The organism is Nocardia sp. NPDC050175 (assembly GCF_044459885.1).
In the GTDB taxonomy this organism is placed as follows: domain Bacteria; phylum Actinomycetota; class Actinomycetes; order Mycobacteriales; family Mycobacteriaceae; genus Nocardia.
Map to the genome: position 1 here is coordinate 169582 of NZ_JBITJI010000014.1, position 112850 is coordinate 282431.

111 protein-coding genes, 1 tRNA gene and 1 riboswitch (2 of these 113 only partly in view) are annotated in these 112850 nt (G+C 66.8%); of the genes, 34 read left to right on the top strand and 78 right to left on the bottom strand.

The window, feature by feature from the left end:
• Both ACIBK2_RS36915 and ACIBK2_RS36920 read right to left on the bottom strand, forming a co-directional pair.
• A protein-coding gene (locus ACIBK2_RS36915) for an SPFH domain-containing protein (protein ID WP_396974392.1) crosses the window boundary here: on the bottom strand, positions 1–652 show its 5' portion. 233 nt of this gene lie to the left of the window's left edge; the window shows 652 of its 885 coding nt (coding positions 1–652); its start codon is at positions 650–652; its stop codon lies off the left edge, out of view.
• 108 nt (positions 653–760) lie between these two features.
• Positions 761–2107: an FAD-binding oxidoreductase gene (locus ACIBK2_RS36920; RefSeq protein ID WP_396974394.1), complete on the bottom strand. Its 1347-nt coding sequence runs from the start codon at positions 2105–2107 to the stop codon at positions 761–763.
• 71 nt (positions 2108–2178) lie between these two features.
• On the opposite strand from ACIBK2_RS36920, the gene ACIBK2_RS36925 reads away from it, so the two are divergent.
• A complete protein-coding gene (locus ACIBK2_RS36925) occupies positions 2179–3102 on the top strand; it encodes a LysR family transcriptional regulator (protein WP_396974395.1) in 924 nt (307 codons plus the stop codon).
• Positions 3103–3274: 172 nt separating this feature from the next.
• Here ACIBK2_RS36925 and ACIBK2_RS36930 read toward each other — a convergent pair whose 3' ends face one another.
• The 4 genes from ACIBK2_RS36930 to ACIBK2_RS36945 all read right to left on the bottom strand — a co-directional run bounded on the left by ACIBK2_RS36930 (position 3275) and on the right by ACIBK2_RS36945 (position 7151).
• A complete protein-coding gene (locus tag ACIBK2_RS36930; RefSeq protein ID WP_396974595.1) occupies positions 3275–4027 on the bottom strand; it encodes an amino acid ABC transporter ATP-binding protein in 753 nt (250 codons plus the stop codon).
• 29 nt (positions 4028–4056) lie between these two features.
• The gene (locus ACIBK2_RS36935; protein WP_379289514.1) at positions 4057–4998 is read right to left on the bottom strand and encodes an amino acid ABC transporter permease; all 942 of its coding nucleotides are present in this window, start codon (positions 4996–4998) and stop codon (positions 4057–4059) included.
• Between the two features lie 21 nt (positions 4999–5019).
• Complete coding sequence (locus tag ACIBK2_RS36940) at positions 5020–5940, bottom strand: ABC transporter substrate-binding protein (protein ID WP_396974397.1); 921 nt, start codon at positions 5938–5940, stop codon at positions 5020–5022.
• 125 nt (positions 5941–6065) lie between these two features.
• Complete coding sequence (locus ACIBK2_RS36945; protein WP_396974398.1) at positions 6066–7151, bottom strand: isocitrate/isopropylmalate dehydrogenase family protein; 1086 nt, start codon at positions 7149–7151, stop codon at positions 6066–6068.
• 327 nt (positions 7152–7478) lie between these two features.
• Between ACIBK2_RS36945 and trxA the strand changes: the two genes are divergently transcribed.
• A complete protein-coding gene (trxA, locus tag ACIBK2_RS36950; RefSeq protein WP_357391371.1) occupies positions 7479–7853 on the top strand; it encodes a thioredoxin in 375 nt (124 codons plus the stop codon).
• Between the two features lie 61 nt (positions 7854–7914).
• On the opposite strand, the gene ACIBK2_RS36955 is transcribed toward trxA, so the two are convergent.
• Both ACIBK2_RS36955 and ACIBK2_RS36960 read right to left on the bottom strand, forming a co-directional pair.
• Positions 7915–8349, bottom strand: a complete 435-nt coding sequence (locus ACIBK2_RS36955) for a 2-keto-3-deoxygluconate kinase (protein WP_396974400.1) — start codon at positions 8347–8349, stop codon at positions 7915–7917.
• A gap of 496 nt (positions 8350–8845) precedes the next feature.
• Positions 8846–9340 (bottom strand): beta-class carbonic anhydrase, encoded by a 495-nt coding sequence (locus tag ACIBK2_RS36960; RefSeq protein WP_396974402.1) that lies wholly within the window; start codon positions 9338–9340, stop codon positions 8846–8848.
• 262 nt (positions 9341–9602) lie between these two features.
• Here ACIBK2_RS36960 and ACIBK2_RS36965 point away from each other — a divergent pair, with 262 nt between their 5' ends.
• A complete protein-coding gene (locus ACIBK2_RS36965; RefSeq protein WP_396974403.1) occupies positions 9603–10076 on the top strand; it encodes a hypothetical protein in 474 nt (157 codons plus the stop codon).
• Between the two features lie 69 nt (positions 10077–10145).
• Here the strand turns inward: ACIBK2_RS36965 and ACIBK2_RS36970 are convergent, their stop codons facing one another.
• The 4 genes from ACIBK2_RS36970 to ACIBK2_RS36985 all read right to left on the bottom strand — a co-directional run bounded on the left by ACIBK2_RS36970 (position 10146) and on the right by ACIBK2_RS36985 (position 12927).
• Complete coding sequence (locus ACIBK2_RS36970; RefSeq protein ID WP_396974404.1) at positions 10146–10859, bottom strand: PP2C family protein-serine/threonine phosphatase; 714 nt, start codon at positions 10857–10859, stop codon at positions 10146–10148.
• A gap of 69 nt (positions 10860–10928) precedes the next feature.
• Positions 10929–11768, bottom strand: coding sequence for an SGNH/GDSL hydrolase family protein (locus ACIBK2_RS36975; protein WP_396974406.1), 840 nt, complete (start codon positions 11766–11768; stop codon positions 10929–10931).
• A gap of 194 nt (positions 11769–11962) precedes the next feature.
• Positions 11963–12412, bottom strand: a complete 450-nt coding sequence (locus ACIBK2_RS36980) for a TetR family transcriptional regulator (RefSeq protein WP_396974408.1) — start codon at positions 12410–12412, stop codon at positions 11963–11965.
• Positions 12413–12465: 53 nt separating this feature from the next.
• Positions 12466–12927 (bottom strand): hypothetical protein, encoded by a 462-nt coding sequence (locus tag ACIBK2_RS36985; RefSeq protein WP_396974410.1) that lies wholly within the window; start codon positions 12925–12927, stop codon positions 12466–12468.
• 223 nt (positions 12928–13150) lie between these two features.
• Between ACIBK2_RS36985 and ACIBK2_RS36990 the strand changes: the two genes are divergently transcribed.
• Positions 13151–13489 (top strand): DUF2087 domain-containing protein, encoded by a 339-nt coding sequence (locus ACIBK2_RS36990; protein ID WP_396974412.1) that lies wholly within the window; start codon positions 13151–13153, stop codon positions 13487–13489.
• A 6-nt stretch (positions 13490–13495) separates the two neighbouring features.
• Here the strand turns inward: ACIBK2_RS36990 and ACIBK2_RS36995 are convergent, their stop codons facing one another.
• Positions 13496–13885, bottom strand: coding sequence for a VOC family protein (locus tag ACIBK2_RS36995; RefSeq protein WP_396974413.1), 390 nt, complete (start codon positions 13883–13885; stop codon positions 13496–13498).
• A gap of 51 nt (positions 13886–13936) precedes the next feature.
• Positions 13937–15127: a DUF418 domain-containing protein gene (locus ACIBK2_RS37000; RefSeq protein ID WP_396974415.1), complete on the bottom strand. Its 1191-nt coding sequence runs from the start codon at positions 15125–15127 to the stop codon at positions 13937–13939.
• A gap of 427 nt (positions 15128–15554) precedes the next feature.
• Between ACIBK2_RS37000 and ACIBK2_RS37005 the strand changes: the two genes are divergently transcribed.
• Together ACIBK2_RS37005 and ACIBK2_RS37010 are read left to right on the top strand one after the other, a co-directional pair.
• Positions 15555–15893: a hypothetical protein gene (locus ACIBK2_RS37005; RefSeq protein WP_396974416.1), complete on the top strand. Its 339-nt coding sequence runs from the start codon at positions 15555–15557 to the stop codon at positions 15891–15893.
• 601 nt (positions 15894–16494) lie between these two features.
• Complete coding sequence (locus ACIBK2_RS37010) at positions 16495–17298, top strand: maleylpyruvate isomerase family mycothiol-dependent enzyme (protein ID WP_396974418.1); 804 nt, start codon at positions 16495–16497, stop codon at positions 17296–17298.
• 253 nt (positions 17299–17551) lie between these two features.
• Here ACIBK2_RS37010 and polA read toward each other — a convergent pair whose 3' ends face one another.
• Positions 17552–20296, bottom strand: coding sequence for a DNA polymerase I (polA, locus tag ACIBK2_RS37015; RefSeq protein WP_396974419.1), 2745 nt, complete (start codon positions 20294–20296; stop codon positions 17552–17554).
• A gap of 152 nt (positions 20297–20448) precedes the next feature.
• Between polA and ACIBK2_RS37020 the strand changes: the two genes are divergently transcribed.
• Positions 20449–21090 carry a hypothetical protein gene (locus ACIBK2_RS37020; protein ID WP_396974421.1) on the top strand — a complete coding sequence of 214 codons (642 nt, stop codon included), beginning with the start codon at positions 20449–20451 and terminating at the stop codon, positions 21088–21090.
• A gap of 9 nt (positions 21091–21099) precedes the next feature.
• On the opposite strand, the gene ACIBK2_RS37025 is transcribed toward ACIBK2_RS37020, so the two are convergent.
• From ACIBK2_RS37025 to ACIBK2_RS37055, 7 genes are all read right to left on the bottom strand, one after another.
• Positions 21100–22782 carry a DUF885 domain-containing protein gene (locus ACIBK2_RS37025; protein WP_396974423.1) on the bottom strand — a complete coding sequence of 561 codons (1683 nt, stop codon included), beginning with the start codon at positions 22780–22782 and terminating at the stop codon, positions 21100–21102.
• Positions 22783–22834: 52 nt separating this feature from the next.
• Positions 22835–23611 (bottom strand): ABC transporter ATP-binding protein, encoded by a 777-nt coding sequence (locus tag ACIBK2_RS37030; RefSeq protein ID WP_396974425.1) that lies wholly within the window; start codon positions 23609–23611, stop codon positions 22835–22837.
• A gap of 8 nt (positions 23612–23619) precedes the next feature.
• Positions 23620–24615: an ABC transporter ATP-binding protein gene (locus tag ACIBK2_RS37035; RefSeq protein ID WP_396974427.1), complete on the bottom strand. Its 996-nt coding sequence runs from the start codon at positions 24613–24615 to the stop codon at positions 23620–23622.
• Positions 24612–26036, bottom strand: a complete 1425-nt coding sequence (locus ACIBK2_RS37040) for a branched-chain amino acid ABC transporter permease (RefSeq protein ID WP_396974429.1) — start codon at positions 26034–26036, stop codon at positions 24612–24614. Before ACIBK2_RS37040 ends, ACIBK2_RS37035 begins: the two co-directional genes overlap by 4 nt.
• Positions 26037–26109: 73 nt before the next feature.
• Positions 26110–27147 carry a branched-chain amino acid ABC transporter permease gene (locus ACIBK2_RS37045; RefSeq protein WP_396974431.1) on the bottom strand — a complete coding sequence of 346 codons (1038 nt, stop codon included), beginning with the start codon at positions 27145–27147 and terminating at the stop codon, positions 26110–26112.
• 113 nt (positions 27148–27260) lie between these two features.
• Positions 27261–28460 carry a branched-chain amino acid ABC transporter substrate-binding protein gene (locus ACIBK2_RS37050; RefSeq protein WP_396974433.1) on the bottom strand — a complete coding sequence of 400 codons (1200 nt, stop codon included), beginning with the start codon at positions 28458–28460 and terminating at the stop codon, positions 27261–27263.
• 297 nt (positions 28461–28757) lie between these two features.
• Positions 28758–29375: an ANTAR domain-containing response regulator gene (locus tag ACIBK2_RS37055; RefSeq protein ID WP_150406672.1), complete on the bottom strand. Its 618-nt coding sequence runs from the start codon at positions 29373–29375 to the stop codon at positions 28758–28760.
• A 381-nt stretch (positions 29376–29756) separates the two neighbouring features.
• Between ACIBK2_RS37055 and ACIBK2_RS37060 the strand changes: the two genes are divergently transcribed.
• Positions 29757–29840 (top strand) — tRNA-Leu (locus tag ACIBK2_RS37060).
• Positions 29841–30480: 640 nt separating this feature from the next.
• On the opposite strand, the gene ACIBK2_RS37065 is transcribed toward ACIBK2_RS37060, so the two are convergent.
• The 3 genes from ACIBK2_RS37065 to ACIBK2_RS37075 all read right to left on the bottom strand — a co-directional run bounded on the left by ACIBK2_RS37065 (position 30481) and on the right by ACIBK2_RS37075 (position 34034).
• The gene (locus ACIBK2_RS37065; protein ID WP_396974435.1) at positions 30481–31209 is read right to left on the bottom strand and encodes an HAD family hydrolase; all 729 of its coding nucleotides are present in this window, start codon (positions 31207–31209) and stop codon (positions 30481–30483) included.
• A gap of 1218 nt (positions 31210–32427) precedes the next feature.
• Positions 32428–32856 carry a hypothetical protein gene (locus ACIBK2_RS37070; RefSeq protein ID WP_396974437.1) on the bottom strand — a complete coding sequence of 143 codons (429 nt, stop codon included), beginning with the start codon at positions 32854–32856 and terminating at the stop codon, positions 32428–32430.
• Between the two features lie 656 nt (positions 32857–33512).
• Positions 33513–34034: a hypothetical protein gene (locus tag ACIBK2_RS37075; protein ID WP_396974438.1), complete on the bottom strand. Its 522-nt coding sequence runs from the start codon at positions 34032–34034 to the stop codon at positions 33513–33515.
• Positions 34035–35268: 1234 nt separating this feature from the next.
• On the opposite strand from ACIBK2_RS37075, the gene ACIBK2_RS37080 reads away from it, so the two are divergent.
• From ACIBK2_RS37080 to ACIBK2_RS37090, 3 genes are all read left to right on the top strand, one after another.
• On the top strand, positions 35269–35781 hold the full coding sequence (locus ACIBK2_RS37080; protein WP_396974440.1) for a monooxygenase family protein: 513 nt from the start codon (positions 35269–35271) through the stop codon (positions 35779–35781).
• 252 nt (positions 35782–36033) lie between these two features.
• On the top strand, positions 36034–36654 hold the full coding sequence (locus ACIBK2_RS37085) for a low molecular weight phosphatase family protein (protein ID WP_396974442.1): 621 nt from the start codon (positions 36034–36036) through the stop codon (positions 36652–36654).
• Between the two features lie 135 nt (positions 36655–36789).
• Positions 36790–37209 carry a hypothetical protein gene (locus ACIBK2_RS37090; protein WP_396974443.1) on the top strand — a complete coding sequence of 140 codons (420 nt, stop codon included), beginning with the start codon at positions 36790–36792 and terminating at the stop codon, positions 37207–37209.
• A gap of 72 nt (positions 37210–37281) precedes the next feature.
• On the opposite strand, the gene ACIBK2_RS37095 is transcribed toward ACIBK2_RS37090, so the two are convergent.
• From ACIBK2_RS37095 to ACIBK2_RS37115, 5 genes are all read right to left on the bottom strand, one after another.
• A complete protein-coding gene (locus ACIBK2_RS37095; RefSeq protein WP_396974597.1) occupies positions 37282–38115 on the bottom strand; it encodes an acyl-CoA thioesterase in 834 nt (277 codons plus the stop codon).
• 95 nt (positions 38116–38210) lie between these two features.
• The gene (pyk, locus tag ACIBK2_RS37100) at positions 38211–39629 is read right to left on the bottom strand and encodes a pyruvate kinase (RefSeq protein WP_396974445.1); all 1419 of its coding nucleotides are present in this window, start codon (positions 39627–39629) and stop codon (positions 38211–38213) included.
• A gap of 224 nt (positions 39630–39853) precedes the next feature.
• On the bottom strand, positions 39854–40843 hold the full coding sequence (locus ACIBK2_RS37105) for a hypothetical protein (protein WP_396974447.1): 990 nt from the start codon (positions 40841–40843) through the stop codon (positions 39854–39856).
• A 72-nt stretch (positions 40844–40915) separates the two neighbouring features.
• Positions 40916–41584: an amino acid ABC transporter permease gene (locus ACIBK2_RS37110; protein ID WP_396974448.1), complete on the bottom strand. Its 669-nt coding sequence runs from the start codon at positions 41582–41584 to the stop codon at positions 40916–40918.
• A 12-nt stretch (positions 41585–41596) separates the two neighbouring features.
• A complete protein-coding gene (locus ACIBK2_RS37115) occupies positions 41597–42325 on the bottom strand; it encodes an amino acid ABC transporter substrate-binding protein (RefSeq protein ID WP_396974599.1) in 729 nt (242 codons plus the stop codon).
• Between the two features lie 585 nt (positions 42326–42910).
• Here ACIBK2_RS37115 and ACIBK2_RS37120 point away from each other — a divergent pair.
• Positions 42911–43525: a hypothetical protein gene (locus ACIBK2_RS37120; RefSeq protein ID WP_396974450.1), complete on the top strand. Its 615-nt coding sequence runs from the start codon at positions 42911–42913 to the stop codon at positions 43523–43525.
• Between the two features lie 48 nt (positions 43526–43573).
• A complete protein-coding gene (locus ACIBK2_RS37125; protein WP_396974452.1) occupies positions 43574–43912 on the top strand; it encodes a hypothetical protein in 339 nt (112 codons plus the stop codon).
• Positions 43913–44008: 96 nt separating this feature from the next.
• Here the strand turns inward: ACIBK2_RS37125 and ACIBK2_RS37130 are convergent, their stop codons facing one another.
• The 7 genes from ACIBK2_RS37130 to ACIBK2_RS37160 form a co-directional block, all read right to left on the bottom strand.
• Positions 44009–44524, bottom strand: coding sequence for an NINE protein (locus ACIBK2_RS37130; RefSeq protein ID WP_379289374.1), 516 nt, complete (start codon positions 44522–44524; stop codon positions 44009–44011).
• 236 nt (positions 44525–44760) lie between these two features.
• The gene (gene lgt / locus ACIBK2_RS37135; protein ID WP_396974454.1) at positions 44761–45894 is read right to left on the bottom strand and encodes a prolipoprotein diacylglyceryl transferase; all 1134 of its coding nucleotides are present in this window, start codon (positions 45892–45894) and stop codon (positions 44761–44763) included.
• An 87-nt stretch (positions 45895–45981) separates the two neighbouring features.
• On the bottom strand, positions 45982–46782 hold the full coding sequence (trpA, locus tag ACIBK2_RS37140) for a tryptophan synthase subunit alpha (protein ID WP_396974456.1): 801 nt from the start codon (positions 46780–46782) through the stop codon (positions 45982–45984).
• Positions 46779–48041: a tryptophan synthase subunit beta gene (gene trpB, locus ACIBK2_RS37145; protein ID WP_396974458.1), complete on the bottom strand. Its 1263-nt coding sequence runs from the start codon at positions 48039–48041 to the stop codon at positions 46779–46781. The genes trpA and trpB overlap by 4 nt, the downstream gene beginning before the upstream one ends.
• Positions 48038–48856, bottom strand: coding sequence for an indole-3-glycerol phosphate synthase TrpC (gene trpC / locus ACIBK2_RS37150; protein ID WP_357391335.1), 819 nt, complete (start codon positions 48854–48856; stop codon positions 48038–48040). Before trpC ends, trpB begins: the two co-directional genes overlap by 4 nt.
• Before the next feature lie 183 nt (positions 48857–49039).
• Entirely contained in the window at positions 49040–49915 is an 876-nt protein-coding gene (locus tag ACIBK2_RS37155; protein ID WP_396974460.1) for a TIGR02234 family membrane protein, read from the bottom strand.
• Positions 49912–51459, bottom strand: a complete 1548-nt coding sequence (locus ACIBK2_RS37160; RefSeq protein WP_396974462.1) for an anthranilate synthase component I — start codon at positions 51457–51459, stop codon at positions 49912–49914. Before ACIBK2_RS37160 ends, ACIBK2_RS37155 begins: the two co-directional genes overlap by 4 nt.
• 205 nt (positions 51460–51664) lie before the next feature.
• Here ACIBK2_RS37160 and ACIBK2_RS37165 point away from each other — a divergent pair, with 205 nt between their 5' ends.
• From ACIBK2_RS37165 to ACIBK2_RS37180, 4 genes are all read left to right on the top strand, one after another.
• Complete coding sequence (locus ACIBK2_RS37165; protein ID WP_357391332.1) at positions 51665–51958, top strand: hypothetical protein; 294 nt, start codon at positions 51665–51667, stop codon at positions 51956–51958.
• A 118-nt stretch (positions 51959–52076) separates the two neighbouring features.
• Positions 52077–52538 carry a peroxiredoxin gene (locus tag ACIBK2_RS37170; protein ID WP_396974464.1) on the top strand — a complete coding sequence of 154 codons (462 nt, stop codon included), beginning with the start codon at positions 52077–52079 and terminating at the stop codon, positions 52536–52538.
• An 85-nt stretch (positions 52539–52623) separates the two neighbouring features.
• A complete protein-coding gene (locus tag ACIBK2_RS37175; protein WP_396974466.1) occupies positions 52624–53196 on the top strand; it encodes a permease in 573 nt (190 codons plus the stop codon).
• Positions 53197–53397: 201 nt separating this feature from the next.
• Entirely contained in the window at positions 53398–53838 is a 441-nt protein-coding gene (locus ACIBK2_RS37180) for a MarR family transcriptional regulator (protein ID WP_357391329.1), read from the top strand.
• A gap of 1 nt (position 53839) precedes the next feature.
• On the opposite strand, the gene hisI is transcribed toward ACIBK2_RS37180, so the two are convergent.
• The 7 genes from hisI to ACIBK2_RS37215 form a co-directional block, all read right to left on the bottom strand.
• Positions 53840–54187, bottom strand: a complete 348-nt coding sequence (gene hisI / locus ACIBK2_RS37185) for a phosphoribosyl-AMP cyclohydrolase (protein ID WP_357391328.1) — start codon at positions 54185–54187, stop codon at positions 53840–53842.
• Positions 54188–54203: 16 nt separating this feature from the next.
• The gene (locus ACIBK2_RS37190; protein WP_396974469.1) at positions 54204–54620 is read right to left on the bottom strand and encodes a MarR family winged helix-turn-helix transcriptional regulator; all 417 of its coding nucleotides are present in this window, start codon (positions 54618–54620) and stop codon (positions 54204–54206) included.
• 315 nt (positions 54621–54935) lie between these two features.
• A complete protein-coding gene (locus tag ACIBK2_RS37195) occupies positions 54936–55874 on the bottom strand; it encodes a TIGR03564 family F420-dependent LLM class oxidoreductase (protein ID WP_396974470.1) in 939 nt (312 codons plus the stop codon).
• Positions 55875–56233: 359 nt separating this feature from the next.
• The gene (gene hisF / locus ACIBK2_RS37200; protein WP_396974472.1) at positions 56234–57007 is read right to left on the bottom strand and encodes an imidazole glycerol phosphate synthase subunit HisF; all 774 of its coding nucleotides are present in this window, start codon (positions 57005–57007) and stop codon (positions 56234–56236) included.
• A gap of 4 nt (positions 57008–57011) precedes the next feature.
• Positions 57012–57812 carry an inositol monophosphatase family protein gene (locus ACIBK2_RS37205; RefSeq protein ID WP_396974474.1) on the bottom strand — a complete coding sequence of 267 codons (801 nt, stop codon included), beginning with the start codon at positions 57810–57812 and terminating at the stop codon, positions 57012–57014.
• Positions 57809–58540, bottom strand: a complete 732-nt coding sequence (gene priA / locus ACIBK2_RS37210; RefSeq protein ID WP_396974475.1) for a bifunctional 1-(5-phosphoribosyl)-5-((5-phosphoribosylamino)methylideneamino)imidazole-4-carboxamide isomerase/phosphoribosylanthranilate isomerase PriA — start codon at positions 58538–58540, stop codon at positions 57809–57811. The genes ACIBK2_RS37205 and priA overlap by 4 nt, the downstream gene beginning before the upstream one ends.
• A 139-nt stretch (positions 58541–58679) precedes the next feature.
• Positions 58680–59120, bottom strand: a complete 441-nt coding sequence (locus ACIBK2_RS37215) for a MarR family transcriptional regulator (RefSeq protein WP_357391322.1) — start codon at positions 59118–59120, stop codon at positions 58680–58682.
• 97 nt (positions 59121–59217) lie between these two features.
• On the opposite strand from ACIBK2_RS37215, the gene ACIBK2_RS37220 reads away from it, so the two are divergent.
• Positions 59218–59709 (top strand): nuclear transport factor 2 family protein, encoded by a 492-nt coding sequence (locus ACIBK2_RS37220; protein WP_396974476.1) that lies wholly within the window; start codon positions 59218–59220, stop codon positions 59707–59709.
• A 192-nt stretch (positions 59710–59901) separates the two neighbouring features.
• Positions 59902–60363: a hypothetical protein gene (locus ACIBK2_RS37225; RefSeq protein WP_396974477.1), complete on the top strand. Its 462-nt coding sequence runs from the start codon at positions 59902–59904 to the stop codon at positions 60361–60363.
• Between the two features lie 11 nt (positions 60364–60374).
• Here the strand turns inward: ACIBK2_RS37225 and hisH are convergent, their stop codons facing one another.
• The 8 genes from hisH to ACIBK2_RS37265 form a co-directional block, all read right to left on the bottom strand.
• A complete protein-coding gene (gene hisH / locus ACIBK2_RS37230) occupies positions 60375–61010 on the bottom strand; it encodes an imidazole glycerol phosphate synthase subunit HisH (RefSeq protein WP_396974478.1) in 636 nt (211 codons plus the stop codon).
• Positions 61007–61624 (bottom strand): imidazoleglycerol-phosphate dehydratase HisB, encoded by a 618-nt coding sequence (gene hisB, locus ACIBK2_RS37235; protein WP_396974480.1) that lies wholly within the window; start codon positions 61622–61624, stop codon positions 61007–61009. Before hisB ends, hisH begins: the two co-directional genes overlap by 4 nt.
• Positions 61625–61644: 20 nt before the next feature.
• Complete coding sequence (locus ACIBK2_RS37240) at positions 61645–62778, bottom strand: histidinol-phosphate transaminase (protein ID WP_396974482.1); 1134 nt, start codon at positions 62776–62778, stop codon at positions 61645–61647.
• A complete protein-coding gene (gene hisD / locus ACIBK2_RS37245) occupies positions 62775–64112 on the bottom strand; it encodes a histidinol dehydrogenase (protein WP_396974484.1) in 1338 nt (445 codons plus the stop codon). The genes ACIBK2_RS37240 and hisD overlap by 4 nt, the downstream gene beginning before the upstream one ends.
• A 137-nt stretch (positions 64113–64249) precedes the next feature.
• Complete coding sequence (locus tag ACIBK2_RS37250) at positions 64250–65830, bottom strand: protein kinase (RefSeq protein ID WP_396974486.1); 1581 nt, start codon at positions 65828–65830, stop codon at positions 64250–64252.
• A gap of 156 nt (positions 65831–65986) precedes the next feature.
• Positions 65987–67735, bottom strand: a complete 1749-nt coding sequence (locus ACIBK2_RS37255) for a penicillin-binding transpeptidase domain-containing protein (RefSeq protein WP_396974488.1) — start codon at positions 67733–67735, stop codon at positions 65987–65989.
• 60 nt (positions 67736–67795) lie between these two features.
• Positions 67796–68662 carry an arylamine N-acetyltransferase gene (locus tag ACIBK2_RS37260; RefSeq protein WP_396974490.1) on the bottom strand — a complete coding sequence of 289 codons (867 nt, stop codon included), beginning with the start codon at positions 68660–68662 and terminating at the stop codon, positions 67796–67798.
• Between the two features lie 1171 nt (positions 68663–69833).
• Positions 69834–71051: an MFS transporter gene (locus ACIBK2_RS37265; RefSeq protein ID WP_396974492.1), complete on the bottom strand. Its 1218-nt coding sequence runs from the start codon at positions 71049–71051 to the stop codon at positions 69834–69836.
• Positions 71052–71160: 109 nt separating this feature from the next.
• Between ACIBK2_RS37265 and ACIBK2_RS37270 the strand changes: the two genes are divergently transcribed.
• The 3 genes from ACIBK2_RS37270 to ACIBK2_RS37280 all read left to right on the top strand — a co-directional run bounded on the left by ACIBK2_RS37270 (position 71161) and on the right by ACIBK2_RS37280 (position 73338).
• On the top strand, positions 71161–71502 hold the full coding sequence (locus ACIBK2_RS37270) for an ArsR/SmtB family transcription factor (RefSeq protein WP_379289336.1): 342 nt from the start codon (positions 71161–71163) through the stop codon (positions 71500–71502).
• A 192-nt stretch (positions 71503–71694) separates the two neighbouring features.
• Complete coding sequence (locus tag ACIBK2_RS37275; protein ID WP_379289506.1) at positions 71695–72129, top strand: tellurite resistance TerB family protein; 435 nt, start codon at positions 71695–71697, stop codon at positions 72127–72129.
• 30 nt (positions 72130–72159) lie between these two features.
• Positions 72160–73338 (top strand): winged helix DNA-binding domain-containing protein, encoded by a 1179-nt coding sequence (locus ACIBK2_RS37280; protein ID WP_396974494.1) that lies wholly within the window; start codon positions 72160–72162, stop codon positions 73336–73338.
• A gap of 2 nt (positions 73339–73340) precedes the next feature.
• Here the strand turns inward: ACIBK2_RS37280 and ACIBK2_RS37285 are convergent, their stop codons facing one another.
• The 5 genes from ACIBK2_RS37285 to nadA all read right to left on the bottom strand — a co-directional run bounded on the left by ACIBK2_RS37285 (position 73341) and on the right by nadA (position 78209).
• The gene (locus ACIBK2_RS37285) at positions 73341–74342 is read right to left on the bottom strand and encodes an alpha/beta hydrolase family protein (protein WP_396974496.1); all 1002 of its coding nucleotides are present in this window, start codon (positions 74340–74342) and stop codon (positions 73341–73343) included.
• A gap of 76 nt (positions 74343–74418) precedes the next feature.
• The gene (gene nadC, locus ACIBK2_RS37290) at positions 74419–75279 is read right to left on the bottom strand and encodes a carboxylating nicotinate-nucleotide diphosphorylase (protein ID WP_396974498.1); all 861 of its coding nucleotides are present in this window, start codon (positions 75277–75279) and stop codon (positions 74419–74421) included.
• 100 nt (positions 75280–75379) lie between these two features.
• Positions 75380–77002 (bottom strand): L-aspartate oxidase, encoded by a 1623-nt coding sequence (locus ACIBK2_RS37295; protein WP_396974500.1) that lies wholly within the window; start codon positions 77000–77002, stop codon positions 75380–75382.
• Positions 76999–77154, bottom strand: coding sequence for a hypothetical protein (locus ACIBK2_RS37300; RefSeq protein ID WP_396974501.1), 156 nt, complete (start codon positions 77152–77154; stop codon positions 76999–77001). Before ACIBK2_RS37300 ends, ACIBK2_RS37295 begins: the two co-directional genes overlap by 4 nt.
• Positions 77151–78209 (bottom strand): quinolinate synthase NadA, encoded by a 1059-nt coding sequence (gene nadA, locus ACIBK2_RS37305; RefSeq protein ID WP_396974503.1) that lies wholly within the window; start codon positions 78207–78209, stop codon positions 77151–77153. Before nadA ends, ACIBK2_RS37300 begins: the two co-directional genes overlap by 4 nt.
• A gap of 76 nt (positions 78210–78285) precedes the next feature.
• Here nadA and ACIBK2_RS37310 point away from each other — a divergent pair, with 76 nt between their 5' ends.
• On the top strand, positions 78286–79044 hold the full coding sequence (locus tag ACIBK2_RS37310) for an NUDIX domain-containing protein (protein WP_396974505.1): 759 nt from the start codon (positions 78286–78288) through the stop codon (positions 79042–79044).
• A 12-nt stretch (positions 79045–79056) separates the two neighbouring features.
• On the opposite strand, the gene ACIBK2_RS37315 is transcribed toward ACIBK2_RS37310, so the two are convergent.
• From ACIBK2_RS37315 to bioB, 7 genes are all read right to left on the bottom strand, one after another.
• Positions 79057–79233: a hypothetical protein gene (locus tag ACIBK2_RS37315; protein ID WP_379289324.1), complete on the bottom strand. Its 177-nt coding sequence runs from the start codon at positions 79231–79233 to the stop codon at positions 79057–79059.
• A 91-nt stretch (positions 79234–79324) separates the two neighbouring features.
• On the bottom strand, positions 79325–80467 hold the full coding sequence (locus tag ACIBK2_RS37320) for an MAB_1171c family putative transporter (protein WP_396974507.1): 1143 nt from the start codon (positions 80465–80467) through the stop codon (positions 79325–79327).
• A 10-nt stretch (positions 80468–80477) separates the two neighbouring features.
• Positions 80478–80987 (bottom strand): hypothetical protein, encoded by a 510-nt coding sequence (locus ACIBK2_RS37325; protein ID WP_396974509.1) that lies wholly within the window; start codon positions 80985–80987, stop codon positions 80478–80480.
• Between the two features lie 94 nt (positions 80988–81081).
• Positions 81082–81615 (bottom strand): DUF1353 domain-containing protein, encoded by a 534-nt coding sequence (locus ACIBK2_RS37330; protein ID WP_379289319.1) that lies wholly within the window; start codon positions 81613–81615, stop codon positions 81082–81084.
• 94 nt (positions 81616–81709) lie between these two features.
• Entirely contained in the window at positions 81710–82354 is a 645-nt protein-coding gene (locus ACIBK2_RS37335; RefSeq protein WP_396974511.1) for a DUF2567 domain-containing protein, read from the bottom strand.
• Positions 82355–82374: 20 nt separating this feature from the next.
• Positions 82375–82602, bottom strand: a complete 228-nt coding sequence (locus tag ACIBK2_RS37340; protein WP_357391300.1) for a hypothetical protein — start codon at positions 82600–82602, stop codon at positions 82375–82377.
• An 8-nt stretch (positions 82603–82610) separates the two neighbouring features.
• The gene (gene bioB / locus ACIBK2_RS37345) at positions 82611–83642 is read right to left on the bottom strand and encodes a biotin synthase BioB (RefSeq protein WP_396974513.1); all 1032 of its coding nucleotides are present in this window, start codon (positions 83640–83642) and stop codon (positions 82611–82613) included.
• Positions 83643–83837: 195 nt separating this feature from the next.
• Here bioB and ACIBK2_RS37350 point away from each other — a divergent pair, with 195 nt between their 5' ends.
• Positions 83838–84422 (top strand): TetR/AcrR family transcriptional regulator C-terminal domain-containing protein, encoded by a 585-nt coding sequence (locus tag ACIBK2_RS37350; protein WP_396974515.1) that lies wholly within the window; start codon positions 83838–83840, stop codon positions 84420–84422.
• Positions 84423–84438: 16 nt separating this feature from the next.
• Here the strand turns inward: ACIBK2_RS37350 and ACIBK2_RS37355 are convergent, their stop codons facing one another.
• The 6 genes from ACIBK2_RS37355 to ACIBK2_RS37380 form a co-directional block, all read right to left on the bottom strand.
• On the bottom strand, positions 84439–85641 hold the full coding sequence (locus ACIBK2_RS37355; RefSeq protein ID WP_396974517.1) for an MFS transporter: 1203 nt from the start codon (positions 85639–85641) through the stop codon (positions 84439–84441).
• Positions 85642–85786: 145 nt separating this feature from the next.
• Positions 85787–87136 carry an LLM class flavin-dependent oxidoreductase gene (locus ACIBK2_RS37360; RefSeq protein ID WP_396974519.1) on the bottom strand — a complete coding sequence of 450 codons (1350 nt, stop codon included), beginning with the start codon at positions 87134–87136 and terminating at the stop codon, positions 85787–85789.
• Entirely contained in the window at positions 87133–87894 is a 762-nt protein-coding gene (locus ACIBK2_RS37365; RefSeq protein ID WP_396974521.1) for an ABC transporter ATP-binding protein, read from the bottom strand. The genes ACIBK2_RS37360 and ACIBK2_RS37365 overlap by 4 nt, the downstream gene beginning before the upstream one ends.
• Positions 87870–88730 (bottom strand): ABC transporter permease, encoded by an 861-nt coding sequence (locus ACIBK2_RS37370; protein ID WP_396974523.1) that lies wholly within the window; start codon positions 88728–88730, stop codon positions 87870–87872. Before ACIBK2_RS37370 ends, ACIBK2_RS37365 begins: the two co-directional genes overlap by 25 nt.
• Positions 88730–89824: an ABC transporter substrate-binding protein gene (locus ACIBK2_RS37375; RefSeq protein ID WP_396974525.1), complete on the bottom strand. Its 1095-nt coding sequence runs from the start codon at positions 89822–89824 to the stop codon at positions 88730–88732. Before ACIBK2_RS37375 ends, ACIBK2_RS37370 begins: the two co-directional genes overlap by 1 nt.
• A 63-nt stretch (positions 89825–89887) precedes the next feature.
• Positions 89888–91057: an alpha/beta fold hydrolase gene (locus ACIBK2_RS37380; protein WP_396974527.1), complete on the bottom strand. Its 1170-nt coding sequence runs from the start codon at positions 91055–91057 to the stop codon at positions 89888–89890.
• Positions 91058–91171: 114 nt separating this feature from the next.
• Positions 91172–91229: riboswitch (cobalamin riboswitch) on the top strand.
• Between the two features lie 133 nt (positions 91230–91362).
• On the opposite strand from ACIBK2_RS37380, the gene ACIBK2_RS37385 reads away from it, so the two are divergent.
• From ACIBK2_RS37385 to ACIBK2_RS37395, 3 genes are read left to right on the top strand one after another with little or no spacing between them, the layout of a single operon-like run.
• A complete protein-coding gene (locus ACIBK2_RS37385) occupies positions 91363–92394 on the top strand; it encodes a FecCD family ABC transporter permease (RefSeq protein ID WP_396974529.1) in 1032 nt (343 codons plus the stop codon).
• Positions 92391–93191, top strand: a complete 801-nt coding sequence (locus ACIBK2_RS37390) for an ABC transporter ATP-binding protein (protein ID WP_396974531.1) — start codon at positions 92391–92393, stop codon at positions 93189–93191. Before ACIBK2_RS37385 ends, ACIBK2_RS37390 begins: the two co-directional genes overlap by 4 nt.
• Before the next feature lie 48 nt (positions 93192–93239).
• Positions 93240–94265 carry an ABC transporter substrate-binding protein gene (locus ACIBK2_RS37395; protein WP_396974533.1) on the top strand — a complete coding sequence of 342 codons (1026 nt, stop codon included), beginning with the start codon at positions 93240–93242 and terminating at the stop codon, positions 94263–94265.
• A 106-nt stretch (positions 94266–94371) separates the two neighbouring features.
• Here the strand turns inward: ACIBK2_RS37395 and bioD are convergent, their stop codons facing one another.
• Genes bioD through ACIBK2_RS37410 form a run of 3 tightly spaced genes read right to left on the bottom strand, consistent with a single transcriptional unit; the run spans position 94372 to position 96731 of the window.
• Positions 94372–95046: a dethiobiotin synthase gene (gene bioD / locus ACIBK2_RS37400; protein ID WP_396974535.1), complete on the bottom strand. Its 675-nt coding sequence runs from the start codon at positions 95044–95046 to the stop codon at positions 94372–94374.
• Entirely contained in the window at positions 95043–96197 is a 1155-nt protein-coding gene (locus tag ACIBK2_RS37405; protein ID WP_396974537.1) for an 8-amino-7-oxononanoate synthase, read from the bottom strand. Before ACIBK2_RS37405 ends, bioD begins: the two co-directional genes overlap by 4 nt.
• 54 nt (positions 96198–96251) lie before the next feature.
• Positions 96252–96731, bottom strand: coding sequence for a MarR family winged helix-turn-helix transcriptional regulator (locus ACIBK2_RS37410; protein WP_396974538.1), 480 nt, complete (start codon positions 96729–96731; stop codon positions 96252–96254).
• A 61-nt stretch (positions 96732–96792) separates the two neighbouring features.
• Between ACIBK2_RS37410 and ACIBK2_RS37415 the strand changes: the two genes are divergently transcribed.
• Positions 96793–97164 (top strand): cupin domain-containing protein, encoded by a 372-nt coding sequence (locus tag ACIBK2_RS37415; RefSeq protein ID WP_396974540.1) that lies wholly within the window; start codon positions 96793–96795, stop codon positions 97162–97164.
• A 15-nt stretch (positions 97165–97179) separates the two neighbouring features.
• Here ACIBK2_RS37415 and ACIBK2_RS37420 read toward each other — a convergent pair whose 3' ends face one another.
• Positions 97180–99009, bottom strand: a complete 1830-nt coding sequence (locus tag ACIBK2_RS37420; protein WP_396974542.1) for an ArnT family glycosyltransferase — start codon at positions 99007–99009, stop codon at positions 97180–97182.
• Positions 99010–99040: 31 nt separating this feature from the next.
• Positions 99041–100333: an adenosylmethionine--8-amino-7-oxononanoate transaminase gene (locus tag ACIBK2_RS37425; RefSeq protein WP_396974543.1), complete on the bottom strand. Its 1293-nt coding sequence runs from the start codon at positions 100331–100333 to the stop codon at positions 99041–99043.
• 165 nt (positions 100334–100498) lie between these two features.
• On the opposite strand from ACIBK2_RS37425, the gene ACIBK2_RS37430 reads away from it, so the two are divergent.
• The 3 genes from ACIBK2_RS37430 (at position 100499) to treY (ending at position 106223) form a co-directional block, all read left to right on the top strand.
• Positions 100499–101443, top strand: coding sequence for a GNAT family N-acetyltransferase (locus ACIBK2_RS37430; protein WP_396974545.1), 945 nt, complete (start codon positions 100499–100501; stop codon positions 101441–101443).
• Positions 101444–101658: 215 nt separating this feature from the next.
• Positions 101659–103779: a glycogen debranching protein GlgX gene (gene glgX, locus ACIBK2_RS37435; RefSeq protein WP_396974547.1), complete on the top strand. Its 2121-nt coding sequence runs from the start codon at positions 101659–101661 to the stop codon at positions 103777–103779.
• 11 nt (positions 103780–103790) lie between these two features.
• Positions 103791–106223 (top strand): malto-oligosyltrehalose synthase, encoded by a 2433-nt coding sequence (gene treY, locus ACIBK2_RS37440; RefSeq protein WP_396974549.1) that lies wholly within the window; start codon positions 103791–103793, stop codon positions 106221–106223.
• Here the strand turns inward: treY and ACIBK2_RS37445 are convergent.
• The gene (locus tag ACIBK2_RS37445) at positions 106143–107354 is read right to left on the bottom strand and encodes a DUF2235 domain-containing protein (protein WP_396974551.1); all 1212 of its coding nucleotides are present in this window, start codon (positions 107352–107354) and stop codon (positions 106143–106145) included. The two genes, treY and ACIBK2_RS37445, sit on opposite strands and share 81 nt — an antisense overlap.
• Positions 107355–107482: 128 nt before the next feature.
• On the bottom strand, positions 107483–108082 hold the full coding sequence (locus ACIBK2_RS37450) for an MspA family porin (RefSeq protein ID WP_396974552.1): 600 nt from the start codon (positions 108080–108082) through the stop codon (positions 107483–107485).
• A 131-nt stretch (positions 108083–108213) separates the two neighbouring features.
• Here ACIBK2_RS37450 and ACIBK2_RS37455 point away from each other — a divergent pair, with 131 nt between their 5' ends.
• Complete coding sequence (locus tag ACIBK2_RS37455) at positions 108214–110901, top strand: ATP-binding protein (RefSeq protein ID WP_396974554.1); 2688 nt, start codon at positions 108214–108216, stop codon at positions 110899–110901.
• Here the strand turns inward: ACIBK2_RS37455 and ACIBK2_RS37460 are convergent.
• Positions 110898–111125: a hypothetical protein gene (locus ACIBK2_RS37460; RefSeq protein WP_396974556.1), complete on the bottom strand. Its 228-nt coding sequence runs from the start codon at positions 111123–111125 to the stop codon at positions 110898–110900. The two genes, ACIBK2_RS37455 and ACIBK2_RS37460, sit on opposite strands and share 4 nt — an antisense overlap.
• A gap of 88 nt (positions 111126–111213) precedes the next feature.
• Here ACIBK2_RS37460 and ACIBK2_RS37465 point away from each other — a divergent pair, with 88 nt between their 5' ends.
• Both ACIBK2_RS37465 and ilvA read left to right on the top strand, forming a co-directional pair.
• Entirely contained in the window at positions 111214–111651 is a 438-nt protein-coding gene (locus ACIBK2_RS37465; protein ID WP_396974557.1) for a nitroreductase family deazaflavin-dependent oxidoreductase, read from the top strand.
• A gap of 127 nt (positions 111652–111778) precedes the next feature.
• Positions 111779–112850, top strand: the 5' portion of a protein-coding gene (ilvA, locus tag ACIBK2_RS37470; RefSeq protein WP_396974559.1) for a threonine ammonia-lyase IlvA. The gene runs 284 nt beyond the window's last position; only the first 1072 of its 1356 coding nucleotides appear in the window; it begins with the start codon at positions 111779–111781; the stop codon falls past the right edge of the window.

A 112850-nucleotide genomic window follows, 5' to 3' on the forward strand; every position in this document is an offset into this window, starting at 1 on the left:
TCTCCGGCGCGTAGGCGAGGTGGGTGATCCGGGCTTCGAGCACCTCGATGCCCGCGAGCAGGGTGCGGTCGCGCAGCTCGACGGTGAGTTCCTCGGCCACCTCGGCGCCGTCGCGCAGGCTGGTGCGGCTGTCGTCGTGCGAATCGTAGGGGTGCGTGGTGGCGAGATGCCGGACCGCGGCCTCGGACTGGGTCTGCACGTACTCCTCGTAATCGTCGACGGCGAACGCGGCCTTGAAGCTGTCGACCACGCGGTAGACCACCACGGCGGCAATCTCGACCGGGTTGCCGTCGGCGTCGTTGACCTTCAGCTTCTGCGTCTCGAAGTTACGCACGCGCAACGAGATTCGCTTGCGGTCGGTCAGCGGCAGCACCGAGAAGAAGCCGGGCTCGCTCACCGAACCGACGTAGCGGCCGAAGAACTGAACGACCTGCGCCTCATTCGGGTTCACCACGATGAGCCCGGTCGCCGCGAGCAGCAGTACGAACACGACGAAGCTCGCGACGATCGCGCCGATCAGTGCGGGCACGTTGTGGTGCTGGGCCATCGCGACGTAGCCGAGCGCGGCGCCACCGCCGAAGACGAGGGTGAGCACCAGCCACGCCACCAGCACCAAGAAGCCGTTGACGTGTAATGCGGGCCGAAGCTTCATGACATCCTCCAGGTATCAAAGTGATATCACGAAGATAGCAGACGACCGGCGTCCGCGGCACTAGCGAAAACCCCGGGAATCTCACACGGAGGTTCCCGGGGCAGTGGATCAGTTGGCGGGGCGGATGTTGCGGTTGAAGCGGAACATGTTGTGCGGGTCGTACTTTGCCTTCAGGTTCGCGAGGCGCTGGTAGGTGTAGCCGGAGTAGCCCGCCTGGGTTTGAGCCTCGTCGGCGTCGGCGCCCGCGCCGTAGAGGAAATTGAGGCTGTGGCCGACGGTCCATGGGGCGAGTGCGGTGCGGATCTTGTCCTTGGCCGCGGTCTCGTCGGCGGGGTCGGTGATGATGCGGACGATGTAGGCGGCGGCGCGATGGTTGACGACGGTCTCACTCGGGTTGCTCAGCGCGCCCCCGAGATGACGGATGTCGATGACCGCGTCCGCGCCGGAGTCCGGGCGCGCGGCGGATAGCAAGGCGGACAACGTATCTCCGTTGAGCTCACTGAGCAGCGCGTTGGTGGCCGCATAGGCATGCGGGTGGTCGGGGTCGCTGTGGATGGTGTGCGATTCGGCGTAGGGCATGGTGCGCAGGTCGTCCTTCAGCCGCTCGCCCACCGCGCGCAGCGGGGCGACCAGCCGCTCACCCTCCTCGGCGGGACCGTTGAAGGCGATGCGGAACGACGCGACGTAGCGGCCGCGCAGCGGTGCGGGGACCTGCGGGATGTCGGGGAAGGTCAGCATGGCGACGGTGGAGGTCAGTTCGTCGGGAACCGTTGCGGTCCACTGCTTCCAGACGTCGAGGGCCTGCTCGACCAGCGGGGTGTCGAACATGAGCTGGCCGCCGTAGACCTCGGCGACGGGCAACAGGCCCAATTCGATCGCGGTGACCACGCCGAAGTTGCCGCCGCTGCCGAGGACCGCGCCGAACAGTTCGTCGCCGGGGACCAGCCTACGCACCCGGCCGTCCGCGGTGACCAGTTCGATGGCGCGGACATGGTCGGCGGCGTAGCCGAATTCCCTTGCCAGCAGGCCGATTCCGCCGCCGAGCAGGTAGCCCACGACGCCGACCGATGGTGAGGAACCGTTCAGTGGCGCGAGTCCGTGCGCCGCGGCCGCCTCGACCAGCGCACCGGCGCGCACTCCCGCGCCGATACGTGCGGAGCGGTTCGCCGGGTCGATCTCGAGGGTGGTCATCCTACGGGTGCTGATCAGCACTCCCCCGTCGGCCGCGACCGACAGCCCGTGGCCGGTCGCCTGCACCGCGACGGGAAGACCGTGCCGCGCAGCGTATTCCACCGCAGCGCGGACATCCTCGGCGTGCACGGCGCCGACAACGAGCGCGGGCCGGTGGGTGTAGGCGGTCTGGAAGCCGGCGATCTCCTCGTCGTATCCGGCGTCACCGGGGCGGAAGACCGGGCCGGTGAAGGTGTCTGCGGTGTGCTCTGCGTTGTTTCCCATGCGTTCGACGATGCCCGCCGCCGAGTGAGAAGTACAACAGATAGATCGTATCGAAGCTAGAATTATCAGTTATGGAACTGCGTCAGCTCCGCTACTTCGTCACCGTGGTCGAGGAAGCGAATTTCACCCGCGCCGCGGCCCGCCTGCACCTGGCTCAGCCAGGGCTCAGCGCGCAGATCCGCCAGCTGGAACGCGAGCTCGGCCAGCAACTGCTCGACCGTGGTCGGACGGTGACACCGACCGAGATCGGGACGGCGGTGCTGAAGCACGCCCGCGCCGCGCTCGCCGCGACCGAACGCATCACCGAGACGGTGGACGAATTCGCCGGTCTGTTGCGTGGCCACGTGCGCGTCGGCCTGATCTCCGGTGCAGCGACCGAGGAACTCAACGTCGCCGCCGTCCTGGCGGACTTCCACGACGATCACCCCGAGGTCGGCATCAGCCTCACCGAGGACACCTCGGAACGCATGCTCGCCATGCTCGGCCAGGGCGAGCTGGATGTCGCGCTGATCGGAATGACCGGCGCGTCAATGGATTCCACCATCGGGGTGGACGTGGTGCTGGAAACCTCGATCGTCGCCGCGGTAGCCGCCGACGACCGGACACACGGCGACGACATCCCCCTCAACGACCTACGCGATCACCCACTGATCTGCCTCCCGCGAGGCACCGGCATCCGCGGCGTCTTCGAACGCTCCTGCGCAGCAGCGGGATTCGAGCCGAATGTCGCCTTCGAGGCCGCCGCTCCCCCACTCCTGCTCCAACTGGCCGCCCGCCGGCTCGGCATCGCCGTTGTACCGGGGCTGACCCCCGCGGAGGCAACAGCTTTCGGCGTCCGCACCATCCGCATCACCGAACCCGAACTACGCGGCCGACTGGCCTTGGTGTGGCGCACCGACCGCCCCGCAGGCCCCGCCGCCAAAGTGCTACTGGGCCAACTACGTATCGCGCTGGGCGGCAAAGGGACGCGAACCACTGCACGCCACACCGCATGAACCTGCCAGGCGGCTCGATCGAGTGGTCGGCCGCTCCCCGATCCACACACGTCAGGCGCTGAGTAAGACCCACAGAGTGTCCACACGCCTCACAGCGGCTATACACAAGGGCTGTAACCCTGTGAGGCGTGTGGACGCTCTGTGAGACGTCCAGGCCCCCGGACGGGGGCGCCTAGAGCAGCCGGGACAGGAACGCTTGGGTGCGTTCGTGTTTGGGGTTGGCCAGGAGCTCGCGGGGGGCGCCCGCTTCGACGATGACGCCGCCGTCCATGAAGACCAGCTTGTCGGCTACCTCACGGGCGAAACCCATTTCGTGGGTGACTACGACCATGGTCATGCCGGACTTGGCCAGTTCGCGCATGACCTGGAGCACCTCGCCGACCAGTTCCGGGTCCAGCGCGGAGGTGGGCTCGTCGAACAGCATCAGCTTCGGGTCCATGGCGAGCGCACGGGCGATGGCCACGCGCTGCTGCTGGCCGCCGGACAGCTGGGCCGGGTAGGCATTCGCCTTCTCCACCAAGCCGACTCGGTCGAGCAGCTCCTTCGCCTTGGCCAGCGCTTCGGCCTTGGGCACCTTCTTGACCTGGGTCGGCGCCTCGATCACGTTCTCCAGCACCGTCCGATGTGGGAACAGATTGAAATGCTGGAACACCATGCCGATTTCGCGCCGCTGCCGGGCGGCCTCACGCGGATGCAGCTCGTAGAGCTTGCCGTTCTTCTCCTCGTAGCCGACGAGCTCGCCGTCCACATAGAGCCGGCCCGCGTTCACCTCTTCGAGATGGTTGATGCAGCGCAGGAAGGTGGACTTGCCCGAACCCGAGGGCCCGATCACACACAGCACCTCGCCGCGGCCGATCTCCAGGGAGACACCCTTGAGCACCTGCAACGCGCCGAAGTTCTTGCATACCCGGTCGGCGAGGATCATCGGCTGGGCGTCTTTGAATGTGTCCGTACTCATTTCGCCCTCACGATCGTCTGGGCGTCGGCAAGATCCTGCAGCTGCTTGCCGGTCAACTGCCGGGACAGGCCGCGCGAGTAGTAGCGCTCCAGGTAGAACTGCCCGACCATCAGCACGCTGGTGACGATGAGGTACCAGGTTGCCGCGACCAGCAGCAGCGGGACCGGCTGGAAGTTGACGCCGTAGATGTCACGGGCCCGGCCGAAGAGGTCGGTGCTCAGCGGCAGTGCGGTGACCAGCGAGGTGGTCTTCAGCATGCCGATGAGCTCGTTGCCGGTCGGCGGGATGATCACCCGCATGGCCTGGGGTAGCACCGTCCGGCGCATGGTCATGCTCCAGGACATGCCGAGCGCGGTCGACGCCTCGCGCTGCCCTTCACCGACGGAATTGATTCCGGCACGGACGATTTCGGCCATGTACGCGGCCTCGTTCAGGCCGAGGCCGATCACGGCGAAGAGGAACGCCGCCTGCAGGCTCTGGACATCCAGATCGATGAAATGCGGTCCCCACGGGATGCCGAGCACGATGTGCTTGTACAGCGACGGGAACAAGCCCCAGAACACCAACTGCACGAAAACCGGTGTGCCACGGAAGATCCAGAGGTACACCCAGGACGCGGCGCGCAGCACCGGGTTCGGCGACAACCGCATGACCGCGAGCAACGTGCCGAGCGAGACGGCGATCGCCATGGCGAGCACGGTCAGTTCGAGCGTGACCACCACACCGTTGAGGATCCTGGTGTCGAACAGGTACTTACCGTAGGTGTTCCACTTGTAGGCCTCGTTCGTCGCCGCGCCGTAGACGAAGAGTCCGACGAGCACCAGGATGACCGCGGCGGCGATCCACCGACCGGGCCTGCGCAGCGGAACCGCTTTGATCGGTTCCGGCTCCTGGGATGGGTCTGCCGCACCGGGCCCGGGGTCGCCGGGCGCCGGCATGGTTTCGTTCGACGTCATCGATCAGCTCGCGGCGCCGTTGATGACCGACTTGGTGATCGCGCCTTCCTCGACGCCCCAGGCCTTCGCGATTTCCAGGTACTTACCGCTGTCGATCAGGCTCTGCACGGCCTTCTGCAGCACCGCGGCCAGCGGCGAGCTCTTCGGCACGGCCCAGCCGTACGGCGCGGAATCGAAAGCGGCACCGGCCTTTTCGATCTTGCCGTCGCTCTGCTTGATCGCGTACGCGGTCACCGGGGAGTCGGCCGACATCGCGTCGACCTGGCCGAGCACCAGGGCGTTGGTCGCGGCGCTCTGCTCATCGAAGGCCTTGATGTCGATGGCGGGCTTGCCTTCGGCGACGCACTTGGCGCTCTTGGCGGGCACCTCGTCGGTGTGCTCCACGGTGGTGGCCTGCACGGCGACCTTCTTGCCGCAGGCGTTGTCCGGGTCGACCGGCTTGCCCTTCTGCTGCGCCCACTGGATACCGGCACTGAAGTAGGTGGTGAAGTCGACCTGCTGCTCGCGTTCCTTGGAGTCGGTGATCGAGGACATACCGACGTCGTAGGTGCCGGCCTGAATGGTCGGAATGATCTTCTCGAACGCGGACTCGAGGTACTCGGCCTTGACGCCGAGGGTGGCGGCGACGGCATCCATCAGGTCGACATCGAAGCCGACGATCTTGCCGCTCGGATCCTTGTACTCGTTGGGCTGGTAGGGGATGTTCACGCCGACGATCAGCTTGCCGGACTGCTTGATCTTGTCGGGGAGCTGCGCGGCGATGGAATCGACCTTCTCGATTCCCCCCACCTTCTGCACCGCTGGTCCGGAGTCTTCGGAATTACTACAGCCCGCCAGGGCAAGTGCGCCTACGGCGAGTACGCACACCGCCTGCAGGGCGCGCCTGCCAAGAACCGATCGAACAGACACAGCAGCCCTCCACATTTCGGATTCAAGAAACCCGGGTGTCACCACCCGTTGGCAATCTAAGCGACCGAGACGCTTCGTGCTGGACAGTAACGGAAGTTTCATCCGTTCCTTGCTGAACACTCCGGGCTACCACACTCTGACTACCGGCGGTGGACCCTAGCACAAACTTGTTCGGTGAACTCGCTGGTCGACGCCAGTCCGCCCAGGTCCGCAGTGGCGATGCCCGCTTCGAACGTGGCCGCAATGGCACGTTCGACCCGCTCAGCGGCGTGCCGCAGTGTGCTTTCGCTATCGCGAGTCCCCAACCAACGCAACAGCATTGCCGCGGACAGTTGCAGCGCGGCGGGGTTGGCGCGGTTGTGTCCGGCGATCGTCGGTGCCGCGCCGTGCACGGCCTGTGCCATGGCGTGGGTGGCCGAGCAGTTGAGCGAGGCGGCCAGACCGAGCGAGCCGCTCAGCTCACCGGCGAGGTCGGAGAGGATGTCGCCGAAGAGGTTCTCGGTCACCAGGACGTCGTAGTCGGCGGCGGCGCGGACGAGGTGTGCGGCCGTCGCGTCGACGTGTTCGTCGGTGACCTCGACGCCGGGATATGCGTGGGCAATTTCATAGCAGACGTCGCGGAACAGGCCCATCGTCATCGGCAACACGTTGGCTTTGTGCACGATGGTCAGCCGCTTGCGCCGGGACGAGGCGAGTCGGAAGGCCTCGTGCGCGATCCGCTCGCAGGCCTGCCTGGTGACCACGCCGACCATCATGGCGACGTCCTCGGTCGGCCGGAACTCCCCCGATCCGGCGAACATATTGCGGTCGGCGTAGAAGCCTTCGCTGTTCTCCCGGACGATCACCAGGTCGATCTCGGGTGCCATCGCCCGGACACCGGCGAACGCACGAGCCGGGCGGATGTTGGCGTACAGGCCGAACCGCTTGCGAATGGCACCGCCCGGCGCGACCGAAGTGCGGTGTTCGGCCGGGTAGGAGGCGTTATCGTGCGGGCCGAGGATCCAAGCGTCGACGCTGTCCAGGGCGGTCAGGGTCTGTTCGGGCAGCGGGTCGCCGTGTTCCTCGATGGCGCGATGGCCCATGGGCAGCGGCACCCATTCGATCGGCGCGGCACCCGCCGCCGACACCGCCTCGTCGACGACCTGCCGGGTGGCACGCACCACTTCCGGGCCGATGCCGTCGCCGTCGATCAGCCCGAGCCGCAGCGCCGGTTCGGTCGCGCTCACGACAGTTCTCCGGTCGATGTCCCTCTTGGTCGTTCGCCACACTCGGTCACGGCATCATCCTCGCGCCGCGCTCCCCCCGTCGACGAACCGACCCACCGTCGGCGCGGCAACCGCTATTTTCTGGAGATCGCGCGGTTGGTCGAATTTCGGGTGTCAGGCGGCCGCTGCCGGGGAAGAACCCTACTGAGGACAACTCAGCGGCAGCGACAAAAACCGAGCCGGTCGCCTACCGCGGGTAAGCCGCATCCGTGCGCCGCCCATTTTGTCCGTGGAAGATATAGGCAACTGTCGGCGTTGTAGCTGGCACACCGAATACGAGAGGACGTCATGGCCACCCAGACGCTGACCCAGCAGAATTTTGATGAGGTAGTCACCGGAAACGACGTGGTACTCGTCGATTTCTGGGCTGAGTGGTGCGGCCCGTGCAAGAGCTTCGCGCCGACCTTCGAGGCCTCTTCGGAGAAGCACGCCGATGTCGTGCACGCCAAGGTCGACACCGAATCCGAGCAGGGGCTCGCGGCCGCCGCCAACATTCGCTCCATCCCGACCATCATGGCCTTCCGCGAGGGTGTGCTGGTGTTCGCGCAGCCGGGCGCGCTGCCGCCCGCCGCGCTGGAGGACCTGGTCACCCAGGTGAAGGAGCTGGACATGGACGAGGTGCGCAAGCAGCTCGCCGAGCAGCAGGCCGGCGCCGAGCAGTAAGCACGCCGAACCACAAAGGGCCGTTCCTCTCAGCTGAGAGGAACGGCCCTTTTGCTTGTGGTCAGCTGCCGAGCTTGTTGACTCCGGCAATCATCGCGCGAACCGTCGATTCGGCGCTGTCGTCGGCCAACGCGGCACCCCAGCCGCGCCTGCCGTTGCACTCGCACTGCACGAAGGTCGCGGTGCCCTCACTGGTGCGGCGCTGGTGGAACTGCAGGATCTCGACGTGATAGCCCTCCTCATAGAGGGCCGAGGTCATTGCCGCGACGAGGCTGCCGGAGGCGACCACCGTGCGCAGGTGGTCGGTGAACTCCAGCGTGACAGCGAAATCGGCGCTGCGGCTACCCGCGGGCGACCATTCGCCGAGCTTGATCGGCCCGGTGTGTTCGCAGTAGCGGTCGTGGAATTGCGCCGGGGTGAGGTCGGCGCTTTCGTGGCGCAGACCCTTGGGCGCGGCGGCATGGAACGTGTGGGTATCGAGAGTGAGGATTGTCATTTGAAAGTAGGTCTTCCCGAGGAATGTCGTGGCTCAGTTGACAGAGGGGACCAGCACTAACAAGTCGTTCAGCCCGCAGCGAGGGGGCCGGTCCGAATCAGACCCCGCTACGGCGGGTTACTACGAGGAGAATTCGCCGGGGCGCCACCATCGCGGTAAGCGGAATTAGCACGGCGCTGTCGCGGTCTGCGACTGTGAGCGCTGCGCTGTGGCGGTCGGCGGGATTCGGCACGCGCTTGAGGATAGGGACATCTCGGCGCAATAGCAACCATATTTGATGCCCGATTTGTCTACTGGCCGGTAGCGTTCGTGCAGCTCAGGGGCGCTGGGTGGCGGTTCGGCCGATCACGGCGGTGCGGTGCGGCACATGTTCAGCTGCGCGTCATGCTCCCGACATCTCGGGAGCGCGTGTCGGGGCGGCGTGTCGATCGGCGGAGTGCGGTGAAACGACAAGATCCGGGCCCGCAGACCCGGATCTCGTGCGGTGTTCGGCGGGTCAGTCGGCGAGGACCTCGTTCAGCTTGCCCGTGGCCACATCGAAGATGAACCCGCGGATCGAGTCCTTGTGCGGCACGAACGGGCTGGCGACGATGCGAGCAATCGATTGGCGCACATCGGTTTCCAGATCGGAGAACGCTTCGGCCGCCCATTCCGGCTTGATGCCGACGTCCTGCTGGATCGACGCCTTGAAGTCGTCGTCGGTGAACGTGAGCATGCCGCAATCGGTGTGGTGGATCAGGATGATCTCGCGGGTGCCCAGCAGCCGCTGACTAATGGCGAGGGACCGGATCTCGTCGGCCGTGATCACACCGCCCGCGTTGCGGATGACGTGCGACTCCCCCTCGTTGATGCCCAGCGCGCCATAGACATTCAGCCTGGCGTCCATGCACGCGACCACCGCGACATGCTTGGCAGGCGGCAAGGGCAGCGGCCCGGTGAAGGTGCTCGCGTAGGTAGCGTTGTTCTGCAGGTACTCATCGGTCACAGTCATTGGGTGGTCCCCTGCGGTCGGCATGCGTGGATACGTATGCGCTTATGTGTGGCGTGGCTCACCATAGGCTCGCCCGGCCCCACCCGAACCGGTCCCGCTCACCGTGATTCGTTTACTGGCGTGGTGAGAGCGACACATGCTCACCTCACATAGCGACGTGCGGCGCCGTCGGTACGCTCCAGTCGTGCACGAAGATGCGGGGCGGCAGCCCCGGGGCCGAGCTCATGCGGTTCGGATCACGCTGGGGCTCTTCGGCATTGGCATGGCGATCGGGACCTATTTTCCGATCAGCGAGGGCAGCGGAACCGCCGCTCGCGCGCTTGGCCTGTCGGGATATCCAGGCACATTCGTCGTCGAAAGTTGCCAGCCGAGTAAGGGTCGCAACGGCCGCCAACCGGCTCTGTGCGACGGGATATTCATTCCCGCTGACGAACGACCCGCCTCGATCACGCTGTCGCTACAAGGCGGACCGCACGCGCCCGGTACCCGAATCGCGGTCAGCGGGAACTCCGACGCCATCAATGCCGTTGGGCTCGGAACCGCGTTCTCAGGTTTGGCACTCGCCACCATCTTCGGCGGATTCGGGGTGTTCATGGCGAGCGGTTGTCTTCTCGTGCTGACGGGTCTGCTCCCAGACCGGGTTACCAGGTGGGCCGGGCGTGCGCTGATATATACCGGCGGTGGTCTCATAGCTCTCGGGGTCGTCTTTGTCATCCTCGCGATCTGCTTGCCGTGATCGCACCCCGAGACACCCGAGATATGTTGCTGGACAAGCGGAGGGGGTAGATGGTTTCGATTGGCCTGATCAGTCGACGCGGATGACGATGGCGGTGGCGTTGTCGTTGCCACCCGCCCTGTCGCAGGCGGTCAGCAGGTTGGTGATGACCGATTGCGGGGGCTCGTCGCGGTGGAGGAAGGTGCGGAGTTCGTCGTAGCTGACCTGCTCGGATACTCCGTCGGAGCATAGTAGGTAGCGGTCGCCTGGGCGCATGGTCACGCTCAGTACGTCGGGTTCGACTGCGCCGAGACCGATGTAGCGGGTCAAGTGGTAGCGCGCAGACGCGGCCTGCGCGGAATCGAAAGGGTACCAACCGTTTACGGCTCCGAGCCAGGCCATCGTGTGGTCCGTCGTCAACAGTTCGAGCAGTCCGCCGCGCAACCGGTACACGCGCGAGTCACCGACCTGAACGAGCCAGTAGCCCTGCGGCGTCGCTACCATGGCGGTCAGCGTGCATCCGGCCAAACTCCGCAATTCCTGGCCGATTTGGCTTACTCGGGCGTCCGCCGCGGCCACTGCGGCACGGAAGGTGTCCGGTCCTGGTTCTGGGTCTCGTGTGAGGTAGCCGACGAAGATATCGACCGCGGTTCGTCCGGCGGCCGCGCTGCCCGGGCCGTCGCCCATACCGTCGGCCACCACGGCCAGCAGCGGTTGTTCACGTAGGTAGGTGACATCGAAATTCGCCGAATAGCGTTTGCCGATGTCACTACCCACAGCGGCCTCGATCGCGGGGCTTCGCACCCGCGAATTCTGACATACCGAGCCCGCGTCGGCTTTTCCTGGAGAAGAGCCGAACGCGGGCATCGGCGGTTACGACCCGTTCGCAGTTACGGAATCAAGGCTTTGTTGCCCGGTAGCCGAGTTCAGTGTCGGCAGGTAGCCGCGGGCGTAGCCCTCCGCGTCGGGGTGATAGGACTCGACCGGGTCGCCGATGTTCAGTTGGTTGATCCACGGATCACCGCCACAAATTCCGTGTCCGGCGAAGCGCGGGCTCGGGTTGGCGAAGGTGAATCCGGCGGACTGGGCGCGGGTTCCGGTGACTCGGTTGAGTTCGTCGGCTCCGTGGTTGAGGGCGTCGCGTTTGTGGAGACTGAAGCTCAGCGGGCACGTGTCACGTTCGAAGAGCCGGGGGTAGCCCAGGACGACGACCTTGGCCTTGGGCGCCTTGGCTTTGATGTCTTGGTAGAGACCGTCGAGGCGGCCGGGCAAGGTGCGGTTGGCGAAAGTGATGCCCTTGTTTACTGCCGCGTCGCAAGCGGCGTCACTGGCCGGGAATACGCAGGAGCGCAGGATGTCGGAAAAACCGGCGTCGTTGCCGCCGGCGGAGATGGTGACGAGCCCGGTCCGGTCGTTCAGCGTATTCAGTTGGCCGGTGCGTACGTCCTGGGTGGTGGCGCCGCTGCAGGCTTTGAAGGAGAAGACGCCCACGGTATGGGATTTCGCCCATAGTGCGGGGTAGCCGGCGTCGCTGCGGAGGCAGTCGCCGCTGTCGGATCGGTAGTCGCCGGTGCCGACGCCCGAGGAATAGGAGTCGCCAAGTGCGACATAGTCGATGGGTGCCGGGGTGGGCGCGGCAATGGCGGCGGTGGCGGGCAGCAAGGCGGTCACGAGTGCGGCGAAGGTTGCCTGCAATGCACGGGCGCGGATCATTTTTTGCTCCAGGGAGAGGGAACAGCAGCGGCGCGAAGGTGTGAAAAACACTGCCGTTTACCAGAAATGGCTACGTGCAGTGGCGAGAAGCAGCGGGGGGCAAGGCAACGATACGAACTGTTCGACTGCACAACCCAAAGCCGTTGTTCCCCACCGTTTGACATGCGGCAATGGCCAACTGGGGAGTTGTCTGGTCAGCCCAGCGACGCGCTTGCCGCCCGCAGCTCGTCCAAGGCCGCCAGGGCGTATCCGGCGAGCTCGTCGTCGGCGTCTCCCTCGGACCATTCGGCGTACCCGCGCTTGAAGGCGAGCAGGCCCAGTTCACTCGCGAGCGCCGCGGTCGGATCGGGCAGGCCGCGCGCGATCAGCGCGGTGGTCATCGCGGCCGCGAGGCTGACGCTCTCGCGGGCGTCACGCTCCTGAAGTTCGACGCTGGAGGCGATCGCCGCCTTCAAGCGCGGGGCGAGCTCGCGATTCGTCGGGCCCATCGCGCTCGCGGCGCGTTCGAGACCGGCGGCGACTGCCTCGAGCGGAGTGGCGTTACTCGGCGCCTCGGCGATTCCCTCGGCCGGCAGCACCCACACCCGCCAGGCGCTCAGCTGGGAACCGAAGCACCCCAGCCTGTTGGAGGACCTGGAGAACATCCAGCCCTGACCTGATTCGAACCGCCGAGAAGAGGAAGCTCGGACCGCGCTCCTCACGGTGGAAAGGGGCCGATCTCGGCGGTCCAATCGTCCGCTGCGGTCAACACGGATTCGGTGGTGAACCGACTTCGGATGACGAACGGATCGAAGGCGCGTGTGTGGTATCGCCATGGTGGCGAGAACTCCAAATCCAATCCGATGCTCAGATCGATCAGATTCGGGTCGGTCCTTATGGCGGAAAAGGACAGGTTCGGCTCGATGAAACTCAGTGCGGCGCTTGGGTGTTCGTTGCTATCGACAGCCAGTTCCGTCGTATGCCGAAGCCACCGCCCCAGCTCTATGGCGTCCTCCGGAGTCAACGCTTGCCAACGGAAAGACCATGTTCCCTGCGGCGAATATCCGGTCCCTTTGATGACCAGCCAGCTACGCCGCTCGAGCGGATAGACGGCATCCGGGAATTGGTAATCCACCACTCCCAGCTCCACCCCATACCCGTCGTTACCGATCAACCGCATCGGCTCAGCATTCCATGCCGCCGACCACGTTGCCTCCGTCCCGGTTGGCGGCTCGATTCGGCGCTGAGGACGACAGTGCTTGCCGCGCTCACCGCACGCGGCACCACCACTCCCGCTGGCGCCCAACTCAATTGAACGACACACGTTCGGGTCCGCCGAACTGTCGTGTGACCGGCTCGAAATGCGGTTGCGATAGCGCGAGTGGTCGCATGACACTGAGGGCATGAATGAGGCGAAGGCGACGGTCCCGGTTCGACCGCGCCCCGATGGTGGCAGCGGTAGTAGTGACCCGGCTATCGATCGTCTCTTTCGTGATGGCCTGTTGGTGTCGATGCCATCGCTGAAGTCGCGGCGTCGTGCATTGCGGGAGATGCTGCTCAGCCACATTGCCCGCACTCGTTTCGAGCCGGATGTTTTCTACACCGAGGGACAGGTCAACGAGCGTCTCGCGGAAATCTTCGATGATTACGTCGCATTACGCCGCTATCTGGTCGTGTCCGGCCGCCTCGATCGCACCCGCGATGGTGCCCGCTATTGGCTACCCGGTGCCGAGCAGGCATAGGTTGCGTCAGCTGAGTGCTGAATCAGCGAGACGCCATGGTGGATTGCGTCGGTTGTCCCCGCCATAGAACAGGCACAGTAAATGCCCGTCGGGATCGCGAAGCCGCGCCTCCCGCCACAACCACGACTGGTCGCTGGGCACGCTGTCGAACACAATGCCCGCGTCCATCAACCGCGCGCATTGATCATCGAGGTCATCCGTCTCGAAGTACACAGTCACGTGCTCATCGTCCGAGACCGCCTGGACCAGATCGACCGAGAACGTACTGCCGCCGTCTGGACATTCGAACCGCATGTAGTGGTCGTTCTTGACGATAAGTCTCAGTCCGAGTAGCAGATAGAACCGCTCGGACCGAGCGAGATCGGTGCTACCCACGGTCACCTGATTAAGCCGCATCCACCCACTATGCAACCTCGAGCGCGGTCGAGGTCAATCCTGCCGGGTAGGTCAGCATGGTTTCCGCCACGGCGGGATCGACAGGTAGGTCGCGGCGCGCAACGCCCATTCGACCGGCCCGTATTGATAGCGCCGCAGCCACCAGCTGCTGAGCCACAGTTGCGCGGCGAAAGTCAGCAGTGCGAGCGCCGCCATCGTTGTCGGCGGTACCTGGTCGGCCAGGGCGAGACCGTAACCGGAGTAGAGAGCCATCAATACCACCGACTGCGCGATGTAGTTCGTCGCCGCCATTCGTCCTGCGGGAGCGAGCCATTCGAGGTAGTGCCGCAGGTGTGGCGCGTGGGCGGCCAGCAGCATGATGGCGGCGACGTAGGCGAACGTCATCAGCGGGTTGATCAGTGCCTGAAGTTCCGGCCAGCTCTCGGGCTCATCAATCCAGCGCATGGCGTCGGCGAAGGTGACCGCTGAAACCGGCAGGCCGACAACCAGACCGATCCGCAGTGTTCGAGGCGCCCACCGATACAGCGTGTCGGGCTGGTGCAGCAACCCGCGCTTTCCCGCGGCCATGCCGATCAGGAGCAACCCGAGGCTCGGCAGGCCCTGCCCGAGCCAGGTCAACAGCATGAACTTCGGTCCTACCGTCACCTGGGCGTGCACGGTGTCAGCGAAGTTGTGGGTGAAATCCTCGTGCAGACTCGCGAAACCGAGAAAATCCCAGACTTCATTAAAGAGCGTATCCATGCCGGGCATCAGCACTGATGCCACATAGAGCACGGTGCCGGTGATTCCAGCGGTGCGCGGGCGCAGGTTCCGGCAACCGATCAGGATCAGGCCCAGGACCGCGTACAACGTGAGAATGTCACCGAGCCACAGCAACGACACATGCGCGAACCCGATCGCCAGCAACGCCACGCACCGTCGCAGCAGCCGCCCGCGCTCCGAGACCCTCGCCTGTTGTGCCGCCGCGATCTGCAGGGTGAACGAGTACCCGAACAGGAACGCGAACAGCAGGTAGAACCGCCCAGAGAACAGGGCGTCGAGCACCGCAGGCATCCAATGACCACTGTCGCGCGAGAACTCCACATAGTCGCGGGCGTTACCGAATTCCCAAAGCTGGGTCGCGACGAAAACATTGACGAGCAGGATGCCGAACAGTGCGAATCCGCGCAGGATATCGACCTCGGCGATGCGTGTCGCCGGGGCTGCCGCGATGGGCGGCACGGAATCGGGTGAAACGGGCATCCGGAGACCGTATGCCAAGGTACAGCGTTCGACGAACTCGGCCTTCGTGATCATCTCGGCAGTAGGAGGTCGCGCTGGTGCGCCATGCATCGAGGTTTCCGAATCGACGCCGTGACGGCTGCCGGACACCGTGGCTCGGGCTCGGGCTCGGGCTCGGGCTCGGAGATCCGGACGTTCACGAGATCGATTGCGGCCCACCTCCACTCCGCAACTTGTTCGCTGGCCGGTTCACTCAGCGCCGTTGTGTCATGAGCCGATGCCGGCGTTCCGGCAGCATAATGATCGAGTGGATCCCGAGCCGAACCATCGGCCTGAGTCTCAGTCACGAGTGATCACCGATGCACATCGACGGCTCGCGGCGGTATTCGCTGCGGTTGCCTCTCCTCGGTGGTCCGAGCGTGCTGTGTCCGCGTGCCTGAGCCGGCTCATGACCAGCACGACCACGGAGGCGTGGCGCATTGCTGTCGACGATGCGTGGGTAGAGGACGAGTGGACGTTCGTGGTTGTCTACCGATCCCCGTATTTCGATGGCCGCCTTGGATTGCGGCGCTCGGTGTATAACCCTCGCGACAACACGTTTTCGAGCATGTACTCCCCACAGTTGACCGCTGCGCCGGATCCGGGGGGCTATGGCCGTAACGTCGCGGACTTCGACATCGGCGAACCGCTGGGCACGGTGCGGCACAACCTCCGAGTCGACGACAACAGTATTCACTGGTGGGGAAGTCCACCTGATCCACCTACTCGAGGTCCCGGGGCAAAGTGAAGCCACGGATGCGGTGCATCGACGGCTGACAATGGCGTTCCCGAACACCCACATCGGCCTGTGCGCGCGTTGAGACGGATCAAAACAAACGGTCGGCCACCATCGATTCCACCGGCGATGTTCTCGCCGCAGGCCGATACGCCAAAGACGCCGCCGGATAGGCGCGAATGCTTTCCGCTACAAGGCGATTCGATGATCGGGTCTGAGCGGTCCTGGGGTGCGACGGTGTGGGCTGCCACGTCGCCCACTGCCTGGTTCATGACGGGCAAACCGTTCTCGACGTCCCCACGTAACTCTCGGCGCAGATACAGGCCTTTGCCACGGGCAACGGTCGCACATCCGATCCTGTCGACGCGCGCGGTCGTGGGAAGGTATTCGGGCGACGGGAAGACGTGAACCGAAACCCTCGCACCGCCCGAAAACCCCACTCCCGCAACGGAGGTACCGCCCATGACCCGCTACGACAGTGGCTGCCGTTGTTGTGACTGCGGGTGGGTTTGTGGCGACGCGGGTGTCCGCTGATGAGGAGTTGGCGCGGCACCGATGAGTTCTATCGGCACGGCCAGTCATATCCAGCAACGAACTACGGAAGGGCAATCCAATGACCGAACTGAACGCAGCACACGCCCGGCGAGCGATCGTCGAACACACCCGAGGCCTAGCGGAATCGGCCGCCGCGGCCGGACAGGACGCCGCCGTGCCGACGGCCCCTAAGTGGACCATCACCGACCTGGTCCAGCATGTGGGCCAGACTCAGCACTGGGTCGCGGAGATCATCGAACGGCGCATCACCGACCCGACACAGCTGCCGATGGAGATGGCCGAACTCCCTGCCGACCCCAGCGAGTGGCAGGCCTGGCTGGCGGAGTCCGCGCAGCGGGTGTCGGACGCGTGCTCCGATGACGCGCTCGACGCGCCGGTGTTCAACCCTGCCGGGGACGCGCGATCCGGGACGCGATTCTGGATTTCCAGCCTGCTCAACGAGACGGTCGTCCACGGCTTCGACGCCGCCAACGCCGCGAACCGACCTGTCGACATCGACGCCGAGATCGCCGCCGCGCTCATCAGCAACCACTTCGCGATGCTCACCTCCCCCAACTGGGCGATGCAGCGATCCGAGTCCGCCGATGCCATTCGGGGCACCGGACAGACCCTGCAGTGGCTGGCCACCGACCTCGCCGACGACACCGGCGCTTGGTTCGTCGAACGGCGCTCTGACGGACCGGCGTGGCAGCGCGGAACCCAGCCCGCCGACGTGACGGTGAGCGGCCCGGCACAATCGCTGCTGCTGGCCTTGACTCGACGTATCCCGCTCACCGACGGTGATGCCACCGACATCAGCGTCGACGGCGACACCCGCCTCGCCCAGCACTGGCTCGACAACACCGCCCATGTCAGCGGCTGACCCCTTGCCCTGAGGTTCACGCTCGGCCGGGGTCCGGATCGCTGCCGCCGCGACCGACCTTCGGCCCGGCAAACCCACCGTTCACAAGCTCATCGCCGTCGCCGGATGGTTCAGAGTCGTTGGCAGCCAACCGATCAGGGGTGGCCTCGGCATTCTCACGAGCCTCCGTTGACCGGTCTGGCCCGCTGCGAATCGGTCGCTTTCGGCTGATTACGCCGCGCGCCGACCGAGCTGGCGCGCGGTATCGTCAGAGTCAGTGGGCGGCGTTGTCCCAGCTGCGGCCAGTGCCGACGGAGACGTCCAAGGGAACAGACAGGTGGATGGCGGCGGCCATTTGTTCCTTGGCGAGAGCCTCGAGAGGTTCCTTTTCGCCTTCGGCTACCTCGAACAGCAATTCGTCGTGGATCTGCAGGAGCATCCGGGAGTGCAGGCCTGCTTCTTGGATTGCCTTGTGCACGTTGATCATTGCCACCTTGATGATGTCGGCGGCGGTGCCCTGGATGGGGGCGTTGAGGGCCATGCGTTCGGCGGCCTCGCGGCGTTGACGGTTGCTGGAGTCGAGGTCGGGGAGGTAGCGGCGGCGGCCGAAGAGGGTGGAGGTGTAGCCGACCTTGCGGGCTTGCTCGACTACCTCGTAGAGGTAGTCGCGGATGCCGCCGAAGCGGTCGAAGTAGACGTCCATTTGTTCTTTGGCTTCGGTGGTGCTGATCTTCAGCTGGGCGGCAAGACCATACGAGCTGAGACCGTAGGCGAGGCCGTAGGACATGGCCTTGATGCGGCGGCGCAGTTCGGGCGTCACCTCGGCGATCGGGATGTCGAAGGCCTTGGACGCCACGAAGGTGTGCAGGTCTTCGCCGGAGTTGAAGGCCTCGATCAGCGCCTCGTCCTCGGAAAGGTGCGCCATGATGCGCATTTCGATCTGGCTGTAGTCGGCGGTCATCAGCGACTGGTAGCCGGCGCCGACGACGAAGGTGTCGCGGATCTGCCTGCCGGTGTCGGTGCGGATCGGGATGTTCTGCAGATTCGGCTCGGTCGACGAGAGGCGGCCGGTGGCGGCGATGGTCTGGTTGAAGGTGGTGTGGATGCGGCCGTCGTCGGCGACGCACTTCAGCAGGCCGTCGACGGTGACCTTGAGCCGGGTCGCGTCGCGGTGCTCGAGCAGGTGCTGCAGGAACGGGTGCTCGGTCTTCTCGAACAGCGACTCGAGCGCGTCGGCGTCGGTGGTGTAGCCGGTCTTGGTGCGCTTGGTCTTCGGCATGTCGAGCTCGTCGAACAGCACCACCTGCAGCTGCTTGGGCGAGCCGAGGTTGATCTGCTTGCCGATCACCTCGTAGGCGGCGTTGGCGGCCTCGGACACCTTGTCGGCGAACTGACGCTGCAACGTCTCCAGCTGGTCGGTGTCGACCGCGATGCCCGCGTCCTCCAGATTGGCGAGCACGCTGAGCAGCGGCAACTCCATGTCCTCCAGCAGCGGCACGGATTCGATCTGCTGGAGTTCGGTGTCGAGCGCGTCGGCGAGATCGGCGACGGCCCTGGCGCGCAGCATTTCGGTCTGCGCGAGCTCGGCGTCGACGGTGTCCTCGTCGTCGAGCAGCGACAGCTGCGTGGTCTCGTCGGTCTCGGCGCGCAGCTCGCGGCGCAGGTAGCGCAGCGAGAGGTCGTCGAGGTTGAAGCTGCGCTGGCCGGGGCGGACCAGGTAGGCGGCCAGCGCGGTGTCGCTGGTGAGCCCGCCGAGGATCCAGTCGCGGCCGCGCAGCGCGTGCATGGCGGCCTTCGCCTCGTGCAGCGCGTTCGGCACGGCCGGGTCGGCGAGCCAAGCGCCAAGGGCCGCTTCGTCTTCCGGAGTCAGGATGGCGACGTCGATGTAGCCGCTCTCGCCGTCGGCGGCCGCGATGGCGAGCGCGCGCACGTCACCGGCGCCGGGGGTGCCGGTGCCGACGATCGAGACGCCCTGCCGGACACCGGCTTTCGCGTGCTCGGCGAGCCAGTCGGCGACCGCGCCGACCTCCAGTGCGCCGCCGCTGATCTCGAAGCCCGCCTCGGCCTCGGGCTCCTTCGGGGCCAGCGTCTCGAACAGCCGGTCGCGCAGCACGCGGAATTCCAGGTCGTCGAAGAGCTGATGGATCTTGTTGCGGTCCCACGGCGCCTGCGCCAGCTGGTCGGGCGTGTAGGGCAGCGGCACGTCGCGGATCATCTCGGTGAGCTGACGGTTGAGCACCACGCTGCTCAGGTTGGCCCGCAGCGAATCGCCGACCTTGCCCTTCACCTCGTCCACCTTGTCGACGAGGCTGTTCAGGTCGCCGTATTCGCGGATCCACTTGGCCGCGGTCTTCTCCCCCACGCCGGGGATGCCGGGCAGGTTGTCGCTCGGGTCGCCGCGCAGCGCCGCGTAATCCGGGTACTGAGCCGGGGTGAGGCCGTACTTGGCGAACACCTCGTCGGGGGTGAACCTGGTGAGATCGGAGACGCCCTTCTTCGGGTACAGCAGCGTCACGTTGTCGTTGACCAGTTGGATGGCGTCGCGGTCGCCGGACACGATCAGCACCCGGAAGCCCTGCGCCTCGGCCTGCGTGGTCAAGGTGGCGATGAGGTCGTCGGCCTCGAAGCCGTCGATCGCCATCACCGGGATGCCCATCGCGCCGAGCACGTCCTTGGTGAGTTCGACCTGCCCGCGGAACTCGTCCGGCGTCTGCGAACGGTTCGCCTTGTACTCCGGGTACGCCTCGGTGCGGAAGGTCTTCCTCGACACGTCGAACGCCGTCGCGATGTGCGTCGGCTTCTCGTCGCGCAGCAGGTTGATCAGCATCGCGGTGAACCCGTACACCGCGTTGGTGGTCTGCCCCGTCACCGTCTTGAAGTTCTCCGCCGGTAGCGCGAAGAACGCGCGATAGGCAATCGAATGCCCGTCCAACAACAGCAGAGTCGGCCGGTCACCCGACGCGGTATCGCCGGAGCCGGACGCGGTGGCAGGACGCTGAGCAGTCGTGGGTGAACTCACGCCCCAGAGTCTAGGGACCAGCACCGACAAGGTGATACGCCGACACCCGCCTCATCCCCGTCGACTGCGAACAGCCCCAGCGCACAGCGGGGCTACGGCATACGATTCCGCTGCGGTACCGACCGCAGTGCCCCGAGGAGTGCGAGAATCCGATGGTTCGTTCCGCCGAAGCCATGCATACCTACCTGATCGACCAGGTCAACCTCATGCTGCGCCGACTGGAGATGTACGGCGGCGAACCCGCGCTGTGGACAGTCTTCGACCACCTGTTCTTCCTGGAAGACGCGGACAACGGAGTACAGGACCTACACGAATCCTGGCGCGCCCGCAACGCTTTCACGCCCACCGGCGTCAAGGGCGCGCTACAACGCCACCTCCCCGACGACCTCCGCTCGGCGCTGCCCTCGATGTATGCCGAGGCCGCTCGGCAACGCGGCTGGCTCCGCCTCGACCGGACACTGACCGCGGACGAGCACACCCGCTTGCGCATTTCGATCGAAACGTTCGTCGCGACGAACCGCACCTGGCGCGATGTGCTCGACACTTACGGCGAACCCAGCGTGCTGTTCGGCGGGACGAACCCGCGATACGAAAAGACCCTGGCCTACGCAACCGAAGACAAATCAGACCCAATGGTCTTCTTCCATCTGTGGAACGGCTCCGATCCGGACACGAAGATCTGGCCGAAGCACACCGAACCGATGCTCCTCGCGGCGCGCTACGGCACCGGCCCGTTCGCCGCGTCCTTCTCCTTCACCCCCGAGGGCCGCCGCCCACCCGAGACCGAAATCTGAGGCAGGCGATCACGGCAGCAACGTTGCGACGAGTTCGCGTAGGACGGGGAGGCTGACTGAGCCGGAGCCGAGGACTGTGTCGTGGAAGGGCTTGATGTCGAAGTCGCTGCCGAGGCGTTCGGTGGCGGTGAGGCGTTGGCGGCGGATTTCGAGTTGGCCGATTTTGTAGGCGACGGCCTGGCCTGGCATACCGATGTAGCGGTCTACCTCGGTGGTGATTTCGGCGATGCCCGCGGGGGCGTTGGCGACCATGAAGTCGATGGCCTGTTGCCTGGTCCAGCCTTTCGCGTGCAGGCCGGTGTCGACGACCAGGCGGCAGGAGCGCAACGAGTCGCCGGAGAGCATGCCGAGGCGACCCAAATCGTCCTCGTACAAGCCCATTTCGTCGGCGAGGCGCTCGGTGTAGAGCGCCCAGCCCTCGACGAACGCGGTGTTCGCGTAGGACTGGCGCTGGAAGCGGGGCAGGTGGTCGAGCTCGTTGGCGATGGTGAGCTGCAGGTGATGGCCGGGGATGGCCTCGTGGAAGGCCACCGCGGCCGTCTCGAACCGGCCGCGACCGGTGGGATGGTAGGTGTTGACGAAGTAGGTGCCCGGCCGGGAACCGTCCGCGGCGGGCGGAAAGTAGTACGCCGCAGGCGCGTCCGCGGCGAGGAAGTCCGGCATCGGGACGATGTCGCACGATTCCTTGGGCAGCCTGCCGAACCAGTTGCCCATCTCGGCATTCGCCGAGGTGAGTGCGTGACGCGCGTCGAACATGATCTGCTCGCCGTCGACGTAACACAGCGCCGGATCGTCGCGCAGCCTGGCGAAGATCTCGCCGAGCTCGGCGGTGCCGAACAGCCGCTCCCCGATCGTCGCGTACTCCTCGCGCAGCGCCGCCAGCTCGGTCAGCCCGAGCTCGTGGATCTCGTCGGCGCCGAGTTCGGGCAGGGTGGTGTGGTAGCGCAGCTGGCGGCGATAGATGTCCTCGCCGTCCGCACCGAGCCAGCACAGGCCGGGCTTGTCGTCGGAGCGGCTCGCGGGCAGCAGCTCGTCGAACAGCACCTCCCGGTAGCTCTGGAACGCCGGGCGAATGATATCCCTTGCCACGTCGGTCAATTCGGCCCGCCAGTTGGCTTCGCCGTCCCAGTCCGGCGGACCGGCGATGGTGACGAACGGGTCCGCCGACAGCTCCGAGGCCAGGTATCCGTCGAGCTGATTCAGCGATCGTTCCAGGGTGATCCGCGCGGGCGTGCGGCCTGCGGCGAGCCCGTCGCGGAACCGCACGACCGCCTGCCCGAGCATGTCGCCGAACTGCCGATACCGCAGCACCAGCGCCCGCGCGCTCCCCGGCGTCGGCGCGTTGGTCTGCGGTGCCATCGTCAGCGCGTAGGCGTGCACGCCCTCCATCTGATCGGAGGCCATTTCCAGCGGCCGCCACTCCAGCCGGTCGATCGCGCCGGACAATTCGATGCGCAACAGGCTGCGGGTGACTCGATCGGTCGAGTCGAGCCCCTCGCCGTCGAGCGCGTCGACCTGGCGCAACAGGTCACGCCAGGTCGACAGCAAACGCTCCTCGGCCGCGACGGACAGATCCTCGATGCGGTCGTCGAACCGACGGTCGCCGAGCAGTGTCGCGTCGCTGGGTTTGGCCTCCAGGAAGGTGTCCCAGTACCGCTCGGCCAGACCTGTCAGCTCATCATGACCATTCATGGTCACGATCATGCCTCGAGGACCGCCTTGCGGCACTGGGGTTTACACCGGACTATCCGACGCCGAGGTACGCCGATTTCACCGACGGATCGGTGAGCAGTTCCCGGCCGGTGCCGGTCTTGGTGACCTCGCCGGTCTCCATGATGTAGGCGCGGTCGCTGCGCGAGAGCGCCTGTTGCGCGTTCTGCTCGACGAGCAGCACCGTGGTGCCCTGCTGGTTGATCTCCGAGATGATCCGGAAGATCTGCTGAATGATCATGGGCGCCAAGCCCATCGACGGCTCATCCAGCAACAGCAGCCGCGGCCGCGCCATCAGTGCCCGGCCGATGGCGAGCATCTGCTGCTCGCCGCCGGACAGCGTGCCACCGACTTGCTTGCGCCGCTCCGACATTCGCGGAAACAACTCGAACACCCAGTCGAGCGTCTTGTTGTATTCCGCCTTCTGCTTGAACGGCCTTCCGTAGCAACCCATGTCGAGGTTTTCCTGCACCGTCATGCCGGGGAAAACACCTCGGCCCTCCGGCGCCTGGATCAGTCCCTCGCCCACCCGCTCGTGCGCCTTCATGTGGGTGATGTCGCGACCCTCGAACATGATTCGACCGCGGGTCAGCGGCAGCAGACCCGACAACGCCCGCATGGTGGTGGTCTTCCCAGCGCCGTTCGCGCCGAGCAGTGTCACCAGCTCGCCCGCCGCCACCTGCAGCGAAATCCCATGCAGTGCTTGGATTCTGCCGTAGTTGACGACCATGTCGGTGACCTCGAGCAGCGCGTCGGAACTGCTCTTGGTCACTTCGACGGTCCGCTGTTCCGGTTCTCTGTGCGATGCCATCGCTGCTCCTACCCGTCCGTCCCGTGCGCGCTTGCCGTCCCCGACTCGGTGCCGTCATCGGGCACACCGAGATAGGCGGCGATCACCGCGGGGTCCTCCCGGATGTCGGCGGGCAGCCCGTCCGCGATCTTGCGGCCGAACTCCAGCACCACGATCCGATCGGTCACGCCCATCACCAGGCGCATGTCGTGCTCGATCAGCAGCACGGTGAACCCGTCGTCGCGGATCTTGCGGATCAGATCCATCAGCGCCGACTTCTCGCTCGGATTGAACCCGGCGGCGGGCTCGTCCAGGCAGAGCAGCTTCGGCTCGGTGGCCAGCGCCCTGGCGATCTCCAGCCTGCGCTGATCGCCGTAGGACAGGTTGCGCGCCTTCTCCACCGCTTTCGGTGCGATACCGACGAATTCGAGCAGCGCCATGCCCCGCTCGATCGCGTCGTGCTCCTCGCGCCGGTGCCGCGTGGTGCGGAAGATGGCGCCTGGCACCGAGGTCTTGTGCCTGGCGTCGGTGCCGACCACCACGTTCTCCAGGGCCGTCATCTCGCCGAAGAGCCGGATGTTCTGGAAGGTGCGCGCGATGCCGAGCCGGGTGATGGCGTTGCGCTTGGTCTTCGTCAGCGGGGCGCCGTCGAAGTACACCGTGCCCGACGCGGGCCGGTAGACGCCGGTGATCGCGTTGAAGCAGGTGGTTTTTCCGGCACCGTTGGGTCCGATGAGGCCGAGGATCTCGCCGCGGCGGATCTCGAAACTCACCGCGTCCAACGCGGTCAGACCGCCGAACTTCACGGTCAGGTCCTCGGTGCGCAAAAGGGGCGCACCGACGGCCGTTTCGATCTCCCGGCTGGAGGCGACGACCTCCGCGACCGTCTCGGCGTTGGCCAGGTCCGGAATCACCGCGGTCAGATCGACCACGCCGGCACTGGGCGCCGCTTCTGGTTCGGCCACGTAGCCCGCGGCCATGTCCTCGTTGTCGAACAGCGCGCCACCGGCGCCCGGCCCGGTCATCGGGTCGCCCCGATCGCGTCGTCGCCGAACGGTTTACGCACGGCTTGGTACACCTGACGCCCGTAGGCGAGCAGCTTCTGCCGGACCGGGAACAGGCCCTGCGGTTTGAAGATCATGACCACCATCAGCGTGATACCGAAGAACAGATACTTGTAGTCGCCGAGCGATTGCGCGCCGGGTTCGTGGAACTTCAGCACATTGCCGAGCAAGACGAACAGCACCACGATCGCCACGATCGACCCGGCCAGATAGCCCAGTCGGATCGGCCGTTCCTGATCACGAGCCCACCTGCGCCACACCACGATCAACGCGATCAGCACGGCCACCGAGAACACGATCAGCACCCAGCCGACCGCGGTCTGCCCGACGGCCTGCACCGACAGCAGCCGGTTCGGCAGGTACACGATGATGAACGCGCCGACGATCACGCCGAGCTTGTTGCCCTGCCCGCCGATGACCACCGCACACAGGAACAGCATCGAGTTGATGATGTTGAACCCGGTCGGGTTGATGAACTGCACCTGCCCCGCGTACAGCGCGCCGGAGAGCCCGCCGACCGCAGCGCCGATCATGAACGCCCACAGCTTGAACTTGAACGTCGGCACGCCCATGATCTCGGCCGCGTCCTCGTCCTCGCGGATGGCGACCCAGGCCCGGCCGACGCGGCTGCGCTCCAGGTTGCCGACGATCAGCAGCACGATGATCACCAGGATCATGCCGACCCAGAACCACCAGGTGCCCGCGTTGGCCTTGTCGAAGATGTTGGAGGTCTCCGAGTTTCCGACATTGCCGGAGGAGAACACGCCGTTCTGCTTGTGTTCGGACTCGCCGATGTGCGGGTAGGCGATGCCGGACAGGCCGAGGCTGCCGTTGGTCACCGCGCCGAGATTGTCGGCGAGCAGCCGGACGATCTCACCGAAGCCGAGCGTCACGATGGCCAAGTAGTCGCCGCGCAACCGCAGCGTCGGAGTGCCGAGGATCAGACCGGACACCGCGGTGACCGCCGCCGCCAACGGCAGGCAGGCCAGCCAGGCCCAGTCCTCGCTCAGCCAGCCGCCGTCCGTCTGATTCCACGGACTGTTCGGACTGGTGAGCAGGCCGACGGTGTACGCACCGACGGCATAGAAGCCGACATAGCCGAGGTCGAGCAGACCCGCCTGTCCGACAACGACATTCAGGCCGACCGCGAGCAGCGCGTACATGGCGAACTGCGCCATCACGCCGCCGAAGCTGGTGCCCGGAGTGTCGAGGAACGGGGGCGGGAACAACGGAAGCAACGCCAGCACGATGATGGCGGGCACGCCGACGGCCCACTGGGCCGGGCGGGACAGCCCGCTCCACCAGGAACGCAGGCTGTCGCCGACGCCGTGCATCGGCCGTTCCGGTTTGGTCGGCGGGGAAACGGTTTTCGTCTCGCTCATGACTGCGCCTCGCTAGCGCTCGGCTCCGTCATGTGCGAGGCACGCTGTGACATGATTCGTTCGCTCCGCTCACTCATGCTCTTGCCTTCCCGAGGCTCTCACCGAGAATGCCGGTCGGGCGGATCATCAGCACCAGCACGAGCACCACGAACGCGACCACGTCACGCCATTCGGTGCCGAACAGGATCTGACCGTAGTTCTCCGCCAGCCCGAGCAGCAGGCCGCCGAGCAACGCGCCACGCAGGTTGCCGATGCCGCCGAGCACCGCGGCGCTGAACGCCTTGATGCCGAGGATGAACCCGCCCGAGTAGATGATCCCGTTCGGGATCTTGAGCGCGTACAGCAGCGCGGCCGCACCGGCGAGCACGCCGCCGATGAGGAAGGTGAGCATGATGATCCGCTCCCGCGAGACGCCCATCAGCGTCGCGGTATCGGGATCCTGCGCGACGGCCCGGATGCCGCGGCCGAACTTGGTCTGGTTGATCAGCAGCTCGGTGGCGATCGCGAGAATGACTGCGGCGCCGATGATCACGAGCGTCACGTTGGTGATGTCCGCGCCACCGATATTGAACTGCTTGGTCGGCTCCACCAGCATGATCGGCTTCTGGGCGTTGGTACCGCCCAGGCTCGGCCAGATCTTCGGCAGCACGAAGTGCACCACCTCCTGGATCACGAACGAGGCGCCGATCGCGGTGATGAGAAAGATCAATGGTTTGGCGCCGCGTCTGCGCAGCGGCCGATAGGCCACGCGCTCCAATCCGACCGCGGCGGCGCCGGACACCGCCATGCCGAAGATCATCGCCAACGCCAGATAGGTAATGGTGAGCACGATGCCCTGGGAGTAGACATCACCGCTGGGCGAGAACCCGAGCAACATCAGCCCGACATACTGGCCGAACAAGCCGAGCATGAAGATTTCCGAATGGGCAAAATTGATCAGCCGCAAAACGCCGTAGACCAGGGTGTAGCCCACAGCAACCAGCGCGTAGATCGCACCGTAGGACAATCCGTCGACGGTCAGTCGCCAGAAATCGTGGATCACTCCTTCATAGTTGAAGTCGATTGATCCGCCGGCGAGTTGTACAGCGCCGGTTAATGCCGTTGAAGTCATTTCGCTAATTCGCCCTCATCGATTCGCCCTCATAGATTCGCCCGAACGACACAGCAGCACGTACTGGGATTCGCGCGAACCCCGGTACGTGCTGCGCGATCTCGTCGTGTGGGTTACTTGACCGTGTAGATCCAGATCAACGCGTTGCTCAGCTCGCCGTTCGGGTTCCACTTGTACTGACGCGCCAGACCGGCACCGTCGTAGGACTTCACGAACTCGAGCAGGTCGGGACGGGTGACCTTGCCACCGTCGATGCCCTTGGACAGGATCGTGGCCAGGTCGTAGGCCTCCACCGAGTACACGCCGGACGCCTGGCCGTTGAAGGCCTGGTAGTCCTTGGCGAACTTCTCCGGGGCGGGACCACAGGGGCAGGTCAGCATCGCGCCCTTGGCCGCGCTGCCCGCCTGGGACAGGAACTGCGGATCGTTGACGCCGTCGGGGCCGATGAAGACACCCTTGAAGCCACCGGACTTCAGCTGCTGGGCCAGCGGCGCGCCCTCGGCGTAGTAGCCGGCGTAGAAGACAGCGTCGGCGTTGGCCGAGGCGATCTTGGTGACCGTCGCGGAGAAGTCCTTGTCACCGGTCTTGATGCTGGACGAGCAGGCGGCGTCGGCCGCGGCGCCGAGACCCTCGGTGATGCTCTTGGCCAAGCCGGTGCCGTAGTCGCTGTTGTCCTGGACGACGCAGACCTTCTTGTAGCCCGAGGTGCCGGTCAGGTACTTCGCGACCGACGGACCCTGCACGTCATCGTTGGCGAGGCCGCGGAAGAAGGTGGTCCAGCCGTTCTGGGTGAGCGTGGCGTTGGTGGCCGAAGAGGTCACCGAGACCAGGCCCGCGTCGCTGAGGATCTTGCCGGTCGCCTTGGTCTCACCGGAGAACGCCGGACCGACCAGGCCGATGATCGACTTGTCGTTGACGACCTGCGGGATGACCTGGGTGGCCTTCTGCGGGTCGCCCTCGGTGTCGAACGACTTCAGTTCGATCTTGCAGCCTGCGTTGGCCTTGTTGTGCTGGTCGAGCGCGAGCTTGATACCCATCTGGATGTTGATCCCGAGCGCGGCGTTCGGGCCCGTCAACGCGCCGGCGAAGGCGATCGCGGTACCGGCCGGGCAGGTCGCCTTGCCGTCACCGGCGGGATCGGCGGCCTTGGCCGGGTCGGTCTTCGAGACCTCTTTGCCGTTGATGTCTACCTGCGCCACCGGGACGATGGCCAGCCCGGCCGCGCCGCTGGTGCCGGACGAGTCCGTACCGGTGCTGGTCGATTTGTCGCTACATCCGGTCAGCACCAGCGCGGCGGCAGCGCCGATAGCCAAAACACCTCGCGTCGTACGACTGTGCCATGTCGAACTAAGCACGTTTCACCTCTAAGTCCTGTGCTCCCCCGGGATCACCGAGGAGGCCGACCACGTCAGCCCGGTCAGAACTTAGCGTTCATACGTTAGTTCCGCATCACATTCGGATCATGAACGCGACATCGTGTCGAATTTTTGTTCACGATTGCGTTTCGCGCGCGTAAAATCCACGTCTAATGAGCCCAGACGGACGCAGACCTTCATCGCGCCGTGCCCCGCCACCGCGAAGGCTGCGGTCCGCTCAGCGGACCCCGCCCCTCACTTGGGAGCCAAGTTCTCCAACACGACCTCGGCGACCGCCTTCATCGTAGTCCGGCGGTCCATCGCGGTCCGCTGAATCCACTTGAAAGCCTGCGGCTCGGAAAGCCCCTGCGTCTGCATCAGCACGCCCTTGGCCCGCTCCACCAGCTTGCGCGTCTCCAGCCGGTCGGACAGGTTCGCGACCTCGCCCTCCAGCGCGGTGATCTCATGGAAGCGGCTGGCCGCCAACTCGATCGCGGGCACCAGATCCGACTTGGTGAACGGCTTCACCAGATACGCCATCGCGCCGGCATCGCGGGCACGCTCGACCAGGTCACGCTGGCTGAACGCGGTCAGAATCACCACCGGCGCAACACGTTTCGACGCGATCTCGGCCGCCGCATCGATACCGTCCCGGCGCGGCATCTTCACATCCATGATGACCAGATCCGGGCGATGCTCCACCGCCAGATCCACCGCCTGCTGGCCGTCGCCGGCCTCACCGACCACCAGATAACCCTCTTCGGTCAGCATCTCGACCAGGTCCATGCGGATGAGCGCCTCATCCTCAGCGACGACAACCCGCTTCGCCCCCGCGTCGCGCTTAGTACTTGCGCCCCCTGCTGCTGTGCTCATGCCTCCACCTCGCTGACGCTCGGCTCCGGCATGACCACAAGTGTGGCTGCGTCTAATGGCCGCTCGCTGCGCTCGCTCGCCTCCACCTCGCTGACGCTCGGCTCCGGCATGACCACAAGTGTGGCTGCGTCTAATGGCCGCTCGCTGCGCTCGCTCATAGGTGACCCCTCTGGTTCAGATGCCTGTCCCGACACGCGGCAGTGTGGACGTTGGTCCAACAAGCCGACCATCGACCTCACCACCGCGCTATCGAGTGATGTAAAGAGTACCTTTCACTTCGGCATAGAACGCATATACCCAGGGCAAACCGCCCGCGCGCGGGTCGCCGAGCAACCGGTTAGGTACCAGCCCCACCCACCCGCTATCATTTCCTCCCGGTGCGCCGGGTTGGCGGAACTGGCAGACGCGACGGTCTCAAAAACCGTTGTCCGGAAGGACGTGTGGGTTCGAGTCCCACACTCGGCACTCGACGATGGGCGATCCCTGTTCGCAGAACGCGCGAACCGGGATCGTCTCGTCATTACATCTGGGGGTGCAACCCCCAGACCCCGCTCGGCGGGGCTTCGCCCCCCGAACCCCCTTGTTGTGGTTGCGTGCGTGGGCGGGTCTCGATCAATCGCACGCCCAACTCGTAGTTGCTCGAGGGGCGACGACCATTCCGTGCGGCTCGGGCGTTCGTGTTGAGGCGCGCACGCTGTATAGGGAAGGGGCACACGCTCTGAATAGAGAGTGTGCGGTTAGCTCAAAGGGTGCACTTCCTTCGTGTCCAAGTGTTCGAGTGGGCAGTCGACTTGCTTGTGTCGCTGGGCATCTCATGGACACAGGTCGTCTCTTGATCCCATGACAACTTCGTGTCGGTCTCGACCATGCCCTCACCGGTCACGCCAGTTGCCGAACGAGTGACACGGATACGGCGGTTGTTCACGTCGATGTTCGCACCGCGGCGTGCGATGGCTTCGCCGAACCGAATACCGGTGTAGGCCAACGTAAATACCAAGGTGCATGCACCTACCTGGAAGAGGCGCTCGACGAAATCGGCCGCACCCGGTACGCAACAGCGATGGACCGAATCAAGGCAGTCCTGCAATCCCTACGCCAATGGGATTCACTGCCCGCCGTACGAGCCCTCGACGATCGGCTCTACGACTGGCACACAACGGTCAACTCGCTCGTCGGCTAAACCCGAACCATTCTCCGCCGCAACAATTTTCAGCAGCTCGGTAAGGTCGCGAATCTTCCAGTCGGACATCTCCGCGACCTCTGGCTTATCTCGAAGAATCCAGCCCCACGGTCCACGCTGAAGATACGCCGTCCGCATGCCAGCCCTCTTCGCTGGCGCAACGTCGTTATCGATCCGATCGCCGACATAGACGATCTGATCCACCGTGCAGGGCGCGACCTCCACCACCTTCGCGAAGAACTCCGCCGAAGGCTTCTCGACACCCCAATCGTCCGATGTCGCGATGAAATCCGCAGGCAGATCCAGACCACGCAGAATCTTGCCCGACCGAACGGTCTGGTTACCGACAATCCCTAGCCAGATGCCAAGGCCCCTCAGCTGGGCGAGAGCCGGTCGCGCGTCGGGGTACAGGTCACTCTCGTCGTAGTACTCCGGTTTCCCGGCATCAGCCCGCGCCTGCCGCTCCTTGGCCAGGTCGAACCCCGGCTGAAACACCTGGAACGTCTCCCGGTAATCCTGACCGCTCGCAATCACCGCCCGAACACCGACACGAACGTATGCCGCGGCACCGCCAACCAATCGGGCCGACGTCCCGTACTCGCGGGTCTCGTCGACAAGCGTCTCCCCAACATCGAACACCACAGCGCCAATCACGGTTTCCCACCCTCGCGCCCCGCCCCGCACTGGCAGCTCACTCAGCTGTATGGCCTGCCCCTCTGACGCAGGCAGGCCACCCCGTTGAGCCAACCGCCGATAAGCGGGCCTTACCGGCGGCCAGATCAGCCAATGGGATGTCCCATGTATCTACCTACGTCATGGCTACGTCCGAAACTGTTGAAGCACAACAGATTTCCTCGAACTCACGGCATCCCGCGACCCGTAACCTATTCGTCGTCAGCAACCGATAGCGCTAATTGGGCCTCCAGAATCGCCCTCGCAGGAGTCAATTCCCCCACCCGTGCCAGCAGAGCTGCCGCTCTTGCCCTTGCCCGCCGGGCTACCCGGCTTGCCCTTCCCCTTACCCGCCGGGCTACCCGGCTTGCCCTTCCCCGGTTTCCCAGAGTCCGGCACGGCCGGTTTTTGCGATTTGGCCACTGGCTCCTTCACGACGCCGAAGTCCGGGACCTGCGCCGACGCCGGACCGGTGGCAAGAGTGGCGCAAGCCACCACGACAAGCAGGCCGCTTCCCAAAGCCGCCAACGTTGTGCGAATCATGTGTAACCCTCCTCGAATCAAGCGCGGACCGATCAACACCGCAACGACATACCAACCCGTTCGGCGCACACTCTCCTATTCGTTCCTGCGGAGTGCGCGGATCGAACGGAGTGTGTAGACACGCGAATCGCGACACCTCGTCTACGCAGTGCCGTATGCGGGTGCGGTTACGGTGAGCCCTTGTAGCAACGACTTCCGATACTCGGCACGTTGCTGGTTCGAGTCCAGATGGGGAAGCCTGAAACGGCCCCTGACCAGAAGTTATGCATCTCGGTCATGCACCGAATTCGTCTCCAGACCCTGAAAAGCTCCAGTAAGTCCCCCAAAGTCGGAATCCGTCCTTCCGCGTCGCGATCATCCTCGTCATGGCCGAGCCCGCTCATGACCGCCTTGTGGATGACCGCCGCAGCCTCATGGTGCACCCGACCACGCGCCATGTACTTGCGCTGAGTCATCGCCGGATCAGCATGGAAAGTCGCCGGATAGGCGATCTATCCGCGGAAGGACGAATCATGTTGCAGCACACAGGGAAAAGGATCCTCATCACCGGGTCACACACCTGGACGGATCGACAGACCACCCGATCAGCGGTAGCGACGTGCATGTGCACCGGACTCGCCGACGTGCTGAAGCTCTCCGCGAGGGAATCAGCAAAGACTACGACATGAGCACGACAGACACTTTGCCTGTCGTGACCGGTTTGTTGTCATCGCCAGTGATGGATGCGACGCCGGTGGTGTCACCCGGCTTGAACTTGACGCCACGGCGGAAATCGGCGGGAGCGACTCTAACATAGGCTGTCCATTTGTGGACGGTCCCGTCGCACGGGATCTCGGCAATACCCTCACTTATCTTATCGGCGCCATTTTGCGTCACTTGGACCTCCACGTATTGGGGTTTGTCGGCAGAGCAGGACGCGGTCCCGGTCGCGCCGACCTCATCTCCCGCGTTGAGTATTTTGAGCTCCTTGTCCAGAGTGATCGTCGGGTCCGCGGCGTAGGCCGCGGGTGCGGCGGCAACCCAACCTGCGGCAGTCAAGGCACAAGCGGCGGCGAGGGCGGTGATTCGTGTGCGGTCCATACGCATCAGTGCTTCCCATCCCTAGAGTTGGACCCATTCGGCCGATTTGACCGTAGGTTTCGAACGTATTCGGTCCTGCGGACATCTTGGATTGGACACACCGGATATATAGCGTGCAGGCCCGTCCAGGGGCAGGCCATCAAGGGCAACAGACCAGGTCGTTGGACGTCGGGAGAGTGGACGACACTCCTGACGACAACACCGACAGTCACCGATCGGCAAGACACCGACAACGCCCCGCATTCCATGATGTTTCCCCTGGTCAGGCTCCCCGCTCACGACTGGCAGTGTGGAGGTCACGTACAGACTCAGCCGGAGCGAACCAGTGACAGCAGTCCGCAATCAGTCCGCAGCAGCTCCCGCGAACGGGATCGTCTCGTCATTACACTGGGGGCGCGGCCCCCAGACCCCGCTCGACGGGGCTTCGCCTCCCGTACCCCCTGGCGGTGGTTGCGGGCGTGGATGGGTTGCCATCAAATGAATGCGCGTCTTCGTTGCTTGCGGTTTTATGGCCCGGCATCCGCTGGACAACCTTGATGTTCGATTTGGCGTTGAACGCCAGGGAAGCTGCCGGGTGCCGGAGGGTATGTGGGACAACAGCCTTCAGTCCGACTGCGATCGCCGCTCGGGCGCGCATCGGAGCCAGTGGCGGTTGACCTCAATCAGAAGGGCTCTAGCCATCTCGTGTACCAGCGGCGGCGGGCGGGACGGAATTGGTCGGCGTTGGCGGCGCGTAGGCGTGTGACGAGTTCCTCGCAGTACCATGCCCAGCGGCTTGGGTCCGGTGAACTCGCGCGCTTGGCGCGCTCGGCAGCGACCAGCGGCTCCAGCTTCGACCAGACCGTCAGCATTGAGCCGCCCAGGTATCCCCGGACGGGTTCGAAGCTGACTATGTCGTGGTAGACGAGCAAACCGAGGTTGTCATAGAACCACAGCAGATCACGTACCTGCTTGTGCCGATCTCGAGGTAGAGCGTCGAGACCTGCAGCGGTGATGTCGTAGCCGGCTAGGTCGAAGTAGACAAACCGGCGAGCTTCGGCCAAATTCGCATCCCGGTGTTCTTTGAACAAGTCGACCAGGACCCGCGTCGAATTAGCATGCCGCGCAAGCGTTACCTGGCGAACGCCAATTGTCAGCGACACCAACAAAGCCACCAGCGATAGCACGACCGCCACGACTTGCATAGGCAATCCTCTGCTCAGGACTCCTCCTGCTCGAGAGCAGCCCGTCTGCCAGATTCTAACGGCGGCAAAGCACTTCGGTCGTTGAATGGACCGAGGAGGTCGTTGGACTACCGGCTATGCCCTGCCTCGAGTACGGGAAGCCGCAGTGAGGCGTGCCCCGATCCTGTGATGGCTCTCGTTTTTGTTCGAATCCAGACACTTCGTTCGAAGTCGAGTATTATCGCGCTGTCACGCAAGTGATGCTGGGCGGTGGGACGCCGCTTCCGACGACGCCCCACCTGGTAGGTCTCCTAGCCCCTCAACCAGTGGACTAGCACGAGCGCCCCGGCGACCACGGCAGCTGTTGCAAGCATGATGCCGTAGTCGACCGGGGCTTTGCTCTTTGCCCGGCGATGTTTCGCCATTCCCCACCACCTCCTGGGCGCGATGTCTGGACAATGTCCACCGCCCCTCGGTTGGAGGTGCCAATACCTTATGTCAGAGCACCGACGAAAACTATTGGAACGCAGTCGATTACAGAAAGACGTCCATATTCGAATGGAACGTTCCAAACAGGTTCTATCCCGCGCCACAGCGCACTAAGTGCACACCCCGTTCATAAGCCGAACACTCTGTATAGAGGGTGTTCGGCTAACGCAAAGGGTGTGCACACCCTTTGTATCGAGCCAAGAACCACCGCCACGCACCACGGTGGGCCCTCGTCCCGCGACCAATTCACCATCCCGCGCCCTTCTTGTGCAGCTGCGCACGAAATTGCTGGCAATTCCGTGCGCGGCGCGAGAACCGATGCGCGGTGGCCGCACCTGTCGCCTCGATCGCACCGGACGACCTCAACTTCGCACAGCCGGTTGATACTTCGCACAACTCATTGATTCTTCGCATACCTGTCAGTGGCCCGACACGTATGCGGAGGACGAAACTGGTGTGTGGAAGCCAAGACGAACAGCTCCACCACTAACCACTCCCGAGACGCCACCACAGCCAGTCCTCCGGCTGGAACCGGCCGATACGCGCCCGAAGCCGCGACAGAGAAGGCCGGGTACGCCACCCGACGCGCCCAGCACCACCAGATCATCGCCTGGACGGCGTCCATTACTGAGCCAGCTCGACTTCGGACCGACGTGCCCGACGAACGGCACGCACCGCGAACGAAACCCATCGAACTGTTTGGTCACCGGCCTCGTATTCACGCGTAGGGTGAGCAAGTAAGACGCCCAAATCAGCGGAGGTTGCGATGCGGGTGAACAGGACCACGGTGGATCTGGATGGGTATCCGGATCTTGTTGTCATCTATCTGGGGATGCGGGTGCGCAAGCCCCGCGGCATGCTGCGGCTGCTCGGGCTGGGGCCGAAACTGTATAGCTCGCATCAGGATCGGCCGGATGGGCTGCTGTCGCACGAGGATGTGATCTGGTCGCTGTTTCCGCCGCACTGGGGGGCTCGGCAGTACTGGCGGGATCTGGACAGCCTGGAGGCGTGGACTCGGTCGGCGCCGCATCGGGACTGGTGGCAGAAGTTCCTGCAGGACTCGGGTGGGACGGGGTTCTGGCATGAGGCGTACTTCCTGCGGGGTGGCATCGACGCGATGTACGACGATATGGACGCCTCGACGGGGATGGCGCGGTTCGCGCCGGTGATCGCCTCACGCGGGCGGATGTTCTCCACCAGGGGCCGCGTGCAGGACAAGCAGTCGAAGGTCGCGCCGGTGGTGGACGAAAAGACTTACTACAGTGGCGAACTCGACTAGGTACCCAGTCATCCCATGATCTGCTGTACGGTCCTATCACAACGCAATCACAACATTGCGTTTCGATGATCCGGGTGCAGGGTAAGTGCACAGGGACACAGTCGAACATGATCAACCACCAATGCGACGCACGCCTCATGTGCGCCGCTATTTGTGTACGGCACCTGACCTGCAGATGAAATATTGGTCTAGACCGTGAGATTCGGAGGTTTTCGGACATCGGCAGCGTTATCCAACGTTTACCGTATTCCTATGCACGTCCTGTTCGTCTGCAACGGCAATGTTTGCCGTTCGGTGATTGCCGAGCGCCTCACCCGCGCGCTCGCGGTCGAACACGGCCTGCCGAACCTCACCGCGGAGAGCGCCGGAACCCGTGCCCTGGTCGGCTTTCCGGCCGAACCGCTGGCCGCGCAGGCCATCGAGGGGCTGGGCGCGGACGCGAGCGGTTTCAAGGCGCGGCGGCTCAAGGACGAGATGGTCGACAACGCCGATCTGGTGCTGACGATGACCCAGCAGCTCCGCGACACGGTGAGCGAGATGGGCTTCGGCGTCGCCGCCCGCACCTTCACCCTGCTGGAGGCGCACCGGATCGCGCACGTGACCGGCGCCCGCTCGATCGCCGACCTGCACCGGTCCCGCAACGATCTGTCGATCGTCGGCCGGGAGAACATCACCGACCCGGTCGGGCTGTCCGAGCAGGCGTACTGCGAGGTTGGTGACCGGATCGCCGAGGCGTTGGTGCCGCTGCTGCTCGCGCTGGCCCCGCACGAGCAGACCAGGCCCGTCGCGGACGAGCGCCCCGGCCTGGTTATCGAGCCCGGCGAGGCGGCACCGCCGCTGGCTTCTTTCCTCGCGGCGCACCGCATCAGGTAGTCTTCCGACTCACCGAATACCACTCTCCCGACACAGCAATGCAGAGCTGCTATGTCCATTTCCCGGCCGGACGTATTACACTCCCGCGGACACCAACTTCCACCGTTGCTGGTTCGACACACGACAGGAATAGACATGCCGAAACGCATTTCGGATGTTTCGCTCCATGTGTATGTGACACCGGAAACCCTCGAACGAGTCGTCGAGACCGTACGCGAGGTTGTGGACGATTACCTGCAGGACCGCGAGGTGTTCGCGTGGCGCTTCACGCTGCCGGTGGACACCGACGAGCCGACCCACCTGACGCTCGAAACCCAGTGGCGGATGGAGCATCCGGGCGACGAGCCGGGCGAGCGCGGCACCTACGAGATCGCGCTGAGCCTGGTCGGCGCGCCCGCCGAACTCACCGACGCCGACATGGCCGGGCTGGAACAGCAACTGCTGCACGGGATCTACGGCGCCGCGAGCACCGAGCCGGGCCAGAACATTCCGTTCTCGATCCGCGCCAAGCAGCGAGCCGACGTGGACCTCGACGTCGAGCGCGAACGGATCTGACCCCGGAAACGACTGCGCCGCACCGGCTTCCCAGCGGATCGGGAAGCGGATGCGGCGAAGTTCAGCGGATAACTAGACCTCCCGCGCGGGCGACTTGTCCCGCGCCGGGAAGTGCCGGATCAGCCCCTCCTGCACGGTGGTAGCCAGCAGCTCACCCTCGCGGGAGAAGAACCGACCGGTGGCCAGGCCACGCGAACCTGACGCCACCGGGGATTCGGTGGCGTAGAGGGCCCACTCGTCGAACCGGAACGGCCGGTGGAACCAGATCGAATGGTTCACCGTCGCCGCCACGATCCGGTCCAGTCCCCAGGACAGCCCGTGCGTGGTGATGATCGAATCCAGCACCGTGGTGTCGGACGAATAACCCAGCGTCGCGACATGCAGCAGCGGATCGTCGGGCAGCCGCCCGTCCGTGCGCATCCACACCCGATTGTGGTTGAGCCGCTCCCCCGTCGCCTTCATGATCCAGGCCGGGTCGTTGGTGTAGCGCATGTCGATCGGGTGCGGCGCCTTGATGAACATCTCCAGCTTGTCTTCCAAGCCGACGAAGCTCTCCTCGATGCGCGGCAGCGTGTCCGGGTCGGGCACGTCGGGCAGCGGGTGCCCGTGCTCGAGCCCCTTGTTCCAGTCCTGGAACGCCGCGAGCATCACGAACAGCTCTTGATCGTCCTGGAGGGCGGTGACGGTGCGGTTGGCGAACGCTCTGCCGTCGCGATGCCGGTCTACCCGGTACTCGATCGGCTTCTTCGTATCGCCGCCGCGCACGAAATGCGCGTTGATCGCGTGCACCGGACGGTCACCGACCGTGCGGCCCGCCGCGATGATCGCCTGCGCGACGAGCTGGCCGCCGAATGTGCGGCTCCACACCTTCTCCGGATGCTGACCGACGAACACGTCCTCGTCCATCTGCTCCAGATCGAGCAGACCGAGTAAAACGTCCAGATCAGACTTCCCGGCCGCCGAAGAATCGACGACCGACCCGCCAAGGGAGCTGTTCACTATTAATGATCCTCCTCACCGATGCGATGCACGTGGATCAGGTTGGTAGAACCGACCGTACCCGGCGGGGAGCCGGCCACGATTACCACGAGGTCACCCTTTTGGTATCGCTCCATGGACAGCAGTGCTACATCGACCTGGTGGATCATAGCGTCGGTGGTGTCCACCATCGGCACGATGAACGTCTCCGTACCCCAGGTCAGCGCGAGCTGGCTGCGCACTTCCGGCAGCGGGGTGAACGCCAGCAGCGGCAGCGGGGTGTGCAGCCGAGCCAGGCGACGCACGGTGTCACCGGACTGGGTGAACGCCACGAGTGCCTTCGCGTTGAGCCGCTCGCCGATGTCGCGGGCGGCGTAGGAGATGACGCCGCGCTTGGTGCGCGGCACGTGGGTCAGCGGTGGCACCCTGGTGGATTCGGTCTCCACCGCGTGCACGATGCGCGCCATGGTGCGCACCGTCTCGATCGGCCACGCGCCGACCGAGGTCTCGCCGGAGAGCATCACCGCGTCGGCGCCGTCGAGCACCGCGTTCGCGACGTCGGAGGCCTCGGCCCTGGTCGGTCGCGAGTTCTCGATCATCGACTCCAGCATCTGGGTCGCCACGATCACCGGCTTGGCGTTCTCGCGTGCCATCTGGATGGCCCGCTTCTGCACGAGCGGCACCTGCTCCAGCGGCAGCTCGACGCCGAGGTCGCCGCGGGCCACCATGACCGCGTCGAACGCGAGCACGATGGCTTCCAGGTTGTCGATCGCCTCTGGCTTCTCCAGCTTGGCGATCACCGGCACCCGGCGGCCGACCCGGTCCATGATGTCGTGCACCAGCTCGACATCGGCCGGGGACCGCACGAACGACAGCGCGATGAAGTCGACACCGAGCTTCAGCGCGAATTCCAGGTCCTCGATGTCCTTTTCGGACAGCGCGGGCACCGAGACATCCATGCCCGGCAGCGAAACACCCTTGTTGTTGGAGACCGGTCCACCCTCGGTCACCCGGCAGACGACGTCGTTGCCGTCTACCCGGATCACGGTGAGCCCGACCTTGCCGTCATCGACGAGCAGTCGATCGCCCGCCTTCGCGTCCTGCGCGAGTTCCTTGTATGTGGTCGAAACACGGTCGTGGGTTCCGTCGACCTCGTCGACGGTGATCCTGACTTCTTCACCCGTCGCCCAGACGGTCTTGCCCTCGATGAATCGGCCGAGCCTGATCTTCGGTCCCTGGAGGTCGGCGAGAATGCCGACCGCTCTGCCGAGGTGATCGGAGGCCGCCCGTACCTTCTTGTAATTCTCTGCGTGATCCGCGTGTTCGCCGTGACTGAAGTTCAGTCGAGCCACGTCCATGCCGCTCTCGACGAGTTCGCGGATACGGTCCTCGGAGGCAGTAGCCGGGCCGAGCGTGCACACAATCTTCGTCCGTCGCATCACGGGTAGAGCCTAGTCCCGACCAGTACCCGGGGCCGCCTGTGCCCCAGGTGAAAGCTGAGTGAAAAAAACGTTCGCGACTTGGTGAAACCTACAAGCGTTACGGATGGCGCAACATCCCAGGCCAACGCGATGTATTTGAAACATGACCCGGAAATGTTACTCGCTGGTAGAAATTCGCGGGGCCGAATCGAGTGAATTGGTCGTGTCGGTGCGGGGTTGCTGGGTCACGAATCGAAGGTGATTTCGCGGTAGCTGTAGCCGCGTTCGGGGAGGGCGCCGGTGCGGGTGTAGTGGACGAGGAGGAGGTCGACTTCGGCGGGGGTGAAGACCTCGTCCGGGTGGACGTGTTGGAGGTGGCCGTCGAAGGTGATGGGGATGTCAGTCGGTAGGTGGCCGGGTTGGGACGCAGCGTGACGACCGATGACGAACACTCGGTAGTCCTCGCCGTCCCACCTTCGCCATTCGACCAAGTAGCGCCCGGCCGAACCGGCGGCCTGGACGAACTCCTCGGTCCCGGTGGCCTCGTCGCCTGCTAGCTCGGTCCATGTCCGACCCGACGGCAGCGGCGACAGGACGAGCACGGCGAAACCCGCGTCGACTTCGAACTCGTGCAACACCTTTGCGAACTCGCCGTCGGCGACCGTCGCCAGCACCGGCCGGAGCTGGTCGTACTCGACGGTCAGCACATGCGTCTGCGCGCCGAAATCGGTCAGCACATCGGGCGAATCCAGTTCCCGCAGTACATATTCCACACCCGGGACGGTTCCGGTGCGGTAGTAGGCGCAGAACAATTCAGCGGCTGCGTCCACATCGAACACCTCGTCGGCGCGAGCCGTGACCGCATGACCGAGCCCGAACCGCACGGTGCACGACGACGAGTCGGGCGCGACTCGACGCGCGATCCGATATCGATGCGGCAGCCCATCGACGGTATGCCGCAACTCGACGACCACCTCGTCCAGCGGTCCCACCGCGAGCAGGCATTCGCCACGCGCGGCGACCCGATCGACCTCCCACAGGCTCTCCGGCGGACGCGCCGTCCACCAGAGCCGGAGGAACCACTGCCCGAACAACGCGCGATAACTCAACCACCCGCGAAAGTAGTCCGCGGCCAGCGACTCACCGGCCGCGACAGCCGCCGGTAGCGCGTTGTCCCGCACCGGCATTCGACAGCGATGTGGCGCACTGGCTTCGAGCACATACCAGCCGTCCACGACAGCCCCTTCCGATCCCGACAACTTAGCTTCGGGTCGTTCGGCCGCCAAGCCGGGAAAAGGAGGGGCGCGTCAGGTTGCCACGTGCCGTGCGAGCCGCGTCTCCAGCCTGGTCTGGCCGAAGCCGAGGAACAGGCAGATGACCCAGTAGTAGATCGCCGCGACGCCGTACAGCGCGAAGAAGTCGAAGGTCGGCGCGGCCGCCAGCTGGGCGACGCGCAGCAGTTCGGTCACCAGGATGGTGGAGGCCAGCGACGTGTCCTTGACCAACGAGATCAACGTGTTCGACAGCGGCGGCACCGCGATGCGCGACGCCTGCGGCAGGATGATCAACCGCATCATCTGCGGATACGTCAGACCCAACGCCTGCGAGGCCTCCCACTGCCCCTTCGCAACGCTGAGAATGGACGCGCGCACGATCTCCGCGGCATAGCCACCGACATTGAGGCTGAACGCGATCACCGCCGCCGGGAACGGATCGATCACCAACCCGAACTGCGGCAGCGCGTAGAACACGATGAACAGCTGCACCAGCAGCGGCGTACCGCGGATGATCGAGATGTAGAACCGGGCGGCCGCCGACAGCGGCCACACCGGTGACATCCTGGCCAGCGCGACGAACAACGCGATCGCCAGGCCGATGACGAAGCTGACCGCGGTGAGCGGGATGGTCATCTTGAGGGTGGCCTGCAGCATCGGCCACAGGTTGTGCCAGATCAGTTCCCTGGTAGCGGGGTCCATGGAGGGCGTCGGCTACTTGCTGACGTCGGTGCCGAAGTATTTGTCCGAGATCTTGGCCAGCGTGCCGTCGGCGCGCAGTTCGGTGAGCGCCTTGTCCACGTCCTTGATCAGCGCGTCGTCCTTCCGGGCGGCGAAGGCCTGCTGGCTGGTCTCGCCGGTCTTGCCGGAGACCTTCACGCCGGTGTCGCCGGTCTTCTTGGTGTACTCGGCGACGGCGAGGGTGTCGTTGACGGTGGCGTCGACGCGGCCGTTCTTCAGCAGCTGGATGGCCTGCACGAAGCCTTCCACCGCCTCGACCTTCGCGCCCGCGTTGGTGGCGACCTTGCCCCAGTTGCTGGTGGCGGACTGGGCGCAGGTCTTGCCCTTCAGGTCGGCCAGGGTGGTGATGCCGTTGTTGTCGGCGCGGGTGACGATCACGCCGTCGGAGGTGGTGTACGGGGCGGACAGCGCGTACTTGCCCTTGCGCTCGTCGTTGATGGTCACCTGGTTGGCGACCAGGTCGAAGCGCTTGGACTCGAGTCCGGCGAAGATGGCGTCCCACGGGGTCTGCACGAATTCGACCTTCTTGCCGAGCTTGTCGCCGATCGCCTGGATCACCTCAACGTCGTAGCCGGTGATCTTGCCGTCGGTGCCCTGGAAGCTGAACGGGGAGTAGGTGCCTTCGGTGCCGACCTTCAACACGTTCGGATCGCTGCTGCTACCGCAGGCGGTGAGCCCGGTGGCGGCGACGATGGCGAGCATGGCGGCGGCGAACAGCTTGCGACGCACGGGTTCCCTCTCTTCGGTACGCGGACATCCCACGCACAACACGCAAATCCGGCTCATGCTACGCCGGGAGTTACCCGAAGGACCTTATATCGATCATGGTGCGCGAAAGGGTTGCACTCGCCGAATTCGACGACGAGTCGCGAGCCGCTGCCCCCATTTCTCGGGGCTCTGACCTGCCGCGACCGCGCCGGAGCGGCGATGCCGTCACCCTTCGACCGTGGTTCGGTCGCGCTGCCCGCTGCCACGAGGTCACTCGATATCACCGAGCGTCCGCCGCAGCGGCACCTCGCGGTGGCAGCGATGCCAAGTCAGATAGCCGACACTGTCAAGAATCTGAAATGGACGGAACCGATCCGAAGATCGATGCGTCAATAACCAGCGACAGACAAATCCGGGAACTCATGAGGTTACTTGGCCATGCCACGAAAGGAGCTCAGCTGACTAATTAGAGATATGCATACCGACCATGAAACCCGAGCCGGGGAGCTGTCACTCCCCGACCCGAGATCTGCGCATGCACGCAGAAAGTCACATACCAACCAACGATTGGATTTCTCGATGATCATCAGTAGGTCCGTAGCGACCAGCGCAATAATACTCTCCGCCTTGGCCGGCGCGAGCACCACCGCACCGGCGTTCGCGGCCGCACCACCGACTTCGGCCGCGGCGATGCGAACCATCACCGATTCGATCGAATCCGGCACGGTCAAGGTCAATGCCGACCTCTCGGCTCTCGACTTCACCCGGACGAAGCAGATTGCGGCGAACGGCGAACTCCGCGTCACGATCCCGGTGGCGACCGGCGGCACGCCGTTCAGCAACCTGCAGCTCGTGGTGAACCGCGACAACGAGGTCACCGACTACAGCGAGGTTCATGTCACCGAGTACACGCCCGACTCAGGCCACGTGACGACGTGGTCGAAGGATCAGGTCGTACTCGACCAGGACTTCACCGCCGCGGCGGATCGGGCGATCAAACGCGGCATCGGCGATGCGGTCCGGGAGCTGAATTCATGCCTTTCCGGCGCCGGAATTCCCGCATGGCTGCTCACCGCGGTAATGACGGCCTGCCGGTTCGCTATCGGCCCGGGTCTGGCCGCCTGCCTCATCGGGGGTGGTATCGGCGAAGCTACCGCCGCTTACTGCCAAGGCCGCGCACTCTCCAGGCTCTGACCTTTCCCCATCCCTGACAGACAAAACACGATAGAAAGATAGTCAACAATGAGCATAATTCGCAAAACCATCTCAATTGCCATCCCGGTTGCCGCTGCCGCCATGCTCTTCACCCCGGTGGCCAATGCGGAAACACAGCCCAGCGAAACTCGGGTCAATCACCAGATCACTCGAGTATCCGCGTATACCTCCGGGCTTCCCATGACTCCGCTCAAAAAGGGAAGAGTGGATGATGCCATCCGCTGCCTGGAACAGAACGGAGTCCCGAAAGCAATCGCCTCGGCGGCGGCGGGCGCCTGCCTTGTCTACCCCTTGCCGGCGAAGGTGATCCCTTGCTTCATCGCATTCGGCATTGCCAGCGGAATGGCTGACCGCTGCGGCGGATAGTGTCTGCCTGATGTCTCCGGTCCCACCGGGCCGGACACAACGCCGGCCCCGCTTGCCAACAAGCGGGGCCGGTCAGGTTGTCGCTCGGCTACACCGTCAGTCGCGGAGTGGGCGGCCGTCGCTGTCGGGGACCTTGCCGGTCAGCATCAAGATGCCGTCGATCACGCCCCAGATCCAGCCGAGGGTGAAGCAGGTTACGGCGCTGACGATCAGCTGTGCGACGCCAAGCCCGGTGTGGCCGGTGTAGAAGCGGCCGACGCCGAAGCTGCCGAGGAAGATCTGCAGCAGACCCGCGACGAGCTTCTGCTTGTCGGAGAACGGCGCACCGAACTGGTCACGGCCCCACGGCGCTTCCGGATCGTTCGGGTTGTAGCCCTGCGGGCCGAAGCCGCCGGCCGGCGGGTAGCCACCCGGCTGCTGGCCGTACGGGTTGGGCTGGCCGTACTGCGGCTGGGCGTACGGGTCGGCGGGCGGCTGCTGGGCATAGGGCTGCGAGTCGTACTGCGGCAGCGCCGAGGTGTCCTGCGGCTTGTTCAGATCCGGCCCCGTACCGGGCGGACCGTACTGGGGTCCGCCGAATCCCGGGTTGTTCTGCTGGTAGGGGTCGGTCACCAATGTCCTCCTCATTCGTGCTGGGCACCCTCTGCCCGGCATTGATCGATCTGCCGAGCGGGGAAGATGCTCGCGACGATCACGAGTCATTGTGGTCGGACCGGTGTGATTTGTCGCCCCGTAATGCTCGGCTCTCCCCCGGGTTATCGCAGGTGATACGCCATCGTTATCGGCGAGGGGGAAATTCGGAGCAAACCGACGGTGCCGCCGCGTAATCGGCGGCGGCACCGTCGTATTCAGGACTTGTCGGAGTCCGTGGCTTTCTTCGCCGCGGTCTTCACGGTGGCGGTGTCCTCGGCGGTGTCGGAGTCGGCGTCCGTGCTGGTTGCCGGTTCCTCGGCAGTCGCCTCGATTACTTCGGTCGACTCGTCTGTCTCGAGTACGTCCGTAACCGTCGCGCCGTCTGCCGAATCCTTCTCCAGCGCAACCTTGTCCGAGGCCAGCGCCGCCTCGGACGCGGCGGCCGCCGCACGCAACTTGCCGAACTGCCACGGCCACGGCCGGCGCTCCGTCGACGGTTGCAACTGCTCGGCCGTCTCCCTGCCCTTGGTCGCGAACACGAAATAGGCGATGGCCGCGAGGAATACGACTGCCGAGGTGAAGGAGTTGATCCGGATGCCCGCGATCTTGGTCGCCTCGTCGTCACGCATCAACTCGACGAAGAACCGGCCGAAGCTGTAGCCCGCGACATAGAGCGCGAACAGACGCCCGTGCCCGATCTGGTAACGCTTGTCCAGCTGCACGAGCAGCACCACGATCAGCACGTTCCAGATCAGCTCGTACAGGAACGTCGGGTGCACGACCTTGTCGACGACGCCGTTGGAGACGCCGTTCATCGCGTCCGGCTTCAGGTTGTCGTTGTAGCGGAAGTAGATCTCCAGGCCCCAGGGCAGGTCGGTCTTGCGGCCGTACAGCTCCTGGTTGAAGTAGTTGCCGAGGCGGCCGATGGCCTGGGCCAGCAGGATCGGCGGGGCGATCGCATCACCCAATGCGGGCAACGGGATTCGATACACCCGGCAGCCGATCCAGGCGCCGACGCCACCGAGCGCCACCGCGCCCCAGATGCCGAGGCCGCCGTTCCAGATCTCCAACGCGGCCTTGGGGTCGCCGTCGGGGCCGAAGTACTTCTGCCAGTCGGTGGCGACGTGATAGAGCCTGCCACCGACCAGACCGAACGGCACCGCGAACATCGCGACGTCCAGGATCGCGCCCTGCTGTCCGCCGCGGTCGCGCCAGCGCCGTTCGCCCCACCAGATGGCGACGACGATGCCGATGATGATGCACAGCGCGTAGGCCCGCAGCGGGAATGGGCCGATGTGCCACACGCCCTGCGGGGGGCTGGGTATGTACGCCAGGACTCGTAAGGTCACGGGGCCACCGTAGCGGAGAAGCTCAGCGACACTGGAACCACCGCACCGGCACAGTCGTCCCCAGACCCGGGGAGCGGTCGAGCGGGCCTATGAGGCGACGGTCGCCGAACGCACACCCTCGGCCAGTTCCGCGGTCAGCGCGCGGACCGCGTCGATGCTCTCACCGGCGGCGCTCACCAGCGCCGAACCCACGATGACTCCGTCTGCGTAGGAAGCGATTTCGGCCGCCTGCGCGCCCGAACGAACGCCGAGACCGACGCCGATCGGGATGTCGGAATGCGCCCGGATCCGCGCGCACAATGCGGGCGCCGCGGAGGACACCACATCGCGGGCGCCGGTGACACCCATGGTCGAGGCCGCGTACACGAAGCCGCACGACGCCCCCAGGGTCTTCACCAGACGCTCCTCGGTGGAGGACGGCGCGACCAGGAAGATGCGGTCCAGGTTGTGCGTGGACGAGGCGACGAACCAATCGTCGGCCTCCTCCGGAATGAGGTTCGGCGTGATGATGCCCGCGCCACCGGCGCCGGCCAGGTCACGCGCGAAACGGTCGACGCCGTACGCCAGCACCGGGTTCCAGTAGCTCATCACCACGGCCTGGCCGCCCGCCGAGGTGATCGCCTCGACGACGGAGAACACGTCGCGCACCCGCACGCCGCCGCGCAACGCCTGATCGGCGGCGGCCTGGATGGTCGGGCCGTCCATCACCGGATCGGAATAGGCGACGCCGACTTCGATGATGTCGCAACCGGATTCGACCATGGCGCGGACGACCTCGATGGAACCGGCCAGGTCCGGGTAGCCCGCGGGCAGGTAGCCGATGAGCGCGGCACGGCCTTCACCGCGAGCCGCGGCAAAAGTATTCGCAAGACGAGACTGTTGACTCACGACTGAACCGCTCCCTCATCGAACAGCCCGAACCAGCGCGCCGCCGTATCCATGTCCTTGTCACCACGGCCGGACAGATTCACCAGGATGATCGCGCCGGGGCCGAGTTCCTTGCCCAATTGCAGCGCGCCAGCGACCGCGTGCGCGGACTCGATCGCGGGGATGATGCCCTCGCGACGGCTGAGCAGCAGCAGCGCGTCCATCGCCTCGGAGTCGGTGATCGGCAGGTACTCCGCGCGACCGATGTCCTTGAGCAGCGCGTGCTCCGGACCGACGCCCGGGTAGTCCAGACCGGCCGAGATGGAGTGCGACTCGATGGTCTGGCCGTCCTCGTCCTGCAGCAGGTAGGAGTAGGCACCCTGGAACGCGCCGGGCGTGCCACCGGTGAAAGTAGCCGCGTGCCTGCCGGTTTCGACGCCGTCGCCGGCCGCCTCGTAACCGATCAGGCGGACGTCGGGATCGTCGAGGAAGGCGTGGAAGATGCCGATGGCGTTGGAGCCGCCGCCCACGCAGGCCACGACCGCGTCGGGCAGCTTGCCGGTGGATTCCTGCACCTGCACCCGGGCTTCCAGCCCGATGACGCGCTGGAAGTCGCGCACCAGCATGGGGAACGGGTGCGGGCCAGCGGCGGTGCCGAAGCAGTAGTAGGTGTCGTCGGCGTTGCTGACCCAGTCGCGCAGCGCCTCGTTGATCGCGTCCTTGAGCGTCTGCGAGCCGGTGGTCACGGAGATGACCTCGGCGCCGAGCAGCCGCATCCTGGCCACGTTCAAGGCCTGCCGCGCGGTGTCGACGGCGCCCATGTAGATGACGCAGTCGAGGCCGAGCAGCGCGCACGCGGTCGCGGTGGCGACGCCGTGCTGGCCCGCGCCGGTCTCCGCGATGATGCGGGTCTTGCCCATCCGCTTGGCGAGCAGGGCCTGGCCGAGCACATTGTTGATCTTGTGAGAACCGGTGTGGTTCAGGTCTTCTCGCTTGAGCAGGATGCGCGCGCCGCCCGCGTGCTCGGCGAGTCGGGTGCATTCGAACACCGGCGACGGGCGTCCGGTGTAGTCGCGCTGCAGCCGGTCGAGCTCGTTGAGGAAGTCCGGGTCGAGCCGGGCCTTCTCGTAGACCGCGGTGACGTCTTCGATGACCGCCATCAGCGCCTCGGGCACGTGCCTGCCGCCGTAGACGCCGAAGTGGCCGCCGGTGTCGGGCTCGTGCTTGCTGCGGTGCGCGACGCCCTCGCTGGCCTTGGGTAGTTCGGTCACTCCGGTCACCGGCCCCGCCGCGCCGGCTTCGGGCAGGACGGGTGGGTGCCCGCGGTCACCAGCTCGGACACGGCGGCGCGGGGATCACCGCTGGTCACCAGGCCCTCGCCGACGAGGACGGCGTCCGCCCCGGCACCGGCGTAGGCCAGCAGGTCGGCGGTGCCGCGGATGCCGGATTCGGCGATCCGGATGACCTCGGTGGGCAGGCCGGGCGCGATTCGAGCGAACACGTCCCGATCCACTTCGAGAGTCTTGAGGTTGCGAGCGTTCACGCCGATCACCGAGGCGCCTGCCTCGAGCGCGCGGTCGGCCTCTTCCTCGGTGTGTACCTCGACGAGCGCGGTCATGCCGAGCGATTCGGTGCGGTCGATGAGCGAGGACAGCACGTCCTGCTCCAGCGCCGCGACGATCAGCAGGATCACGTCGGCGCCGTGCGCGCGGGCCTCGTGGATCTGGTACGGCCCGACGACGAAGTCCTTGCGCAGGATCGGGATGCTCACGGTGGCGCGGACCGCGTCCAGGTCTTCCAACGACCCGTGGAAGCGTCGGCCTTCGGTCAGCACGCTGATGATGCGCGCGCCGCCGTCTTCGTACGACTTGGCCAGGCTGGCCGGGTCGGGGATGTCGGCGAGCTCGCCCTTGGAGGGGCTGGCCCGCTTCACCTCGGCGATCACGCCGATGCCGTCTTCGAGGAGGGCCGCGCGTGCGTCGAGCGGGCTGTTGGCCGCCGCGGCGGCCGCCTTGATCGCCTGGAAATCGAGGAGGGCTTCCCGCGCGGCGACATCCGCGCGGACCCCGTCGAGAATCGAGTCGAGTACCGTCATCTGGCTCGAATCCTTTCTGGGGAGACGGACTTGCTGCCTGAGAATCTCCCCAGGCGCTGTCTCACCGATGCTGACAAAGAATAAATGGGCGTACCGGCCGCGTTTGCGCCGGGGCATGTTGTGGACCAGGCAACCAGTCCGTGCGCAAGGTGGGTACCGCCACAGTCACCGTGCGCGAATCGCTCAGCGGACAGGTCTGCCCGGCCGGCCGGCGTCCGGATCGTCGGGTCGCCCACCGGAGTTCACGGCGTCTTCGGTGGGGTCGGTGCCCGCGTCCAGCGCGTCCCACAGCACGCGCTCGGACAGTTGGGTGCTGCCCGGTTCGGCGGCGTCGTTGCGCTGCTTGGTCACCTGCTCGGTGGCGGCGGCGCGGCGGAACACCGGGTTGTCGTATTTGCCGGACAGTCGCGCGGTGTCCTGTGGCATCCGGGCGAGCAATCCGCCCGCCGCGAATGCCGCCAGCGCGCCGAGCAGGGCGAGTACGGCCGGGAGGGCCGAGGTGGTCGCCGCGCCGACCTGTGCCCGGGCGGGGAGCTCGGCCAGCTTGGCGGCGCGTTCGGCGATCTTGCCGGAATTGGTGAGCAGGGCGAAGGCCGGTACCGCGGCGACGGCGGCGACCAGGGCGATGACCACGCCGAGGATGCGGCGTAGCCAGCCCCTGGTGGCCAGCACGGCCGCGATCGAGGCGAGCAGCACCAAGGCCAGCGGAGTCAGCGCGCCGAACCAGACGCCGCCGTTGAGGTGGTCGGTGCGTGGTTCGGTGAGGCCGTCGGTGGAGGTGACCGTCACCCAGGTCATCCGCGAGGAGCCCCACAGCGCGGCGGCCGCTACGGCGAGCAGCACGAGCGCGCCGATCGGAGACTTGCGCCGCGCGGGTTCGATCGTCTCGGCACCCGCGGTCTCGGGGGTGACGAGGTCGGGATCGGGTGTCGCCCCGGCATTTCCACCGCTGGCGTCGTCGTTGCGATGAACGCCGGAATCGAGGGCCGACGTTTCGGTCGGAAGTCCCGAATCGGTCCCTGGGATGACGGGGTCGCCGTCGCTGGGCCCTGCCGTCATGCGTCGCCGCCGTTCGTCGCGCCGTACGCGCGCACCGTCTTCGCCGCCGCGATCGCCTTGAGCACCGCCATCGCCTTGTTCCGGGCCTCGACGTCCTCGTATTCGGCGACCGAATCGGCGACGATGCCCGCGCCCGCCTGGACGTAGGCGGTGCCATCTTTCAGCAGCGCGGTGCGGATGGCGATCGCGGTGTCCGCATCACCGGCGAAGTCGAGATAGCCGACGACGCCGCCGTAGACGCCGCGCCGGGTCGGCTCGAGCTCTTCGATGAGTTCCATCGCGCGCACCTTCGGCGCACCGGACAGCGTGCCCGCCGGGAAACAGGCGCGCACCGCGTCGAACGCGATCTTGCCTTCCGCGAGGCGACCCGACACCGTGGAGACCAGGTGCATCACGTGGCTGTAGCGCTCGATGTGCCGGTACTCGGTGACCCGCACGGTGCCCGGCCGGCAGACCCGGCCGAGGTCGTTGCGGCCGAGGTCGACGAGCATCAGGTGCTCGGCGTTTTCCTTCTCGTCGGCGAGCAGGCCCTTCTCCAGCAGCAGGTCGTCCTCCTCGGTGGCCCCGCGCCAGCGGGTGCCCGCGATCGGATGTGTCGTCGCGACACCGTCTTTCACGGTGACCAGCGCTTCCGGGCTGGAGCCGACGATGGAGAACGCGGTGCCGCCGTCGCCGTCCGGGATGTGCAGCAGGTACATGTACGGGCTCGGGTTCGACGCGCGCAACATCCGGTACAGGTCCAGCGGCGCGCCGTCGTAGTCCATTTCGAAGCGCTGCGAGAGCACCACCTGGAACGCCTCGCCCGCCTCGATCTCCTTGACCAGGCGGCGCACGCCGACCCCGAATTCCTCGGTGGTGCGGCGGCGGCGGAATTCCGGCTCGGGCCGATCGAAGACCGACACTGTCGACGGTGCTGGAGCGGCCAGCGCCTCGGTCATCCGGTCCAGCCGGGCGAGCGCGTCGTCATACGCCTCGTCGACCCGGTCGGCGGTGCCGTTCCAGTTGACGGCGTTGGCGATCAGCGTGATCGCGCCCTCGTGATGGTCGAACGCGGCCAGGTCGGTGGCCAGCAGCAGCACCATCTCGGGCAGTCGCAGATCATCGGCGGCCAGGTTCGGCAGCCGTTCGATCCGGCGCACCGCGTCGTAGCCGAGGTAGCCGACCATGCCGCTGGTGAGCGGCGGCAGGCCGGGTAGCCGCTCGGTCTGCAGCAGTTCGAGTGTTTCGCGCAGCGCCTGCAGCGGATCGCCGCCGGAGGGCGCGTCGACCGGGATGTTGCCGAGCCACGTCGCCTCGCCGTCGACCACCGTCAGCGCAGACGGGCTGCCGGCGCCGATGAACGACCAGCGCGACCACGATCGTCCGTTCTCCGCCGACTCGAACAGGAACGTTCCCGCTCGGTCGTCGGCCAGCTTGCGGTAGGCGGAGAGCGGAGTTTCGGAGTCCGCCAACACCTTTCGGGTCACCGGGACAACTCGATGTTCCGCGGCCAGCTGGTGGAACTGTGCACGGGTCGTGGTGGTGGGAGTCGACGCGCCTTGCATGAGCCCATCCTCCCAGGTCCGTCCGACACCTTCCCGGGCGCACCCCGAAGGGATCCGCCGGGTCGATGACGCGCACCCACTAATTCACTCCAGTCACAAACACGACCGCCCGGTTCTCATGCCCCAGGAAGCGCTGTGACGGGCGTCTCTATGCTCGCTCCGTTCCATCTCGCACGCGGTATCCATGATCGAGAGGAGACAACTGATGTACCCCTCGCAACCGGAGGGCAGGCATGCCGCCCCGGGCGGTGCGCCGAGCCAGGCCCCACGGATGGTCGGTCTGCAGTCGAAGCCAGGCCAACAGGGTGCCCCGAACGCACTAGCCACCTTCGTCACCTACGCGAAGGCACTCGAATCCCTGGACAAGAACCACTTCCCGGACGAATACGCCACGCACGCCGACCGGATCAAGGAACTCAAGCCGTTCCTGCGCGCGCACGGCATTCTCGACGTCATGCAGATCAAGAACCCCGAAGTCGCGGCACTGATCGGCATATAGGACGTAGCCGCGTCGTCCGTCGGCAGGCCGCAGAGGGTCAGCAGGCAGGCGGCGGTTGGCCATTGAGCCCGAACGGACCGGTACCGGGTGCGACATGTGCCCGGTACTGTCCCTTTCTATGCAGACAGGACAGCTCGCTCCCCAGTTCGAGCTCCCCGATCAAACCGGCACGCCCCGTTCGCTCGACGCGTTGCTCGCGGACGGTCCCCTGGTCCTCTTCTTCTATCCCGCCGCGAACACCCCGGTGTGCACCGCGGAGGCCTGCCATTTCCGTGACGTGGCAGGCGACTTCGCCGCGCTCGGCGCCTCGTGCGTCGGCATCAGCGCCGACGGCGTCGACACCCAGGCCGGTTTCGCCGACAAGCAGGGCCTCGGTTATCCGCTGCTGTCCGACCCGGACGGCACGGTCGCCGCGCAGTTCGGCGTCAAGCGCGGGCTGCTCGGCAAGCTGGCGCCGGTCAAGCGGCAGACCTTCGTCATCGATCAGGACCGCACCGTCCGCAAGATCATCACCGGCGAGTTGCGCGCCAACGTGCACGCCGACGAGGCGCTGAAGTTCCTGCGCGAGCGCGCGAAGTAGCTCCCGGCGCCACTCGGGACGGTCGTACCGGAAACGCCGGGGCGATCACCACGTTTCCGCCGCTCACCCGGCTTACGCTGGGCTCATGACTGCGACCGACGGACAGCTGGAGCAGAAATCGACCGGGATCGCCTGGAAGACCTGGGTGATCGGCGGGCTCGCGGTGCTCGCCGTCCTGTTCATCGCCTACTTCATCCTGTCCGCGTTCATCCCACGCTGGTGGGCGCAGCGGATCGCGGAGATGGTCAACGGCAGCTTCGCCAAGGGCATCGGCTGGGGTCTGGTCTTCGGCGGCGTATGCACGGTGATCCCGCTGTTCCTGCTGCTGTTCGCGCTGCGAGTGTGGCGGCGCCGGGCCGGCCGGTTCATGGCGGGCGCGGCCGTGGTGGTCGCCCTGCTCGTCGCGATTCCCAATCTGATGACGCTGACCATCGTGCTCGGCGGCAGCAATGCCGCCCATGCGGGACAACGGATTCTCGATGTCGACGCGCCCGCCTTCCGCGGCGCCACGATGGCCGGTGCGATCGCCGCCGCCGCGATCTGGCTCGCGGCGCTGGCGCTGACCGTCGTGCGCTGGTGGCGGCGCAGGCATCCGAAGCGGCAAACCACCCAGCCGACCACCGCCGATCCGGCCATGACCCGCCCGGACGGTTTGTGAGTGAACTCACGCTACTCAGCATCTGCATGACGAGCGAGCGAAGTCGTGGCAAACTCAAAGCCACGGGTGACTGTGAACATGCTTTTCAATAATCGGTAGGCTTCCTAACAAAACCACGTCACTTGGCTTGAAAGAAGGCACACAGTGACGAAGTGGCTCGACCCCGTAGAACAACGAGCTTGGCGCGCGATTGTCGCGTTGATGACCCGCCTACCAGGCGCTTTGGATACCCAGCTACAACGCGAATCCGGGGTCACCCATTTCGAGTATTGGGTTTTAACCTTGCTTTCCGAGGAACCGGGCCATCGGCTGCAAATGAGTGACCTCGCCCACAAGGCAAATGCATCGCTATCACGGCTTTCGCACGTCGTGTCGAAGCTGGAGCGGATGGGCTGGGCCGAGCGCTCGGCTACCGCCGGGCGCCGCGGCGTGCAGGCGGTACTGACAGACGACGGCTACCACAAAGTGATCGAGGCGGCGCCCGGTTATCTGGATGCGGTGCGCCGCTTGGTATTCGACGGTTTGGAGCCGGAGCAGACGGCGCAGCTGGCCGAGCTGAGCGAGTTGCTCGCCGACCATCTCACGGATGCGCTGAGCCGAGCCGGTGGGACAGATCAGGAAGATCGGCCGGCGAACTCCTAGTTCAGGCCGGATCGGCCAGCAGCACATCCGCGTCGAAACAGGTATGCGTCCCCGTGTGGCACGCCGCGCCCTCTTGATCGACCACCAGCAGGATGGTGTCGCCGTCACAGTCGAGCCGGACCTCGTGCACATACTGGGTGTGACCGGAGGTCTCCCCCTTGACCCAGTACTGCTGACGCGAACGCGAAAAGTAGGTCGCCTTGCGCGTTTCCAGCGTGCGGGCCAGCGCCTCGTCGTCCATCCACGCGACCATCAGCACGTCGCCGGTGCCGCGTTCCTGCGCGACGGCGGCGACCAGACCGGCGTCGTTGCGCTTGAGCCTGGTGGCGATGGCGGGATCGAGAGTCATAGCACCGTTATAACAGTCAGACATGGGCGCGACGCAGGGCGGCCACGGTGTCGTCGTCGGATTCGTCGAGCGCGACGGTGAGCGTGTCGCGGTAGGTGTCGCCGGCCGCGCGATGCCGTTCGCGGCCCTTGTCGGTGATCACCGTGTACACGCCGCGCCGGTCGTCGGGACACAGGTCTCGGTAGGCCAGCCCGGCGGCATCGAGCCGGCCGACCAGCCTGGTCACCGAGCTCTGGTTCAGACCGAGTCGCGCGGACAGGTCCTGCATCCGCAGCTCGCCATCCGGCGCCTCGGCCAGGAAGCCCAGCGCCCGGAATTCCGAGAGTCCGAGGCCGTATCCGCGCTGTACCGCCGCCGCCAATTTGCCCTCTACCTGGGCGTGCAGGGCGATCAACCGGTTCCACATCTGCTCGTCGTACTCGCTGTTTGACACCGCTTATTTGTACATGCATACTTCTCCTCACGCAAGATAGTTGCATATACATACACCTAAAAAGAGCTGTTCCTCATGGCCTGGATCTACCTGATGATCGCGGCGGTTTTCGAAGTGGTCTTCGCGCTGGCGACCAATGCCACGCGTCTACCACGAGAAGATAACCCTGCCCAAGGTCGCGTCCTTCGCCGCGATCATCGCGGGCGCGGTGCTGCTGAAGGTGGCGTCGGGAGCCTGAATCAGCTTCGCTCCGGCGCACTTTCACGCGCGAACGACCCGCTCGGCTCGAGGGCCGAACGGGTCGTTCTCGTATTGCTAAGCGGTGCGGTTCAGTTCGCCGAGCAGTTGCCACGTGCGCTGTTCGTCGGCGGGGGTGGTCAGGTCGGTTTGGGCGAAGACGACGTCGGTGGCGCCCGCCTCGAAGTATTCGGCGACGCGGTCGGCGACGGTCTGCTCGTCGCCGATGACGACCAGATCGGCGGCGCGAGATGCGCCGGACAGCTCGATGATTCGCCGGTACGAGGGGATGTCGTTGTAGAACGCGGTCGACTCCTCGGCCGCGGCGCGAGCGCCCTCGACATCAGCGGTGACGACGCCGGGAACCATGGCGACGATGCGCGGCGCCGGTCGGCCCACTCGCTCAGCGGCTTTGGTGATCGGTGCGACGATCTGCTCGGCCAGTGCTTTCGGGCCGACCAGGTAAGGCAGTGTGCCGTCGGCGAATTCGCCGGTGACGCGCAGCGCCTGCGGTCCCATCGCGGCGACCATTACCGGCACGGTCGGCTTCGCACCCGCCACCGCGGCGGGCAGCGGCGCTACCGCGGTGAGCGTCTCGCCATGGAAATCGACGGTGCCGGTGTCGAGTACGGCGCGCAGCGCGGTCAAGAACTCGCGCAGCCGGGCGATCGGCCGGTCGAAGGTGACGCCGAACACCGGCTCGGTGAACGCCTCCGTGCCCAGGGCCAGGCCCAGCGTGAACCTGCCGTGCGTCGCCGCCTGCGCCGTCTGCGCCTGACTGGCTATCAACAGCGGATGTCGCGCCGAAATCGGCACCGCCGAGGTACCCACCTCCAACTCGGGCACCTCCCGCCCCACCAGCGCCGACAACACGATGCTGTCATGGCTGAAAGTATGACCGAACCACAGCGAACTAAGCCCCGCCGCCGCAGCTTGCTTACCTGCGGCGACAGCGGCATCCACCGCATTGTCGGTCGCGTCGAGAGTGAAGGGAGACAGCGAAATACCGATGCTCATCTCCGAACCAACACGGCCCCGCGCAAACAAGATTCCGCCACGGCGGATTCCCGCGATCCCGCCAACCGACCCGACCCGCCCCACCGCGCCGCGCACACCTCTGTGCGCCGCGCATGAATTCGTCGGCAAACTCATGCGCGGCGAACGAACCAGTGCGCGGCACGCGAACCTACGCGCGGCAGGCACAAACGGCGCAGCGCGACGAGCGCAGCGCACCACCGACGCCGCGTACACATTCTCTGGCCGCGTATGAAATCGTCGGCGAAGTTATGCGCGGCAGGCGAAGTGGTGCGCGGCGAGTGCGCGGCGTACGAAATCGTCGGCGAATTCGTACGCGGCGGGCGAAGTTTTCGCGGCGGCTAGCGGACGACGATGTGTTCGGCGCGCATGGAGTCCTTCACCTGGCCGATGGTGAGGTCGCCGAAGTGGAAGACGCTGGCGGCCAGGACCGCGTCGGCGCCTGCTTGGACGGCGGGGGCGAAGTGTTCGACAGCGCCTGCGCCGCCGCTGGCGATGACGGGGACAGAGACCGCGGCGCGGACGGCGCGGATCATCGGGAGGTCGAAGCCTGCCTTCGTGCCGTCGGCGTCCATCGAGTTGAGCAGGATCTCGCCGACGCCCAACTCGGCTCCGCGCGTTGCCCATTCGACGGCGTCGAGACCGGTGCCGCGTTTGCCGCCATGGGTGGTGACCTCCCAGCCGGAGGGGGTGGCGGGCTGGCCGGCGGGCACCGTGCGCGCGTCGACGGACAGCACGATGCACTGCGAGCCGAACCGCTCCGACATCTCGCGCAGCACCTCGGGCCGGGCGATGGCGGCGGTGTTGACCGAGACCTTGTCGGCGCCGGCCCGCAGCAGCCGGTCGACGTCCTCGACGGTGCGTACGCCACCACCGACGGTGAGCGGGATGAAGATCTGCTCGGCGGTGCGGGTGACCACGTCGATCATGGTGCCGCGGTCGCCGGTGGAGGCGGTGACGTCGAGGAAGGTCAGCTCGTCGGCGCCCTGCGCGTCGTAGGTCGCGGCCAGTTCGACGGGATCGCCTGCGTCACGCAGGTTTTCGAAGTTCACGCCCTTGACGACCCGGCCCGCGTCGACGTCCAGACACGGAATCACGCGTACCGCCAACGTCATTGCCTCACCCTTCATCGGCCACCGTGCAGATCATTTCGAGCAGCTCCTCGTGCACGCCGGGCGCGGCGGCCAGCACCGAGCCCGAGGTGATGGTCCACGGCGCGCCGGCCAGGTCGGTGACCACGCCACCCGCGGCGCGGATCAGCGCGACCCCCGCGGCGTTGTCCCACGGATGATGGCCGAACACGATGGCCCCACCGAGCACGCCGGACGCGGTGAACGCCAGGTCGATGCCGGTGGAGCCGTGCATCCGCACCCGGGAGGAGAGCCTGCTGAGCGGGCCGAGCAGATCGAAGCGGAACTGCCCCGGGATCCGCCCCTGCGCGTCGACATTGAACGCGCCGAACCCGATCATCGCCTCGGCCAGCTTCCCGTGCGGCAACGGCGGCAGCGGTTGGCCGTTCAACAGAACCGGCCCGCCTTCGATCGCGGCGTAACGCTGCCCGAGCAACGGCAACCAGGTCAGGCCGAGCACCGGCGCACCGTCGTGCACCAGCGCGAGCAGCATGCCCGAAAGTGGGTGTCCGGAGGAGTAATTGAAGGTGCCGTCGATCGGATCGAGCACCCACGCGGTGCCGGAGACGAGCTGCGGGCCGCCGAATTCCTCGCCGTGCACCTTGATTCCGGTGCGGCGCTCCAACTGGGCGGAGATGGTGCGTTCCAGCTCCAGGTCGAGTTCGGTGGCGAAGTCGTTGCGGCCCTTGGTGACCGCGCTCGGCGCGCCGACCCCCTCGATGAAGCGTGAGGTGACCGAGTCGAGGATCTCGCGGGCGACAGCGAGCAGTGCCGATAGGTCCGGGCTCATCTCACCGCGGCCAGCGCCTCGGGCAGCGTGAACCGGCCCGCGTAGAGCGCCTTGCCGACGATCGAACCCTCGACACCCTCCGGCACCAGTTCGGCGATCGCGATCAGGTCCTCGATGGTGGAAACGCCGCCGGAGGCGATGACCGGTGCGTCGGTGGCGTTGCACACCTCGCGAAGCAGGTCCAGGTTCGGGCCGGTCAGCGTGCCGTCCTTGGTGACGTCGGTGACCACGTAGCGGGAGCAGCCGTCGCGCTCCAGGCGCTCGAGCACCTCCCACAGGTCGCCGCCGTCGCTGACCCAGCCGCGGCCGCGCAGCCGGTAGTCGCCGTCGATGATGCGCACGTCGAGGCCGACCGCGACGCGCTCGCCGTGCCTGGCGATGGCCTTGGCGCACCACACCGGATCCTCCAGCGCGGCGGTGCCGAGGTTCACCCGGGCGCAACCGGTGGCCAGCGCGGCCTCCAGGGACTCGTCGTCGCGGATGCCGCCGGACAGCTCCACCTTGACGTCGAGCTCGCCGACAACCCCGGCCAGCAGTTCGCGATTCGAGCCGCGACCGAACGCCGCGTCGAGATCGACCAGATGCACCCACTCCGCGCCCGCGCGCTGCCATTCCAGGGCGGCGTCGCGCGGCGAGCCGTAGTTGGTTTCGCTACCGGCCTCCCCTTGCACGAGGCGCACAGCCTCTCCATTGGCAACATCGACGGCGGGTAGCAGCACAAGACTCACGACTGCGCCTCGCTGGCGCTCGGCTCCGTCGACGTCTTTGACGCTGTGTTGATGGTTCGTTCGCTACGCTCACTCACGCGACCACCCTAGTAGTTGGTTCCATTCGCCCCGTCCCCGGCCTGCGGATATAGGAGCTGGATCACCGATCGAGAATGCGGGTCAATAGTCGGACGAGCTCAGCGCGCTCAGCGGGGTTGAGACCGGCCAGCAGTTCGTCCTGTGCACCGGCCAGCCGCTCGTCGAGCTCGGCGAGATGCGCCGTGCCCGCGTCGGTGATGGTGACGATCTTGCGCCTGCGATCGCCTTCGTCTGGGCTGCGCTCGACGAAACCACGGTCGGCCAGCTCGTTGACGGTGGCGACGATGTCACTGCGGTCGATGCGGGTGCGTCGCCCCAGGTCGGCCTGGCTGATCGAGCCGAACTCGCCGAGCGCGGCGAGCAGCGCGTAGTGATAGCGCCGGGAGCCGGTGGCGTTCAGCGCGCGCTCGGTGGCCCGGTTGGCGACGAGGGCAACCTGATTGACCAGCCGGGTGGGCAGCGCCCGCAGCCTGGCGGGAGCACCCTCGTGCGAGATCTCCATGGCAGCAATCTAACTCTTGTTGGTCACACCCACAATATGTTAACGTTGGCGACACCAACGTTGGACAGGCCAACATTTAAGTCGAAAAGGCAACTCCATGAGCAAGATCCGCTTCCCCGCACGCCCCCTGCCCCTGCTCGCCCGAGCGACCGCAGACACCACGCAGCGGCAGTTGCGAGAGTTGTTGGACCGCAACGAGATCACCGCGCTGGTCGACCGGCTCGGCCGCGCCCTGGACGAGGGACACTTCGACGATTTCCAAACCCTCTACACGCCCGACGCGACAGCGAAGACCCCCGGCGGCAAGGCCGAGGGACGCGACGCACTGACCGCCCAGGCGCGCCGGAATCACTCCGCCGACAAGCGAATTCAGCACTTCATCAGCAACGTGATGATCGACCTCGACAACGACAAGGCCGAGGTCAGAGCGAACCTGATCGCCACCTTCGCCCCGTCCACCGGAACCATCTCCGAACCGCAGTACACCCTCGGCGAGATCTACCGATTCGACGCGATCCGCACCGCGACAGGCTGGCGACTGTCCCGGGTCGAAACCACCCCGATCTGGTCCACCGGCACCCGCCCCTGACGTTCACGCCAGCTCCCCGGACCCTCCCCGATCCGGAATTCCGTTACGGCCCGTTCGATCTCGGCGGACTCCGGCTCGACCGTAGATCCGAGCAAGTCAGCGGGCCGCCCCCGCTCCCGAGGAATCGCCGGTAGTGTCTCGCCTCGGCGACCACTCCGTTCGCCGCTTCCGTACTCTCCCTAGGGATCTCGTATGTCGCGCTCGACCCTCGCTGCCGTGCTCCTGCTTTCGGCCGCCACCTGCACCGCGGTGCTCGCCACCGCGCAGACCGCCGCGGCTGCCCCGCCCGAGGAGGCGCGGCTGGCCGGGTGCGATTTCGGCACCATCGCGGGGACCTACGATTACGCGAATTTCGGCGAGCACGTTGGCAAGATGCTCGACATCACCACCGGGACGTTCCGGGCGGAATTCGAGGATGCCCGGCCGACCATTCAGGCGAACGCCACCGCGAGTCATGTTCGCGCGACGGTCGATTCGGTGGATTGCCGGATCGTTTCCGGTGACGAGGCGCGCGCGGACGTGACCGTCGACGTGGTGCGCACGACGACCAGCGACGAGACCGGCGGCATGCCGAAGACCAACAAGATGTCGCTGCTGTGCACCGTCGAGAACGTGAACGGTCGCTGGCTGGTCAACCGGGCCGAAACCAAGTAGGCCCGTGCGGGTTACAGCGCCTGCACCCAGTTGAGCAGCAGCTGAGCCCCGGCGTCGCCGGACTTCTCCGGGTGGAACTGGGTCGCCGACAGCGCCCCGTTCTCCACCGCGGCGAGGAACGGCACGCCGTGCTCGGCCCAGGTCAGCTTCGGAGTCGCGAAATGCTCGCCGGGCGGCAGATCCCACGTCTGGGCGGCATAGGAGTGCACGAAATAGAAGCGCGTGTCCTCGTCCATGCCCGCGAACAGCACGCTGTCCTGCGGCGCGGATACGGTGTTCCAGCCCATGTGCGGCAGCACCGGCGCGGACAAACGTGCCACGACGCCAGGCCATTCCGCGCAGCCGTCGGTCTCCACGCCGAATTCCACGCCGCGCTCGAACAGGATCTGCATGCCGACGCAGATGCCGAGCACCGGGCGACCACCGGCCAGCCGCTGGCCGATCATCCGCTCGCCCCGCACCTTTCGCAGTCCGGCCATGCAGGCGGCGTAGGCGCCGACGCCGGGTACGACGAGGCCGTCGGCGGCCAGCGCGATCGCCGGATCGGCGGTCACCTCGACCTTCGCGCCCGCCCGCACCAGCGCACGCTCGGCCGAGTGCAGATTGCCCGAGCCGTAGTCGAGCAGGGCAACAGACTTCAGAGTCACAGCGTCCCCTTCGTCGAGGGAACACCCTGCACCCGTGGATCGAGCTCGACCGCCGCACGCAAAGCCCGTGCCACCGCCTTGAATTCGGCCTCGGTGACGTGGTGCTGGTCGCGGCCGTACAGCACGCGCACGTGCAGCGCGATGCGGGCGTTCAACGCGATCGACTCGAAGACGTGCCGATTCAGCACCGTGGAATACGGTGCGCCCGGTCCGGATCCGGGAATCACGGCGTGCAGCAAGTGCTCCGGCTCGCCGGTGTGCACACAGTAGGGCCGCCCGGACACGTCGACCGCGGCGTGCGCCAAGGTCTCGTCCATCGGAATGTAGGCGTCACCGAACCGGCGGATACCCACCTTGTCGCCCAACGCTTTTCCCAGCGCCTGGCCGAACACGATCGCGGTGTCCTCCACCGTGTGGTGCGCCTCGATCTCGATGTCGCCCTCGGCCCGCACGGTCAGGTCGAAGCTGGCGTGTGCCCCGAGCGCGGTCAGCATGTGGTCGTAAAACGGGACGCCCGTGGCGATCTCGGTCTTACCGGTGCCGTCCAGGTCCAGCTCCACCACGATGCTGGACTCTTTGGTGACGCGCTCCACCCGCGCGGTTCGGTTCATCATTGCTTCCTCCACAGGCGGATTCATCGGGGCGTGAGGTCGGTCTCGACCAGGACTCGGCTGACCCTCAAGAACTCGTCGTTCTCCGCGGCCAGACCGATGGTGGTGCGCAGGTAGCCGGGGATGCCGACGTCGCGGATCAGCACACCATGGTCCAGGTAGCGCTGCCAGCTCGCGGCCGCGTCGGTGAATCGGCCGAACAGCAGGAAGTTCGCGTCGCTGGGGATCACGTCGAAGCCGAGGTCGGCCAGCGCCGCCGCGACCCGATCGCGTTGCGCGGCCAGTTGCGCCACGCTGCCGAGGGTTTCGTCGGCGTACCGCAGCGCCGCCCGCGCGGCCGCCTGGGTGACCACCGACAGGTGGTACGGCAACCGCACCAGCAGCATCGCGTCGATCACCGCGGGCGCGGCGACCAGATAGCCGAGTCGTCCACCCGCGAAGGCGAACGCCTTGCTCATGGTCCTGGTCACCACCAGCTTGGCCGGGAAACGGTCGATCAACGCGATGGCACTCGGCTGCGCGGAGAACTCGCCGTAGGCCTCGTCGACCACCACGATGCCCGGCGCGGCTTCCAGAATCCGCGCCAGGTCGTCCTGCGGAATGCTGTGCCCGGTCGGGTTATTGGGGCTGGTCACGAACACCACGTTCGGCGAACGCTCCGCGATGGCGGCCACCGCGTAGTCGACGTCGAGGGAGAAGTCCGCGTTGCGCTTGGCCTCGATCCATTCGGTGTCGATGCCCTCCGAGATGATCGGGTGCATCGAGTACGACGGCACGAAACCCAATGCGCTGCGGCCTGGTCCGCCGAAGGCCTGCAGCAGCTGCTGCAGGATCTCGTTGGAACCGTTGGCCGCCCAGACATTGTCGGTGTCCACCGCGACACCCGTTTGCCTGCCGAGGTATTCGGCCAGATCGGAGCGCAGCGCGACCGCGTCCCGGTCCGGGTAGCGGTGCAGGTCGGCGGCGGCGATCCGAATGGATTCGGCCACGTCGTCGATCAGCGCCTTGCTCGGCGGGTGCGGGTTCTCGTTGGTGTTCAGCTGGACGGGCACCGTCAATTGCGGTGCGCCATAAGGCTTCTTGCCGCGCAGATTCTCTCGCAGCGGTAGGTCGTCCAGGCTGATATCCGCGCCGGGTACGGTGGCCTGCCTACTCATGACAGCGCCTCGAAACGCGCCTGCACGGCCTGTCCGTGCGCGGGCAGGTCCTCGGCATTGGCCAGCGCGACCACATGACCGGCGACATCCTTCAACGCCGCCTCGGTGTAGTCGACCACGTGAATGCCGCGCAGGAACGTCTGCACGCTCAAACCCGAGGAGTGCCTGGCACATCCGGCGGTCGGCAGCACGTGATTGGAGCCCGCGCAGTAGTCGCCGAGGCTCACCGGGGCGTACGCGCCGACGAAAATCGCTCCGGCACTGCGCACCCGGGCGGCCACGGCGGCCGCGTCGACGGTCTGGATCTCCAGGTGCTCGGCCGCGTAGGCGTTCACCACGCGCAGGCCCTGCGCGATATCGTCGACGAGCACCGTGCCGGACTGCTTGCCGCGCAACGCTTCCGTCACCCGGTCGGCGTGCTTGACCACGGTCATCTGCCGGGTCAGCGCCGCGTCCACGGCGTCGGCCAGCTCGGCGCTGTCGGTGACCAGCACGCTGGCCGCGAGCACGTCGTGCTCGGCCTGGCTGATCAGATCCGCCGCCACGTGCACCGGGTCGGCGGTCGCGTCGGCCAGGATCGCGATCTCGGTCGGCCCCGCCTCCGCGTCGATGCCGACCAGGCCACGGCACAGCCGCTTGGCAGCCGTCACGTAGATATTGCCGGGCCCGGTGATCAGATCGACCGGCTCCAGCTGCGCGCCGTCGGTGTCGACGCCGCCGTAGGACAGCAGCGCCACGCCCTGCGCGCCGCCGACCGCCCACACCTCGTCGACGCCGAGCAACTGCGCGGCAGCCAGGATCGTCGGGTGCGGCAGGCCGCCGAACTGCGCCTGCGGCGGCGAGGCCACCACCAGCGAGCCGACGCCCGCGGTCTGCGCGGGCACCACGTTCATGACCACACTGGACGGGTAAACGGCGTTGCCGCCGGGCACATACAGCCCGACCCGCTCGACGGGCACCCAGCGCTCGGTCACCGTGCCGCCGGGTACCACCTCGGTGGTCTTGTCGGTGCGCCGCTGATCGGCGTGCACCTTCCTGGCCCTGGCGATGGATTCCTCCAGCGCCGCACGCACCGCAGGATCCAGCTCGGTCAGCGCCTTTTCCAGCTCGGCCGCAGGTACCCGCACCGTCGCCGGGCTCACCCCGTCGAACTGCTCGCTGTACTCCTGCGCCGCCGCGACGCCACGATCCCGGATCGCCTCGACCACCGGTCGCACATGATGCAGCACCGAGTCCACGTCGACTCCCCCGCGCGGCAGCGCGGCGCGCAGCTCGGCAACGGAGGGAGTGCGACCGCGCAGATCAACGCGGGCGAGCTCGATGCGGGTAGTCATGTGGTGTCGATCCTTGTCCTCAGCCGAATCCGCAACAGGAAAGTTGCAGCTACCAGCCTAGTAGGCCGACGCCAGCCGTTATCCGCACGGTGGCCTACCAGACATCAGCGGCTCGAGCTGCGACGCATCGAGCCCGTTCAGGAAAGGTTGGGGAAGCGGGTGTCGCTGTCGAGGAGGAGCTTTCCACCGGAGCTGATCACGCGCAGGGTCACCGGCTGATCCTGGCCGTCGACGATGAGACTGGCCAGCTTGATATCGAGCGAGCCGTCCGGGTTGTTGGGGCCTGCCGCCCGGATGCTGGCGAAGGTGTCGACGGTGTGCTGATCCCAGTACTGCCGGAACGCCGTCTCAGTGCCGTAGATCTTCTGTGCGGCCGGCGACAGGATGGACCACGATCCGCTTGCGTCGTCGTAGAACTTCTTCACGAGCGCACCCGCGGGTTGCTCGGTGACCTTGCTGCCATCGCTGGTGGTCTTGCCCGGCGTGCCGGACGGAGCGACGGGGCTCGTGCTGGCCGTCGACGAGCTCGTCGATGGCGGACCCGCCTGCACGGTCGGCGAATTCGAGTCCTTCTGACTCAACGCGCCGATGAGAATCGCGGCCACCGCGACGACCGCGCCGATCGCGGCGCCGATCATGATGGCCTTGCTCTTGCCGCCGGACTTACGCGGCACCGGTCGCGGCTGGGCCTGGGTGCGCGGGTGGGTGGCCGTGTTCGACTGCGCGGGCCGGCGCGGCGCGTGCTGCGGGCGCGGTGCCTGCTTCTGCGGACGCGGCTGACGCTCGGTCGGCTGGTGCACCGGTGCGGACACCGCCGACGGACGCAGTGCGCGCGTCGCGGATTCCGGCGCCCCGTTGCGGCGGCGCACGAAAGCCTCACTGGCGGGCACGAATCCGGCGGCCACCGAGGCGGGGCCGGAGTCGGCGAACGCGGCGAGGTGGTCCAGGGCCGCGCGCATGGTCGGCCGGTCCTGCGGTTCCGGGCTGAGCAGGTCGAGCAGGAAATCCGTTGCGGGACCGGCGTTTCGCGGCTCGCTGACCTGGCCGTTGGCGGCGGCGTAGAGCACGGCGAGCGGGTTGGCGTTCGCGCCGTACGGCGGCTCGCCCTCCAGCGCATGGAAAAGCGTTGCCCCCAGGGCGAATACATCCGAGGCGGGCGTCGGATCGGCGCCGCGCGCCATCTCCGGTGCGAGATAGGCGGCGGTACCGCAGATCAGACCGGTTTCGGTGAGCGTGACATCGCCTGCGGCACGGGAGATACCGAAGTCGGTGATCTTCACGGTGCCGTGGTCGTCGAGCAAGATGTTGCCCGGCTTCACATCCCGGTGCACGATGCCCGCGTCGTGCGCGGCGATCAGCGCCGAGGCGACCTGCTCGCCGATCCGCGCGACCTGCGTCAACGGCAGCGGGCCCTGCGCGGACAGCACGCCGGCCAGGCTGTTGGACTTCAGGTACTCCATCACCAGGCAGGGATCACCCTGATGCTCGGTGATGTCGAACACGACGATGGCGTTCGGATGCTGGAATCGGGCGGCATTGCGCGCCTCGCGAATGGCGCGCTGGCGCACCACATCACGCTCGGCCTCGGGGAGGCTCGGCTTGATATGGATCTGCTTGACGGCCACCGAGCGTTGCAGACGCTCGTCGATGGCACGCCAAACTACACCTGTGCCGCCGCTACCAATCCGCTCGACCAGGCGGTAATGCTCCGCGATCAACTGACCGGTATCGATGGCGCCTACTCCGAACCTTCTCGAAATCGTGACATCCCGCATATTGCTTACAGACGCGGTCCGGGGACGAGTGTAGCTGGCCGCGCGACTTCGGTCCGCGCCAGCACGGGCATATTCTCCGCCCAGATCGGCGCGGCGGAGCTAGCGCGCCGCTCGCAGCATCCGTCCGGCCGCGTCGACCGCGGGTCCTGAGCTGTTCGCATCGTTGATGAACACGGCAAATGCCAGGTCATCGGCGATGCCGACGAACCAGCCGTGCGCGTGCGTGTCATCGATGAATTCTGCGGTGCCGGTCTTGCCGAGCAAGCCGGGGATATCGCGCAACTGGGTGGCGGTTCCGGCGGTGACCGTCTCCCGCATCATGGCCTTGACCTGGTCGGCGACGCTCGCGGGCAGCGGAGCCGGTGTTTTGTCCGGTGTGCCGGGCTGGCCCTTGACGATGGTGGGCGCGGGCACCGAACCGTGTGCGATGGACGCGGCGACCAGTGCCATACCGAACGGTGTCGCGGTCACCTGGCCCTGACCGATGGCGGATTCGACCCGTAGGGCGGGGGTGTCGGCGGACGGCACCTTGCCGGTGACGGTGGTCAGGCCGGGTGTGACGTAGTCGATGCCGAGACCCAGTTGTGCGGCTGCGTTCGTCAGCGCGTCGGCGGGCAATTTCACGCCGAGCTCGCCCATGGTGGTGTTGCAGGAACGCGCGAACGCGGTGTGCAGCGGGACCTGGCCGAGGTCGAAATTATTGTCGTTGGGGATCTTGCGGCCCTCGATGTTCGCGACGCCGGGGCACGGGAGCACCGTGTCCGGGGTGGCGATGCCCGCTTGCAGCGCGGCCGAGACGGTGACCGTCTTGAAGGTCGACCCCGGCGGGTACAGGCCGGTGAGGGCGATCGGGCCCTGCGCGTCGGCGGCGTTGTTCTGCGCGACCGCGACGACATTGCCGGTGGACGGTTGCAGCGCGACGATCGCTGCGGGCTGGGTGATCGGTGCCAGCGCCGCCTCTGCCGCCTGCTGGATGTCGATGTTCAGCGTGGACGCGATGTCCGCGGTCGGCTTGGGATCCTGGCCGCCGACGCGCTGCGTGCCGTCGCCGGTCTGTGCGCGCACTGCCCAGCCCGCGTTGTCGTCGGCGTTCTTCTGCCACAGTTCGGCCAGGCCGGACAGGGTCGGTGAGGCGAGGGATTTGTCGGTGGTGAGCAGGCGGGTCTGCGGCGCGAGCGTCACGCCGGACATGCCGGACAACTGCGCTTGGATCGGCGCGATATCGGCGTCGCGCAGGCTGATCGCGGTGATCGGTTTGCCCTGCGCCCCAGCGAGATCGGTCTGCAGCGACTGCGCGGTGAGGCCGGGCGAGATCGGGCCCAGCAGCGCGGCGAGCGCGGCGGTGTCGGCGCCGGGACTCACGTTCACCAGCGTGACCACCTGCTGGGCCATCAACTCGCCGCCGGTGGAATCGAGAATGCGGGAAGGCTGCGGGTAGACCGGGCTGTAGCTCAGCGGGCCTGCGGCCAGGCCCGGTGCGACTGTGTCCGGGTTCCACTTGACCTTCCAGCCGCCGTCGTCGGCCGCGGTGCCGGTGGTGGTGTAGGTCCACTCGGATTTGCCGTCCTTGCCGAGCTTCCAGGTGGCGGCCAGCGTGAAGGTGTTCTTGTCGATCGAGCGAACGTCGAAGCGCACCTCCTTGCCGAGGCCGTCGTAGAGCTTGCCGAGGGTGTCGGCGGCCTTCGTCGGGTCGTCGGTGAGCTTGGCCGCGGCCGCGACATCGTCGCGGTTCAGCGCGTCGGCGAACTGGCCTGCGACCGTGTCGGGCTGGTCCGGGCCGGACGAGCAGGCGGCGAGCACGAGGGCGGGTGCGGCGAACAGGACGAGGTAATTCCGGCGGGTACGCACCCCGCCGACTGTATCTGCCGACCCCGGCCGGGTGGGCGAGGCTGTGCGGGGTGGCCTGGGTCAAGCCGTGCGCCAGGAGCCCCTGACCAGGGCGTCGGCGTCCGCATCGATGAGGTCGATGGCGAATTCCTCGGACAGGATCTTCGGCAGTTCGGTCGCCTCGATCAGGCGTGTTTCGCTGGTTCCGTCCGGGCGTTCGGTGATCAGGCTGGTGCCGTCGACGGTCAGGTGGATGTCGGGGCCGAACCGCTGTGCGTAGGGGCGGGTGGTGAACGGGGAGCGCGGCGACGTCGAGACGAAGTGGTTGCCGACTGCGAAGTCGATGCGGTACTGCGGGGTGGTCGGGAAGGTGTAGCGGCTGATCCAGCCTTCCTTACCGAACTGATGCAGCACCCACAGATCGGTGTCCAGCTCGCCGCGGGCGAGTTCCAGCCGGAACCGCCAGTCCCCCGCCGTGAATTCGCCTGTTCCGGTGGACAATTCGAACGGCTCGAGCGGACCGGAGCCGAATCCGACGTCGCACAACCACACTCGATCATCGTCGCTCGTCGTCACCCGCAGCAGGGCATGCGTCGCGGGCCGCAGGCCCTCGTCCACGCCCATGGTGACGCGCGCACTCAACGCGGTGACACCGAAGCCGAGCCGCTCCAGCGCCGCCGCGAACAACCCGACCTGCTCATAGCAGTAGCCGCCGCGACGCCGCCGAACCAGCTTGTCCTGCACCGACTCCAGATCGAGCAAGATCGGCCGGCCGAGAATGATCTCCAGGTTCTCGAACGGAATCGAGGTGGTATGCCCGTAAACCAACTTCCGCAGCGTCGCCACCGTAGGTGCCCGCTCACCATCGAACCCGATCCGCGCCAGATACCCATCAAGGTCCAGCTCCGCGCCATCCCAGTGATACGCCGGATCCGTCGGCTTACCCATCTCACCCTCACTTCGTCATCGGTGTCGTCAACGTCAACCGCAGCTGGTCGCGATCCTGTTCCCGTCGGCGCGACCAGCGCATGTGGACTTTGCCATGTCAGCGCCGATCGGCAACAAGGCGATTCTCAGTCGTCGCGACGCCACTGGCCAGCCGTTTATCCCGGGGCGCGGTGCCATTCGGTCTGATGGGGCGGATCGGTGCCATTCGGATCGATCACGCAACGCGGCATCGTTCAATCTGACTCACCGCCGCCACACCGTTCGAACCGACCACGCGGCGCCACACCTACGCCAACGACCACTTGACTCGCCTCGTTTTCCCCAGCCTCTTTCAACCGGACCACAGCCAGTCCTCCCGCTGGAACCCACACGTTGCCTATCACAAGTTGCGGAAGAGAAGGTCGGGTACCCCACCTGACGTGCTCAGCACTACTCAGGTCATCCGATGGGTTGTCGAAAACCTCTGGGCCAGTACACCATCGGAGATCTCTCCGTACACGATCTCGGACCAGTACACCCACAGACCCCCGGAATAGTGCACCTATCCGGGCAAGTGCTTCTCAGGACTCCAGAGGTGGACAGCTCATAGAAGCTGAAGACCTATCCACATTTTCCCGTGAGTAGTGCTGGGCGCGTCGCCTGCCGTACCCGGCTTTAGGTGCACGTCAGGTGCGCGATGTCGCGTTGCGGAGGTGGTCATCTGGCTGTGGTTACGTCACAAGCGCTTTGGACAACAGCGAGTGGTCGGCGGCGGTTTCGATGGCCGATCAAGCCCGCGAGGCGCTCGGTGAGCCGGTGTCCCCGGGATCTGCACTCTGTCTCGGGATCGGCACTCGGAATAGGGCCCTAAAGCCAGTGCCGATCCCGAGTTAAGGTGCGGATTCCACTGTCCGCGTGGCGCGTTGGAGGCTGCTCACCCTTTGTGTTACCCGAACACCCCCTGTACGCGGTGTTCGGGTAACACAAAGGGTGAGCGGCTGGGTTCTAGCCCGGCGATCGGGCTGTCAGTGTCGGGAATTGCACTGCTTCTCGGGATCAACCCTTGAACTCAAATCGGAATAGGGCCCTACGGCAGTGCGGATCACGAGGGAGGGTGCGGATTCTGAAAGTACCGGTGTGGCTGTGGTGAATGGTGGGCCGAGGGGCGGCGACGAGGTGTTGGGTGTGGTCGTCACTTGGTCCGCGTGGATACGGCAGCAGCCCGGAACGCGACGATGGCGCCGCCCGCGATGGCTGCTGCGCTCACCACGATCGCGAAGGTTGTCGTGCCGGCGGTCAGACCGATTGTGTCGCTGAGGAACCCTGCGGTCAGCGGGAGTATGGCGGCGGGGAGGTAGCCGCCGACGTTCTGGGCGGCGTTGGCCTCGGCTAGGCGGTCGGTGGGGACGCTGGTGCTGATCGCGGTCAGGCCGCCGAATTGGCCTAAGCCCTGGCCGATTCCGGCGAGTATGGCGGCCGTCGCGAACAAGGTGAGCGAGGACAGGTGCAGCGACAGGATCAGGGTCAGCATGCTTGTTGTCGTCGCGACCGCGCCGCCGAGCAGGATTGTGCGTACCTGCAGACGACGAACAGCGAACTGAATGCCGTTGGCGCCCAGGAACATTACGAAGGCCAGGGCACCCGCGATCACGCGGTTGGTGGCGCCGAGCAGGTGCGCGAGCAGGGACGGACCCAGTGACAGCACGAACGAGGTCGACGTGATGCCCGGCGCGAACACTGCGATACCGAGCAGCACGGCCGTGCGTCCACCCGGCGCCACCGCGGGAATCCGAATCCACGGGCCGCGCCCGCCAGCGCCCTTCGGCAGATCCAGCCGCGCGACCACCACGAAAGCGGTGGCGAGCAGGGCGATTTCGAGAACGAAGATGGTTACCGTCGGGCCGGACACGGTCTCCGACAGCACACCAGAAAGCAGCGGACCGAACCCGGCACCCAGCACCATCGCCGACGAAGCCGCCAGCGCCGCAAGCCGTTTGCGGTCCGGCCCGCCCACATCGGTCACCGCCGCCATGCCCGCCGACACCGCCGCGCCCACCGCGATTCCGGTGAGCAGCCGCGCAACGGCAAGCACCGCAACCGAACTCGCGGTGGCGAACAACACACAGGCCACCATCGCCAGCGCTATCGCGGGCAGCAGCACCGGCTTGCGGCCGACGCGATCCGACACCACACCTGCGACCAGCAGCGCGCCGAGCAGGCCGACGATGTAGCTGGCGAAGATCGCCGTCAACGTGCCGGACGAGAATCCGAACTCACGCTGCCACACCACGTACAGCGGCGTCGCCGCGTTCGACAGCACGAACACCGCCATGACCGGCCACGCCGCCAGCCACACGATGCCGCTCGTCGCCCGTGCCACCGATTCCCGGTGTCCAGTCACCGTCGCCATCCCAACCTCCAATAGTTCGACTTTTCTCGTACCGATACGAACGGAGTCGAACTTAGCATCTAGTACGATAAAACACGTACAACGCACCCACCGTCCGAGGAGACCCGCGATGCCATCGGTCACCGATGTCCCCGACACCCGACTCCCCGAGCCGGACCGCGCCGACCTACGCCTCGATCACGTGCTCGCCGCACTCAGCGATCCACTGCGGCTCACCATGATTCAGAAGCTGCTGATCGAGTCCCCGCACACCGACCGCTCCTGCGGCTGGTTCGACATCGATCGGCCGAAATCGACCCTCACCCACCACTTCCGGGTGCTGCGCGAGGCCGGCGTGACCAGGCAGCAGCGGTACGGACTGGAGCGCCGAAGCAAGATCCGCATCGACGATCTCGACGCTCGCTTCCCCGGCCTGCTCAACCTGGTCCGCGACTGGCAACCCGAACACTGACGGCCGAATCATTGGCGGCCGACGCCGAATCGTTTGCGGCCGAGACCGATCGGCGAAGGTCTGCTACGGTCCCGATATTCAATCCGAGTTCGGGCGCCGCACGGGTTTGCCGGCCCGAACCTTTGCACCGGGGAGTCGGTCATGGCCTTCTTGAGCCGCCTGATGTCCAACGCGACCTTGATCAGCAAGCTGATGGACAACGCGCCGAAATGGCAAGCCCAGTTGCTTGCCAAGAAGAACGACCTGCGCGGAGGGTCCTTCCGCGACGCGAGCATGGGCATCTGCGCCCTGGTCGCGGCGGCCGACGGCACCATCGACCCGGCCGAGCGGATGAAGGTCGCCAACCTCATCGCCGCCGATCAGGTACTGCAGAACTTCCCGATCGACGACCTGCGCGCCCTGTTCGAGGACAACTGCAACCGCCTGACCAGCGATCCCGCCTTCGGCCGCGCGCACGTGCTGCAGCAGATCGGCAAGGCGGCGGGCAAGCCGACCGAGGCCGACGCGGTGATCCGGATCGGCATCATGATCGGCAACGCGGACGGCAACTTCGACCAGTCCGAGATCGCCGCCGTCCGCGAGGCCTGCCAGACCCTGCGCCTGAACCCGCAGGACTTCGGCATCTGAGCCGAACCATCGAACGCTAAGCTTTCGCCTATGCGTTCGATTGATGTGGCGGAGCGGCGGGCTCGGCTGGCGGTGCGGCACCGGCTCGCGGCGGCGGGCCGCACCGATCAGGTCGCCGAGATCGCCCGGTCGCTGGTGGTGCTGCACGCGACCGATCCGGCGACCGTGTACCTGTCCGTCGGGGCCCGCAGCCACACCGTCACCCCGGCCGACGTGGAGCGGGCGCTCTACGACGACCGGACGCTGCTGCGCATGCTGGCGATGCGACGGACCATGTACGTCGCGCCCACCGAGCTGGTCCCGGTGCTGCAGGCGTCGTGCGCGGATGCGTTGGCGCACAAGCAACGTCGCACCTACGGCAGGTACATCGAGCAGTCCGGAGCGGTCGACGGCGACGTGCAGAGCTGGCTCAGCGAGGTCGAAGCCGAAACGCACGACGCGTTGCTGGCCAGGGGCGCGGCCACCGGCAGCCAGCTGAGCAAGGACGTGCCCCGGCTGCGCACGCAGGTGAATACGGCTCCGGACAAGGCGTATTCGAAGCCGACCAACATCACCACCTGGGTGCTGGTGACCCTCGGCTGCGAAGGCCGGATCGTCCGCGGCCGCCCGAACGGCAGCTGGACCAGCAGCCAATACACCTGGGAGCCCATCGAATCCTGGCTGCCGCAAGGCGTTCCGGCGATGACCGCCGAACAGGCCCGCGCCGAACTGCTCCGGCAGTGGCTGCACGCCTTCGGTCCCGCGCCGATCACCGACCTCAAGTGGTGGACCGGCTGGGGATTCGGTGAAGTGCGCAAAGCGCTCACCGATCTCGATCTGGTCGAGGTCGACTTGGACGGCACCACCGGACTACTGCTCGCCGATGACGTGGAACCCGTTGCGGCACCGGAACCTTGGACCGCACTGCTGCCCGCCCTCGATCCGACCCCGATGGGCTGGCAGTCCCGCGACTGGTACCTCGGCCCGCACGCACCGGCCCTGTTCGACACCAATGGCAATGTCGGACCGACGATTTGGTGCGACGGTCGCATCGTCGGTGGCTGGGCGCAACGTGCCGACGGCGAAATCGTCTATCGCCTACTGGAAGACGTGGGTGCCGACGCGGTGGCGATGATCGAAGCCGAAGCCGCGCGTACCACCGAGTGGTTCGGTGACGTACGCGCTATCCCCCGCTTCCGAACTCCACTCCAACGCGAACTGACCGCCTGAACTCACGCGGTGCAGGGACCGCCCGGCGGTGGCGGCGGCGCGGTGTCGACGCCGGCGAGCACATTGGTGACGTAATCGTGGGCCACGCCGTCCAAAGGCTCCAACCCCTCGGTAACCCGCTCGACCACACAGATGCCCTGGTCCCAGGTCTGACCGACGTCGTGCACGCCGGGTTGGACGCTGCCGTCCGGGCCACGATCGGTGACCACCGTGTACATCGAGTACGGCTTGCCCGCCGCCGCCAGCGCGTTCTTCAGATCGACCGAATGCTGGTACGGCACATCCACATCGAAGAGTCCGTGGATCAGGAAGGTGCGCTCGACGTTCAGCTTCGGCGCGATGGCGACCAGCGAACGGTCGGCGTAAGCCTGCGGGCACACCTGGGGCGTGCAGCCGCCCGCGTCGCGCTCGATCTGCCCCTTCTGCACCGGGAAGAACGCGCTGGAGAGATTCCAGTAGTCGAGGATATTCGTCGGAGCGAACGCGTCCACCCAGTAGTCGAACAGCCCGGCGGGCCCGTACGCCACCGCAAGCCCCGCGGTCAGCCCGCCCTGGCTCCACCCCCACAGCACGGTCTTGCCGATCGACGGATGCTCGGCCTTGTACTGCTGGGTGAAGGCCACCGTGTCATGCCAACCGGCCCACGGATTGAACTCACCGGGCTTCCACACGCTGCCCTCGGCCCGCTGATCCAACGTCAGCACCGCCGCCCCCGTCCGGCGGGCGATCCCCGACATGACGTCGGGATAGGACGCGGCCGTCTCGCTGTAACCATGCACCGCGACGATCAGGCTGTTCGGCGCAAGATCACCGAGACTGCACCGGTACGGCTCATACACCCGCCCGGTCGCCTGTTCACCATCGACGACCGCAGCGACCGTCCGCTCGGACACGCCCCCGGCACAATCCGGTTCAGCGGACGCAACAGGCGCGGCGAGCCACGACACAGCCAGCAGTGTCACGATCGACAACAACCACGCGAGTGAACGACGGCCACCAGTCATCGCCGTATTTTACCCAGCCACGGCAAATGATCGGCTAACAGCCGGGATCGCAGCCGCCCGGCCGGAGTCGGACACGTCACATGTCCAAGCCCAAATCGAGCACTCGGACCGAGTGGGTGAGGGCGCCGACGGAGAGGTAGTCGACGCCGGTGCCCGCGTACTCGGCGGCCACCTCGAGGCTGAGTCCGCCGGAGGATTCCAGTTTCGTGTTGGGCGCTGCCGCGTTGCGGCGTTGCACGGCGGCCTGGGTCTGCCACAGCGGGAAGTTGTCCAGCAGAACGAGTTCCACGTTCTCGGCGAGGACGGCATCGAGTTGTTCGAGGCTGTCGACCTCGACCTCGCAGGCGATGTCGGGGACCAGCGCGCGGACGGCGCGTAGCGCCTCGACTACCGAGCCCGCCGCGACGACATGGTTGTCCTTGATGAGCGCGGCGTCGCCGAGGCCCATCCGGTGGTTCACGCCGCCGCCGACCCGGACCGCGTACTTCTGCAGCGCGCGCAGCCCGGGCAGGGTCTTGCGGCTGTCCCGGATCTTGCAGTTCGTGCCCGCGACCTCATCGACCCAGGCGGCGGTGGCGGTGGCGATGCCGGAGAGGTGGCAGACCAGGTTGAGCATGGTGCGTTCGGCGGTGAGCAGGCCGCGGGTGGGCGCGACCAGGGTTAGCACGGATTGTCCTGGGGTGACCCGGGTTCCGTCGGCGACGCGTTCGGTGACCTCGTAGTTCCCCGCGCCGATCACCTCGTCGAGCACCAGCAATCCGACGTCGAGACCGGCTACCGTTCCTGGCTGTCGCGGCACCACCGACGCCTTCACCACTGCGTCGGCGGGCACCGTCGCCGCGGTGGTGATGTCCGGGCCGTAGCGCAGGTCCTCGTCGAGCGCGGTCCGAATGAGAGCAACAACCTCATCCTTGGCCAACCCACTATCCAGAGCCATCGAACACTCCTCTATCTATTCGTCGTAAGTACCGAGGTCGAGTGGCACACCATGGCGGGGTCTTGTCGCTGTTTGCCACTCGATCGCGTCGGTCGGGGGTTTATGGGTCGAGCCGGGGGCGACCGTCTTCGTCCAGGAGCACCGGCATGCTGTGCTGGAGCCGGTCGTCCGGGGCGGGATGGTCGGAACGGGTGTGGCATCCGCGACTTTCGGTGCGCGCGGACGCGGCGAGCAGCAAGGTGCGCGCCGTCAGGGTGAGTGCCGCATCCTCGATTCCCGCTATGCGCCCGGCGATCTCGGTGCCGGGAGTCGCCTGTGGCCGGTCGTCGGTCTCGGCAAGGCCGTCGAACCTCGGCCCGGATGATCCCGTCTCGCGTTGCGTCACGGCGTCTTTCATCCGCTTGATTGCCTCATCCAGCCCGGCACGGTCGCGCACGACCGAGGCGTGGTCGGTCATCAGTTGCTGCAGCACATCACGATCCGCGCGCTCGACGACCCGAGTAGGTACGTCGGTCACTCGGACACGCTCGCCGAGACGCTCAGCGGCCGCCGCACCGACACGTTCGCCGACGACGAGACCTTCGAGCAAACTGTTGGACGCCAAGCGGTTCGCGCCGTGCAGTCCGGTGCGCGCGACCTCGCCCGCGGCGTAGAGACCAGCGACCGCAGTGCGACCGTGCGGGTCGGTCACCACACCGCCGCATTGATAGTGCGCCGCAGGAGCAACCGGGATCAGGTCGGTGTGTGGATCGATTCCCGCGGCACGACAAGAGGCGGTAATCGTCGGGAACCGTTGCGGGAAGCCATCAATGGCGCGCGCATCGAGGTAGACGTGATCCGTACCAAGGGCACGCATACGAGCCGCGATGGCACGCGACACCACGTCACGCGGAGCCAAGTCACCGCGCGGATGAACCCCGGCAGTCACCGAATCACCTTCGGAGTCCACCAGAATGCCGCCCTCGCCGCGCACGGCCTCGCTGATCAGCGGCCGACGTCCGAGCCCACCCGGCGTGTACAGCACGGTCGGATGGAACTGCACGAACTCGAGATCCGCCACCGCGGCACCGGCCCAGAGCGCGAGCGCGACACCGTCAGCGGTCGCGCCCGGCGGGTTGGTGCTGAGCGCATAGAGCTGACCGAGGCCACCTGTCGCCAGCAGCACCGCCGGTGCGTGGACAACACCGAATCCCTTGCCGGACACCGCGAGAACGCCCTGCACGCCGCCGGGACCGGTCAGGATCTCGCAGGCCGCCGCACCGAACAGCACCGGCAGCCCGGCCGCATTCAACGCGCGCTGCACCTCCGCGCCGGTGGCATCGCCACCCGCGTGGATGATCCGCCGGGTGCTGTGCCCGCCTTCGCGGGTCCGCGAAATCTGCCCGTCCCGCCCCAGATCGAACACCGCGCCGAGGTCGGTCAGCGCCGCGACCGCCGCCTGCCCACCCTCGACGATCGATCGCACGGCATCGACGTCACACAGCCCGGCACCGGCCTCGACTGTGTCGTGCACGTGCGACTCCACCGAATCCCCGTGCGGCGCAACAACTGCGATCCCACCCTGGGCGTACTGCGTCGAGGTATCGGTGGCTCCGCCCTTGCTGAGCGTGAGCACCCGCAGCCCGCGCAGCGACGCGGTGCGCGCCGCGGTGAGTCCCGCGACGCCGCCACCGATCACCACCAGATCGGCCTCGGTCTCCCAATCGATCGACACTGGAGTCATTCGCCCGTGCCTCTCTGTGCTTTTCGCGGATCACCCGCGCCGAGAACGCTGGTCCGGCCGACCGTCCCGGCTTTCGCCGAGACGACCGTGTGCTGCCGAACCTGCAGGAACCGCCGTCCGACCACCGCCCGCAGGGCAGCGGTCGGCGTCATTCACCACCGCCCGGCGTGCCGATCTCGATCATCCGCTGCACCGAATTACGTCCGCGCGCAGCGGTTTCCAGATCGACATGGACCTCGTCGCGACCCTCGACCAGGCAGCGAAGCAGCGCCGCCGGGGTGATCATCTTCATGTACTTGCACGAGGCCCGGTCGTTCACGGCCTGGAAGTCGATGCCGGGGGCGGCCTTTCGCAGCTGGTGCAGCATGCCGATCTCGGTAGCGACCAGCACCTGGGTCGACAGTCCGCGCTGCTGCTGTACCTGCTTGGCCGCGTCGATCATGCCGCCGGTGGACAGGATGTGCACCCGTTCGGCCGGGAACGCGCCCTCGCCCGCCAGGTACAACGCCGAAGTGGCGCAACCACATTCGGGGTGCACGAACAGGTCCGCGTCCGGGTGGGTGCGCGCCTGCTCGGTCAGTTCGTCGCCGTTGATGCCCGCGTGCACGTGGCATTCGCCGGCCCAGATGTGCATGTTCTCCCGGCCGGTGACCCGCTTGACGTGCGCGCCGAGGAACTGATCCGGCAGGAAGAGCACCTCGCGGTCCTGGTCGATCGAGGCGACCACATCGACCGCGTTGGACGAGGTGCAGCAGATGTCGGTGAGCGCCTTCACTTCCGCGGTGGTGTTCACGTACGACACCACCACCGCGTTCGGGAATTCGGCCTTCCAGGAACGTAAGTCGTCCGCGGTGATGGAATCCGCGAGCGAGCAGCCTGCCCGCTGATCGGGAATCAGGACGGTCTTGGCGGGGCTGAGGATCTTCGCGGTCTCGGCCATGAAGTGCACGCCACAGAACACGATCGTGTCCTCCGGGGCCTCCGCGGCGATCCGGGACAGCGCCAGCGAGTCGCCGACGTGATCGGCCACGTCCTGGATCTCCGGCAACTGATAGTTATGCGCGAGGATCGTCGCGTTTCGTTCGCGGGCCAGTCGCTTGATCTCCTGCGCCCACTCGGGGGTTGCTTCGACACCAGTGAACCCCGACGGCCCGTCGAACACCTGCCCCATCAGCGGAGGCGCCAGTTTCGCACCCATCGTCGCCATGATGGCTCCCTTCGTCGTGCGAGTGGCTACTCCGCCGATTCGCACCAAACCAGGTTTTCGACTTATAATCGAAAACGTGGCCCATAGTAGCACTATCCACGAATCGCTCACCGCGGTGTTCCAGGTTCGCCGCTTCCCCGCGAACATCGCCGCAGGTCCCAGCCCTGCCGACGCCGGAAACGAGGTAATCGGTCGCTGCCCACCCGGGCAGCGGACCGAATTGGCGGTGCTGCTCTGGGAGCGCGCCCTCGACCCGCAAAAGGGCACCTGGTCGCTGCCTGGCGGCCGGTTGCGTGACGACGAGGACCTCGACACCTCGGCCCGCCGCCAGCTCGCGGAGAAGGTCGATGTGCGCGAACTGGCCCATCTCGAGCAGCTGTCGGTCTTCAGCGCCCCCGACCGGGTGCCCGCGCCGCGCCGCATCGCCTCGGCCTATCTCGGCCTGGTCCCGCTCACAGCAGACCCGCAGCTACCCGACGACACCGCCTGGCATCCGCTCTCCGCGCTGCCACTCATGTCGTTCGACCACGGCACCGTCGTCGACCATGCCCGCACCCGCCTGGCCGCCAAGCTCTCCTACACGAATATCGCGTTCGCGCTCGCCCCCGCCGATTTCACCATGTCCACGCTGCGCGAAATCTACTGCGCCGCACTCGGTTACGATGTGGATACGACAAACCTGCAACGAGTCCTGTCCCGCCGCAAGGTAATCACCCCCACCGGCAAGACCAGAGCCCCCGGCCGCGCGGGCGGCCGCCCGGCCGCCGTCTATCGCTACACCGACTCCGGCATCCGCGTCACCGACGAATTCGCTGCCCTGCGCCCACCGACCTGAGCCGCCGCGGACTCACGAATCGACGTTCGCCTTCCGATGCTTACTCCCCCGCCGATACCGCCGCTTGTTCGCCACCGGTTGCGCGGCACTGCTGCGCCGCAACGCATCCCGCCGTCGCCAAGCCACCAGATCGGCCCGCTCCCGCACCTGCTCGACCGGCAGATCCGCCGCCGTCCTGTTCTCGTTCACCGCCGGACCTCCCTTCCACAAGCCGTCCGCGTCAGCCCACCGAAACTACCCCCACCCCCAACGTCGTCTCCACCCAATTATTCCGCGCGGATCAGCCAGGTTGCGCTGTGCGCTCCGGCAGGTTCGCGAGGGCGCGGGCCCGCTGCCAGTGCGCGGCGAGGGCGGTGAGTTCAGCGGTTTCGGCGCTGACGTCGCCGGCGGAGGAGGGTAGGGCGAGCATTTCGGTCGAGGCCAAGGCGCCCGCGGATCTGGCGGCGCAGGCGTGTGCGAGCTGGATTGCGTAGGTCTCGACGGCGGGCGCGGCACCGGTATGGGAGGCGGTGCCCTCGGCATATCGGGAGAGGATGCGGAGGCAGTCGCGGATCTCTATCACGGTGCGGTGCAGCAGGAATCGGCTGCCGAGATCGGGCACCGAGTCGCGGTAGACGATTTCGGGGCAGACGGCGGTCAGATCAGACCACAACGGCAGCAGTTGTTTTCGACTGCGGGACGCACTATCCAGTCCTAGCCGTTCCACCAACCGCAGCACCATCGGGATGGTCATACTGACCGCGAAGAACGCGGTCCGATACATCAGGATCTCGCGGTCGGCGAAGGTCAGCAGCGCGGTGAAAACATTGTGCTCACCGTGGATCAGGAACACCGCCGCAACCGGCGCCGCGCCGAAGCCGATCAGGTGCATCAGCGGAACCAGCGCGAGCGCCAAGTACACCAGCGTCTCGCGGCGATCGAACCGCTTCCGCAATTCGGTGACACCCAGCCGGACGATCAGGTAGTCGAGCCAGGCCATCACCGGTAACAGTGACATCCAGAAACCCATTGCCGCCCAGCCGGTTTCGTCCTCGATCGGTACTCCGTGGTTACGTGCCCCGGTGCCGAAGATCAGCGCGACCAACGCGGTGGCAACGGCGATACTGTGGACGACAACGGGTCGATACATCCGCCCGGCGGCGGCGCCGATCGTCAAGATGTTGAACCCCACCGCCGTACCCATGAGAACCGTCCCGTACTGAAACAGCTCGGCGCCGGTGACGTGTCCCGCCGACAGCTCGACCAGCCACCGCTGCAACGTCGGTTCACGCATGGTCGACGCGGCGGCCAGCACTATGAGCGCCAAGTTCACCCGCCGGTTCAACAGCGATGTGTGAAAGCCGGTGAACCGCACCACGACCAGGATCCAGGTATAGAGAACCAGCGGCAGCGACAGCGCGGTCGGCCAAGACGAAGTCACCATCGGTCAGAATTCAATCCAGGAACATGAGCCGGCGGAACGGCGAACCCGCGGAGTCCGTCCGGGATTCGGACATGACCAGCGAGGCGAACAGTTCGGCCTGCCGTTCGGCGAGGTCGTCGTAGTCGCTGCGGTGCAGCACCCGCAGCACGCTGTCCGGATCCATGCTGGGGAACAGGATTTCGACGACCGACCGGGAGGCTCCGTCCTCGGCGCCACCGGCGTGGTCGAGCAGCAGATGCCCGATCTCGTGCAGCACAATGTGATCGGCGTGATAGCCGGAACTGTCGGCGTCGTAGGCGATCACGATGTCGGTGGCGCGTTCGAGCACCAAACCACACGGCAGCCCCTCAGCCGTGCCGGTCGGCAGCGGCACGAGCCGAATCTCCTTGCCCAGCAACGCCGCAACTTGTTCCAGGAAGGCCGCGAGATCCCACGGCTGCGGCACGCGCAGTGTCGATATCAGTCGGCGCACCTGCACGACCAGCTTGTCGCGGTTGCGGCGGCCCTTCACCGTCGACACCGCAATGCAGGCAGCGAGATCCGCGCAGCATGGAACCGACGAACTACGTCTGGATACCGCGTGAACACGCCAGAAACGCTACCTCGAGACCAGCTCAGGCGGTTTTCATTTGGGGTTGCGGCGGCGGGGTGGCAGTGTCGGTGAACAGCCGGTTGATCCCCCAGAAGACCAGTTCTATCAACCAGAACAGCACCAGGAAGACCTGCACGACAACCGCCGGGATCGCCAGGAACACCACGGATGGCACAGCGATCAGGATCCAGGTGGCCACGTCGCCGAAGCTCGCGCCGGTCAGGCCGCTGGCCAATCGCACTGCCGCCCACATCATCCAGCGCCGCGGCACCGCGACGCCGAGTTCGCGCAGACAGCGCCGGAAGATCCCGTCGGCGTCCGCGATGCTCACCGCGTGCGTGCTGCGCAGGTAGTCGTGCAGGATGGCGGCGCGGGTGTAGGCACCGTAGCGGGGCACGAGCCAGACCAGCGCCCGAGGCACCGAGGCGAAGTCGGTGCGGAACCCGGCGGGTATCACGAATTCCTCGGAAGCACCTTGATAGACGAGCGGATCGACCACTCGCCAGAACATCGCGTCGAGTTCCTCGACGATGGGCCCGCTACCGACGAACGCCACGACTCGTTCCTCTCTGAACGCACAGCGTGTCCCACAATTCTAGGCTTTTTTGGTACGCATGTGCCGTCCCGCGGGCAACGGTTCGGACAACGCCTCAGCGGTGGGGACGAGTCTCCGGCATCGAACCGGAACCGGCCTCCCTGGCCGGTTCGTAACTACCGTAAGGGAGTGGGCCGCTGCCCGCTGGGTACGCCGCACCGTACGGTCCGAACGGGCCTGCCGGATCATAGGATCCGGCCTCGACGGCAGCGCCCGTGCCCAGATCCTCGGACGAATTCAACGCGGCGAAGAACAGTACGAGCAGCGACGCGAGCAGCGGCTGCACGACCAGCGCGACCCAGGGGCCGACCTCCGTCGGCAGCTCGACGATCTGCCCGACCGGCGGATCGTGCGGCCGCGGGTGGTACCACTCGGCGACCTGCTCGCCGAGTCGCGCCATCACCAGCGCGCCGATCAGCGAGCCGACCAGCAACCCGATCTGCAGCAGCGGCCCGCGCACGCCGCGCCACCGCCACGCCGCGACCGCGCTCAGCACGCCGACCACCGCGGCGAAACACACGAACATCGCCACCGCGTCGAACTGGTGCCCGCTCTCCCCGGTCAACACCGCGCCTCGGCCCGGCTCGACCACGAACAGCTGCTCGGTCGGCGCGAGCAGACCCCACCCGGCACCGGCCAAGGCACTCACCACGATGACAGCCACCGCGATCACCACCGCGGCGCGCACCTCGCGCCGCATGCCACTCCGCGACGCCTGCACTAGCGCAGTTCCAGACTGGCCGCGTCGATCACGCCGTGCCTGGAACACTTGGCCCACCAGCCGTCGGGGCTCACCTGCACGATCATCCGGCGACCGCAGTGCTCGCAGAAGCGCGGCGGCTCCAAGCCGAGCGCGGCGGCCGCGGGCACGGCGTCATCGAGGCCGGGCACGATCCGTTTGCCGGTGAACGGGTTGTAGCGCTCGTCCATGCCCATGACATTACTCATGGGTCTCCCTAAAGGGTTTCGTTGAGCGCCTTGATCGGCATCTTCAATTCGCCGAGCAGATCGAGATCCGCCTCGGCGGGCCGACCGAGGGTGGTCAGGTAGTTGCCGACGATGACGGCGTTGATGCCGCCGAGGATGCCCTGCTTGGCGCCGAGGTCGCCGAGGGTGATCTCGCGACCGCCGGCGAAGCGAAGGATGGTGCGCGGCAACGCGAGTCGGAACGCGGCGACGGCGCGCAGCGCGTCGGCGGCGGGCAGCACCTCGAGGTCGCCGAAGGGGGTGCCTGGACGCGGGTTGAGGAAGTTCAGCGGCACCTCGTCGGGCTCGAGCTCGGCCAGGTTGGCCGCGAATTCCGCACGCTGCTCCAGGGTTTCGCCCATGCCGAGGATGCCACCGCAGCAGACCTCCATGCCCGCCTCGCGGACCATCCGCAAGGTGTCCCAGCGCTCTTCCCAGGTGTGCGTGGTGACCACGTTCGGGAAGTGCGAGCGCGAGGTCTCCAGATTGTGGTTGTAGCGGTGCACGCCCATCGCGGCGAGCTGATCGACCTGGTCCTGGGTGAGCATGCCGAGCGAGCATGCGACCTGGATGTCGACCTCGTTGCGAATGGCCTCGACGCCGGCCGCGACCTGCGCCATCAGCCGCTCGTCCGGGCCGCGCACCGCGGCGACGATGCAGAACTCGGTGGCACCGGTCTTCGCGGTCTGCTTGGCGGCCTCGACGAGGCTGGGGATGTCGAGCCAGGCCGCGCGCACCGGCGACTGGAACAGGCCGGACTGCGAGCAGAAGTGGCAGTCCTCGGGGCAGCCGCCGGTCTTGAGGCTGATGATGCCCTCGACCTCGACCTCGGGGCCGCACCACTTCATTCGCACGTCGTGCGCCAGGGCCAGCAGTTCTTCCAGGTGGTCGTCGCCGAGGCGGAGCACCTCGAGGGTCTGCTCCTGGGTCAGTCCTTCGCCGCGCTCGAGCACTTGCTCGCGGGCGATCTCGAGAATCCCGGCGGTGGCGGGTGAATAAGTGTCGACGGAAGCCTGGGTCACTGCACGAATCCCTTCGGTCGGCCGAGGTGGCCGGGCAACTTGAACGGTGTTCAGGCTAGGGTAGACGAGACAGTGAGTCAAAACACTGCGAGCCGGGTACGCCACCGCAAAGGGGGCTCGTCGGGCCGCCGACGGTAACCTGCGTAACCACGACGGCGGCCGCGAGTGCCGCCATCGGACAGGGAAGGAATTCGGGTGCAACTGCACAGAGCGGACGTGGTCGACGGTGCCGTCGCGATCCTCGACCAGTACGGCCTCGCCGACCTGACCATGCGCAGGCTGGCCGGCTCGCTCCAGGTGCAGCCCGGCGCGCTGTACTGGCACTTCCCCAACAAGCAGGCGCTGCTCGGCGCGGTCGCGGACAAGATCCTGCTGCCGATGGACGACCCGATCGTCGCCACTGAATGGTCCGGTCAGGTCAGCGAATTGGCGCACCGGCTGCGCGACTGCCTGCTCGCCTACCGCGACGGCGCCGAATTGGTCTCGGCCACTTACGCATCCAGGCTCACCACCAGCAAGGGCCGGGAACGCATGGCCAGCGCGGCCATTCGGGCGGGCATGCCACGCCCCGAAGCCGAACTCACCTCGTTCACGCTGCTGTACTACGTCCTCGGCCAGACCGTCGACGAACAGTCCAGGATGCAAATGGATTCCGCGGGCGCCCTCCCCGACGACGAAACCTCCCTCGACGAAACCCCCGACCCCACCGCCCGTTTCGACTTCGGCCTGCAACTGTTCATCGCAGGCGTCCGCCACCTCCTCGGCACCAAGGTCCGCTGAGCGGTCCTCCCACCACTTACCCCCTTCCCCCACCACCTCCCGCTCCCGGGAACCAGCGGTGGGTGGCGACCGCGCCGACGGCAGCTGCGGCGGCTAGGGCGAGCGCCGAAACGCTCAGCAGGGCAACGGCACTGATCGCACCGGCGAGGATGGGGCCCGCGAACATGCCGATGTCGTGGGTCAATCGCCAGGCGCCCAGGAATTCGGCCCGGCGGCCGTCCGGTGCCGCGTCGGCGCCGACGGTCATGATCACGCCGTTGCTGACGCCGTTGGCGAGGCCGAGTACGACGGCGACCGCGCCCATGCCGAGCATCGAGGAGGTGAGTGGCAGTGTGCCGAATCCGATGGCGAACAACACCATTGCCGGGACGCCGGTGGCGCGACTGCCGCGCCGGTCGAGCCACAGGCCCGCCGGGTAGGACATCAGTACGTCCACCGCGCCCGCGATGCCGAACACCACGCTGGTTGCCGACGCACTCAGCCCGATGTGCGCCGCCCACAGCGGAAGCACCGCGATCCTGGCCGCACGCACGGCGCCCATGAGCAGCGCCGCCGATCCCAAAGTGCCGAGCACTCCGATGTTTTCGACGACTACCGAACGCAACGTGTGTCCGCCCACGTCCGGATCGGCGCCCTCGGGCGACGGTATCGCGACCATCGCCAGGCCGGACAGCACCGTGGTGCCGAGCTGCAACCACAACGCACCGCTCGGCCCCATGGCGTGCACCAGCGCGGCACCGAGGAACGGGCCGCAGTAGTACCCGAGCCGATTGGCTCCCGCCAGCGTCGACATCGCCCGGCCCCGCTCCGCGGCGGGCACGACCGCCACGATGTAGGACTGGCGGGCCAGCCCCCACACCGCACCGGCCGCGCCGTTGAGCAGCATCCCCGCCGCGAGCACGCCGACATTCGGCGCGACGATCGCACAGAGCACACCGAGCACGCCGAGCACGGAGCCGACGGCGATCGCAGCCCGCTCGCCGATCCGCGCCACGATTCGCCCGGCGGGCAGATCAGCCAGCACCATGCCGAGCCCACTCAACGACACCAGCACCCCGGCCAGTCCGATCGATGCCCCGAGATCCAACGCACGCAGCGCGTACATCGGCGACGCGGCACCGACTCCGATGCCGTACAACGCCATCGGGACGAACACCGTCCAGGTGAGCGAACGTAGCCGAACAGGCTCGGCAGTGGCGGTATCGACCGGTGCGCTCACCGCGCCGACGCCGCGGCGGAACCTACGAATGACGCGGCGAGACTGTGTGACTCAGCGTCAGCAGGCCGAATTGCGGTGCGACACAATCCACCTGCTCGGTATTCCGTGCCGCGGACGGGCCGGGTTCGTAGACAGTCCGCCTCGCTCACTGAGCCAAGGCCGGGTGGCGAGCGGACCGGCCCGCCGGGCGTGGCAGGCCGAAGTGGTCACGCAGCGTCGTGCCGGTGTACTCGGTGCGGAACAGGCCGCGCTCCTGCAGGATCGGCACGACGGTCTCGGCGAACACCTCCAGTCCGCCCGGGTAGTACGGCGGCATCACATTGAATCCGTCTGCCGCACCGTTGCGGAACCACTCCTCGATCGTGTCGGCGACCTGCTCGGGCGTGCCCGCGAACACCCGGTGCCCACGCGCACCGGCCAGCTTGTGCAGCAACCCACGCACGGTCGGCCGTTCGCGCTGCACGATGCCCGCGACGACCTGCAGTCGGCTGCGGCCGTTGTCGGTGACGTCACCCGCGTCGTCGAACAGATCCACCGGGACCGCCTCGTCGAGCGGAAGGTGCCGCAGGCTCTTGCCGACGATGTTCTCCAGTTGTGTCAGACCGTATTCCGGCACGGTGAGCTCGTTGAACTCGCGTTCCAGCCGCTTGGCCGCCGCCTCGGTGTCGCCGATGAACGGGCTGATCCCGGGCAGGATCTTGACGTGGTCGGGGTTGCGGCCGAAACCTTGTGCCTGCGCTTTGATGTCGGCGTAGAACTTCTGCGCGTCCTCGAGTCGCTGATGCGCGGTGAAGATCGCCTCGGCGTATTTGCCGGCGAACGAACGACCTTCGTTGGACGCGCCCGCCTGCACCAGCACCGGATAGCCCTGCGGTGTCCGCGGCGCGTTGAAAGGCCCACGCACCCTGAGGTGTTCGCCGACGAAGTCGATCGGGTGGATCTTGTCCGGGTCGGCGTACACCCCGCCCGCCTGGTCCAGCAGGATGGCGTCGTCCTCCCAGCTGTCCCACAGCGCGACCACGGCGTCCACGAATTCCCGTGCCCGCGCGTAACGTTCGGCGTGGTCGGGGTGCTTGTCGAGGCCGAAGTTGGCGGCGGCCAGGTCGGTTCCGGTGGTGACGATGTTCCAGCCTGCCCGGCCGCGGGAGATGTGGTCCAGCGTGGAGAACAGCCGCGCCAGGTTGTAGGGCTCGTAGTAGGTGGTCGAGGCGGTGGCGATCAGCCCGAGATGCGTTGTCGCCGTGGCGATGGCGGTGAGCAGGGTGATCGGCTCCAGGCCGGAGCCCGCATTGTGCTTGACGTTGGTGCGCAGCGCGGGCCCGTCGGCGAAGAACACCGCGTCGAGTTTCGCGGCCTCGGCGGTGCGGCCGATCTCCTGGTAGTAGTCGACGTCATAGATCCGACCGGGCTGGCTGTCGGGATGCCGCCAGGCGGCCTCGTGGTGACCGGACGGGTAGATGAACGCGTTGAGGCTGAGCTGACGCGGAGTACTCATGAGGCTTGCTTCTCTTCTTCGTGGTGGCTCGGCAGGTCGGTGCTACCGACGCCGAGACTGGCGAGCAGTAGCGACCGGTGGCGGATGAAGGCCGGATCGCTGTGCGTGCGTGGACGTTCCAGGTCGATGCGCTGGTCGACGGAAATGCGGCCCTCGTCGAGCACAAGGACGCGGTCGGCGAGCAGCAGCGCCTCGTCGACGTCATGGGTGACCAACAGGACGGCAGGCCGGTGCTTTGCGCACAGGTCCTGCAACAGCGCGTGCATCTTGATCCGGGTGAGCGCGTCCAGCGCGCCGAACGGTTCGTCGGCCAGCAGCAGTTCCGGCTCCCGCACCAGCGAACGAGCCAGCGCGACGCGTTGCTGTTCGCCGCCGGAAAGCTGTCTGGGCCAGGCCTTTTCGCGACCGGCCAAGCCGACCTCGGCGAGGGCGGCGCGGCCACGCTCGGCGGCACCGTGTCCGCTCAAGCCGAGAGTCACGTTGTCGAGCACGCGAATCCAGGGCAGCAGCCGCGAATCCTGGAACACCACGGCACGTTCGGTGGGCACGGTCAGTTCGCCCGAGCCGGGCACGTCGTAGTCCAGTTCCGCGAGTGCGCGCAGCAGCGTGCTCTTGCCCGAACCGCTACGCCCGAGCAGGGCGACGAATTCCCCGCGCGCGATATCGAGATCGACGTCGCGCAAGACGACCCGTTCGCCGAACCCGCGCCGCAGTTCGCGCGTGCGGACGACGCTCAGTCCCCCAATGTCTGTCGCCATGACAGCGCCTTCCTTTCCACCGCGCGCACGGCGAGATCGCCGAAAAGTCCGAGCAGGCCGTAGATCACGAGCCCGACCACGATCACGTCGATCTGCCCGTAGGTGCGGGCCTGGGTCATCAGGTAGCCGATGCCGCTGGTGGCATTGACCTGTTCCACCACGACCAAGGCCAGCCAGGCGATGGTGACCGCGAGCCGAAGCCCGGTGAAGAAACCGGGCAGCGAGCCCGGCAGCGCGATCCGGCGGATGAAGCCCCAGCGCGAAAGACCCACCGTCTGTGCGAGTTCCACGTATCTGGAGTCGACGCTGCGCAGATAGGCGTGGGTGTTCAGGTAGATCGGGATCGCCACGCTGGTCGTGATGACGACCAGCTTCATCTCCTCGCCGATGCCGAACCACACGATGAACAGCGGGATCAACGCGAGCGTCGGAATCGCGCGCTTGATCTGAATCGGCCCGTCCACCAGCGCTTCACCGATCCGGCTCAGACCCGCGACCAGCGCGAGCACCAGCCCGATGAGGACACCGATGACCAGCCCGATACCGGCGCGCTGCACCGAGGTGAGCAGATTGGATTGCAGCCTGCCGTCCGAGATCAGGTCACCGGCGGTCGCGGCGACCGTCCACGGGGCGGGCAACGTCTCCGAATCCAGTGTGCCGGAGGCGGATCCGAGCACCCACGCGAGGATCAGCAGCGTCGGCCCGATGGCGGCGCCGAACGGAATCGGGCGTCCCGGTCCGAGTCGTGGCCGGGTGGGCTTGCGCTTGGCCAGTTCCCGCGCCGGTGCGGCAGTGCGTCCGAGCCGGTGCCATACCCCGGCGTCCACCGTGGCCATCAACGGGCCTTCGATGCGAACGCGGCACCGCTCGCGGTGACCGCCTCGGTGATCGCGGCGTCGTAGCGCAGGTCGAAGCCCTTGGCCGCCTGCACCTTCTTCGGCAGCTCACCGGCCTTGTCGATGGCGTCGATGGTGGCCTGCTGCCGGTCGATGAGCTGCTGATCCAGGTGCGGGAAGGTGAAGGTGCCGAGCGCTTCGACAATGCGCTTGGCGTCCTCGGCGCTGACCTTCTGGTTGTCCACGTAGTACTTGCGCGCCCACTCCTCCTGATGGGTATTCACCCACTGGTTGGCCCGCACGAACGCGGCGACCAGGGCGCGGGTCGCGGCAGCCTTGGCCGGATCCTGGGTCACCGCGCGCCGGGCGTACAGGTAGCCGAGGCCGCCGTAGATGCCTTCGGTCTGCGAGTCCGGGATCACCGAGGCACCCGGAGTACGCAGCAGCCGGGTGACATTCGGCTCGATCAGCGGGGCGACATCGACCTGCGCGGTGCGCACGGCGTCGAGGAACTCGGCCAGCTGCAGCCGGATCAGTTGCACGTCACCGGGTTTCAGCCCGGCCTTGTCCAGCGCGCGCAGCACCGCCGCCTGCTGGGCGGTGCCCTCGGCGTAGGCGATCTTCTTGCCCTTCAGATCGGCCAGCGTGGTCACCGATTTGCCCGGCGCCACCGCGAGTTTCAGGGCGGTGGTGCTGGTTTGATAGGCGGCCACGATCGGCACGTCCTGCCCGGCGATCAGCGCGTGGATCGGCGGCACATCGCCGACCTGCGCGACGTCGGCGGCTTCGGCGCGGAAGGCTTCGAGGATGGCCGGGCCGCCGGTGAAGTTGGCGAACTCGACCTTGAACGGCAGCTTGTCCAACTCGCCGGAGATCCGGAGCCCCTGCTGTAACCGCTCGGACTGGTCGGCGACAACGAGTTTGGTTCCAGCTGGAACTTCAACGGGCAGTGGCGTGTCCGCGGCGACGGGACCGACCGGCTTGTCGTTGTTCGCGCAGCCGGTGAGTCCGAGGGTCGCAACGGTTGCCACGGCGAGCAATGCGGCGGTGGTGCGGCCTTGGCGGCCGAACAAAAACGTGCGTGGTCGGTACATACACGGATTCAAACAAGACAAAACCGGCCCGAACACCGTTTGTCTCAGGCTGGTTCGAACTGCTCAGCGCGGCGCCGCCGCGAGCGGAGCGTCCCGGACCTCCGTCTGGAAGCGCTGGATGAACGGCACGATCTGCTGGTCGATGAACGTGTTGTATTCGGTCGGCCGCTGCATCGGGTTGGCGTGCCCGGTGTTTCGCGCGAGCACCACCGACAGCGTGCCATCCACGCCGCCGGACTGCTCGATCAGCACCCGGTGCGAGTACTCGACATCGACCACCTGGTCCGCGTCCGGATCGCGCGGGCGGATGAAAACGATGGCGGGACGCGGCTTTCCGTCCGCGGGCTCGGCCAGCGCCCGCAAATCACCCGTCGCGCCGCCGGCCACGATCGCGGTGAACTGTGCCTCGATCAGACCGTTGCTCGCCGCGTTGCGCGAGAAGATCTTCTCCCGCAACACCTCGTGCAGTACCTCACCGAGCTTGCCGAAACGGATCCCGGGCGGCACGCCACGGCCGCCGTCGTACACGAAACGGTCTCGGCGCGCGTAGGTTTCCACCGTGAGCCGCAACAGCCTGCTCTCCCGCGCACCGGGCAGCCAGCGCATCCAACGCACCATGTCCTCGCCCGCGCCGCGGCTCTCCGGGCGGACCGCGTTCAGATCCACCGGGGTGCAGTCCAGGATCACGCCCACCAGGCGGCGGTCACTGTCGAGATGGACGTGTTTGGCGACCTCCAGCGCGATCACACCGCCCATCGAGTGCCCGACCAGCACGATGTTCTTCAGCCCGGACAGCTCGGCGGCGCGCACGATCAGGTCGGCGATCACCTTGGTGTCGATACCTTCGTTGTCGTAGCGGATGGCCCACACCACGCCCATGCCGCGCAGCGAGGGCAGGGCGGCGGCGGTCGCGCTGGCGTCCAGGCCGCCGAGGCCGACCATGTCCACCACGACGGTGTCCCAGTTCTTGGGATCGGTGGGCGGGGCGACGGGCAGGATCGCGGGCTCGGTGCGGGCGAGGCGGGCTTGTTCGGGTTCGACATCGAAGGTCAGGTACTGGGCGAAGACGACCAGTACGGCGGCGAGCAGTACAAGCACTCGCAGGACTGCCGACCTGGTCCGGCGCAACGTCTTCCACTCGTGCCACAGGTTGGTGTCCCGTAGCCGGGCTTTGCGTCGCGCGTCGTCCCAGTCCGAAACAGTGGACGGGTGCCGGTCATCGAACGGCGACATCTATCCCACCGTACGTAAGGGTGTGGACGGCTGCCATTCCACTCGCGACCCGGCGGCGAGTGTTAACCCGACCGACCGGTAGAGTTCTGCCGTCATCCCTGGCAGGTGCGAGAATCCGGTGCAATCCCGGAACGGTCGCGCCACTGTGATCGCCACCACGGCGAAAGTCAGACCTCCCCTGCCGGACAACTCTGGAGAGGCCGCGACTTGCCTGTGGAGCACTACCGCCGCGCGCGCGTAGCGAGCGAATCATGTGCCGGCGCGCCTCGGCGCGTGCTGGAACCGAGCGCCAGCGAGGGGCCGGCATGAGCCGTGTTCGTGCGGCGCTCATCTTCCCCGTTCTCGGGGCGCTGCTGATCTGCGCGATGATTCTCGCGACCGGGTTCGGCGCGGAAACGTTGCCGGTCTCTTCGGTGTTGGAGGTGCTGCGGCACCGCGTCACCGGGCAAACGCCTACCGATTTCGGCCTGGACACCATCGTCTGGCAGTTGCGGGTGCCGCGCACAGTGCTCGCCGCGATCGTCGGGGCGGGGCTGGCGTTGGCCGGGGCGGCTATGCAGACACTGGTGCGTAATCCGCTCGCCGATCCGTATCTGCTCGGGGTGTCCTCGGGTGCGGGTGTCGGTGCGGCGGCGGTCATCACCTCGGGGCTGTTCGCCGGTGCCGGGGTGTGGGCGTTGTCCGGCGGGGCGTTGGCCGGGGCGTTCGTCGCGGCGGGACTGGTGTTCTTGATCGCGGTCGCGCAGGGCGGGCTGACGCCGTTGCGGTTGGTGCTCACCGGCACCGTGCTCGGTTCCGCGTTCGCCGCGTTGAGCAGTTATCTCATCTTTCGCCGACCGGATCCCGGTGCGGCCCAATCGGTGTTGTTCTGGCTGCTCGGCAGTCTCGCGGGAGCCGACTGGACGCGAATCGCGTTGCCGCTGAGCGTGGTCGCGCTCGCCGGTCTCGCGTTGCTCCTCGCGAGCGGCTGGCTGGATGCGCTGACCGTCGGCGCCGACACCGCCGCTTCCCTCGGCGTTCCCGTCAAGGAACTGCGCATCGCCCTTTTTCTGTTGCTCGCGGTGCTGGTCGGGGTGCTCGTCGCGGTGTCGGGTGGGATCGGCTTCGTCGGTTTGGTTGTCCCGCATGCCGCCCGCCTCCTGGTGGGCCCGCGCCACCGCAGCCTGCTGCCCGCCTGCGCCCTCTGCGGTGCCCTGTTTCTGGTCGTCGCCGACGCCGCCACCCGAATTCTGGTCCGGCCCACCGAAATCCCCGTCGGCGTGCTGACCGGCCTGATCGGCGCCCCCGCGTTCCTGATCCTGATGGGACGACGGCGCTATCGGTTCGGTGAATCATGAACGGACACAAGCCTGAAACCGCCAGCGGTGCTGGGGCATTGGAGGTGCACGGGCTCGCCTGTGCCGCTGGGCGGAAGACCGTGGTCGCCGACGTGACCTTCGCGATCCAGGCCGGGGAGACGGTCGGGATCGTCGGACCGAACGGCACGGGTAAGTCGACGTTGCTGCAGACGCTGGCCGGGGTGCGGCGGCCGGTGCGCGGGCAGGTGATGGTGGACGGCCAAGTGCTGCACGACCTGTCGGCGCGACGGCGGGCGCGCACCGTGGCCATGGTGGCGCAGGACGAGCGTCCGCCCGACGACCTGCGCGCGGGCGAGGTGGTGGCACTGGGGCTCACGCCGTACCTGCCGCCGTGGGGTGCTGGTTCACCGCACGAACAGCACGCCGTCCAGGACGCGTTGGCCACGGTGGACCTCGCCGGATTCGCCGACCGCCCGGTCCATCGCCTCTCCGGCGGCGAACGCCAACGCGTGCTGCTTGCCCGCGCCCTGGTGCAGAACACCCCGGTGCTGCTGCTCGACGAGCCGACCAACCACCTGGACATCACCCACCGCCTCGAACTCCTCACCCTGGCACGCACCCTGAACCGCACCGTCGTCATGGCACTGCACGACCTTGCCCTGGCCGACCGCTACTGCGACCGAATCCTGGTGCTACACAACGGCACCGCCCACCCCCTCGCCCCACCCGCCACCGCCCTCGCCCCCGAGGTGGTCGACGAGGTCTTCGGCGTCCGCGCCCTCCGCGTCCCACACCCCGAAACCGGCGACCCACACCTGCTGATCACTCCCCGATGACCTCGGTCGCGGACCACTGAACTGTTGATTACCCAGAGAGGCGAATGGATGAAGCACACTTTGCGAGTGTTGGTCGCGGTTGCGCTGGCCGCGGCGGTGGCCGGGTGTAGCGCGCAGCAGACGACTGCCGGGGATCTCACGATCCGCAATTGCGATGTGGACGTACGGTTTCCGGCTCCGGCGAAGCGGTTGTTCGTCAATGACGGGAACCTGATCTCGATGGCGCTGGCGCTCGGGGCGCAGGACCAGGTGGCCGCCGTGTCGAGCGTGCAGCGGGACGCGGACACGTTGCGCAGGCACTACGGGCCTGTGGTCGATCAGTTGAAGTCCGTTGCGCCGGAATATCCTTCGCGGGAGACCGTGCTGGCGCAGGGGCCGGACGTGATGGTCGCGGGGTGGAGCTACGGGTACGACGAGGCCAAGAACCTGACGCCGGATTCGTTGAGCAAGGCGGGAATTGCGGCCTACACGCTCACCGAGAGCTGCCGCCAGCACAATGGCGAACGCCCGCGCGGCATCGTCGAACCGTGGACCGCGCTGCGCACCGATCTCACCAACCTCGGCGCCATCACCGGACGTACCGACCGCGCCACCGAGGTCACCGCCGACCTCGACCAGCGGCTCGCGGCGCTGACCAGCGCACCGCAGGCCGAGCGCAAGCCGACCATCTTCCTGTTCGACAGCGCCACCGACTCCCTGATGTCCAGCGGCAGTTTCGGTGCGCCGCAAGCGATCCTGGACGCCGCGGGCGGCCGCAACGCGCTCAGCGACGTGCCGGACACCTGGACCAGGGTGTCCTGGGAGCGCCTCGCCGCCGCCGACCCCGACGCCATTATGTTCGTCGACTACCCGCCGCAAACCTTCGCCCAGAAGGTCGACGCGCTGCGTGCCAAGCCCGGCATCAACCAGCTCCGCGCCGTCACCGAGGGCCGCTTCCTCAACCTCCCCTACGCCATGTGGACCAGCGGCCCCCTCAACATCGACGCCGCCGAACAAATCCGCAAACAACTCGAACGCTGGAACCTCGTCCCCGCCTCCCCCATCCAGCCCCGCGCCGACGACACCATCCGCTGACCCCACGCACCAGTTCGCCTCCCGCGCGCTAGTTCGCCAGCCGCGCACGAATTTGCTGGCAGATTCGTGCGCGGTGCGCGAAACCGCGCGCGGGATGCGGGGTGGGTCAGCCGAATGGGGACCAGGTCGGGGTGAACCAGGTGGGGGCTGCGGCGGTGAAGTGGTCGCGGGGCCAGGAGCCGGTGCCTGCGGGGATGGTGCCTACGAGGTCGATGCCGGTTACGCGGGGTAGGTCGACGCGGTTGGATTCGGCGGCGAGGTCGGGGGTAGTGGGCCATGAGCCGATTACCAGGCCTGCGCATCGGACGCCCGCTGATTGCAGTGTGCGGGTGGTCAGTTCGGTGTGGTTGAGGGTGCCGAGGCCGGCGGCGGTGACCAAAAGGACGGGGGCGTCGAGTTTTTGGGCGAGGTCGAGGAGGGTGAAATCGCCGAGCCGGACCAGGAGGCCGCCCGCACCCTCCACCAGGGTGAGGTCGGCGTCGCTGAGTGCGTCTATCCCGGCAACGGTTTCGGCCAACGTCAGCTCGGGCAACCCCGCGCGGCGGGCGGCGGTGTCGGGTGCCAGCGGGTCCGGGTAGCGCGCGAGTTCGAGGGTTCGGGTGGCACCGCTGAGGCGCTCGATCTCCGCGAGATCACCGGGTTCGCCTGGGGCAACACCGGTTTGACCCGGTTTGCACACCGCCACCGACTTACCTTCGGCCAACGCCATCGCGGCAACGGCCGCGGTAACCACGGTCTTGCCGACATCCGTGGAAGTTCCGGTGATCAACAGCACGCTCATGCGCGCACCACATCCAGCCCACGAGCCTGGACCAGCACCTCGCCGAGAACCGTTGCGATGGTGTCGAGTTCGGTCGGGGTGAGGTTGGCGCGGGCGGTCAGTCGCAGCCGTGAGGTGCCCTCCGGGACCGATGGTGGGCGGAAGCAGCCGACGTCGAGGCCCTGTGCCCGGCACGCCTGCGCGGCGCCGAAGGCGACCTGGGCCTTGCCGAGCACGACCGATACCACCGCCGAATCAGGCGCGGGGACAGCGGCGATCCGCGCGATGTCGGCCGCTCGCTCCAGCACTCGGGCCGCCAGTTCGGGTTCGCGACGCAGTACCCGCAGTGCCGCACGCGCCGCACCGACGGCGGCGGGTGCGAGACCGGTGTCGAAGATGAAGGTACGGGCGGCATCGATCAGGTGGGCGCGCACCCGCTCGCTGGCCAACACCACACCACCTTGCGCGGCAAGGGATTTCGATAACGTCGCGGTGATCACCAGGTCGGGCGCCCCGGCCAGGCCGAGCTCGTGCACCAGCCCGCGCCCACCTTCGCCGCGCACCCCGAGCCCGTGCGCCTCGTCGACGATCAGCACCGCGCCGCGCGCCCGGGTGACCCGGTGCAGTTCAGCGAGCGGCGCGAGATCACCGTCGGCGCTGAACACCGAATCGGTAAGTACCAGCGCCCGCTCCTCGGTCCGCGCGGCAAGCAGGCGGTCGACCGCGTCGACATCACCGTGCGCGGCGACCTCGATCCGGGCCCGCGACAGCCTGCACGCGTCGACGAGCGACGCGTGACTGCCCGCGTCCGAAACAACCAGCGCCCCACGCCCGGCCAGCGCCGTGACCACGCCGAGGTTGGCGGCATACCCCGAGGCGAAGACGAGTCCTGTTTCGGCGCCGACGAATTCGGCGAGTTCGGTCTCCAGCAGTTCGTGTTCGATGGTGGTGCCGGTGACGAGCCGGGACCCGGTCGACCCGGTGCCCCAGCGGCGCACCGCCTCGATCGCCCCGTCGATCACCTCGGGATGACGGACCAGCCCGAGGTAGTCGTTGGACGCGAGGTCGATCGACGGCGACCGCGCCGCCCGGGGACGTAGCTCACGGCGCAGCCCCGCGGCCACCCGCGCGGACGCGCGCTCGTCCAACCAACTCAACGGATCGGTAGTCACAGCTCCGGAGCATACTTGAACGCCGTTCAAGGTGTATAGCCCCGAGCCATCACCTCAGCCCATGAACCAGTTCGGCGTATCGAATCGGAACACCTCGCCCGGCGTCACGGTACGCAGATCCTGTTCGAGTTGGGCCAGCCGGTCCGCACCCAGCTGACCGGCCCACCGATCATGAATCCGGTCGAAGATCCGCGCGGACCGGTTCAGCACGTCGACGGCACGGTCGGTCAACGTATAGACCTTGCGCCGCGCATCGGTCGGATCGTGACCTCGCCGCAGATAACCCAGACGCTCGAGCGCCTCGATGTGCTTGCCCGCGGCCTGTTTCGAGATCCCGAGGGCCCGGCCGAGGTCGGCGGCGGTGCACCCATACGTCCCACCGACCCGGCCGACGGCCTGAAACACGAACCCGTGCATCGGCCGCAAGTCGGCGTGCCCATGCTCGGCCAACTCGGCATGCACCTCGTCGATGACGGCGCGAAACCCGAGCAGCATCCGCAACGGCAGCTCGTAACCACCGGAGTCACTTGACATATTGGACAACCTCGTTGACTATATGGACAACTTCATTGTCTATCTTACGGAGTCGCCGAGCATGACCGTCATCCAACACACCGAAACCCGCCGCACCGAAACCCCCGGCGGCGTCATGACCACCCTCGCCTCCCCGACTCAGGGCGGCAGCTCGCTCGCGCTCTGGCGGGTCGAGGTGCCCGCCGACACGTCGGGACCGGTCCACTTCATCGACACCGAACAGATCTGGACCATCGTCGCGGGCCGCGCGACCATCGACCTGGACGGCGTGAAACTCACTGCCGCCGAGGGCGATACGGTGATCCTGCCCGCCGACGTGCTCCGTCAGGTGAGCACCGGCGAAGGCTTCACCGCCATCGTCACCGCGCAGGCAAGCGCTAAGGCAGGCGTGCCGGGCAATGACACCATGGTCGTGCCGCCCTGGATCGCCTGAACCATGCCCGTCGAACTACCTACGCCCGCAGAAGTAAGCCAGCAAACCGGGTCCGTCGCCGGTATCCGGCAGTTTCTTGCAGTGCTGCGTTATCCAGGTGATCCGATCGTCGTCGGCGGGCGAGATCAGCACCAACCCGACCTGGTCACCTTCGATCATGCGGGCGACCTCGGCGGTGGTCGGGACCGGCGATCGACCGGTGAATCCGCCGATCGACGGGATCTCCGTGCCGGTGGCCAGGATGAACGGTGACGCGAGCACGGAGGTGTACGTCATCAGCGGATAACGCTCGCCCCCAGGCGATTTCCGCAGCTGTTCCATCAACCCCGCGGCCTGATCCACGGACCCGGCCAGGAAACCCTGGGTGACCTGGCGGGCCTGCGCCGACTCGAACGGCGTGTCCAGCGGCCCATAGTCGTCGGCGACCACTGAGGCCGAGGCGACGGCGGGCGCGGCGAGAACCGCGACGAGCAACACCGGCAACACTCGCGCCCCGCGCACGAATACCGCTGCCACACAACAGATCAGCGCCACGCCCACAGTCACCCAGCGCAGCTCGCTCGACGCCGCGCCCAGCAACCACCCGCCGTAGGCAACCGTCGCCACGGCAGCACCGATACCGACCACGCGCACACCGGGGACGTGCACCGATCGCACGAACGCGACCACCCCCATCCCGATCAGCGCCGCGATCGCCGGCGTCAACACCGCGAGGTAGTACGGATTGACCGTGCCGACGATCAGGAACGCGGCCAGATGAATGACGAGCCACCCACCCCACAAGAACACCGCGCCGGTGCCGGGATCGACCCGAGGTCGCCGCAGCGCGAGCACGGAGAGCACGATCAGACCGAGCAAGGCCAACGGCACCAGCCAGCCGATCTCGCGCCCACCGCCACCACCGAAGACATGGTCGAACCGATTCTCGGGCCCGAGCACCAACTCGGCGCGATAACCGGCCTGCGACTTCCCGGTGGAGAAGTTCGCCGCACCGACGGTGAACGAATCATTGGCACGACTCGCGGCGTTGTAGACGAAAACCTGCTCGAACAGCGAATTATCCTGGCTGCCATCGGCATACGGCCGATCCCGGTCCGGCACCAGGCTGACCACCGACATCCACGCCAGCGAAATCGTCAGCGCGACAACACCGAACAGCACGGTCGCGGTAATCCGTTGCCGCAGCCGCTCTCTCGGCGCACAGACCAGCACCGCGATCGCGATGACCGGCACGACGATCCACGCCTGCACCATCTTGGCCTGGAACGCCAGTCCGACGAACACGCCCGCGTACACCATGTTTCGAGTCCGTCCAGACTCGATGGCGGCCGCGGCCTGATCGGCGGCCAGCACCAGCAACAGCACGAGCAACGTATCGGCGACATTGCCGCGATTCAGCGCGACAGTCGCCGGAATCAGCGCCGCGACCACCACCGCCACGATCGCCGCCACCGGACTCGACAGCCTGCGCACGGCGCGATAGAGCACCAGAATCGTCAGCACTCCCTCGACCACCTGCGGCAACAGATACGCCCAGAGGTGCGGCCCGAAGATCCGCACCGACAGCGTCTGTACCCAGAACGCGCCGGGAAGTTTGTCGATGCCGATGGTCGCATCCGGATCGAAGGCGGCGAAGAAGAAGTTGTGCCAGCTCATCGACATCGAACGCACGGCAGCCGCGTAATACAGGTGCGGCGCTTCCGATCCGATGCCCCACCCGTACAGCACCGCGGTCACCGCGGCGACCGCGAGCAGCGCCGGGCGCGCCCACGCGGGCTGCCCCTGCGGTGATCGCCAAAACCGCCACCGGCTCGCAGCCGGACGCACTGACGTATCCGCAGTCACCCCACCAATATCGAGAGACCCGAAGGCAGTGTCAACCGAGTTTCGCCGCGCCGGACTGGGCTTCGACCGCAGCGCGCATCCCGGCGGTGATCGCCGCGACGTCCTCATCAGTGCTGATGAACGGCGGCATGGTGTAGATGAGATTCCGGAACGGCCGCAACCACACCCCCGCGCCGACGGCGGCGTCGGTGGCAACACGCATATCCACCGGACGGTCGAGTTCGATCACGCCGATCGCGCCGAGCACCCGCACCTCGACGACACCGGGCCGCCCGCGCAACGGCGCAAGTCCCGCTTCGAGCCCGGATTCGATCCGCGCCACCTCACCGCGCCAATCTCCACCCGTCAACAGTTCGAGCGAAGCCACCGCGACCGCGCAGGCCAGCGGGTTACCCATGAAGGTCGGCCCGTGCATCAGTCCGCCGTGTCCCGCACTGATCGTCTCGGCGATCAACGCGGTGCACAACGTCGCAGCCAGGGTGAGGTATCCCCCGGTCAATGCCTTGCCGACGCACATGACATCCGGGCTGACGCCCACCTGATCAGCCGCGAAAAACGTTCCGGTACGGCCGAATCCGGTCGCGATCTCATCGAATACGAGCAACACCCCGTGCTTGTCACACAGCTGGCGCAGATCGGTCAGATAGCGCGGATGATGCCAGCGCATCCCACCCGCGCCTTGCACAACAGGTTCCACGATGACCGCCGCCAGCTCGTCGGCATGCGCGCTGATCATCCGTTCCAGCTCCGCCACATACTCGGCGCGATAGTCGGCCGGCGGCATCGGCGCGAAAACCTGATCCACCAGGACGTCGGTCCACAACGAGTGCATGCCACCCGTCGGATCGCACACGCTCATCGGAGTGAACGTGTCCCCGTGATACCCGCCGCGCCAGGTGAGCAGCCGCCGCTTCCCGGGCTGGCCGAGCGCGCGCCAGTACTGCAGGCACATCTTCACCGCGACCTCGACCGACACCGAGCCGGAGTCACACAGGAACACCTTGTCCAAGCCGCCCGGCGTGAGCTCGACCAGCCGCGCGGCCAGCCGCGCGGCCGGTTCGTGGGTGAGCCCGCCGAACATCACGTGGCTCATCCGCTGCGACTGCGCCACCAGCGCGGCGTCCAGCACCGGGTGCCGGTAGCCGTGGATGGCGGCCCACCAGGAGCTCATCCCGTCGATGACCTGGCGGCCGTCGGCCAGCGTCAGCCGCGTACCGGAGGCCTCCGAGACAACCAGCGGTTCGGTCGTCGCGGGGAATCCGCCGTAGGGATGCCAGACGTGCTTGGCATCGATGGCGGCGATCTCGTCAAGGGTCAGTGCCACAGGAATCCTCGCGGTCTAACGACGGCCCGAAGGGGGCGGGCTTGAACGCCGTTCAAGTTACCACTGGAGCTGGGCGCGAGACTCATCCACAGTAATTCCTGTCGCCGAGCGGCCTCTCGGGGTTATTCTTTGACTGAGTCAACGATCACCACGAATGGAGCCGTCGTGACCACCGTCGCCGCCACGGATATCGCCGCAGTCCGCGAATTCAACCGCCGCTACACCCGGGTCATCGGCGTCCTCCGCGAAGGCCTGCTGGACAGCGAGTATTCGCTCACCGAGGCCCGAATCCTGTTCGAACTGGCCAACTCCGGGACCGCCGAGGTGGTAATCCTGCGCCAGACCCTCGATCTCGACGCCGGATACCTGAGCCGCATCCTGGCCAGCTTCGAGCACGCGGGCCTGGTCCAGCGCAACCGCTCCGAGAGCGACGCCCGCCGCCAAGAAGTGCGACTCACCAAGCGAGGCAAGGAAATAGCCGCGGTCCTCGATCAGCGCTCCAGCGCCGAAATCGGCTACCTGCTCAACGCCAAACCACCCGCCGCGCGGGCCCGCCTGGTCACCGCGATGCAGACCATCCAGCAGATCCTGGACCATCCCGCCAATGCCGTAGCCGCGCCCCCCTTCGTCATCAGAGCACCGAAGGCAGGCGACTACGGGTGGGTCATCGAGCGGCATGCCCGGCTCTACACCGACGAATACGGTTGGGACGGAACATATGAGGAGCTGATCGTGCGCATCGTCGCCGATTACCTCGCCTCGCACGACGAACAGCGCGAGCGCGCCTGGATCGCCGAATCCGGCGGCGAACCGGTGGGCAGCATCTTCTGCGTCGCCGAGAACGACACGACCGCACGGCTGCGCCTGCTCCTGGTCGAGCCCACCGCCCGCGGCCTCGGCGTCGGTGCCGCACTGGTCGACGAATGCCTGCGCTTCGCCACCGCAGCGGGTTATCGCGAGATCGTGCTGTGGACCAACGATGTCCTCACCGCGGCCCGGCACATCTACCAGCGCGCCGGTTTCGAACTGGCCGAGGAGAGTCCGCACCACAGCTGGGGCGCCGACCTGATCGGTCAGACCTGGCGACGCTCACTCGGCTCGCCCGAATAAGCACCACCCCTGACATTGCTGAGGGGTTACCAGGACGGCTATCCGGCCGGGATGCCACGGTGGGCGCAGCCCGTCGTACTGGGCGGACCGGCCCGATCGGCCGTCCTGCTGAACCACCCTCAGCGCTGGCTGGACGGCTGCCCAGGTCCCGGCTGAGACTGCCAGTCGTCACCACCCGCGCCGAGTAATATGCCGCTGCCGCTAATGTCGTCGCTATGGCTCAGCCCGACTCCGCGTCCGGTGACGCGACACCACTCGGTGTGTGGCCCGGCACCGCATACCCGCTGGGCGCGACCTACGACGGTGCGGGCACCAACTTCTCGGTGTTCTCCGAGGTTGCCGACGCCGTCGAGTTATGCCTGATCGACCGGGACGGGAACGAGTCCAGGGTGCCCCTGGACGAGGTCGACGGGTACGTCTGGCATGCCTACCTGCCCGCGGTCGGACCGGGCCAGCGCTACGGCTTCCGGGTGCACGGCCCCTACGATCCGGACCACGGATTACGTTGCGACCCGAGCAAACTACTGCTCGACCCGTACGGCAAGGCGTTCGACGGCGAGTTCGACAACGACCCGTCGCTGTACACGCACGGCCTCGACTCGCTCGGCCACACCATGGCGGGCGTGGTGATCAACCCGTACTTCGACTGGGGCACCGACCGCGCGCCGAACCGGCCGTATCACGAGACGGTGATCTACGAGGCGCACGTCAAGGGCATGACCGCCACCCACCCCGACGTGCCGGAAGAGTTGCGCGGCACCTACTCCGGTATCGCGCATCCGGCGATCATCGAGCACCTGAAAGGCTTGGGCGTCACCGCGATCGAGCTGATGCCGGTGCACCAGTTCCTGCACGACAGCGTGCTGCTCGACCAGGGGCTGCGAAACTACTGGGGCTACAACAGCTTCGGCTACCTCGCGCCGCACAACGAGTACGCCGCCATCAAACGCGCCGACTCGGCGGTCACCGAGTTCAAGGCGATGGTGCGCGCGCTGCACGCCGAGGACATCGAGGTGATCCTCGACGTGGTCTACAACCACACCGCCGAGGGCAACCATCTCGGGCCGACCATCGGGTTCCGCGGCATCGACAACGCCGCCTACTACCGCGTCCTCGACGACGACCCTTCGCATTACATGGATTACACGGGCACGGGCAACAGTCTGAACGTGCGGCACCCACACACGCTGCAGCTGATCATGGACTCGCTGCGCTACTGGGTGCTCGACATGCACGTCGACGGCTTCCGCTTCGACCTGGCCGCCACGCTGGCCCGCGAACTGCACGACGTCGACCGGCTGTCCACGTTTTTCGATCTGGTGCAACAGGATCCGGTGGTCAGCCAGGTGAAGCTGATCGCCGAGCCGTGGGACGTCGGCGAGGGCGGCTACCAGGTCGGCAACTTCCCCGGCCTGTGGACCGAGTGGAACGGCAAGTTCCGCGACACCGTGCGCGACTACTGGCGCGGCGAGCCTGCCACGTTGGGCGAGTTCGCATCCCGGCTCACCGGCTCCTCCGACCTGTATGAGGCCACCGGCCGCAGGCCCAGCGCCAGCATCAACTTCATCACCGCGCACGACGGGTTCACCCTGCGGGACCTGGTGTCCTACAACGAGAAACACAACGAGGCGAACGGCGAGGACAACCGCGACGGCGAGAGCTGGAATCGGTCGTGGAACTGCGGTGTCGAGGGCGACACCGACGACCCGCACATTCTCGCGTTGCGCGCCAGGCAGAGTCGCAACCTGCTGGCCACGCTGGTGCTCAGCCAGGGCGTGCCGATGCTCGCGCACGGTGACGAGATGGGCCGCACCCAGCACGGCAACAACAACGTCTACTGCCAGGATTCCCCGCTGGCCTGGATGGATTGGTCACTGATGCAGCAGAATTCGGACCTGCTCGAATTCACCCGCAACGTGATCGCGTTGCGCACCGAGCACCCCGTCTTCCGGCGCCGCCGCTTCCTCGACGGCAGGCCGGTGCGGTCGAAGGATCGCGCACGCGACATCGCCTGGCTCACCCCGGAGGGCGCGGAGATGACCACCGCGGACTGGGACAGCGGCTTCGGCAAGTCCCTCACCGTATTCCTCAACGGCAAGGGCATCCACGAACCCGACCCGCGCGGCGAACGCATCACCGACGACTCGTTCCTGCTGTGCTTCAACGCCCACGACGAGGCCATGGACTTCACACTGCCAAGCTCAAACTACGGAATGCACTGGGCCGTCGCACTGGACTGCTCGACGCCGACCGGCCGGTCCGACGCCGGCTACCCCGCGGCGGCGACCCTACCGGTCGAATCCCGTTGTCTGCTGGTCCTGCGTCACGACGGATGACCGGAACACCCATGACCACACCGGAATCCACCGAGACGCACGTGACCGATCCACTCTCGCTGCGCCGCACCCCGGCTCGGCCGACCACGATCCGCAGCACCTACCGGCTGCAGCTGCGACCGGACGCGCTGACCTTCAGCGACGCCAGGACGATCGCGGAATACCTGCAGCAGCTTGGCATTTCGCACCTGTACCTGTCGCCGATCCTCACCGCGGCACACGGTTCGACGCACGGCTACGACGTCACCGACCCCACCACGGTCTCGGCCGCGCTCGGCGGGCCCGCCGGGCTCAAGGCGCTGTCCGACGAAGTGCGCAGCCGCGGTATGGGTTTGATCGTCGATATGGTGCCCAACCACGTCGGGGTGGCCGACCCGCGGCAGAACAAGTGGTGGTGGGACGTGCTGCGCAACGGCCGCGAATCCGCGTTCGCGCACTACTTCGATATCGACTGGAGCGCCGCCAACGGCGCGGGCGGCCGCCTCGCCCTGCCCGTGCTGCAGAGCGAGAACGACCCGGCGGCCCTCACCGTCGACCGCTCCGGCTCCGAACCGATGCTGGCCCTGCATGATCTGCGCTTCCCCATCGCGCAGGGCACCGACGGCGACAACGCGCTGCGCATCCACGACAAGCAGCACTACCGCCTGGTGAGCTGGAAGGCGGGCGTGTGCACCTACCGCCGGTTCTTCGCGGTCAGCAGCCTCGCCGCAGTCCGCCAGGAGGACAAGGAGGTCTTCGAGGCGACTCATCGCGAGCTGGCCGCCTGGTGCGAGCACGACCTCATCGACGGCGTGCGGATCGACCACCCGGACGGATTGTCCTATCCCGCCGCCTATCTCGCGCGGGTGCGCAGGCTGATCGGCCCGAACCGGCTGCTGCTGATCGAGAAGATCCTGGCCAACCGCGAGCCGCTGGACTCGACCCTGCCGGTGGATGGCACCACCGGCTACGACGCGCTCGCCGACCTCGGCGGCGTGCTCATCGACCCGGACGGCGAGCAGGCGCTCACCGAGCTGTCCAAGAAGGTGGCCGGGCACGGCAGCGACCGCGCCTGGATCGGCGAGACCGAGCACCGGATCAAGCGGGCGGTCGCGGAAAGCATTCTGGCACCGGAGGTTCGGCGCCTGGTCGCGGCGATCAAGCGGGACGCGGGCGCCGAAAGTTTCGACACCATGGCGATGACCAACGCCACCATCGAGGTGCTCGCCTTCATGCCGGTATACCGGGCCGACTACGCGCCGCTGGCCGGCATGATCGGCGCGGTCATCGCCGAGGTGGAGAAGCGCAACAGCGAACTCACCGCGCCGCTCGCGGTGCTGGTCACCGCGCTCGCCTCGGATGGTGAAGCGGCGGTGCGGTTCAGCCAGGTCTGCGGCGCCGTCACCGCGAAGGCGGTGGAGGACACCATGTTCTATCAGGCCGCCCGGCTGGTCTCGCTGCAGGAGGTCGGCGGCAATCCGGCGCGATTCGCCCACTCGCTCAACGAATTCCACCTGTCCAACAGCGAACGCGCGCAGCGTTGGCCCGCCACCATGACGACGCTGTCCACGCACGACACCAAGCGCGGCGAGGACGTGCGGGCCCGCATCGGCGTGCTCTCCCAGGCCGCCGACACCTGGGCGGAGAACGTCGAGTCGTGGGAGGAGACGACGCCGGGACCGGACGGCGCGACCACACTGTTCCTGTTGCAGAACATGTTCGGGGTGTGGCCCGCCGACGGCCGTCCCGCCGCCTCGGTCCCGGGCTTGCGCGACCGGCTGCACAGCTTCGCCGAGAAGTCGATTCGCGAGGCAGGCACCAAATCCTCCTGGGAGGAGCCGGATACCGAGTTCGAGACCGCGGTGCACACCTGGATCGACGCGGTGATCGACGGCCCCGTCGGCTCCGAGCTCGGCGACCTGGTGCACGAGCTGGCGCCGCACGCGTGGTCGGATGCGTTGTCGCAGAAGCTGCTTCAGCTCTGCGGCCCCGGCATCCCGGACATCTACCAGGGCTGCGAGCTGTGGGAGGACACCCTCGTCGACCCGGACAACCGGCGCCCGGTGGACTTCTCGGTCCGCACCGGCATGCTGCAATCACTCACCGGCACACCGGCGCTGGACACCACCGGCGCGGCGAAGATGTGGATCGTCGCGTACGCGCTGTGGCTGCGCCGGGAGCGCCCCGACTGCTTCGTCGGCGGCACCTACCTGCCGCTGTTCGCCACCGGCGAGCAGGCGAGCAGGCTGGTGTCCTTCGCCAGGGGCCGGGTCGGTGCGGCACCGGAGGTGATCGTCGCGACCACCAGGCACAGCGTCGATCTCGCCGAAACCGGCTGGGGTGACACGACGCTCGACCTGCCGCAGGGAAACTGGACGGACCGGCTAACCGGCCACACATTCCAGGGCCGGGCCCGGCTGGAGAAGCTCTTCGGCAGGCTCCCAGTCGCCCTGCTGGTGCGCTGAGACCGGGCTGACCTTCTCCAGCAGCTCCTCGGGGAACATGCCGCCGAACCGCGCGCGCCAGCGGCGCAGGTTCGGCGGGCGGTACTCGTCGTCCTCGTTGACCAGGGAGGCCAGCCGGATGCCCTGCTCGTGACCGTTGGCCAGCTGGCGCCAGGAGTCCAGGTAGAACCGTGTGCTGCGCGGATGACGCAGGGTACGAACCACATTCAGGATGCGGTAGCCGAGGCCGAGCGACGGATGCGGCCGCATGTGCTGCACGGCATCGGCGGCCCGGCAGGTGTTCGACAGCTCGGCCAGCCGATCCCGATCGAAGGCGAGCCCGACGGATTCGGCCTCACGCACCATCCAGCGCAGCGTGATGTCGGAGAGCCCGCATTCGGCGTAGCCGCCGCCGATGTCGCTGTGCACGCCTTCGAACCAGACCTGCTTCACCCGCTGGAATCCTCTGCGGTACTTCACATTCGGCTCGACCGGCACCTCCCAGAGGCACGGCTCGAAGTTGCGCCGCCGCTCGTCGATGGCCAGCGCCTGCCTGGCGCAGTGCACGCTCGGGGCGAGTTTGACGTCGTGGAACTTGTACCGCAGCGAGGTGAGTCCCGGCACGCCGAGCGCGCCGACGGTGTCGAAGACGCCGAGGAAGTTGATCTTGGGGGCGACCTTGTGGCAGTTGTCCCTGCGGAAGTCCACCCACTCCTGCGGAATCGTGCCGTCCTTCGGCGCCACCTGCTGATGAATCTGCAACGCCTCCGGATACTTGCCGTTGATCATCGCCTCCGGCGTCAGGATCCCGATGCGGTCGATCAGGCCGGACAGGCTGCGCGCGGTGAACGCACCGCGACTGAACCCGAAGATGTAGATCTCGTCGCCCGGCTGCCAGTTCAACGCCAGGTGCCAGTACGCGGACGACAGGTTCGCCTCCAGGCCGAGCCCGAACGCACCACCCATCAGCCGATCGGACAGGAAGCCGCGGGCACCCGGCCCCGACACGTAGGTGACCCACTGCTGGATCGTCTCCCCCAGCGGGCCGGGCGCGTCGTACCGGATCGTCTGGGCGATCTTGATGATGTTGGATACCGTCGTGCTCGACTCCGCTTTCCAGGTGCCGTCACAACATACGACCAGGCGTTTCATGAACCAGATCCTCCCGCCGGGCTCCTGCCGGAACCCGCGTACTCGACTACTCGAATAATCGAGCGCCCGGTGAACAGTGTTAATGAACAACGCCTGTTTCAACCAGGTAGCGAGCGGGACTCAGCGCCTCAGAGCCAGGTGGGATCGCCGAACACGGCGCCGGAATCGTCGACCTCGGGGGATTTGTAATCCACGTAGGCGTATTGCCGGAGGGTGACCGGGCCGGTGCACGAATTCACCTTGATGTGGAAATCGCGGAAGCTGAGCTGAATCAGCTTGCCGGGGATCATGTCCTTCTCGGCGATCGCGACCTCGCCGACCTCACCCGGCGCGAGATTCAGCGTGGCGACCGGATTCGGATTGAAGCTCGGCTGCTGCCCGATGACGAGGTCGGGCGTCGCGCCGAGGGTGCCCGCGCCGATGGTCACCGCACAGCCGACGTGATATCCGATGCGGAGCTTGCCTGCCGTCGCCCCCTCGATCTGGCCGTAGCCGATCGACGTGACCAGGGCCTCCCGGGTGGTGCCCATGAAGTTCAACGGCGGGATCCGATAGATGTACTCCTCCCGGCTGCCGACGGTGAACTTCTTCCCGCCGTCACCCGGTGGGATGAACGACTTCTCGTGCGGGGGCATGCTGATCACCTCGGCGGTCGCCGTCGGCGCTAGGGCGGCAACGGACGCACAGGTCACGGCGACGCCCGCCAAGGCCTGGACAGTCCTTTTCACATTCGACCCCATAGCCTCGAACCTTAGTAGCCGATCGCTATATCGTCGGCGTGCGACACGGTAGAACCGTGCGCCGACCTCGACTCGGGCCGACACTGATCGCTTGTCCAGCAGAGCGCTACGGTGTGCAGATGCTCCAGGGAAGACAGGCCGAACAAGCACAGATCGATCGGCTTCTCGCGGCGGCACGGGACGGCCGGAGCAGCGCGCTGGTGCTGCGCGGCGAACCCGGGATCGGCAAAACCGCGCTGCTGGATTACGCGGCGGCCCAAGGTCTTCCGACGGTGCGCAGCGCGGGCATCGAATCCGAGGCCGAATTGCCTTTCGCCGGACTGCATCTGCTGGTTCGGCCCGGCATCGCGCTGCTGGACACCCTGCCCGACCGGCAGCGTGACGCCTTGCGTGGCGCTTTCGGTCTGGCGCAGCAGGATCCGGGCGATCGGTTGTTGATCGGGCTCGCCGTGCTGTCGTTGCTGGCCGAGGAGGCGACCGACGGGCCGTTGCTCTGCCTGATCGATGACGCGCACTGGCTCGATCACGCGACCGCGGAGGCGCTGCTGTTCGCGGCGCGCAGACTCGATGCGGAGGGCGTGGTGATGATCTTCGCGACCCGCCAGGGCCCGGACGTTTTCCCCGCGCCCGGTCTGCCCGAGCTGATTGTGACGGGGCTGCCACCAGAGGCCGCCGCCGCCCTGGTGGACAGCCGCGATCCCGATCTGTCGCCGGTGCTGCGCTATCGGTTGCTCGGCGAGGCGGGCGGCAATCCGCTGGCGTTGCGTGAGCTGCCCGCCGTGCTCGCGGCGGAATCGCCTGGGGCGGGCCCGAATCCGCTGCCATTGACGCAGCGACTGCAGGTCGCCTTTCACGGTCAGGTGAGCAGGCTGCCCACGCGCACGCGACTGCTGCTGGTGGTCGCGGCCGCTGCGGGCAACGCCGAACTCGCCACGGTCCTGCGCGCGGGCGCCGCCCTCGATGCGCAGCTCGCCGATCTCGCGCCCGCCGAAGACGCCAGGCTGGTGCACAGCGACGGACGGACGCTGACCTTCCGTCATCCGCTGCTGCGCTCAGCGGTCTATCAAGGCGCGCCGCTGGCTCAGCGTCTCACCGCGCATCGTGCACTCGCCGAGGCCCTCACCTCGGCCGAGGACGCCGATCTGCGGGCCTGGCACCTGGCCTCAGCGGCGACCGGTCCGGATGAAACCACCGCTGCCGCACTAGAACTCACTGCGGCTCGGGCGCGCGAGCGTAGTGGTTATCACGGCGCTGTCGCGGCCTACGAGCGCGCGGCCGGCCTGAGTATCGTCCCGGCGGACCGGGTACGCAGGTTGGTGCTCGCCGCCGAGACCGCTAGCGAGACAGGCCTGCCCGATCTGGCCAGGCAGCTTGCCGAGCGCGCGGCGGCGCAGACGACCGATCCGCTGGTGCTCGCGCGTCTCGATCTCGTTCGCGGTGTCGCGGAATTCGGTGCGGGCAAGCCACTTTCGGCGCACCGGCTGTTGCTCGGCGCGGCCGCGGCGGTGCGCGAGTCCGAACCACCCCGGGCGGCTCGCATTCTCGCGCAGGCGTTGCACACGGCCTGGTATCTCGGTGAGCCGGAGCTGGCGGAGGTCGTCGATTCCCTGACGACGCTCGCGCTGCCGGACAGTGAACCGCTGGCGCCGATCGCGCGGTACACGGTCGCGGCGATCAACGGTCGGTTCACTATTGATCTGCGCGCAGCGGCGGCCGCGGCGAGAGCAGCGGGCGCGGACAGTCCGCGGGATCTGGTGCAGATGTGCGGGATAGGTCTGGTGGTCGGCCAGGACGATCACGTCGCCGAATTGGCGGGCGAGCTCATCGCCGAATGCCGTGAGCAGGGTCGGATCGCGTTGCTGCCGACGCTGCTGTTCTTCCGCGCCGAGGGCGAGGCGTTCCTCGGCAGGCCGGGTGAGGGCCGTGTTGCCGCGACCGAAGGATTGCGGATCGCGACCGACCTCGGGCACGGGCAGTGGATCAGCCAGCTGTCGGCGTATTTGGCGTATCTGGCCGCGCTCGAAGGTCGTGCGGAGGAATGCCGGGAGTTGGTCGACCGGGCGCTCGCCGAGGAGTTCGGCGGTGGTGCCGCGCCCGGTGCGCCGTGGACGCACCTCGCACTCGGTCTGCTGGAACTGGGGCTCGGCAAGGTAGACGGTGCGTTGGCCAGGTTGGAGTTGCTGACCAGCGAGCCCGCACGTCATCACGTGGCCGGGCGACGCGCCCTGCCGGACCTGATCGAGGCGGCGGTCCGGCTGGGTAACCCGGCCCGCGCGGGCGATGCACTGGACCGGCTGACCGAGTGGGCGACGGTCGCGCGGCAGGACTGGATCGAAGCGCTGGCGTATCGCTGCCGTGCTCTGGTCGATGATGCCAATGCCGAGCAGCACTACCTCGCGGCGTTGCGGCTCGGCGGGCGACCGTTCGAACAGGCCAGAACCCAACTGCTGTATGGCGAATGGTTGCGGCGCACGCGCCGCAAGGCCGACGCGCGGACGCAGCTGCAACCCGCCCTGGAAACCTTTGAGCGACTCGACGCCGTTCCGTGGGCAGAGCGAACGCGGACCGAACTCGGGGCTCTCGGTGTCGGTACCTCGACCCGGCCCGCACACGGTGTGCTGGCCGCGCTGACGCCGCAGGAACTACAGATCGTGCGATTGGCGGCGCAGGGCATGTCCAACCGGGACATCGCCGCGCAGTTGTTCCTCAGTCCGCGCACGGTCGGCCATCACCTGTACAAGGCGTATCCGAAGCTGGGTGTGGTGTCGCGAGCTGAACTCGCGGATCTCCCGCTCGACGCGAACTAGCCGGTTCGATCGGCCGAGCGACGCGCGACGGCGAGCCCGACCAACCAGCGGCCCGCACCGACCGCGGCGGCGATCAGCACCGCGACCTGTGGAGAACCGATGATCAGCGCAAGGATCAGACAGGTCACCAGCGCGGCGGCCAGCGCCTCGAGCTTGTATACCGGCCACGCGCTCCCCGCGATCTCAACTGTCGCGGAGCGGGCCGACGGGTGAACAACTGCCATCTAGTAAGGATAGACGGACTGCGATGTTCGGTCTACCGAACTTTGTGTTGCCGGGAACACAGTCGAACCCGGATTCGTTCCCTCAGTCATGCCATTGACAGGAGAATACGAACCGAGCCCGTTCGCCATGGCCCGCGACCAGGTCGACACCTATGAGAACTCGGGCGGCACCGAGGGCACCACGCACGAGGGCAAGCCGGTCATTCTGCTCACCACCAAAGGTGCGAAGTCCGGCAAGCTGCGCAAGATCCCGCTGATGCGGGTGGAGCACAACGGCGAATACGCGGTGGTCGCCTCGTTGGGCGGCGCACCGAAGAACCCGGTCTGGTACTACAACATGAAGGCCGAGCCGCTCGTCGAACTGCGCGACGGCACCGTGAACAAGGACTACACCGCGCGCGAGGTCTTCGATGACGAGCGCCAGGTGTGGTGGGACCGGGCCACCGAGGTCTGGCCGGACTACCTCGAATACACGAAGAAGACGGACCGGGTCATTCCGCTTTTCGTGCTGACCCCGAAGGACTGAGGCTCGCGCGAAGCACTTGCGAGCGCGTCGGCCGGACGTCGGATCATCCGACGTGACGCCAGCTAATTCCACGCAGCACCGCCACCCGCCGCAGCAGCCCGACGCGGCGGGTGGCAGCATATTTCGGGTGTCCAATCCGCTTGATGTCATCGACGCACTGTCCGCTTCTCGTCCCGCGCTGAGCGCGGACGAGATCGACGCTGCCGCCAAGCGAATTGCCGACATTATCGAGCCGACTCCGCTGCAGCGCAGCGAGCGGCTCTCGCGGCTCACCGGAGCGGACGTCTACCTCAAGCGCGAGGACCTGTCCGCGGTCCGCTCCTACAAGCTGCGCGGCGCCTACAACCTGGTGATGCAGCTGACCGAGAGCGAACGCGCCGCCGGTGTCGTCGCGGCCAGCGCGGGCAACCACGCGCAGGGCGTGGCGTTCGCCTGCCATGCGATGGGCATCAAGTGCCGCATCTACGTGCCGACCACCACCCCCAAGCAGAAGCGCGACCGGATCCGGGTGCACGGCGGTGAATTCGTGCAGCTGATCGCGGTCGGCGAAACCTACGATGCCGCCGCCTCCGCCGCGGCCGACGATGTCGAGCGCACCGGCGCCACCATGGTGCCGCCGTTCGACGACGTGCGCACCGCGGCCGGGCAGGGCACCATCGCGCCGGAAATCCTGGAGCAACTCGGCACCTCGCCCGATCTGGTCGTAGTGCCGGTGGGCGGCGGTGGCTGTCTGGCCGGCGTCGGCACCTACCTGCGGGACCGCTCGCCGCACACCTCGATCCTCGGCGTGGAGCCGGCCGGCGCGGCCTCGATGACCGCGGCACTGGTCGCGGGCGGACCGGTGACACTGCCGGAGATCGACCCGTTCGTGGACGGTGCCGCGGTGCGCCGGATCGGCGCCGTGCCGTTCGCGGCGATCGCCGGATTCGGCGGCCGGGTGGTCTCGCATGCCTCGCTGCCGTTACTGACCACCACCGAGTCGCCCAGCGGCTCGAGCTCTTTCCGGATGATGCAGGTCGACGAGGGCGCGATCTGCACGACCATGCTCGACCTGTACCAGAACGAAGGCATCATCGCCGAACCCGCTGGCGCGCTGGCGGTTACGGCTCTCTACGAGCTCGCGGTGGAGCCGGGATCGACGGTGGTGTGCCTGGTCTCCGGCGGCAACAACGATGTGTCGCGCTACGGCGAGATCATCG

What these genes read in the sequence shown, in the direction of transcription:
- ACIBK2_RS36920 (WP_396974394.1), bottom strand. Translation starts at nt 2,107, where the DNA reads ATGGGAAACAACGCAGAGCACACCGCAGACACCTTCACCGGCCCGGTC.
- ACIBK2_RS36925 (WP_396974395.1), top strand. Translation starts at nt 2,179, where the DNA reads ATGGAACTGCGTCAGCTCCGCTACTTCGTCACCGTGGTCGAGGAAGCG.
- ACIBK2_RS36930 (WP_396974595.1), bottom strand. Translation starts at nt 4,027, where the DNA reads ATGATCCTCGCCGACCGGGTATGCAAGAACTTCGGCGCGTTGCAGGTG.
- ACIBK2_RS36935 (WP_379289514.1), bottom strand. Translation starts at nt 4,998, where the DNA reads ATGCCGGCGCCCGGCGACCCCGGGCCCGGTGCGGCAGACCCATCCCAG.
- ACIBK2_RS36940 (WP_396974397.1), bottom strand. Translation starts at nt 5,940, where the DNA reads ATGTGGAGGGCTGCTGTGTCTGTTCGATCGGTTCTTGGCAGGCGCGCC.
- trxA (WP_357391371.1), top strand. Translation starts at nt 7,479, where the DNA reads ATGGCCACCCAGACGCTGACCCAGCAGAATTTTGATGAGGTAGTCACC.
- ACIBK2_RS36955 (WP_396974400.1), bottom strand. Translation starts at nt 8,349, where the DNA reads ATGACAATCCTCACTCTCGATACCCACACGTTCCATGCCGCCGCGCCC.
- ACIBK2_RS36960 (WP_396974402.1), bottom strand. Translation starts at nt 9,340, where the DNA reads ATGACTGTGACCGATGAGTACCTGCAGAACAACGCTACCTACGCGAGC.
- ACIBK2_RS36965 (WP_396974403.1), top strand. Translation starts at nt 9,603, where the DNA reads ATGGCGATCGGGACCTATTTTCCGATCAGCGAGGGCAGCGGAACCGCC.
- ACIBK2_RS36975 (WP_396974406.1), bottom strand. Translation starts at nt 11,768, where the DNA reads ATGATCCGCGCCCGTGCATTGCAGGCAACCTTCGCCGCACTCGTGACC.
- ACIBK2_RS36980 (WP_396974408.1), bottom strand. Translation starts at nt 12,412, where the DNA reads ATGTTCTCCAGGTCCTCCAACAGGCTGGGGTGCTTCGGTTCCCAGCTG.
- ACIBK2_RS36985 (WP_396974410.1), bottom strand. Translation starts at nt 12,927, where the DNA reads ATGCGGTTGATCGGTAACGACGGGTATGGGGTGGAGCTGGGAGTGGTG.
- ACIBK2_RS36990 (WP_396974412.1), top strand. Translation starts at nt 13,151, where the DNA reads ATGAATGAGGCGAAGGCGACGGTCCCGGTTCGACCGCGCCCCGATGGT.
- ACIBK2_RS36995 (WP_396974413.1), bottom strand. Translation starts at nt 13,885, where the DNA reads ATGCGGCTTAATCAGGTGACCGTGGGTAGCACCGATCTCGCTCGGTCC.
- ACIBK2_RS37000 (WP_396974415.1), bottom strand. Translation starts at nt 15,127, where the DNA reads ATGCCCGTTTCACCCGATTCCGTGCCGCCCATCGCGGCAGCCCCGGCG.
- ACIBK2_RS37005 (WP_396974416.1), top strand. Translation starts at nt 15,555, where the DNA reads ATGACCAGCACGACCACGGAGGCGTGGCGCATTGCTGTCGACGATGCG.
- ACIBK2_RS37010 (WP_396974418.1), top strand. Translation starts at nt 16,495, where the DNA reads ATGACCGAACTGAACGCAGCACACGCCCGGCGAGCGATCGTCGAACAC.
- ACIBK2_RS37020 (WP_396974421.1), top strand. Translation starts at nt 20,449, where the DNA reads ATGGTTCGTTCCGCCGAAGCCATGCATACCTACCTGATCGACCAGGTC.
- ACIBK2_RS37025 (WP_396974423.1), bottom strand. Translation starts at nt 22,782, where the DNA reads ATGAATGGTCATGATGAGCTGACAGGTCTGGCCGAGCGGTACTGGGAC.
- ACIBK2_RS37030 (WP_396974425.1), bottom strand. Translation starts at nt 23,611, where the DNA reads ATGGCATCGCACAGAGAACCGGAACAGCGGACCGTCGAAGTGACCAAG.
- ACIBK2_RS37035 (WP_396974427.1), bottom strand. Translation starts at nt 24,615, where the DNA reads ATGACCGGGCCGGGCGCCGGTGGCGCGCTGTTCGACAACGAGGACATG.
- ACIBK2_RS37040 (WP_396974429.1), bottom strand. Translation starts at nt 26,036, where the DNA reads ATGAGCGAGACGAAAACCGTTTCCCCGCCGACCAAACCGGAACGGCCG.
- ACIBK2_RS37045 (WP_396974431.1), bottom strand. Translation starts at nt 27,147, where the DNA reads ATGACTTCAACGGCATTAACCGGCGCTGTACAACTCGCCGGCGGATCA.
- ACIBK2_RS37055 (WP_150406672.1), bottom strand. Translation starts at nt 29,375, where the DNA reads ATGAGCACAGCAGCAGGGGGCGCAAGTACTAAGCGCGACGCGGGGGCG.
- ACIBK2_RS37070 (WP_396974437.1), bottom strand. Translation starts at nt 32,856, where the DNA reads ATGCGTATGGACCGCACACGAATCACCGCCCTCGCCGCCGCTTGTGCC.
- ACIBK2_RS37075 (WP_396974438.1), bottom strand. Translation starts at nt 34,034, where the DNA reads ATGCAAGTCGTGGCGGTCGTGCTATCGCTGGTGGCTTTGTTGGTGTCG.
- ACIBK2_RS37080 (WP_396974440.1), top strand. Translation starts at nt 35,269, where the DNA reads ATGCGGGTGAACAGGACCACGGTGGATCTGGATGGGTATCCGGATCTT.
- ACIBK2_RS37085 (WP_396974442.1), top strand. Translation starts at nt 36,034, where the DNA reads ATGCACGTCCTGTTCGTCTGCAACGGCAATGTTTGCCGTTCGGTGATT.
- ACIBK2_RS37090 (WP_396974443.1), top strand. Translation starts at nt 36,790, where the DNA reads ATGCCGAAACGCATTTCGGATGTTTCGCTCCATGTGTATGTGACACCG.
- ACIBK2_RS37095 (WP_396974597.1), bottom strand. Translation starts at nt 38,115, where the DNA reads ATGGACGAGGACGTGTTCGTCGGTCAGCATCCGGAGAAGGTGTGGAGC.
- ACIBK2_RS37110 (WP_396974448.1), bottom strand. Translation starts at nt 41,584, where the DNA reads ATGGACCCCGCTACCAGGGAACTGATCTGGCACAACCTGTGGCCGATG.
- ACIBK2_RS37115 (WP_396974599.1), bottom strand. Translation starts at nt 42,325, where the DNA reads ATGCTCGCCATCGTCGCCGCCACCGGGCTCACCGCCTGCGGTAGCAGC.
- ACIBK2_RS37120 (WP_396974450.1), top strand. Translation starts at nt 42,911, where the DNA reads ATGATCATCAGTAGGTCCGTAGCGACCAGCGCAATAATACTCTCCGCC.
- ACIBK2_RS37125 (WP_396974452.1), top strand. Translation starts at nt 43,574, where the DNA reads ATGAGCATAATTCGCAAAACCATCTCAATTGCCATCCCGGTTGCCGCT.
- trpC (WP_357391335.1), bottom strand. Translation starts at nt 48,856, where the DNA reads ATGACGGTACTCGACTCGATTCTCGACGGGGTCCGCGCGGATGTCGCC.
- ACIBK2_RS37155 (WP_396974460.1), bottom strand. Translation starts at nt 49,915, where the DNA reads ATGACGGCAGGGCCCAGCGACGGCGACCCCGTCATCCCAGGGACCGAT.
- ACIBK2_RS37160 (WP_396974462.1), bottom strand. Translation starts at nt 51,459, where the DNA reads ATGCAAGGCGCGTCGACTCCCACCACCACGACCCGTGCACAGTTCCAC.
- ACIBK2_RS37165 (WP_357391332.1), top strand. Translation starts at nt 51,665, where the DNA reads ATGTACCCCTCGCAACCGGAGGGCAGGCATGCCGCCCCGGGCGGTGCG.
- ACIBK2_RS37170 (WP_396974464.1), top strand. Translation starts at nt 52,077, where the DNA reads ATGCAGACAGGACAGCTCGCTCCCCAGTTCGAGCTCCCCGATCAAACC.
- ACIBK2_RS37175 (WP_396974466.1), top strand. Translation starts at nt 52,624, where the DNA reads ATGACTGCGACCGACGGACAGCTGGAGCAGAAATCGACCGGGATCGCC.
- ACIBK2_RS37180 (WP_357391329.1), top strand. Translation starts at nt 53,398, where the DNA reads ATGACCCGCCTACCAGGCGCTTTGGATACCCAGCTACAACGCGAATCC.
- hisI (WP_357391328.1), bottom strand. Translation starts at nt 54,187, where the DNA reads ATGACTCTCGATCCCGCCATCGCCACCAGGCTCAAGCGCAACGACGCC.
- ACIBK2_RS37195 (WP_396974470.1), bottom strand. Translation starts at nt 55,874, where the DNA reads ATGAGCATCGGTATTTCGCTGTCTCCCTTCACTCTCGACGCGACCGAC.
- hisF (WP_396974472.1), bottom strand. Translation starts at nt 57,007, where the DNA reads ATGACGTTGGCGGTACGCGTGATTCCGTGTCTGGACGTCGACGCGGGC.
- ACIBK2_RS37205 (WP_396974474.1), bottom strand. Translation starts at nt 57,812, where the DNA reads ATGAGCCCGGACCTATCGGCACTGCTCGCTGTCGCCCGCGAGATCCTC.
- ACIBK2_RS37215 (WP_357391322.1), bottom strand. Translation starts at nt 59,120, where the DNA reads ATGGAGATCTCGCACGAGGGTGCTCCCGCCAGGCTGCGGGCGCTGCCC.
- ACIBK2_RS37220 (WP_396974476.1), top strand. Translation starts at nt 59,218, where the DNA reads ATGAGCAAGATCCGCTTCCCCGCACGCCCCCTGCCCCTGCTCGCCCGA.
- ACIBK2_RS37225 (WP_396974477.1), top strand. Translation starts at nt 59,902, where the DNA reads ATGTCGCGCTCGACCCTCGCTGCCGTGCTCCTGCTTTCGGCCGCCACC.
- hisB (WP_396974480.1), bottom strand. Translation starts at nt 61,624, where the DNA reads ATGATGAACCGAACCGCGCGGGTGGAGCGCGTCACCAAAGAGTCCAGC.
- ACIBK2_RS37240 (WP_396974482.1), bottom strand. Translation starts at nt 62,778, where the DNA reads ATGAGTAGGCAGGCCACCGTACCCGGCGCGGATATCAGCCTGGACGAC.
- hisD (WP_396974484.1), bottom strand. Translation starts at nt 64,112, where the DNA reads ATGACTACCCGCATCGAGCTCGCCCGCGTTGATCTGCGCGGTCGCACT.
- ACIBK2_RS37260 (WP_396974490.1), bottom strand. Translation starts at nt 68,662, where the DNA reads ATGGGTAAGCCGACGGATCCGGCGTATCACTGGGATGGCGCGGAGCTG.
- ACIBK2_RS37265 (WP_396974492.1), bottom strand. Translation starts at nt 71,051, where the DNA reads ATGGCGACGGTGACTGGACACCGGGAATCGGTGGCACGGGCGACGAGC.
- ACIBK2_RS37270 (WP_379289336.1), top strand. Translation starts at nt 71,161, where the DNA reads ATGCCATCGGTCACCGATGTCCCCGACACCCGACTCCCCGAGCCGGAC.
- ACIBK2_RS37275 (WP_379289506.1), top strand. Translation starts at nt 71,695, where the DNA reads ATGGACAACGCGCCGAAATGGCAAGCCCAGTTGCTTGCCAAGAAGAAC.
- ACIBK2_RS37280 (WP_396974494.1), top strand. Translation starts at nt 72,160, where the DNA reads ATGCGTTCGATTGATGTGGCGGAGCGGCGGGCTCGGCTGGCGGTGCGG.
- ACIBK2_RS37285 (WP_396974496.1), bottom strand. Translation starts at nt 74,342, where the DNA reads ATGACTGGTGGCCGTCGTTCACTCGCGTGGTTGTTGTCGATCGTGACA.
- nadC (WP_396974498.1), bottom strand. Translation starts at nt 75,279, where the DNA reads ATGGCTCTGGATAGTGGGTTGGCCAAGGATGAGGTTGTTGCTCTCATT.
- ACIBK2_RS37295 (WP_396974500.1), bottom strand. Translation starts at nt 77,002, where the DNA reads ATGACTCCAGTGTCGATCGATTGGGAGACCGAGGCCGATCTGGTGGTG.
- ACIBK2_RS37300 (WP_396974501.1), bottom strand. Translation starts at nt 77,154, where the DNA reads ATGACGCCGACCGCTGCCCTGCGGGCGGTGGTCGGACGGCGGTTCCTG.
- nadA (WP_396974503.1), bottom strand. Translation starts at nt 78,209, where the DNA reads ATGGCGACGATGGGTGCGAAACTGGCGCCTCCGCTGATGGGGCAGGTG.
- ACIBK2_RS37320 (WP_396974507.1), bottom strand. Translation starts at nt 80,467, where the DNA reads ATGGTGACTTCGTCTTGGCCGACCGCGCTGTCGCTGCCGCTGGTTCTC.
- ACIBK2_RS37335 (WP_396974511.1), bottom strand. Translation starts at nt 82,354, where the DNA reads ATGCGGCGCGAGGTGCGCGCCGCGGTGGTGATCGCGGTGGCTGTCATC.
- ACIBK2_RS37340 (WP_357391300.1), bottom strand. Translation starts at nt 82,602, where the DNA reads ATGAGTAATGTCATGGGCATGGACGAGCGCTACAACCCGTTCACCGGC.
- ACIBK2_RS37360 (WP_396974519.1), bottom strand. Translation starts at nt 87,136, where the DNA reads ATGAGTACTCCGCGTCAGCTCAGCCTCAACGCGTTCATCTACCCGTCC.
- ACIBK2_RS37365 (WP_396974521.1), bottom strand. Translation starts at nt 87,894, where the DNA reads ATGGCGACAGACATTGGGGGACTGAGCGTCGTCCGCACGCGCGAACTG.
- ACIBK2_RS37370 (WP_396974523.1), bottom strand. Translation starts at nt 88,730, where the DNA reads ATGGCCACGGTGGACGCCGGGGTATGGCACCGGCTCGGACGCACTGCC.
- ACIBK2_RS37375 (WP_396974525.1), bottom strand. Translation starts at nt 89,824, where the DNA reads ATGTACCGACCACGCACGTTTTTGTTCGGCCGCCAAGGCCGCACCACC.
- ACIBK2_RS37380 (WP_396974527.1), bottom strand. Translation starts at nt 91,057, where the DNA reads ATGTCGCCGTTCGATGACCGGCACCCGTCCACTGTTTCGGACTGGGAC.
- ACIBK2_RS37385 (WP_396974529.1), top strand. Translation starts at nt 91,363, where the DNA reads ATGAGCCGTGTTCGTGCGGCGCTCATCTTCCCCGTTCTCGGGGCGCTG.
- ACIBK2_RS37390 (WP_396974531.1), top strand. Translation starts at nt 92,391, where the DNA reads ATGAACGGACACAAGCCTGAAACCGCCAGCGGTGCTGGGGCATTGGAG.
- ACIBK2_RS37395 (WP_396974533.1), top strand. Translation starts at nt 93,240, where the DNA reads ATGAAGCACACTTTGCGAGTGTTGGTCGCGGTTGCGCTGGCCGCGGCG.
- bioD (WP_396974535.1), bottom strand. Translation starts at nt 95,046, where the DNA reads ATGAGCGTGCTGTTGATCACCGGAACTTCCACGGATGTCGGCAAGACC.
- ACIBK2_RS37410 (WP_396974538.1), bottom strand. Translation starts at nt 96,731, where the DNA reads ATGTCAAGTGACTCCGGTGGTTACGAGCTGCCGTTGCGGATGCTGCTC.
- ACIBK2_RS37415 (WP_396974540.1), top strand. Translation starts at nt 96,793, where the DNA reads ATGACCGTCATCCAACACACCGAAACCCGCCGCACCGAAACCCCCGGC.
- glgX (WP_396974547.1), top strand. Translation starts at nt 101,659, where the DNA reads ATGGCTCAGCCCGACTCCGCGTCCGGTGACGCGACACCACTCGGTGTG.
- treY (WP_396974549.1), top strand. Translation starts at nt 103,791, where the DNA reads ATGACCACACCGGAATCCACCGAGACGCACGTGACCGATCCACTCTCG.
- ACIBK2_RS37445 (WP_396974551.1), bottom strand. Translation starts at nt 107,354, where the DNA reads ATGAAACGCCTGGTCGTATGTTGTGACGGCACCTGGAAAGCGGAGTCG.
- ACIBK2_RS37455 (WP_396974554.1), top strand. Translation starts at nt 108,214, where the DNA reads ATGCTCCAGGGAAGACAGGCCGAACAAGCACAGATCGATCGGCTTCTC.
- ACIBK2_RS37460 (WP_396974556.1), bottom strand. Translation starts at nt 111,125, where the DNA reads ATGGCAGTTGTTCACCCGTCGGCCCGCTCCGCGACAGTTGAGATCGCG.
- ACIBK2_RS37465 (WP_396974557.1), top strand. Translation starts at nt 111,214, where the DNA reads ATGCCATTGACAGGAGAATACGAACCGAGCCCGTTCGCCATGGCCCGC.